The organism is Listeria sp. PSOL-1, from assembly GCF_902806445.1.
GTDB lineage: Bacteria > Bacillota > Bacilli > Lactobacillales > Listeriaceae > Listeria.
In genome coordinates this window covers 1,499,455-1,614,797 of sequence record NZ_LR760298.1, presented here as the reverse complement: position 1 = coordinate 1,614,797, position 115,343 = coordinate 1,499,455, and the positions used below count along the sequence as shown (strand labels likewise).

The 115,343-nt window shown below is 36.9% G+C and carries 98 protein-coding genes, 2 rRNA genes, 1 pseudogene and 1 riboswitch (2 of these 102 only partly in view); of the genes and pseudogenes, 66 read left to right on the top strand and 35 right to left on the bottom strand.

Going from position 1 to position 115,343, the window contains the following annotated elements:
• Together gdhA and G6Q10_RS07830 are read right to left on the bottom strand one after the other, a co-directional pair.
• On the bottom strand, window positions 1-1,303 hold the 5' portion of the coding sequence (gdhA, locus tag G6Q10_RS07835) for an NADP-specific glutamate dehydrogenase (RefSeq protein WP_163654839.1). The gene continues 59 nt to the left of window position 1, outside the view; 1,303 of the gene's 1,362 nt are visible here — the first part of the coding sequence; its start codon is at window positions 1,301-1,303; its stop codon lies beyond the left edge, outside the window.
• A 378-nt stretch (window positions 1,304-1,681) separates the two neighbouring features.
• On the bottom strand, window positions 1,682-2,977 hold the full coding sequence (locus G6Q10_RS07830; protein ID WP_163654837.1) for an NCS2 family permease: 1,296 nt from the start codon (window positions 2,975-2,977) through the stop codon (window positions 1,682-1,684).
• Window positions 2,978-3,132: 155 nt separating this feature from the next.
• Window positions 3,133-3,234: riboswitch (purine riboswitch) on the bottom strand.
• A gap of 116 nt (window positions 3,235-3,350) precedes the next feature.
• Here G6Q10_RS07830 and G6Q10_RS07825 point away from each other — a divergent pair.
• The 3 genes from G6Q10_RS07825 to G6Q10_RS10165 all read left to right on the top strand — a co-directional run bounded on the left by G6Q10_RS07825 (window position 3,351) and on the right by G6Q10_RS10165 (window position 5,689).
• The gene (locus tag G6Q10_RS07825) at window positions 3,351-4,745 is read left to right on the top strand and encodes a glycoside hydrolase family 1 protein (RefSeq protein WP_163654835.1); all 1,395 of its coding nucleotides are present in this window, start codon (window positions 3,351-3,353) and stop codon (window positions 4,743-4,745) included.
• A 29-nt stretch (window positions 4,746-4,774) separates the two neighbouring features.
• Complete coding sequence (locus tag G6Q10_RS07820) at window positions 4,775-5,503, top strand: GntR family transcriptional regulator (protein ID WP_163654833.1); 729 nt, start codon at window positions 4,775-4,777, stop codon at window positions 5,501-5,503.
• An 81-nt stretch (window positions 5,504-5,584) separates the two neighbouring features.
• Window positions 5,585-5,689, top strand: a complete 105-nt coding sequence (locus tag G6Q10_RS10165; RefSeq protein ID WP_370519529.1) for a type I toxin-antitoxin system Fst family toxin — start codon at window positions 5,585-5,587, stop codon at window positions 5,687-5,689.
• A 114-nt stretch (window positions 5,690-5,803) separates the two neighbouring features.
• Here G6Q10_RS10165 and G6Q10_RS07810 read toward each other — a convergent pair whose 3' ends face one another.
• Together G6Q10_RS07810 and G6Q10_RS07805 are read right to left on the bottom strand one after the other, a co-directional pair.
• Complete coding sequence (locus G6Q10_RS07810) at window positions 5,804-6,256, bottom strand: threonine/serine exporter family protein (RefSeq protein ID WP_163654829.1); 453 nt, start codon at window positions 6,254-6,256, stop codon at window positions 5,804-5,806.
• A gap of 14 nt (window positions 6,257-6,270) precedes the next feature.
• Entirely contained in the window at window positions 6,271-6,981 is a 711-nt protein-coding gene (locus G6Q10_RS07805) for a threonine/serine exporter family protein (RefSeq protein ID WP_163655829.1), read from the bottom strand.
• Between the two features lie 184 nt (window positions 6,982-7,165).
• Between G6Q10_RS07805 and G6Q10_RS07800 the strand changes: the two genes are divergently transcribed.
• Window positions 7,166-7,372, top strand: a complete 207-nt coding sequence (locus G6Q10_RS07800; RefSeq protein ID WP_163654827.1) for a YdbC family protein — start codon at window positions 7,166-7,168, stop codon at window positions 7,370-7,372.
• 122 nt (window positions 7,373-7,494) lie between these two features.
• Here the strand turns inward: G6Q10_RS07800 and G6Q10_RS07795 are convergent, their stop codons facing one another.
• Complete coding sequence (locus G6Q10_RS07795; protein WP_163654825.1) at window positions 7,495-8,685, bottom strand: class I SAM-dependent rRNA methyltransferase; 1,191 nt, start codon at window positions 8,683-8,685, stop codon at window positions 7,495-7,497.
• Window positions 8,686-8,787: 102 nt separating this feature from the next.
• On the bottom strand, window positions 8,788-10,476 hold the full coding sequence (locus G6Q10_RS07790) for a LysM peptidoglycan-binding domain-containing protein (RefSeq protein WP_163654823.1): 1,689 nt from the start codon (window positions 10,474-10,476) through the stop codon (window positions 8,788-8,790).
• A gap of 377 nt (window positions 10,477-10,853) precedes the next feature.
• Here G6Q10_RS07790 and secA2 point away from each other — a divergent pair, with 377 nt between their 5' ends.
• From secA2 to G6Q10_RS07770, 4 genes are all read left to right on the top strand, one after another.
• Window positions 10,854-13,178: an accessory Sec system translocase SecA2 gene (gene secA2, locus G6Q10_RS07785; protein ID WP_163654821.1), complete on the top strand. Its 2,325-nt coding sequence runs from the start codon at window positions 10,854-10,856 to the stop codon at window positions 13,176-13,178.
• Between the two features lie 34 nt (window positions 13,179-13,212).
• On the top strand, window positions 13,213-14,424 hold the full coding sequence (locus G6Q10_RS07780) for an AI-2E family transporter (RefSeq protein WP_370519528.1): 1,212 nt from the start codon (window positions 13,213-13,215) through the stop codon (window positions 14,422-14,424).
• 356 nt (window positions 14,425-14,780) lie between these two features.
• Window positions 14,781-15,965: an MDR family MFS transporter gene (locus G6Q10_RS07775; protein ID WP_163655827.1), complete on the top strand. Its 1,185-nt coding sequence runs from the start codon at window positions 14,781-14,783 to the stop codon at window positions 15,963-15,965.
• Window positions 15,962-17,542 carry an amidohydrolase gene (locus G6Q10_RS07770; RefSeq protein WP_163654817.1) on the top strand — a complete coding sequence of 527 codons (1,581 nt, stop codon included), beginning with the start codon at window positions 15,962-15,964 and terminating at the stop codon, window positions 17,540-17,542. The genes G6Q10_RS07775 and G6Q10_RS07770 overlap by 4 nt, the downstream gene beginning before the upstream one ends.
• A 192-nt stretch (window positions 17,543-17,734) precedes the next feature.
• Here the strand turns inward: G6Q10_RS07770 and G6Q10_RS07765 are convergent, their stop codons facing one another.
• Together G6Q10_RS07765 and G6Q10_RS07760 are read right to left on the bottom strand one after the other, a co-directional pair.
• Complete coding sequence (locus G6Q10_RS07765; RefSeq protein WP_163654815.1) at window positions 17,735-19,537, bottom strand: ABC transporter permease; 1,803 nt, start codon at window positions 19,535-19,537, stop codon at window positions 17,735-17,737.
• 14 nt (window positions 19,538-19,551) lie between these two features.
• Window positions 19,552-20,313, bottom strand: coding sequence for an ABC transporter ATP-binding protein (locus G6Q10_RS07760; protein WP_163654813.1), 762 nt, complete (start codon window positions 20,311-20,313; stop codon window positions 19,552-19,554).
• A 335-nt stretch (window positions 20,314-20,648) separates the two neighbouring features.
• Here G6Q10_RS07760 and G6Q10_RS07755 point away from each other — a divergent pair, with 335 nt between their 5' ends.
• The 5 genes from G6Q10_RS07755 to G6Q10_RS07735 all read left to right on the top strand — a co-directional run bounded on the left by G6Q10_RS07755 (window position 20,649) and on the right by G6Q10_RS07735 (window position 25,680).
• Window positions 20,649-22,370 carry an ABC transporter ATP-binding protein gene (locus tag G6Q10_RS07755; protein ID WP_163654811.1) on the top strand — a complete coding sequence of 574 codons (1,722 nt, stop codon included), beginning with the start codon at window positions 20,649-20,651 and terminating at the stop codon, window positions 22,368-22,370.
• Window positions 22,370-24,142, top strand: a complete 1,773-nt coding sequence (locus G6Q10_RS07750; protein WP_163654809.1) for an ABC transporter ATP-binding protein — start codon at window positions 22,370-22,372, stop codon at window positions 24,140-24,142. Before G6Q10_RS07755 ends, G6Q10_RS07750 begins: the two co-directional genes overlap by 1 nt.
• A gap of 181 nt (window positions 24,143-24,323) precedes the next feature.
• Window positions 24,324-24,554 (top strand): hypothetical protein, encoded by a 231-nt coding sequence (locus tag G6Q10_RS07745; protein WP_163654807.1) that lies wholly within the window; start codon window positions 24,324-24,326, stop codon window positions 24,552-24,554.
• 67 nt (window positions 24,555-24,621) lie between these two features.
• Window positions 24,622-24,954, top strand: a complete 333-nt coding sequence (locus G6Q10_RS07740; RefSeq protein ID WP_163654805.1) for a MazG nucleotide pyrophosphohydrolase domain-containing protein — start codon at window positions 24,622-24,624, stop codon at window positions 24,952-24,954.
• Window positions 24,955-25,680, top strand: coding sequence for a pseudouridine synthase (locus G6Q10_RS07735; protein ID WP_163654804.1), 726 nt, complete (start codon window positions 24,955-24,957; stop codon window positions 25,678-25,680).
• 32 nt (window positions 25,681-25,712) lie between these two features.
• Here the strand turns inward: G6Q10_RS07735 and G6Q10_RS07730 are convergent, their stop codons facing one another.
• The 3 genes from G6Q10_RS07730 to G6Q10_RS07720 are packed head-to-tail and all read right to left on the bottom strand — an operon-like array spanning window position 25,713 to window position 28,647.
• On the bottom strand, window positions 25,713-26,606 hold the full coding sequence (locus G6Q10_RS07730) for a glycine betaine ABC transporter substrate-binding protein (protein ID WP_163654802.1): 894 nt from the start codon (window positions 26,604-26,606) through the stop codon (window positions 25,713-25,715).
• A 12-nt stretch (window positions 26,607-26,618) separates the two neighbouring features.
• Window positions 26,619-27,461: an ABC transporter permease gene (locus G6Q10_RS07725; protein WP_163654801.1), complete on the bottom strand. Its 843-nt coding sequence runs from the start codon at window positions 27,459-27,461 to the stop codon at window positions 26,619-26,621.
• Window positions 27,454-28,647 carry a quaternary amine ABC transporter ATP-binding protein gene (locus G6Q10_RS07720; RefSeq protein WP_163654799.1) on the bottom strand — a complete coding sequence of 398 codons (1,194 nt, stop codon included), beginning with the start codon at window positions 28,645-28,647 and terminating at the stop codon, window positions 27,454-27,456. The genes G6Q10_RS07725 and G6Q10_RS07720 overlap by 8 nt, the downstream gene beginning before the upstream one ends.
• A 336-nt stretch (window positions 28,648-28,983) precedes the next feature.
• Between G6Q10_RS07720 and G6Q10_RS07715 the strand changes: the two genes are divergently transcribed.
• The 8 genes and pseudogenes from G6Q10_RS07715 (at window position 28,984) to G6Q10_RS07680 (ending at window position 37,987) form a co-directional block, all read left to right on the top strand.
• Complete coding sequence (locus G6Q10_RS07715; protein WP_163654797.1) at window positions 28,984-30,198, top strand: leucine-rich repeat domain-containing protein; 1,215 nt, start codon at window positions 28,984-28,986, stop codon at window positions 30,196-30,198.
• A 463-nt stretch (window positions 30,199-30,661) separates the two neighbouring features.
• Window positions 30,662-32,065 (top strand): PTS mannitol transporter subunit IIBC, encoded by a 1,404-nt coding sequence (locus G6Q10_RS07710; RefSeq protein ID WP_370519527.1) that lies wholly within the window; start codon window positions 30,662-30,664, stop codon window positions 32,063-32,065.
• A gap of 81 nt (window positions 32,066-32,146) precedes the next feature.
• Window positions 32,147-34,144: a BglG family transcription antiterminator gene (locus G6Q10_RS07705; RefSeq protein WP_232057807.1), complete on the top strand. Its 1,998-nt coding sequence runs from the start codon at window positions 32,147-32,149 to the stop codon at window positions 34,142-34,144.
• Window positions 34,145-34,161: 17 nt separating this feature from the next.
• A complete protein-coding gene (locus tag G6Q10_RS07700) occupies window positions 34,162-34,596 on the top strand; it encodes a PTS mannitol transporter subunit IIA (protein WP_163654792.1) in 435 nt (144 codons plus the stop codon).
• Window positions 34,593-35,735, top strand: coding sequence for a mannitol-1-phosphate 5-dehydrogenase (locus tag G6Q10_RS07695; RefSeq protein WP_163654790.1), 1,143 nt, complete (start codon window positions 34,593-34,595; stop codon window positions 35,733-35,735). Before G6Q10_RS07700 ends, G6Q10_RS07695 begins: the two co-directional genes overlap by 4 nt.
• A gap of 59 nt (window positions 35,736-35,794) precedes the next feature.
• A pseudogene (locus tag G6Q10_RS07690) lies at window positions 35,795-36,319 on the top strand (WxL domain-containing protein); the annotation flags it as partial.
• A 23-nt stretch (window positions 36,320-36,342) separates the two neighbouring features.
• Window positions 36,343-36,957 carry a WxL domain-containing protein gene (locus G6Q10_RS07685; protein ID WP_163654788.1) on the top strand — a complete coding sequence of 205 codons (615 nt, stop codon included), beginning with the start codon at window positions 36,343-36,345 and terminating at the stop codon, window positions 36,955-36,957.
• A gap of 16 nt (window positions 36,958-36,973) precedes the next feature.
• Window positions 36,974-37,987, top strand: a complete 1,014-nt coding sequence (locus tag G6Q10_RS07680) for a WxLIP family cell surface protein (protein WP_163654786.1) — start codon at window positions 36,974-36,976, stop codon at window positions 37,985-37,987.
• A gap of 668 nt (window positions 37,988-38,655) precedes the next feature.
• Here the strand turns inward: G6Q10_RS07680 and G6Q10_RS07675 are convergent.
• Window positions 38,656-39,393, bottom strand: a complete 738-nt coding sequence (locus G6Q10_RS07675) for a LytTR family transcriptional regulator DNA-binding domain-containing protein (protein WP_163654784.1) — start codon at window positions 39,391-39,393, stop codon at window positions 38,656-38,658.
• 755 nt (window positions 39,394-40,148) lie between these two features.
• Here G6Q10_RS07675 and G6Q10_RS07670 point away from each other — a divergent pair.
• The 17 genes from G6Q10_RS07670 to G6Q10_RS07590 all read left to right on the top strand — a co-directional run bounded on the left by G6Q10_RS07670 (window position 40,149) and on the right by G6Q10_RS07590 (window position 63,091).
• The gene (locus tag G6Q10_RS07670) at window positions 40,149-40,388 is read left to right on the top strand and encodes a hypothetical protein (protein ID WP_163654782.1); all 240 of its coding nucleotides are present in this window, start codon (window positions 40,149-40,151) and stop codon (window positions 40,386-40,388) included.
• A 136-nt stretch (window positions 40,389-40,524) separates the two neighbouring features.
• A complete protein-coding gene (locus G6Q10_RS07665) occupies window positions 40,525-41,172 on the top strand; it encodes a Crp/Fnr family transcriptional regulator (RefSeq protein ID WP_163654780.1) in 648 nt (215 codons plus the stop codon).
• 69 nt (window positions 41,173-41,241) lie between these two features.
• Window positions 41,242-44,391: an Ig-like domain-containing protein gene (locus G6Q10_RS07660; protein WP_163654778.1), complete on the top strand. Its 3,150-nt coding sequence runs from the start codon at window positions 41,242-41,244 to the stop codon at window positions 44,389-44,391.
• Between the two features lie 74 nt (window positions 44,392-44,465).
• Window positions 44,466-44,906, top strand: coding sequence for a DUF4352 domain-containing protein (locus G6Q10_RS07655; RefSeq protein WP_163654777.1), 441 nt, complete (start codon window positions 44,466-44,468; stop codon window positions 44,904-44,906).
• The gene (locus G6Q10_RS07650) at window positions 44,879-46,174 is read left to right on the top strand and encodes a glycosyltransferase family 4 protein (RefSeq protein WP_163654774.1); all 1,296 of its coding nucleotides are present in this window, start codon (window positions 44,879-44,881) and stop codon (window positions 46,172-46,174) included. The genes G6Q10_RS07655 and G6Q10_RS07650 overlap by 28 nt, the downstream gene beginning before the upstream one ends.
• Window positions 46,171-47,490, top strand: coding sequence for a UDP-glucose dehydrogenase family protein (locus tag G6Q10_RS07645; RefSeq protein ID WP_163654773.1), 1,320 nt, complete (start codon window positions 46,171-46,173; stop codon window positions 47,488-47,490). The genes G6Q10_RS07650 and G6Q10_RS07645 overlap by 4 nt, the downstream gene beginning before the upstream one ends.
• Window positions 47,491-47,503: 13 nt before the next feature.
• A complete protein-coding gene (locus G6Q10_RS07640) occupies window positions 47,504-48,103 on the top strand; it encodes a sugar transferase (RefSeq protein WP_232057806.1) in 600 nt (199 codons plus the stop codon).
• Window positions 48,069-48,755, top strand: a complete 687-nt coding sequence (locus G6Q10_RS07635) for an acetyltransferase (RefSeq protein ID WP_163654771.1) — start codon at window positions 48,069-48,071, stop codon at window positions 48,753-48,755. Before G6Q10_RS07640 ends, G6Q10_RS07635 begins: the two co-directional genes overlap by 35 nt.
• A gap of 33 nt (window positions 48,756-48,788) precedes the next feature.
• Complete coding sequence (murJ, locus tag G6Q10_RS07630) at window positions 48,789-50,318, top strand: murein biosynthesis integral membrane protein MurJ (protein ID WP_163654769.1); 1,530 nt, start codon at window positions 48,789-48,791, stop codon at window positions 50,316-50,318.
• Window positions 50,315-51,556 (top strand): glycosyltransferase, encoded by a 1,242-nt coding sequence (locus G6Q10_RS07625; protein ID WP_163654767.1) that lies wholly within the window; start codon window positions 50,315-50,317, stop codon window positions 51,554-51,556. Before murJ ends, G6Q10_RS07625 begins: the two co-directional genes overlap by 4 nt.
• Entirely contained in the window at window positions 51,546-52,679 is a 1,134-nt protein-coding gene (locus G6Q10_RS07620; RefSeq protein ID WP_163654765.1) for a glycosyltransferase family 4 protein, read from the top strand. Before G6Q10_RS07625 ends, G6Q10_RS07620 begins: the two co-directional genes overlap by 11 nt.
• Window positions 52,680-52,702: 23 nt before the next feature.
• Window positions 52,703-53,359 (top strand): YveK family protein, encoded by a 657-nt coding sequence (locus G6Q10_RS07615; protein ID WP_232057805.1) that lies wholly within the window; start codon window positions 52,703-52,705, stop codon window positions 53,357-53,359.
• A gap of 12 nt (window positions 53,360-53,371) precedes the next feature.
• Window positions 53,372-54,043: a CpsD/CapB family tyrosine-protein kinase gene (locus G6Q10_RS07610; protein WP_163654761.1), complete on the top strand. Its 672-nt coding sequence runs from the start codon at window positions 53,372-53,374 to the stop codon at window positions 54,041-54,043.
• The gene (locus G6Q10_RS07605) at window positions 54,033-55,400 is read left to right on the top strand and encodes an O-antigen ligase family protein (RefSeq protein WP_163654759.1); all 1,368 of its coding nucleotides are present in this window, start codon (window positions 54,033-54,035) and stop codon (window positions 55,398-55,400) included. The genes G6Q10_RS07610 and G6Q10_RS07605 overlap by 11 nt, the downstream gene beginning before the upstream one ends.
• Window positions 55,381-56,139 (top strand): accessory Sec system protein Asp2, encoded by a 759-nt coding sequence (locus G6Q10_RS07600; RefSeq protein ID WP_163654758.1) that lies wholly within the window; start codon window positions 55,381-55,383, stop codon window positions 56,137-56,139. Before G6Q10_RS07605 ends, G6Q10_RS07600 begins: the two co-directional genes overlap by 20 nt.
• A gap of 6 nt (window positions 56,140-56,145) precedes the next feature.
• Window positions 56,146-56,910 (top strand): DUF6270 domain-containing protein, encoded by a 765-nt coding sequence (locus G6Q10_RS07595; RefSeq protein WP_163654756.1) that lies wholly within the window; start codon window positions 56,146-56,148, stop codon window positions 56,908-56,910.
• Window positions 56,911-57,496: 586 nt separating this feature from the next.
• Window positions 57,497-63,091, top strand: a complete 5,595-nt coding sequence (locus G6Q10_RS07590) for an Ig-like domain-containing protein (RefSeq protein ID WP_163654754.1) — start codon at window positions 57,497-57,499, stop codon at window positions 63,089-63,091.
• A 148-nt stretch (window positions 63,092-63,239) separates the two neighbouring features.
• Here the strand turns inward: G6Q10_RS07590 and G6Q10_RS07585 are convergent, their stop codons facing one another.
• Genes G6Q10_RS07585 through G6Q10_RS07575 form a run of 3 tightly spaced genes read right to left on the bottom strand, consistent with a single transcriptional unit; the run spans window position 63,240 to window position 67,410 of the window.
• On the bottom strand, window positions 63,240-65,339 hold the full coding sequence (locus tag G6Q10_RS07585) for a transglutaminase-like domain-containing protein (RefSeq protein WP_163654752.1): 2,100 nt from the start codon (window positions 65,337-65,339) through the stop codon (window positions 63,240-63,242).
• Window positions 65,336-66,457 carry a DUF58 domain-containing protein gene (locus tag G6Q10_RS07580; protein WP_163654750.1) on the bottom strand — a complete coding sequence of 374 codons (1,122 nt, stop codon included), beginning with the start codon at window positions 66,455-66,457 and terminating at the stop codon, window positions 65,336-65,338. Before G6Q10_RS07580 ends, G6Q10_RS07585 begins: the two co-directional genes overlap by 4 nt.
• Window positions 66,454-67,410, bottom strand: a complete 957-nt coding sequence (locus tag G6Q10_RS07575) for an AAA family ATPase (protein ID WP_163654748.1) — start codon at window positions 67,408-67,410, stop codon at window positions 66,454-66,456. The genes G6Q10_RS07580 and G6Q10_RS07575 overlap by 4 nt, the downstream gene beginning before the upstream one ends.
• Window positions 67,411-67,578: 168 nt before the next feature.
• Between G6Q10_RS07575 and rlmN the strand changes: the two genes are divergently transcribed.
• Complete coding sequence (rlmN, locus tag G6Q10_RS07570) at window positions 67,579-68,679, top strand: dual-specificity RNA methyltransferase RlmN (protein WP_163654746.1); 1,101 nt, start codon at window positions 67,579-67,581, stop codon at window positions 68,677-68,679.
• A gap of 56 nt (window positions 68,680-68,735) precedes the next feature.
• On the opposite strand, the gene G6Q10_RS07565 is transcribed toward rlmN, so the two are convergent.
• Window positions 68,736-69,881, bottom strand: coding sequence for a glycerate kinase (locus G6Q10_RS07565; protein WP_163654744.1), 1,146 nt, complete (start codon window positions 69,879-69,881; stop codon window positions 68,736-68,738).
• Between the two features lie 212 nt (window positions 69,882-70,093).
• On the opposite strand from G6Q10_RS07565, the gene G6Q10_RS07560 reads away from it, so the two are divergent.
• Window positions 70,094-70,837 carry an alpha/beta hydrolase gene (locus tag G6Q10_RS07560; RefSeq protein ID WP_163654742.1) on the top strand — a complete coding sequence of 248 codons (744 nt, stop codon included), beginning with the start codon at window positions 70,094-70,096 and terminating at the stop codon, window positions 70,835-70,837.
• A 65-nt stretch (window positions 70,838-70,902) separates the two neighbouring features.
• On the opposite strand, the gene G6Q10_RS07555 is transcribed toward G6Q10_RS07560, so the two are convergent.
• Together G6Q10_RS07555 and G6Q10_RS07550 are read right to left on the bottom strand one after the other, a co-directional pair.
• The gene (locus G6Q10_RS07555; protein WP_163654740.1) at window positions 70,903-71,868 is read right to left on the bottom strand and encodes a cation diffusion facilitator family transporter; all 966 of its coding nucleotides are present in this window, start codon (window positions 71,866-71,868) and stop codon (window positions 70,903-70,905) included.
• Window positions 71,869-72,030: 162 nt separating this feature from the next.
• Entirely contained in the window at window positions 72,031-72,954 is a 924-nt protein-coding gene (locus G6Q10_RS07550; RefSeq protein ID WP_232057804.1) for an MBL fold metallo-hydrolase, read from the bottom strand.
• A 104-nt stretch (window positions 72,955-73,058) separates the two neighbouring features.
• On the opposite strand from G6Q10_RS07550, the gene G6Q10_RS07545 reads away from it, so the two are divergent.
• The 4 genes from G6Q10_RS07545 (at window position 73,059) to G6Q10_RS07530 (ending at window position 76,207) form a co-directional block, all read left to right on the top strand.
• Window positions 73,059-73,478, top strand: coding sequence for an Rrf2 family transcriptional regulator (locus G6Q10_RS07545; RefSeq protein ID WP_163654738.1), 420 nt, complete (start codon window positions 73,059-73,061; stop codon window positions 73,476-73,478).
• Window positions 73,479-73,622: 144 nt separating this feature from the next.
• Complete coding sequence (locus G6Q10_RS07540; RefSeq protein ID WP_163654736.1) at window positions 73,623-74,558, top strand: ribose-phosphate diphosphokinase; 936 nt, start codon at window positions 73,623-73,625, stop codon at window positions 74,556-74,558.
• A gap of 21 nt (window positions 74,559-74,579) precedes the next feature.
• Window positions 74,580-75,341, top strand: coding sequence for a tyrosine-protein phosphatase (locus G6Q10_RS07535; RefSeq protein WP_163654734.1), 762 nt, complete (start codon window positions 74,580-74,582; stop codon window positions 75,339-75,341).
• Between the two features lie 23 nt (window positions 75,342-75,364).
• Window positions 75,365-76,207 carry a DUF72 domain-containing protein gene (locus G6Q10_RS07530; RefSeq protein WP_163654732.1) on the top strand — a complete coding sequence of 281 codons (843 nt, stop codon included), beginning with the start codon at window positions 75,365-75,367 and terminating at the stop codon, window positions 76,205-76,207.
• Window positions 76,208-76,393: 186 nt separating this feature from the next.
• On the opposite strand, the gene G6Q10_RS07525 is transcribed toward G6Q10_RS07530, so the two are convergent.
• Both G6Q10_RS07525 and G6Q10_RS07520 read right to left on the bottom strand, forming a co-directional pair.
• Window positions 76,394-76,756, bottom strand: a complete 363-nt coding sequence (locus G6Q10_RS07525; protein WP_163654730.1) for a DUF1634 domain-containing protein — start codon at window positions 76,754-76,756, stop codon at window positions 76,394-76,396.
• The gene (locus tag G6Q10_RS07520) at window positions 76,757-77,596 is read right to left on the bottom strand and encodes a sulfite exporter TauE/SafE family protein (RefSeq protein ID WP_163654728.1); all 840 of its coding nucleotides are present in this window, start codon (window positions 77,594-77,596) and stop codon (window positions 76,757-76,759) included. It lies immediately after the preceding gene.
• 138 nt (window positions 77,597-77,734) lie between these two features.
• On the opposite strand from G6Q10_RS07520, the gene G6Q10_RS07515 reads away from it, so the two are divergent.
• The 4 genes from G6Q10_RS07515 to G6Q10_RS07500 all read left to right on the top strand — a co-directional run bounded on the left by G6Q10_RS07515 (window position 77,735) and on the right by G6Q10_RS07500 (window position 81,527).
• Window positions 77,735-79,108, top strand: coding sequence for a bifunctional metallophosphatase/5'-nucleotidase (locus G6Q10_RS07515; protein WP_163654726.1), 1,374 nt, complete (start codon window positions 77,735-77,737; stop codon window positions 79,106-79,108).
• 15 nt (window positions 79,109-79,123) lie between these two features.
• Window positions 79,124-79,405: a YutD family protein gene (locus G6Q10_RS07510; protein ID WP_163654724.1), complete on the top strand. Its 282-nt coding sequence runs from the start codon at window positions 79,124-79,126 to the stop codon at window positions 79,403-79,405.
• A 6-nt stretch (window positions 79,406-79,411) separates the two neighbouring features.
• The gene (locus G6Q10_RS07505) at window positions 79,412-80,179 is read left to right on the top strand and encodes a TIGR01457 family HAD-type hydrolase (protein WP_163654721.1); all 768 of its coding nucleotides are present in this window, start codon (window positions 79,412-79,414) and stop codon (window positions 80,177-80,179) included.
• A 64-nt stretch (window positions 80,180-80,243) separates the two neighbouring features.
• Window positions 80,244-81,527 (top strand): hemolysin family protein, encoded by a 1,284-nt coding sequence (locus tag G6Q10_RS07500; RefSeq protein WP_370519526.1) that lies wholly within the window; start codon window positions 80,244-80,246, stop codon window positions 81,525-81,527.
• A gap of 56 nt (window positions 81,528-81,583) precedes the next feature.
• Here the strand turns inward: G6Q10_RS07500 and G6Q10_RS07495 are convergent, their stop codons facing one another.
• The gene (locus G6Q10_RS07495) at window positions 81,584-81,820 is read right to left on the bottom strand and encodes a NifU family protein (RefSeq protein WP_163654719.1); all 237 of its coding nucleotides are present in this window, start codon (window positions 81,818-81,820) and stop codon (window positions 81,584-81,586) included.
• A gap of 135 nt (window positions 81,821-81,955) precedes the next feature.
• Here G6Q10_RS07495 and G6Q10_RS07490 point away from each other — a divergent pair, with 135 nt between their 5' ends.
• The 3 genes from G6Q10_RS07490 to G6Q10_RS07480 all read left to right on the top strand — a co-directional run bounded on the left by G6Q10_RS07490 (window position 81,956) and on the right by G6Q10_RS07480 (window position 83,021).
• Window positions 81,956-82,285 carry a DUF1462 family protein gene (locus G6Q10_RS07490; protein WP_163654717.1) on the top strand — a complete coding sequence of 110 codons (330 nt, stop codon included), beginning with the start codon at window positions 81,956-81,958 and terminating at the stop codon, window positions 82,283-82,285.
• A 15-nt stretch (window positions 82,286-82,300) separates the two neighbouring features.
• Window positions 82,301-82,519, top strand: a complete 219-nt coding sequence (locus G6Q10_RS07485) for a DUF1450 domain-containing protein (RefSeq protein ID WP_163654715.1) — start codon at window positions 82,301-82,303, stop codon at window positions 82,517-82,519.
• A 64-nt stretch (window positions 82,520-82,583) separates the two neighbouring features.
• The gene (locus tag G6Q10_RS07480) at window positions 82,584-83,021 is read left to right on the top strand and encodes a universal stress protein (RefSeq protein WP_163654713.1); all 438 of its coding nucleotides are present in this window, start codon (window positions 82,584-82,586) and stop codon (window positions 83,019-83,021) included.
• Between the two features lie 92 nt (window positions 83,022-83,113).
• Here the strand turns inward: G6Q10_RS07480 and G6Q10_RS07475 are convergent, their stop codons facing one another.
• Together G6Q10_RS07475 and G6Q10_RS07470 are read right to left on the bottom strand one after the other, a co-directional pair.
• A complete protein-coding gene (locus G6Q10_RS07475) occupies window positions 83,114-83,746 on the bottom strand; it encodes an SDR family oxidoreductase (RefSeq protein ID WP_163654711.1) in 633 nt (210 codons plus the stop codon).
• 70 nt (window positions 83,747-83,816) lie between these two features.
• The gene (locus G6Q10_RS07470) at window positions 83,817-84,812 is read right to left on the bottom strand and encodes an NAD(P)/FAD-dependent oxidoreductase (protein ID WP_163654709.1); all 996 of its coding nucleotides are present in this window, start codon (window positions 84,810-84,812) and stop codon (window positions 83,817-83,819) included.
• A 279-nt stretch (window positions 84,813-85,091) separates the two neighbouring features.
• On the opposite strand from G6Q10_RS07470, the gene G6Q10_RS07465 reads away from it, so the two are divergent.
• From G6Q10_RS07465 to G6Q10_RS07435, 7 genes are all read left to right on the top strand, one after another.
• A complete protein-coding gene (locus G6Q10_RS07465) occupies window positions 85,092-86,303 on the top strand; it encodes an NAD(P)/FAD-dependent oxidoreductase (protein WP_163654707.1) in 1,212 nt (403 codons plus the stop codon).
• 180 nt (window positions 86,304-86,483) lie between these two features.
• Window positions 86,484-87,188: a GntR family transcriptional regulator gene (locus G6Q10_RS07460; protein WP_163654705.1), complete on the top strand. Its 705-nt coding sequence runs from the start codon at window positions 86,484-86,486 to the stop codon at window positions 87,186-87,188.
• Window positions 87,189-87,247: 59 nt separating this feature from the next.
• The gene (locus G6Q10_RS07455; protein ID WP_163654703.1) at window positions 87,248-88,354 is read left to right on the top strand and encodes an amidohydrolase/deacetylase family metallohydrolase; all 1,107 of its coding nucleotides are present in this window, start codon (window positions 87,248-87,250) and stop codon (window positions 88,352-88,354) included.
• Window positions 88,344-89,453 (top strand): DgaE family pyridoxal phosphate-dependent ammonia lyase, encoded by a 1,110-nt coding sequence (locus G6Q10_RS07450; RefSeq protein WP_163654701.1) that lies wholly within the window; start codon window positions 88,344-88,346, stop codon window positions 89,451-89,453. The genes G6Q10_RS07455 and G6Q10_RS07450 overlap by 11 nt, the downstream gene beginning before the upstream one ends.
• On the top strand, window positions 89,450-90,190 hold the full coding sequence (locus G6Q10_RS07445; RefSeq protein ID WP_163654699.1) for a 2-dehydro-3-deoxy-phosphogluconate aldolase: 741 nt from the start codon (window positions 89,450-89,452) through the stop codon (window positions 90,188-90,190). Before G6Q10_RS07450 ends, G6Q10_RS07445 begins: the two co-directional genes overlap by 4 nt.
• 13 nt (window positions 90,191-90,203) lie before the next feature.
• Window positions 90,204-91,211: a sugar kinase gene (locus tag G6Q10_RS07440; RefSeq protein WP_163654697.1), complete on the top strand. Its 1,008-nt coding sequence runs from the start codon at window positions 90,204-90,206 to the stop codon at window positions 91,209-91,211.
• A 16-nt stretch (window positions 91,212-91,227) separates the two neighbouring features.
• Entirely contained in the window at window positions 91,228-92,562 is a 1,335-nt protein-coding gene (locus G6Q10_RS07435; RefSeq protein WP_163654695.1) for a GntT/GntP/DsdX family permease, read from the top strand.
• Between the two features lie 72 nt (window positions 92,563-92,634).
• On the opposite strand, the gene G6Q10_RS07430 is transcribed toward G6Q10_RS07435, so the two are convergent.
• Complete coding sequence (locus G6Q10_RS07430) at window positions 92,635-93,117, bottom strand: divergent PAP2 family protein (protein WP_163654693.1); 483 nt, start codon at window positions 93,115-93,117, stop codon at window positions 92,635-92,637.
• 110 nt (window positions 93,118-93,227) lie between these two features.
• Between G6Q10_RS07430 and menI the strand changes: the two genes are divergently transcribed.
• Window positions 93,228-93,596: a 1,4-dihydroxy-2-naphthoyl-CoA hydrolase MenI gene (gene menI, locus G6Q10_RS07425; RefSeq protein WP_163654691.1), complete on the top strand. Its 369-nt coding sequence runs from the start codon at window positions 93,228-93,230 to the stop codon at window positions 93,594-93,596.
• Between the two features lie 106 nt (window positions 93,597-93,702).
• On the top strand, window positions 93,703-96,216 hold the full coding sequence (locus tag G6Q10_RS07420) for a YfhO family protein (protein WP_163654689.1): 2,514 nt from the start codon (window positions 93,703-93,705) through the stop codon (window positions 96,214-96,216).
• Window positions 96,217-96,330: 114 nt separating this feature from the next.
• Here G6Q10_RS07420 and mnhG read toward each other — a convergent pair whose 3' ends face one another.
• The 8 genes from mnhG to G6Q10_RS07380 form a co-directional block, all read right to left on the bottom strand.
• Window positions 96,331-96,906 carry a monovalent cation/H(+) antiporter subunit G gene (gene mnhG, locus G6Q10_RS07415; protein ID WP_163654687.1) on the bottom strand — a complete coding sequence of 192 codons (576 nt, stop codon included), beginning with the start codon at window positions 96,904-96,906 and terminating at the stop codon, window positions 96,331-96,333.
• Entirely contained in the window at window positions 96,890-97,177 is a 288-nt protein-coding gene (locus G6Q10_RS07410; protein ID WP_163654685.1) for a Na(+)/H(+) antiporter subunit F1, read from the bottom strand. The genes mnhG and G6Q10_RS07410 overlap by 17 nt, the downstream gene beginning before the upstream one ends.
• Window positions 97,174-97,653, bottom strand: a complete 480-nt coding sequence (locus G6Q10_RS07405) for a Na+/H+ antiporter subunit E (protein WP_163654683.1) — start codon at window positions 97,651-97,653, stop codon at window positions 97,174-97,176. Before G6Q10_RS07405 ends, G6Q10_RS07410 begins: the two co-directional genes overlap by 4 nt.
• Before the next feature lie 6 nt (window positions 97,654-97,659).
• Window positions 97,660-99,144 carry a Na+/H+ antiporter subunit D gene (locus G6Q10_RS07400; RefSeq protein ID WP_163655819.1) on the bottom strand — a complete coding sequence of 495 codons (1,485 nt, stop codon included), beginning with the start codon at window positions 99,142-99,144 and terminating at the stop codon, window positions 97,660-97,662.
• Window positions 99,137-99,484, bottom strand: coding sequence for a Na(+)/H(+) antiporter subunit C (locus G6Q10_RS07395; protein WP_163654681.1), 348 nt, complete (start codon window positions 99,482-99,484; stop codon window positions 99,137-99,139). Before G6Q10_RS07395 ends, G6Q10_RS07400 begins: the two co-directional genes overlap by 8 nt.
• Window position 99,485: 1 nt before the next feature.
• On the bottom strand, window positions 99,486-99,908 hold the full coding sequence (locus tag G6Q10_RS07390; RefSeq protein ID WP_163654679.1) for a Na(+)/H(+) antiporter subunit B: 423 nt from the start codon (window positions 99,906-99,908) through the stop codon (window positions 99,486-99,488).
• Window positions 99,895-102,303, bottom strand: a complete 2,409-nt coding sequence (locus G6Q10_RS07385) for a Na+/H+ antiporter subunit A (RefSeq protein ID WP_163654677.1) — start codon at window positions 102,301-102,303, stop codon at window positions 99,895-99,897. The genes G6Q10_RS07390 and G6Q10_RS07385 overlap by 14 nt, the downstream gene beginning before the upstream one ends.
• A gap of 377 nt (window positions 102,304-102,680) precedes the next feature.
• Window positions 102,681-103,889, bottom strand: a complete 1,209-nt coding sequence (locus G6Q10_RS07380; protein ID WP_163654675.1) for a lmo2377 family MFS transporter — start codon at window positions 103,887-103,889, stop codon at window positions 102,681-102,683.
• A gap of 241 nt (window positions 103,890-104,130) precedes the next feature.
• On the opposite strand from G6Q10_RS07380, the gene G6Q10_RS07375 reads away from it, so the two are divergent.
• Window positions 104,131-104,718, top strand: a complete 588-nt coding sequence (locus G6Q10_RS07375) for a peptidylprolyl isomerase (protein ID WP_163654673.1) — start codon at window positions 104,131-104,133, stop codon at window positions 104,716-104,718.
• A gap of 139 nt (window positions 104,719-104,857) precedes the next feature.
• On the opposite strand, the gene G6Q10_RS07370 is transcribed toward G6Q10_RS07375, so the two are convergent.
• From G6Q10_RS07370 to G6Q10_RS07360, 3 genes are read right to left on the bottom strand one after another with little or no spacing between them, the layout of a single operon-like run.
• Window positions 104,858-105,538, bottom strand: a complete 681-nt coding sequence (locus G6Q10_RS07370; RefSeq protein WP_163654671.1) for an ABC transporter ATP-binding protein — start codon at window positions 105,536-105,538, stop codon at window positions 104,858-104,860.
• On the bottom strand, window positions 105,535-106,641 hold the full coding sequence (locus G6Q10_RS07365; protein WP_163654669.1) for an ABC transporter permease: 1,107 nt from the start codon (window positions 106,639-106,641) through the stop codon (window positions 105,535-105,537). Before G6Q10_RS07365 ends, G6Q10_RS07370 begins: the two co-directional genes overlap by 4 nt.
• 29 nt (window positions 106,642-106,670) lie before the next feature.
• Window positions 106,671-107,837, bottom strand: coding sequence for a MalY/PatB family protein (locus G6Q10_RS07360; protein ID WP_163654667.1), 1,167 nt, complete (start codon window positions 107,835-107,837; stop codon window positions 106,671-106,673).
• Between the two features lie 175 nt (window positions 107,838-108,012).
• Between G6Q10_RS07360 and yugI the strand changes: the two genes are divergently transcribed.
• The 5 genes from yugI to G6Q10_RS07335 form a co-directional block, all read left to right on the top strand.
• Complete coding sequence (gene yugI, locus G6Q10_RS07355) at window positions 108,013-108,348, top strand: S1 domain-containing post-transcriptional regulator GSP13 (RefSeq protein WP_163654665.1); 336 nt, start codon at window positions 108,013-108,015, stop codon at window positions 108,346-108,348.
• A 145-nt stretch (window positions 108,349-108,493) separates the two neighbouring features.
• Entirely contained in the window at window positions 108,494-108,916 is a 423-nt protein-coding gene (locus G6Q10_RS07350; protein WP_163654663.1) for an NUDIX hydrolase, read from the top strand.
• Between the two features lie 74 nt (window positions 108,917-108,990).
• Window positions 108,991-110,343, top strand: a complete 1,353-nt coding sequence (locus G6Q10_RS07345; protein WP_163654661.1) for a glucose-6-phosphate isomerase — start codon at window positions 108,991-108,993, stop codon at window positions 110,341-110,343.
• 412 nt (window positions 110,344-110,755) lie between these two features.
• Window positions 110,756-112,308: ribosomal RNA gene (locus G6Q10_RS07340) — 16S ribosomal RNA — on the top strand.
• A gap of 226 nt (window positions 112,309-112,534) precedes the next feature.
• Window positions 112,535-115,343 (top strand): 23S ribosomal RNA (locus G6Q10_RS07335); it runs 125 nt beyond the window's last position.
• The 16S and 23S rRNA genes sit together here, the layout of an rRNA operon.

Here is a 115,343-nt window from a genome sequence, read left to right as displayed (position 1 = left end):
CCCCAACAATGAGGTTACCTTCTTCACCATATTCTTTCGCGATAACGCTTGTGCGTGTATGAATATTGCGCATGATTTTTTGTAGTTCATGGTCGACTTCTTCAAAGTGCCAGGAAAGCCGTGCACTGTTTTGTGCCATTTCAAGTGCTGAAACAGCTACACCACCAGCATTTGCTGCTTTTGACGGGGCAAATGGGATGTGGTTATCTTGAAATGTTTTAATCGCTTCTAGTGTTGAGGGCATATTTGCACCTTCAGCTACTGCTTTTACACCATTTTTTATTAATAATTTAGCGATTTTTTCATCGATTTCATTTTGTGTGGCGCAAGGTAAAGCGATATCACATTTAAGCTCGAATACGCTTTTATTTGCTGTAAACGTGGCGTTTTTATGATGCTTAGGATATTCACTAATTCGTTTTCTTTCCACCTCTTTTATTTGCTTCACAGTATCTACATCGATACCGTCTGGATCATAAATATAACCACTTGAATCGCTGCAACCAATAACCGTTGCACCAAGATGAATGGCTTTTTCCATGGCATAAATGGCTACATTACCTGATCCAGAAACAACCACTTTTTGGTCTTTGATCTTCATATCGTAATCTTTTAGCATTTCAGTTGTAAAATAGACCACGCCATATCCTGTTGCTTCAGTTCTAGCCAGGCTACCTCCATAACCAAGGCCTTTACCGGTTAAAGATCCGGCATGAAAAGCTCCTGTCATTCGCTTATACTGACCAAAAAGAAAGCCAATTTCACGTGGGCCAACACCAACATCACCAGCGGGAATATCCGTGTTTGGGCCAATATGTTTGGCGAGCTCAGTCATGAAGCTTTGGGCAAAGCGCATAACTTCTTCATCTGACTTTCCTTTAGGGTCAAAATTTGAACCCCCTTTACCACCACCAATTGGAAGCCCAGTTAAAGCATTTTTAAAAATTTGTTCAAAACCTAAAAATTTCACAATACTACTATTTACGGTTGGATGAAAACGCAAGCCGCCTTTGTAAGGACCAATAGCACTATTAAATTGGACACGAAAGCCGCGATTTACTTGAACTTTTCCATGATCATCTACCCACGGGATACGAAAAGAAACTAAACGTTCGGGTTCTGTTAAGCGTTCTAAAATAGCGTTCTGCTCAAATTTAGAATCTTTTATTAGTGCAGGTGTAATGGTAGTCAAGAATTCTTCTACTGCTTGATGAAATTCAACTTCAGCAGGATCCCGTTCTTTTATGCTTTCAAAAATGCGCTTTGTGTATTTTTCGGCAGCAGCTTGTTTTGAAATGGTCATATTTACTCGCTCCTTTATCTGCGAAATTCATTGTATTTATTATTAAGTTTACACACTGATTTGTGGAAATGCAAATTATACAGATAATAATTTTGAATTTTCAGAAAAGAAAAGACATAAAAACACAACGTAGGGGGACTACGTTGTGAAAAATGGGTTTTTAGGAGTGTGTACTTCTCGAGACAAAACGAAAGGAACGAAGGGAAACAATGAGGAAGTTGTTTGTTGAAACATTTTGTCTCAGAGAAATTTCACAAAGTTATCTTTTGCTAGGGTAACTTTCTCCGATAAATAAAGTATACGTGAAGGAAAAGAATTTTTCCTGCTAATAAGCTTACAAATTCTTTTTCTAAAGTGACATTTTTGTCATAAATAAAATTAAACAACAAAAATAAAGTATAAAGTGAAAAGTAACATCATAACATACATGATGGGATGGACTTCTTTATAGCGTCCTTTTAAGAACATTGTAATCGGATAAAAAATAAAACCGATTGCGATACCCGTTGCAATTGAAAAGGTAAGAACCATCATCAAAATAACAAAAAAGGCAGGAACAGCAATTTCAAACTTAGTCCAATCAATATGTGCCACGTTTCCAATCATTAAAATTCCTACGATAACAAGCGCTGGTGTTGTAACCGCACTAGTGATGACGCCAAGAAGGGGTGAGAAAAAGAGGGATAAAGAAAAACAAATGGCGACAACAATCGCTGTTAAACCAGTTCGTCCACCCACTGCTACGCCAGCAGTAGATTCAACATAAGACGTCGTTGTAGACGTCCCAAAAATCGAGCCAACAACAGTTGCTGCAGAATCAGAGAATAATGATCGTCCCGCGCGTGGAACTTTGTTATCTTTTACAAAACCAGCTTGATTAGCAACAGCTACAAGTGTTCCGGCTGTGTCAAAAAAGTCAATAAAGAAGAAGGTCAAGATGACAATGAGCATTTGTGGTGTGAAAATTTCTGGAAGGTGAATGAAGGCTTGACCAAACGTTGGTGTAACACTTGGAATCGCTGAAACAATTTTACTTGGCATATCAATTTGACCACAAATCATTCCGATAATGGCTGTTGTTGCCATGCCGAAAAAAATGGCTCCTTTGAGATTTAAAGTCATGTAAATGATTGTGATACCAATGCCAAATACAGCTAAAAGAACTGGACCAGAATGCAGGTTGCCAAGTGCAACAATTGTTGATGGGTTGCTTACAATAATTCCCGCATTTTTCATCCCTAAAAAAGCGATAAAAAAGCCAATTCCGGCTCCAACAGCATATTTTAATTCAGCGGGAATGGCATTGATGACTTTTTCACGAATTCCAGAGATCGTTAGGCAGATAAAGACGATCCCAGAAACAAGGACACCTGATAATGCCGTTTGCCAAGGAATACCCCATTGTGCGCAAACCGTATAAGCAAAAAAAGCATTTAACCCCATGCCAGGTGCAAGTCCAATGGGGTAGTTGGCGATGAGCCCCATCAAAAGAGACCCAACTACAGCTGCAAGGACAGTTGCCACAAAGACCGTTTTAAGTGGCATTCCTGTTGTATGAAGCATTGTTGGATTCACAAAAAGAACATAAGCCATTGACAAAAAAGTAGTAAGACCAGCTAAAACCTCAGTTTTGACAGATGTTTTGTTTTCCATAAGTTTAAAAAATTTATCCATGAAAAAAAGCCTCCCTGATAAGTGTAGTCGCACAGATTGGGTGAGCTTACGCAAAAAGAAGAACTTTAAAACAATCGGCGACAAATGTTCACTCGATGGATCGTAGACTTACGCTATGTTTTTTAATAGCGGCAACGATTGCTTTTAAAGTTTTCTTGTTTATTGGTTTCGCTCGTAGCCAGGCAATTTACGGTTGCCAGATAGAAACGTCTGAACCCTATTTCCAGACTTATACGACAATATAATGATTGTAGTTCAAAAATTAGCTTTATGCAAGCGTTTATTTAAAAGTATATACTTTTAATATATTGATTTATACTTTTTAAAAAATAAGTTATACTATAAAAAACTAATGGATTTGGAGGCTGAACAAATGAAGTATGTTTTTCCACAAAATTTTTTCTGGGGTAGTGCAGCAAGTGGTCCGCAAATGGAGGGAGCAGCAGCTGTCGATGGACGGAAACCAAGCATTTGGGATCATTGGTATAATATTGAACCAGAACGCTTTTTTGACCAAGTCGGTCCAGAAAACACGTCGAATTTTTATTATCAATATAAAGAGGACATCGCTTTAATGAAGCAACTGGGTCATAATTCATTTCGGACATCTATTCAGTGGACTCGCTTAATTCCAGATGGTGTTGGCGAAGTAAATCCTAAAGCGGTAACCTTTTATAATCATGTTATTGATGAACTAATTGCAAACGGAATTGAACCATTTATTACTTTGTACCACTTTGATATGCCGCTTTCTATGCAGGAAAAAGGAGGTTTTGAGTCACGTGAAGTGGTAAATGCATACGTTTTGTTTGCTGAAACTTGTTTCAAATTATTTGGTGATCGCGTGAAGTATTGGTTTACTTTTAACGAGCCAATTGTGCCCGTTGAAGCTGGTTATTTATATGACATGCATTATCCAAATGTTGTTGATTTCAAACGTGCAGTACAAGTAGCCTTTGGGACAACACTTGCGCATGCTAGGGCTGTGGAAAGATATCATGAATTAGCGTTAGATGGTCAAATTGGAATCGTCTTAAATTTAACGCCTTCTTACCCTCGGAGTCAGAATCCAGCTGATGTAAAAGCAGCGCATATTGCTGATTTATTTTTCAATCGGAGTTTTTTAGATCCAGTAACAAAAGGAGAATTTCCAGCTGATCTCGTGGAAATTATACGGGAGCATGATTTTTTACCAGAATATCAGCTAAATGATTTAGAAATCATTCGCCAAAATAAAATTGATTTTTTAGGTGTTAATTATTATCAACCGCGGCGTGTAAAAGCAAAAGAAAACCTACCAAATCCAGAAGCACCATTTATGCCAGAACATCTTTTTGACAATTATGCAATGCCAAATCGCAAAATGAATCGCTACCGTGGTTGGGAAATTTATGAAAAAGCAATGTATGATATTTGTATTAATTTACGTGATAATTATCATAATCTGCCTTTTTATATTTCTGAAAATGGAATGGGTGTGGAAGGTGAAGATCGTTATCGGAATGAAGAAGGATTCATTGATGATTCTTACCGAATTAATTTTATGAAAGAACATTTGAAGTGGTTAAATAAAGCGATCTTAGAGGGGGCTAATTGTCACGGTTATCATTTATGGACATTTATCGATTGTTGGAGCTGGGCGAATGCTTATAAAAATCGTTATGGCTTGGTAGAGGTAGACTTAGCAAATCATTATAAGCGAATCATTAAATCTTCTGGTTACTGGTATAAAGATTTGGCACAGAATAATGGTTTTTGTATCGATTAAAAAAGTGAAAAATGACTGAGGTGAAGGTTATGCCGCAAAATCAGACAAAATATAGCTATATTGCAGAAGAAATTCGAAACCGTATTTTAAATCATCAGTATCCAGAGAATCAAGCTATTCCAAGTGAAGTCTCACTTGCAAAAGAATTTAGTTGCAGTAGGATGACAATGAAAAAAGCACTTGAAGTACTCGTGTTAGAGGGTTTGTTGTATCGAAAGCGTGGGCATGGAACATTCATTATTAAGTCAGCTTTACGTGGTGAGCAGTTGCCAATTTATAACCAAGAAGTAAGTGGCTTCACTAAGCTGTTAAATGGAAAAAATGTTCAAAGTGAAGTGATTCATTTCGAAGTCATTTTTCCCGATGAGACGGTTCAGGCGAAGTTGAATATTACAAGTGAAACACCAATTTATGATATTTTACGAATCCGGATGGTAGGCGATGAGCCATACGTTCTTGAGCATACTTTTATGCCTGTTACCTTGATTCCGGGAATGACGCAAACGGTACTCGAAAACTCTGTTTATCGTTATATTCAAGAAGAATTAGGTTTAAGAATTGCGAGCTCATATAAACAAATTCGTGCGGATAAGCCGAGTGAATTGGATCAAAAATATTTACTTTGTAAAGCAGAAGATCCGATCATTGAAGTGGAGCAAACAGTTTATTTAAATAGTGGCACTGCTTTTGAGTATTCCTTATCACGACATCGATATGATAAGTTTGTGTTCAAAGTCATCAATGTCGTACGCGGCTGATTGAGATGTTACGCAAATCAGCTTATTAAAATGAAACATGCTATAATGACTGAAACAGTCTCCTCTTTGACTTGAAAGGGGGTGCTACAATTGCTTCTTCTTTTTTCCACCATTGTTGCTCCGCTCCTTGTAGGTATGCTGCTTGCTACTTATCGAGACTGGTTAGGGCGGCGTAACAATAAATAAGTAGACGACAAAACTCCCGAGGTCTTTAGGCAGACTCGGGAGTTTTGTGCTACGCTTGCTTCTTCTTTTTCTAATTATATTATAGCAACCTAGATTTGGAATGTAAATTTATAATTAAAATTTTTCCTTGTGCTCGCGAAAACGACGGATACTATGGTTAAAAATTTCTGATAGCATCAAACCAGCAGCGATTGCACCCGCGATCATTCCAACTTGAACTGAGATCGCAATAGCGGTGTTATAGTCACCTAATACAAAGTTGCGGACGCCTTGGTAAGCTAAGCTTCCAGGTACAAGTGGAACAATTCCAGGCACATTAAAAATCGTAATTGGCATTTTTTTATATTTAGCGAAAAAATGGCTAGCAATTGCAACAACGAAAGCTCCAGCAATTGTTGACATCGCATTGCCTATTTCAAGTTTCGTAAGCAGCCAGAAGATTAGCCAACCCGTTGTACCAGTGATTCCACAAGCGTTAAGTGACCTTTTAGGTACGTTAGTGATGATCGCGAAGGTGACCGTAGCGATATAACTAAATACAATTTGTACTAAAATAGTAAGAACCATCAAAAATTACCTCCTTATAACAAAAAGCGGAAAACAACCGCAATGCCAATTCCTATTGCACTCGAAGTAAGCAATGCTTCCGTTCCACGAGCCATGCCACTAAGTAAATGACCAGCCAGAAGATCACGTACAGCATTTGTAATGGGAACACCAGGAACAAGAGGCATTACCCCGCCGATAATAATTTTATCTAAATTGACACCGAGATGAAGTGATGTGATCATAACAGCAAGCATACCGATCGTAAATGCTGCTAGAAATTCAGCTAAAAATTTTACTTTTAGCCATTCGGTACCATAATAATAAATAATAAAACCAAGTGCTCCGATCATGCATGTACTCATAAAATCTTGCCAAACGCCACCAAAGATAATCATCAAAGCTCCACTTACTAAAGCAGCAGCGATAATTTGTAGCCAAAGTGGGAAGAAATTTCCGTTATGTTCTAATTTTTCAAGTTGATTATGTAATTCAACCAAAGTGATCTTTTTTTGCGCGAATTCACGTGATAAATCATTGACCAGGGAGACTTTTTCTAAGTTAATGGTCCGTGTTGGAATTTGTTTTAATTGGATGATTTGTTCCCCTTCAATGGACATAAAAATACCTGTTGGCGTTACAAAGCTGATTCCTGTTTTACTGCCAGCACTATCTGCTATTCGGTTCATCGTATCTTCCACTCGGTACATTTCAGCACCGCTTTCCATCATGATTTTACCAGCCATAAGGCAAGTTTCTAACAAATCATTTTTCGTCTTATTCAAGTGCTTATCCTCCTTTTAGGAACCATACCTGTATTTATCCTACCTTAACTCGCAAATATTTACCAGTATGAAAAGGGATAATTTTGCAATGTCAGTATTTCTGGGTTAAAGTTAGACTATAAAATATCGAGAGGGAGAAGATAACATGGCAAATATTGAATATGAAATTGTTGAAAAAATAGGTGTGCTTTCTGAAAATGCAAAAGGATGGCGCAAAGAAGTTAACCTGATTAGCTGGAATGGACGTGCTGCAAAATACGATATCCGTGACTGGGCACCTGAGCATGAAAAAATGGGGAAGGGCGTAACTTTATCAGAAGAGGAATGGCAGGAGTTAAAAAAGTTATTGTAGTTGGTGCTTTGAGTAATAGTCTAAGTGGGAGGCCATTAAATTATGGGTTTTAACAGAAATGGTTAACAAGTTTGTGAAAATATCCTAAAGTGCTGTCAAAACCCATAATGAAAGCCTAGCTACTATACATCCAACTTAAGAAAAACAACCTTCAAATAATCGCCTTCAGGAAAAGCAGGGTTTATTGTGAAGTCTGCGGGAAGGGTGAAAATTTGTTCGATTTTATAGGTGCGTTTACTTGCTTTAAATGCGGTTTGGATAAGTTGTTTGAATTTTTTTAATTGGAAACCGGCATAGTTTGTTGAAGCAATAATCGTGCCGTTTGTCGCTGTAATTTGGATAACTTGTTCTAGTAGAGCAGGATAGTCTTTTGCTACTTGGAAAGTGGTTTTTTTTGTGCGTGCAAAGCTTGGTGGGTCAACGATAACGATATCAAAATGAAGGTTTTTTCGCACAGCATATTTAAAATAATGGAAAACATCTTCGACAATAATTTGCTGAGAATCGCTATTTAGCCCATTTTCGGCAAATTGTTCTTTCGTTTTAGAAAGCGAGCGTTTCGCAACATCAACACTTGTAGTCTGTAGCGCTCCACCGAAAAGTGCAGCTACTGAAAAAGCACCAGTATAAGAAAATGTATTGAGTACTGTTTTTCCAGCAGTATAGCCTAAGCTCAATTTTTTGCGGACTTCTTTTTGATCAAGGAAAATCCCTGTCATCCAGCCATCATCTAAATAAGTAGCATAATGAATCCCATTTTCTTTAATGATAAGCGGGAAAGTAGCACGAGAACCTCCGATAAAATCATCTTTTGGGGTGTCGGCTTGCTCAAAACGCCTTTTTTCATAGATACCCCGTGTAAAAGGCAAATCAAATAAGATAGGGAGTAAATCGGCTTTAAATGAATAAACCCCTTCACTATACCATTGCAGTAACAAAAAACCGTCATAATAATCGATCGTTATGCCGCCAAAATGGTCACCTTCTCCATTAAATAAACGAAAAGCCGTTGTCGTGATATCATGAAAAAACCTTTCTCGCTTTGAAATGGCTTCCTGCAAAGCGCTATGAAAATGTTGGCTGATTGTTTTTTTGTCATCAGTAAAACTATAAATCCAACCATCGCCTTTATTTTGTTTCCCGTAATAAGCATTTCCAATGAATTGATGATTAGGGCCGTGAAGGCGAAGTAATGTGCCTTCTGTTATTTCATCTGGCCAGTTTGTAAAGTATTCACGCTGAATTAACGGATATCGATTTTGAAAAGCTTTTAAAAATTTTGTATTCAACTTTAGTGTGACGCTGTTTTCCATAAGTATAAAAACCTTCCTCATAAAAAATCAGCGCATCAACAAGTTTGCTTTTACGGGCAACAACTTTTTGAAACGCTGATCTATTATTTTGTTGTTTACGAGTTAAAAATTAGTAACGCGTCCGAAGCCTACAAGGAATTGTCCCCAGCCAGAACCGTGAATATTATCATATTTAACGCCATTATCTTGGGCGTTGATCATTTGACCGCCGCCAACGTAGATCCCAACATGTGAAATGCCTCTACCGTAATTAAAGAACACGAGATCACCAGGTTTAGCTTGTGATTCGCTAATGCTTGTAGAAGAAGCATACTGCCCGCCAGAAGTACGCGGAAGTGAAATACCAATGGCAGCAAAAACATATTTTGTATAACCAGAGCAATCAAACGACGAAGGCCCATTTGCTCCCCAACTATACGATTTACCTAAATGTTTTTGTGCTTCAGCAAGTAAAGCAGCATAGCTAGAAGAACTAGCTGAAGAGCTATTGTTATTTGTAGAGCTAGAGTTGTTATTATTTGTGTTTTGTGCTGGTTTGTCTGGTTTGGCATTATTTGTATTGCTCGTTGTTGAATTGTTATTTGTGTTGTTCATGTTTTGAGCAGGGTTAGTTGCTTGGCCTTTTACTTTAAGCACTTGTCCAACTTGAAGTGCGTTGCTTGATAGATTATTTAAAGCCTTTAAATTTGATACACTGATACCGAAAATGTTGGCAATTTTTGATAAAGAATCGCCACTTTTTACAGTATAAGAAGAGGCATTTGTATCAATCGAAGGAGTTTGTTTTACATCTTCTTTTGGTTGTGTGTTTGTTTGTTCTTTTTGAGCAGGTTGTTCTTGTTTTTGAACCGGAGTAGCTACCTGACCTTTTACTTTAAGCACTTGCCCAACTTGAAGCGAATCAGAAGATAAATGATTTAGTGCTTTAAGTTGGCTTACAGATATACCAAAGATACTAGCGATTTTATTTAAAGAATCGCCGCTTTTCACTGTATAAGAAGAAGCGCTTGTATCAATGGGTTGTTGGGCTGATTTAGTTTGTTTAGGTGCTGTTTGTTTTGATTGTTCTACTTCTTTATCTTGTTTAACAGCTTGTTTTGGAGCTGCTTGAACGGGCGCTTTTTGAACAGAAGCTTTAATGGATAAAACTTGTCCAACATAGATGGAAGAAGAAGATAAATTATTCCAAGATATTAAATCTTGAACCGGAACACCAAACTTCGTTGAAAGCCCCCAAAGTGTATCACCGCTTTTTACAGCGTATGTAGATACGTCTTCTTTGACTTGTGTTTGGCTTGTTTCTCGCTTAACGACTTTCTTTGGAGTAGAAGCTTTAACTTCTTGTTTCGCAACTTGTTTTGGAGTAGAAGCAGTGGTCTCTGCTAAATATTTACTATTTACATAGCCTGTTTTTTTACCAAAGTTAATTTTGCTCCAACCATTATCCTCTGTTGATTCAACAGTAACTTTAGTTCCTCCTTGTAAAGAAGTCATAATTTGATTTTCTACGCCCGGACCTTGACGAACATTTAACCAAGTAGCAGAAACTTCTTTTTCTGCTTTTATTTTAGATTGTTCACCAACGATAAGTTTTTGCCCAGGGAAAATTTTATCGGAAGCTAATTTGTTTAATTGTTTTAAAGTGTCAACCGTGGTATTGTTTTTTTCTGCGATTCCCCAAAGAGTATCGCCGGATTCAACAACAATAGTACTTGCAGAAGCAATCGTTGGTGCAGCAAAAGCTGTTACTGCAATTCCTGCTGTTGCTGTTGCAATGGCCGCTTTTTTCATAATTTGTAAAATCTCCTCTCTTTATAAATCGATATGTATTTAGAAACTTAATGTTTAATACTTATTTTACCCAGTTTGTAAAAAAAAAACAAATATCGGGGACACGTTTAGCAAAATAAAAACGGCCTATACCGAACGATTGTAATCTAATTGTAACATTTGCAAATGCGAACGTACGTCCTTAAGTCTTGCGATGTAGCTCATATGAGTGTTTCGCCCGATAACACCCGTACCAAAAACGTTACAAAGGTTGCACGAAGCAAGTAGCATCCATATGTACCCGTTGAAAAAATTAATCAAATTGTAATATAAAAGCAGGGCTTCATTTTGGAAAGTGATGCGGTTGTTGTATAATGGTATCCTGGAGGAAAAGATAAATGAAACAGAATTTTGATGATCGTAAAATTGTAAAAGAATATCGCCAAATTGCCCGTCAAATTGTGAAAAAAGAAGGGCTTTATACAAATATGGACCAAGAAGAACTTATCGAACAAACGCGCATTTGGCGTGAACGTTTTCGCGAAAAAGAAATCCCTATGCGTGATAAGATCAATATATTTTCATTAGCAAGAGAAGCTGCAAGCCGAGTTTTAGGATTAGATGCAGTCATTGTTCAACTCATTGGGGCCCTCGTACTTGGTGACGGGAAAGTTGCTGAGATGAAAACGGGTGAAGGGAAAACGTTGATGTCGTTATTTGTCATGTACATAGAAGTCATTCGTGGCAATCATGTTCATTTAGTTACTGCCAATGAATATTTAGCCTCCCGTGATCGGGAAGAAATTGGACGAGTGCTTGAATACCTAGGAATTTCAGTAGCTTTAAATGAAACGGGCTTAGATAAAAGGCAAAAAAAGGCGATTTACACTGCTGATGTGATTTACGGAACTGCTTCAGAATTTGGCTTTGATTATTTGCGTGATAATATGGTTCGGCAAACCGCTGATAAAGTCCAATCTACTCGTGACTTTGTTTTAATTGATGAAGCAGATGCGATTTTAATTGACGAAGCAAGGACACCGTTACTTATTTCTGATCGCAAAGAAGAGGATTTATCCCTTTATTTAAATGCTAATAAACTTGTAAAAACCATGCTAAAAGATGATTATGAAATTGAAGAGCATAAACGCTTCTGTTGGTTAAATGACGCGGGTATTGAAAAAGCACAACAATTTTGGGAAGTAGAATCGCTTTATGAAGCAGAAAACCAGCCACTACTAAGGATTACAATGCTACTTATGCGCGCTCATTTTTTGATGCATAAAGATAAGGATTATGTAGTACTTGAAGATGAAGTGTTGATTATCGATCCACATACTGGCCGTGCTCTTCCTGGCCGTCGCTTTAATGACGGGCTGCATCAAGCCATTGAGGCTAAGGAAGGTGTGAACGTTAAAGAAGAATCACGAACGCTTGCAACTATTACGATTCAGAACTACTTTAGAATGTATAAAAAAATTGCTGGCATGACTGGGACTGCTAAAACGGAAGAAGAAGAGTTTCGACACATTTATGGAATGGATGTTGTTGTCATTCCAACCAATCTACGTGTTAACCGTGAAGATGTTCAAGACGAGGTTTTTTATACTAAACGTGAACAAGGCAGGGCCATCGTCTATGAAGTATCATGGCGCTATGAAAAGGGACAACCAACGTTAATAGGGACGTCGTCGATTAAAAATAATGAATGGATTAGTAAATTGTTAAAAGAAGCGGGCATCCCGCATCAAGTGTTAAATGCCAAAAATCATGCACAAGAAGCCGAAATTATTGCACGTGCCGGAGAAAGAGGCATGGTAACTTTGGCGACAAACATGGCAGGACGTGGGACGGATATTAAACTTTCAGCTGATGTAAACGAGCTTGGCGGGCTTGCAGTGATTGGAACAGAACGACATGAAAGTAGGCGTATTGATTTACAGTTAATGGGTCGTTCTGGCCGCAGAGGAGATCCAGGCTTTAGTAAATTTATGATTTCGCTTGAAGATGATTTATTACAACAATTTGAGAGTAAAAAGTGGCGAAGTTTTTATGCTAAGTTAAAACGTAAATATCCACGCAATGGAAAACCAATCATTTATTATAAGATCCATTCCATTATCCTCGATGCACAAAAACGGATTGAAGCAGCAAATTATGATATCCGGAAAGATTTACTTGCTTATGATGAAGTGATTGATTTGCAGCGTAAAATCGTATACAAAGAGCGCGATGAATTGTTAGAGCGCGATAAGCTAGGCGTTTCATCAGAAAGGATTTTACGTGAGGTTGCAGAAAATACGTTTCCTGAAGAAATTCCAGAAGATAAAACAGAATTCTTTTTTGAACTACAAAAAGAGCTTTTTGGCGGCACAAAATTCCCATATAGCTTTGATGAAGTGTTACTTATGACTCCAAGCGAAGTGGCGGAAAAGATCATTACATGGCATCGTTCTGTTCGCGATAAATTCCCAGCGGATACAATTAATGCCATTGAAAAAGAAGTCTATTTAAATCTAATGGATCAAATGTGGGTCATTCATTTGGATGCAATGGTTGAACTACGTGAGGGGATTCATCTGCAAGCTTATGGACAACAAGATCCACTAATTATGTATCAAAAAGAAGGAATGGCTCTTTTTAAAAAGTTTCAACAAGATTATCATTTTTATTTTGCACATGCGTTGCTTGAACTGGATCCAGATGGGTTAGTTATGGGCTAATGGCTCCCCGTCTTTAGGCTGATTTTTTTTGCTCATGGATTGCTGTATACTATTAAAAAAAGTAGGTGAGAAAGTGAAAAAAACATTATCTAAATTTAAACAATACTTTATCGAAAATAAATTTGTTTTAGGGCTTTTAATCTTATTACTTGTCGCTTTAAATATCTTCATGCTGACAAAGATTTCTTTTGTCTTTTATCCGCTTGGAGTGATTATTGAAACTGTTGCTGCGCCGATTATTTTAGCGGGTATTTCGTATTATTTGTTCAATCCAATGATCGACTTTCTTGAGCGGAAAGGTTGGCGGCGTGGACTTGCGATTGGCTTGCTTTATTTAATTATTGTTGGCGCATTAGTCGTTTTATTTAGTTTTATTGTTCCTGCTGTAAGAGATCAACTTATGAGCTTATTTAAAAACTTTCCAAAATATTGGGATCAAATGACGCAACGGCTTACAGAATTCAGTCAATCACCACTATTTGACCAGATTAAGGATAAATTAAATCACAACATGAATGACATCATGAAAACCATTTCACAAAAAAGTTCTTCAGTTGTTACAAGTGCGATTAATAGTATTGGAAACATTGTTGGAACAGTAACTGAAGTTGTGCTTGCTATCGTTACAACGCCACTTATCTTGTTTTATTTACTTAAAGATGGCAAGAAATTACCTGATTTTATCTTAAAATTGCTACCAGTCAATAGCCGTGCTCACACGCGTCAGGTATTGATTGAATCAAATCATCAAATTAGTTCATATATTCGTGGTCAAATTATTGTTAGCTTCTGTATTGGCATCTTGCTTTTTATTGGCTACTTAATTATCGGTCTGCCTTACGCACTTACATTAGCCATTATTGCTGCTTGTACAAGTATCGTGCCTTATTTAGGACCAGCAATCGCGATTACACCAGCGCTGATTATTTCAGTGGTCACTTCACCTTGGCTGCTACTTAAATTGATCATTGTTTGGATCGTTGTTCAGCTTCTTGAAGGGAAATTTATTTCTCCGCAAGTTATGGGAAAATCGCTCAAGGTCCATCCAATTACTATTTTGTTTGTTATTTTAGTTTCAGGTAAACTTTTTGGTGTAGTGGGTGTTATTTTTGCCGTACCTGGCTATGCTGTGTTGAAAGTACTTGTTACGCACGTATTTATTTGGTTTAAAAGGGTTTCTGGTCTTTACGGCGCTCAGCCAAAAAGCAAATACATGACAAGGCCTGAACGTGATCAAGAAGAATAAAAGGATGAGACATACACGAAATAAATCGGCGACAAGCAATCGCGATTGAAGAGTTTTGCCAGAGTCGTACGCTGCTTCGCTTCAGGTTTCTGACAAAGCTCTTCCATACAAACGCTTTCGCTCGATTTGTCGTGTTCGAAATGTAGCACCCATGCCCTATTTTTTAAATCGTAGAAATAGAGCTGAATCGCATGATTTCCTAGACTTTTTGCTTGAATATGCTATTTTTTATATAAATAATATTTCTTATATTGCCAATAAAATTATGTTATTTTAAGAAAATAAACATCAAAAAGGGGAGAGATCGTTTGTTTTTAAAATGGCTACCACGTGATTTGTGGATTGTTATCATTGGGATGATGTTGCTTTATACAGGATTGTCTTTTATTTGGCCTTTTAATATGGTGTATATGACACAAGAGTTAGGGTTAACGAGTACAAAGGCATCGCTTGTATTACTTGTTAATTCTGGAGTAGGAATTATTTCAAGTGTGATTGGTGGTCTGCTTTTTGATCGGTTTTCAGGCTACCTTTCACTTATGATTGGGACAATTATACTCGTATTTTCAGAGGCATCGCTTGTTTTGTTTCATGGTTTTCCGCTGTTTATTTGGAATTTATGGGCTGTTGGTTTTTCGGTGGGGTTAATCTTTTCGGGATTATATGCTGCTGCCGGACTAACGCATCCAGCTGGCGGACGAACAGGTTTTAATGCGATTTACGTTGCGCAAAACATTGGCGTCGCGCTAGGGCCATTTTTAGCTGGCTTTTTTGCTAAAAGCGGCATGGGAAAAGTATACTTCGGTGCTTTTATCTTTGCTGTGCTTTATGCTATCTTTTTCCTTCTTTTTTTTAGAAAAATTGATTGGGATTCTGAAAAAGTAAAAATAGTAACAAAACATCGAAAGAAGGGAATGAAGCGAGGAAGGACCACATTCATAGGATTAATTTCATTGCTTTTATTGTTAGGTACATATTTATTTTGTCAATTACCACACGTTCAGTGGCAGTCGAATTTGTCAACGTATATGATTGCAACAAAAGGCATAACAACAGCAGAGTACGGAGAATTGTGGAGTATTAACGGTGCATTAATTGTTCTTGGACAGCTTCTTTTTATACCACTTATTTATCGCTTTAAACAGGATTTACATTTGCAAATAGTTGTCGGGATTCTGTTGTTTAGTGCTGCATTTGGTGCTGCTTTTTTGGCAGAAAGCTATCGTGGCTTTTTAATGGGGATGTGTTTACTTACTCTTGGAGAAATGTTTGCTTGGCCTGCTATTCCAACGATTGCTTATCAATTAGCGCCGATAGGAAGGGCTGGGCTCTACCAAGGGCTAGTGAATGGAATAGCGACTACTGCTAGAATGTTGGCACCGTTTTTAGGTGCAGTAGCCGTTGAATATTTTGGTGGGATCAAGACGCTGTTTGTTAGTGTATTTGCCCTTCTTATTTTAGCGATGATTTGTATTCGTATCCAACAGCTTTTACAAAAACGAGACGAAAAAGAAAGGCTATTAAGGGAGGATTATCAATGAAACTCTGGACCAATGGAACTTTTTATACAATGACAGCCCCTTTTGAAAAGGTAGATGACGTTTTAACCGAAAATGGGAAAATTATTGCAACAGGAAGTGCAGCTAAGCAAATCCAAGCAGATGAAGTCATTGATTTACAAGGGAAAATTATTTTTCCAGGCTTTGTTGATTCACATATTCATCTATTGTGGTATGGTCAAGCATTAGCTCGTCTTAATCTTTATCAAACGAAAACGAAACAAGCGGCATTGGCTAAAATCAAGGAACGTATGGATAGATTACCTGAAGGAAATTGGCTTTTTGTTGAAGGTTATGATGAGAATAAATGGCAAGATGAAAAGACGCAGCTAACGAAACATGATTTGGATCAAATCAGTCAGACTTCGCCTATTTTAGTGCGCAGAATTGATTATCATTCGGTAAGTATTAATCAAGCATTTATTGATGAGATTCAGTTAACGAGTGACACCCCTTTTTCTGGGGGTGGTGAAATTGATATAGATGAAATGGGCGAAATTACTGGTATCTTGCGTGACAATGCGCTCAACATTGCGGTGGCTGCTTTTCCGGAACCAACGAGTGCTGAGCTTGAGCATTGGCTTACGCTTGCAGTGGAAGATTTATGGGAAAAAGGCTTAACAGGCGCTCATTCAGAAGATTTACATTATTTTAATGGCTTTGAAAAAACACTGGCTACATTTTATGCTATGCTTTCTGGCGAGAAAAAGCCGTTTCGCGTACAATTATTAGTTCATCACGCTGAACTGGCTGCTTTTAAAGCTTCTAATGAGTTGTTCATTTCTGGACATCCTTTTGTTGAACTTGGCGCAATGAAAATTTTTTACGATGGAACAGTTGGCTCTAGGACAGCCTTAATGTCTGCTCCTTACGCTGATGATAAAAAGAACTATGGTTTGCAAATCCACAAAGATCATGAATTTACCGAATTAGTTAAACAAGCTCGAGAAGCTAATTTACCTGTTGCGATCCATATTCTAGGGGATCAAGCTTTTGATAATGTAATTACGACATTGCTGAAATTCCCACCAAAAGATGGACAATTTGATCGGATGATTCATACACCATGGCTGCGTGAAGAATTGTTAGAAAAAGCGATGCCATTACCACTTTTGTTTGATCTACAACCGCAGTTTATGAGTAGTGACCTCCCATGGGCGCTTGATGTGCTAGGTGAAAGGCATCCACCACTTGCTTTTGCTTGGAAATCGATTGCAGCGTATGGTTTTAAAACGGCATTTGGTAGTGACGCTCCAATTGAAATTCCTAATCCGTTTTACGGGATTCACGCAGCAGTTACGCGAACAACAAACCAAGATTTAAATGGCAAACGCTATTTTTCTGATCAAGCTCTGACTGTTTTTGAAGCAATCAAGCAATATACGACGGGTAGCGCCATAGCAAGTTACAAAGAATTCGAGCGAGGAAAAATTTTGCCTGGCTATGTCGCTGATTTTACCATTGTTGAGAAAGATCCTTATACTGTAGCCGAAGCTGATTTAAGAGATTTAAAAGTTACGATGACAGTTGTAGATGGGAAGATTGTTTATAAATGTTGAGCATATACAAAATAAATCGGCGACAAGCGCTTGCATTAAAGCAATTTGCCAGACTTCCGGTTCTCACGTACAGTCGTACGTTCCGCTTCTGGCTTCTAGCAAACTGCTTCAATACAAATGCTTCCGCTCGATTTGTCATGCTCGAAATATAGAGCCTACGCGCTATTTTTTAAATAAAGCTGCCCTAGATTCTTAATTTTTCTGGCGTAAAACAATTTCCCTGTAAAGTTTAACCGTAATGAAATAATAAAGCGTATAAATGATTAAGAAAAGTAGCACCGGAACATAAAAGCGGTAGTAGGTATCAATTAACAAAATGTTAAACATTTTCATTCCAATCGTTACGTGAATGAAACCAATAATAGCCGGGAATAAGAAAATAAAGAAGATTTCTTTATAAATTGATTTAGTAAGAAGTTTACGGCGCACACCAATTTTTGTAAGCATTTGATAACGTTTTTTATCATTTGTAGCACCGGTTAAAATTTTAAACATTAAACAGCTGGCCATCATGGCTAAGAAAGCGAATCCAAGGAAGAAGCCCATAAATACTGTTCCATTTGCAAAACCACTATACGTTTCATACATCGCATACTTATTGTTATCATAATAATCTGGCTGGTTTTTGTGTTTTTCTTTTTCTAGCTGATTAATTTTTTTGAGAACAGGTATCGCTGCATTAAAATCGCGTACTTTAACAAAAACAATTTGACCTTTTTGTCCACTTCTTTTTTGGAAATCTTCTATTGAAACAATATCTAAGTCATGATTTCCAAGGACATCACTTGGAAAGGCACTTCTTAAGAAATTTTGCCATTTTGTTTCATTTATTTCTGGGTTGGACATAAGTCGCTTATTTTTCTTAATCTTATCTTTTGAAAGTTCATCGATGTAAAGCGGTTTATGTTTTGCTAATTCCGTGCGATTGAAATAAATTTTATTGCTATCGCGCTTATATTGATACTGAAAGCTTTCTTCTTTATCAAGATCTGCAATCAGCTTGTTTTGAGCCGTTGTAGGATTAGTTATTGTCACGTCATAGCTTGTGAAATTGTTTGCGAATAAAAGAGAGTTATTTTTAAACGCAAAGCCAACTGCAATGGCACCCATTCCAAGGGCAACCAACATGGCCACGGTCGCCAAGACTCTCGTTAAGCTGTTAATGCGAAAACTGAGCTGGGCATAAGTAAACGAATTGATTTTTTTGCTACGTCGGATTTGTTTTTCACGCATTTTATGAATAACAAGTGGTAGAAGTGTGGAGAAAAATAAATATGTTCCTGCAGTGATTGTAATCAGTGCAATGACCATTCCAATTATTCTAGTATTTTTAATATCAATCATAGCGTAATAACCAATACCTAATAAAATTAAGGAAAGAACGGCTTTTAAAATAACCGCTTTTTTACGGATAATAATATGTTCCGCTTTATGCTCACCATGAACAAGATCAAGGGCGCTTACTTTAGAAAGTTGCAGGATGTTAACCAAAGCAGAAATTAGAAATAAAATGAAGAAAAAAATAATTGTAACCAAAAGGGATATTAAATAAAAAGGTGCATAAGTTGTTGAATGAAAGTCTAATTGCTTCATTAACACCTGGCCAACTACATTTGCCAAAATAACACCAACAATAAGCCCAATAATAAGTGAAATAAGGCCAATGACAATGGTTTCAATAAACATAATTAATGAAATTTTACGTTTTTTGGCACCAAGAGTCATATACATGCCAAATTCTTTTTGTCTAAGTGAAAAAAGAAAACTATTGGCATAAAGAGAATAAGCAACTGTAATAATGGCAAGGAGAACCGAGCCAATTTGAAAGACAGGAGTAATCGAATTGATCAACGAATTTTTTTCAATAAATGCTTTATTTAAAGCAAGTGTTTCAAACATATAAAAAATGGAAATGGACATGACAAGACCAAGAAGGAGCACAATATAATCTTTTAGTTTACTTTTCATGCCAGATAAGGCGAGTTTTATTAACATATTATCAGTACTCCTTACGCTTCTGTACTGCCAAATGTAGCGAGCACATCAAGAATTTGTTTGTAAAATGTTTGGCGGTTTGTTTCCCGGTGGATTTCTTTGTAAAGTTCACCATCTTGAATAAATAAAATTCGTTCGCAGTAACTAGCACTTTGAGGGTCATGCGTTACCATCAAAATGGAAACATTTTGCGTTTTATTTAGTTCTGTTAAAGCTTCAAGTAAGCTGATCGCATTTTTCGAATCTAAGGCACCAGTTGGCTCATCGCCAAGAATAATAGCGGGTTCATGAACTAAAGCTCGCGCTGCTGCAGTTCTTTGTTTTTGTCCACCAGATACTTCTGCTGGGAATTTATGAAGAATATCTTGGATGCCGAGTTGTGTAGCTACTGTATTTACACGTTCTTTGCTTTTTGATGCTTTAACATTTTGAAGTGAAAGCGGTAAAGCGATATTCTCGTATAAGGTTAGGTTTTCTAGTAAATTAAAATCTTGAAAAATAAAACCAAGCTCCTGTGCGCGAAAATCAGCAAGCTTATTGCTATTCATTTGTGTAATATCTGTCCCAGCAATAGTTATTTCACCAGACGTTGAGCGATCAAGCGTCGATAAAACATTAAGCAAGGTTGTTTTTCCAGATCCTGAAGGTCCCATAATACCGATGAACTCGCCTTCTTTCATTTTAAATGAAATATCTCTTAAGGCAACGGATTGATTTTCACCTTTTTTACCGTAGATTTTTTTAATATGTTTTACATCAACAACATTATTTTGCATAGTGTTATTCCTCCTTAAACTCTACTCTATGTATGCTATTCTAACGAATTGTGATAGATGCGTCATGCGAGTTAGGTGACAATTATTTAATAATAACTTACATTCTTGTCATTTATCATGATACTGAAATAAAATTACAATGAATCATCATTTTTACTGTAGTTGTAAAAAAATATTATTTAATAGGAAGTAATTAGTTATTGATATGAAAGCAAGTACACCTTAAGTCTGATTTTGAAATTTGTTTCAAAAAACACTTGCAATGTCCAAGTTAATCGAGTAGAATGAATGTTCGTCTTAATGTATCTGATTTTTATAATTAGGGGAGGGTAACGATGAAGATTTTATTGAAACATTTAAAGAAGTACCGCTTTTTAACGATATTATCGACATTATTTGTTGCAATTATGGTTGTAGCACAGCTTTGGCAACCAAAGCTACTGCAACAAGTACTTGATGCGATAATGAAAGACAATATGGATAAAATCGGTTCAATTGGTATCATGTTACTTAGTATTGCAGTGATCGGATTAATTGCAGGGATTTTAAATACGATTATCTCAGCAAAAGTTGCACAAGGAGTGGGGGCGGACATTCGTGAAACGAGTTTCCGTAAAGTGCAAACATTTTCATTCAGTAATATTGAACGTTTTTCAACAGGCAATTTAGTTGTTAGGCAGACAAATGATGTTACACAAGTACAGAACTTAGTTATGATGTCACTGCAAACGTTAATGCGTATTCCTATCATGTTTATCGGTAGCTTTGTTTTAGCGATGGTGACTCTACCAGCACTTTGGTGGGTTATTGTTGTTTTGGTTGTGCTCGTATTTTTAATCGTTATGATTACTTTTGGCGCAATGGGAAAACATTTTGCCAAGATTCAACATTTTTTGGATCGTGTCAATGCGATTGCTAAAGAAAACCTAGCCGGAATGCGTGTTGTTAAGTCTTTTGTACAAGAAGATAATGAAATCAAACGTTTTTCTAAAACAAGTGATGAATTGACGCAACATACCATTGTTGTTGGTACACTTTTCTCAGTTATGATTCCTGCATTTATGCTCGTGTCTAACTTAGCCATTGTTGTATCTCTTTATTTTGTAGGGAACATGGTAAGTAGTGATCCAAATGTGATTGGTGCGGTAGCTTCTTTTATGACCTACTTAATGCAAATTATGATGGCGATTATCATCGGAGGAATGATGATGATGATGGCTTCACGTGCTATGATTTCTCTTCGTCGTATTAGTGAGGTATTAAATACTGATCCAGATATTACTTATAGCAAAGAGGCTAAAGAAGAAGCGTTGGAAGGTAGCGTTGAATTTCGTCATGTTAGCTTTAAGTATGAAAATGACGATCAAAATGCACTAACGGATATTTCTTTTAAAGTTCGCCCAGGTGAAATGATTGGAATTGTTGGTGCAACCGGTGCTGGAAAATCAACGTTAGCACAGCTTATTCCACGGCTTTACGATCCAACAGAAGGAGAGATCCTAGTTGGGGGGAGAGATTTAAAACAAATTAATAAAAAATCTTTACGCGAAACGGTATCTCTTGTACTACAACGTGCTATTTTATTTTCTGGTACAATTTCTGAAAATTTGCGTCATGGTAAAAGGGATGCTTCAGAAAAAGAGATGGAAAAAGCAACCACAATCGCTCAAGCTAAAGAGTTTATTGAGCAACAAGATAAGATTTATGAAGCGATTGTTTCTGAACGCGGCAGCAACTTTTCTGGTGGTCAAAAACAAAGATTGTCTATTTCAAGAGGAGTTATCGGTAATCCGAAAATCCTCATTCTTGATGATAGTACCAGCGCACTCGATGCTCGCTCAGAAAAATTGGTAAAAGAAGCTTTAAATAATGAGTTAGACCACACAACTACTTTTATTATCGCCCAAAAGATCTCTTCTGTTATTCATGCAGATAAAATCTTAGTACTTGATGCTGGTAAATTAGTAGGTGTTGGGAATCATAAAGAGCTGCTTGATATGAGTAGCATTTACCGCGAAATCTATGAAACACAAAAAGGAAAGGAAGTGGAAGCGTAATGAAAGAATTTAAGCAGATTACGAATTTCTTCTGGTATTACCTTCGTGCTTACAAATTACAACTTTCCGTTGTGCTTGTTGCAGTTATTGCTGCAACTTATTTACAAGTCAAAGCGCCGCAGTATATGGGGAAAGCGATTCAAGAATTAGCTACTTATGCGGTGAACTTATTTACAAAACACATCGATGATAAAAGCGCGCTACATCATGTGTTATTACTTCTGCTACTATTTTATGTCCTCACTTCGATTGCAACTTTTATCCAAAGCATTGTAATGACAGGAATTGCAGGAAAATCAACAAACCGTATGCGTATTGGTTTATTCCGTAAAATGGAAAAATTATCGATTCGTTTCTTTGATCGCCATAGTGATGGCGAAATGCTAAGCCGCTTTACAAGTGATATGGATAATATTTCAAACACTTTAAATCAAGCTATTGTCCAACTGCTTTCGAATGTAGCGTTAATGATTGGTGTTATTATCATGATGTTCGATCAAAATGTTGAACTTGCTCTTGTAACATTAATTGCTTGTCCTTTTGCGATTATTATCGCTGCTATCATCATTCGTAAAGCAAGACGTTATGTCGATTTACAACAAGATAGTTTAGGGAGACTTAATGCTTATATTGATGAAAAAATTTCCGGACAAAAAGTAATTATCACAAATGGCCTCGAAGACGAAACCATTGATGGCTTCATTAAACACAATGATATCGTTAAAAATGCCACTTACAAAGGTCAAGTTTACTCTGGTTTACTATTTCCAGTTATGCAAGGGATCTCTTTGTTAAATACAGCGATCGTTATTTTCTTCGGTGGTTATTTAGCTTTAAATGGTGATCTAGAGCGTGGCGTAGCACTTGGACTTATTGTGATGTTTGTCCAGTATTCACAACAATTCTATATGCCACTCACACAAATTTCTTCACAATATAATATGTTACAATTAGCAATTACTGGCGCAAGACGTGTAAGTGAAGTTTTTGCTGAGAAAAATGAAAAAGAGCGTGAACATGTTGAAGAAATCCATGATGTTAATGAAGGCGTTGTTTTAAAAGATGTCAGTTTTGGCTATGATAAAAACAAGCCAGTCCTTAAAAATGTGAATATCACTTTAAATAAAGGTAAAATGGTAGCTGTTGTCGGTCCAACTGGTTCTGGAAAAACGACGATTATGAACTTGCTAAATCGTTTTTATAACGTGGATAGTGGTGCTATTTTATTCGATGGAAAAGATATTCGTGATATTGAGCTTCATTCACTTAGAAAACAAGTAGGCATTGTTTTACAAGATTCCGTATTGTTTTCTGGAACGATTCGCGATAATATCGCTTTTGGTAAACCAGATGCAAGTGAAGAAGCTATTATTAGCGCTGCCAAGCAAGCGAATATTCATGACTTTATTATGCAGCTTGAAAAAGGCTATGATACGGAGATTAGTGATGAGAATAGCATCTTTAGCGTTGGTCAAAAGCAATTAATGAGTATTGCACGTACCATTTTGACAAATCCAAGCTTGTTAATTCTAGATGAAGCAACAAGTAACGTCGACACGGTAACAGAAAGTAAGATCCAAAAGGCAATGGATAATGTCATATCTGGACGAACAAGTTTTGTTATCGCCCACAGGCTAAAAACAATCCTTGATGCAGATCATATTGTTGTTTTACATCATGGCGAAGTGATAGAAGAAGGAACGCACGAAAGTCTCTTAAAACAAGATGGATTTTACGCAGAACTTTATCATAATCAATTTGTTTTAGAATAGCGAAAAAAACAGCAGCCATAGGTTGCTGTTTTTTTATTTAAACTAGATTAAAAAAGTAATTTATTCCATAAATTGCTTAAATATGGATTCTTTGTGAATTAAAAATAAAATGCGTTTCAAATGACGGAAATCTGCGTAAAATAATATGTGAGGAATTAGTTCTATTGAAGGCGGTGTTTAAATGAATGGTGTTCACCCAAAACAAGCAGATATTTACCAGCTTAAAGAACTTTATGCAAAAATAGGAAGTTTAGTTGAAAATGCTACAGACCACAATGCCTTTCAAATACTTGTCGAAATCGAATGTTGCATGGAAAGTTACAGATTGCAACAAACAATAAACGGACAACTACTAGAGCGAAATTATGCTGCACAAATTGAGCGTGTCAGAAAAGAGCAAAAAAAAAACTAAAAATAGGTTCATTTAATCCCTTTGTTTCTTATTTAAATTATTGCTAAAATAAGGAAGAGGTGATGACATGGAAGCAAAAGAATTTCAAATGTGGGTAAATCAATATTACAAAGGAAGAAACTGGTCTGAATTTGATATTTTTACGAGAATAGGTTTTTTAGCGGAAGAAACTGGTGAGGTAGCACGAGCAATTAGAGCAATGGAAATAGGCCGCGATCACCCTGAAGAAATGGAAAAACAACGAGTGATTTATGAGCAAGAATTAACAGAAGAGCTAGGCGACGTATTGGGAAATGTAATGGCTATTGCTAATCATTACGATATTTCAGTAGAGGCCATATTTTCAGCTCACGTAAGCAAACTTAAAAACCGTTATCAAAAAGAAAAAATAGGTGAATAGATGCGTCTTGATAAATTATTAGCTCATGCAGGCTATGGCACTAGAAAAGAAGTGAAGCAAGTATTAAAAAAACGAGAAGTGTTGCTTGATGGAAAGCGCGTCAAGCAAGGAGATCTCCACGTTGATATTGAAACAGCCAGGCTTTACGTTGATGGCAAAAAAGTAAACTATCAAATGTATCGCTATTTTATGCTCAATAAGCCCGCCGGTGTCATTAGTGCAACAGAAGACCAGGCGAAAAAGACAGTACTAGATTTATTAAAATTAGAAGATAAGCTGTTAAAGCCATTTCCAGTAGGGCGTTTAGATAAAGATACGGAAGGGCTGCTCCTGTTAACCAATGATGGTACTATAGCACATGAGCTCTTATCACCTAAAAAACATATTGATAAGCTTTATTTCGCCAAAGTTGCAGGAGTCGTTACAGAAAATGACGTTAAACAATTTGCTACTGGAATAGACTTAGGTGATTTTGTCAGTTTACCAGCAAAACTTAATATTTTGGCTATACAGGGTGAAACAAGTGAAATTGAAGTGATCATTCAAGAAGGAAAATTTCATCAGATAAAGCGGATGTTTAAAGCAGTGGGGAAAGAAGTGTGTTATTTGAAACGTTTAGAAATGGGAAGACTCCAACTTGATAAAGGATTAGCGCCGGGTGAATATCGTGAATTAACGCCAGATGAGGTAATGTTATTGCAAAATAAAGAAGTACCAATTAAGTAATGAATATATGATTACTTAATTGGTACTTTTCGCTATTTCAAATCTTCAATTGAATTAATATTTTTCATGTATGTTGGAACAGCAAGACCTACTTTTGCCCCTTTTAAATTAACCCCTAGGTCTTCCACATCTTTTTTATAATCTTTGTAGTAAATGCCAGATGTATTGGGTAACCAAGCAGCTACCATGCCATCAGCAGCGTTTGTTGCAACAGATGCCCACATTGGTTGGATTTCCATTGCTTGGATGGTTGGTTTATAGTCTAGGGTTTTAAGTACTTCGCTTACAACATTCGTTGAAGCAATCTCTGAATCCCATGCAACATAAGTTAGTTTAATCTTATCCCCATTTGCTTTTTTGATTCCTTTTGTCCATGTAGCAACTTTATCTGGATTTTTGCTAATCCATTTTTTAGCAGCTTTTTCTGGTGATTCGCCATTATTAACGGCTAGCATAACCGAAGACATATCATTTTTTGTCCAGTTAAAGCGATTTAGAAATTCATAAGCAGATGGTTTATCTTCTTTTAATCCTTTACGCACAATGGTATGAATATTTTCAGCACTGCCATAAACGTTTTTAGGGTCTTTTAAAAATTTTAAATTATATTTGGTGAACATCCAGTGCGGTGTCCAGCCAGTTACAACAATTGGACGTTTATCTTTAATGGCTTTTCCAAGTGTACTGGTCATTGCTGCGGTTGAACTTGTTTGCAGTTGCCAATTTGCTTTATCCAATTTGTAGGCCTTTAGAGCTTTTTGTGTAGAAAGCATGATTCCAGCTCCAGCATCGATACCTGTGATGGTGTAGTTGATTTGTTTACCAAGAGGTTCTTTAGGATCATAAGCAGCAAGTTTCGTTCCACAAGATGATAAAATAAGAAGAAACGCACATAATGTAGCAAACAGGCTTAGTTTCTTTCGCATGTAAAAACCTCCTTAGTTATCGATGTTTGCCTTTTTATTAAAGCTTTGTGTTAAACGATCGAGAATAATAGCTACAATAACAATCGCAATCCCAGCAACAAAGCCGCCACCTGCATCGTTACGACCGACTGCAAAATAAACTTTTGTACCAAGCCCCATTGCGCCAATCATTGATGCGATAACAACCATGGAAAGTGCTAGCATGATGCTTTGGTTAATCCCTGCCATCATTGTGGATTTTGCCATTGGAAGTTGTACTTTGAATAGTTTTTGCCAAGATGTCGAACCAAATGATTCAGCAGCTTCAACGAGTTCAGTAGATACTTGGCGAATACCAAGATTTGTCATCCGAACAGTCGGCGGCATTGCAAAAATAACCGAAGCAACAACCCCTGGAACCATCCCAATACCAAAGAAAGCTACAGCAGGAATCAAGTAAACGAAAGCAGGCATTGTTTGCATGAAATCAAGGATAGGTTTAAAGATCGCTTCAACAATATTGCTTTTTGACATCCAGATACCAAGTGGAACACCAATAATTAAAGCAATTAAGCTACTCGTTAAGACAAGCGTTAATGTTTGCGTCATATCACGCCAAAAATCAAGGTTCCAAATGAGTAATAAACCTAGTAATTCAAAAACAATAAGCGCCCATTTTTTACTTTTGCGATTGATCCAAAAGGTTAATGCGACAATAAGAATAATAAATAACCAAGGTGGGAGCAAATCAAATATCCATTGAAAAGTATTGACGATGCCACCAATAATATTCGTAATCACATTAAAGAAGCCTTCAAATTGCGTTAAGCTATTAACCAAGTTATCAATCCAACTAGCAAGAGGGATACTAGGCATTTTGTTTCACCTCATTTCCAGAAAGTGCGGCAAGTACAGAACCACGAATGATAATGCCGCGGAGCTTGCCATCTTTTATGACGGCAACAGGGATAGATGTTGTTGAAATTTGATCCATTAATTCAGTTAAAGGTGTCTCTTCAGTTGTTGTTGGGATGTCTGTATGAATCACTGAATCCAATGAAGTGATTTTATCTTTGACTAAGCGAGAAACTTCACTTGCATGAATAATCCCTACTAGTTCGCGATTTTTCTTCACAACAAAAATACTGGATGTTCCAGCTTCACGCATTCTTTGTAAAGCAACACGAGGGCCATCTTTTTCAATATTAACGATTTCTGGGCGGATCATGACGTTGCTTGCTGTATATACTTTAGAACGATCTACATCTTCAATAAACTTTTCGACATATTCATTCGCTGGGTTAGTAAGTATTTCTTCTGGGGTACCTGTTTGAACGACAGAGCCATCGCGCATGATCATAATATGGTCACCAATCCGTAGCGCTTCATCCAAATCGTGTGTAATGAAAATAATGGTTTTTTGCATTTTATCTTGTAGTTCAAGCAATTGGTCTTGCATATCTTTACGGTTTAATGGATCCAGTGCCGAGAAGGCTTCATCCATCAACAAAATATCAGGATTATTAGCAAGAGCACGTGCCAAGCCGACTCGCTGCTGCATACCGCCAGAAAGCTGAGCGGGATATTGTTCACCATAACCAGTCAGCCCAACTAAATTAAGCGCTTCATTGGCTTTTTTCTCACGTTCGGGTTTCGCAATTTTCTGCACCTCAAGTCCATATTCTACATTACGCAAAATGGTACGATTCGGAAACAGGCCAAAACTTTGAAAGACCATGCTCATGCTTTTTCTTCTAACTTCAAGAAGCTTCTTTTTATTCATACTGGAAAGCTCTTGTCCATCAAGCCAAATTTCTCCACTAGTAGGTTCGATTAAGCGATTTAATAAGCGGACAAGCGTAGATTTTCCACTTCCTGAAAGTCCCATAATAACAAAGATTTCTCCTTCTACAACTGAAAATGATGCTTGATTAACACCAATTGTTGCGCCAGTATCTTTTAAAATCTCAGTTTTTGATTTTCCCTGAGAAAGTAATGAAGAAGCTTTTGAAGTTTTTTTACCGAAGATTTTTGTTAGGTTCTTAACTTCAATTTTACTCAAAAATGATTCTCCTTTCTAAGTGCTCGATCGCCTTTTATTTTACACAAGTTTACTAGGAAAATCACCTTTAAGGGCTTATTTCATGGAATCCGTCATTATTTGAGTGCTACGTTTCATTTAGAAGCCTTTAAAGGATATCATTTTTACCTTAGGATAAAAAATACTTATAAAAAATTTTTTGATTATACAAATTTTTTGTTTAGTTTATATAATGGAAATATTTGCATTTCATAATCGTATCCTATATAATGTGATTCAAGTCACAAAAGTAGCGCTAAACCCGGGTGTTGTAAAAAGCCAACTTTTGGGATTTAAAAAAATTTAGGAGATGATTGAATGAAAAAAAAGGTTGTTATGTCTATCATGGCTCCAGCTTTGTTAGCTGGGAGTATCGTTTTGCCTCAGTTTCCAACTGTTGCTTACGCGGAAAATAAAGAGAGTATCGCGGCCCCGAAAGATGATATTATCGAGTTTCAAGATCCAGGGATTAAAGCGGCAGTAAAGGGAGCATTATCGCCAATTTTAGGACATAGTGCAACAGATGCTGATTTGACACAAGAAAATTTAAATAAAATTAAATTTCTAGAAACTGCAGGTAGTGTGACAACTTTAACAGATTTGGTTCATTTGCCTAACTTGCTTGAACTATTGATAGCAGCTCCTAATGAGGGTGCTAAAGTTCTTGATACCACCCCTTTAGCAAATCTAACGAAATTAGAAATCTTTCAGTTTATTATTCCTGATGTGCAGTTAAGTTCTCTCTCTCCGCTAAAGGATATACCTTTAAGAATTCTAAGCATTGAAGCTGAGCCAACTGTCGATAACTCTGAAACTATTTTAGGATCTTTAAGTAGCTTGCGAACCCTTGAAATTTTTTACTCTACTTCAAAAGGTATCAAAACAATTGGTAATTTAGATAATCTTCTTCATTTGCAACAAATCAGCCTGGAAAATTTTGGATTAGAAGAGGCGCCAACTCTTTTAGGCGCTAAAAACTTAAGGTATGCTAACTTTAATAATAATAACTTAAGCAATGTTCCCGATCTGTCACATTGCCAAAAGTTAATCGACCTTGATGTAGAATCTAATAACATTAAAGATTACACAAATGTTGATAAGCTGTTAAATCTTCCAAATTTATCTAGCATTTCTTTAATATCTAATCTATTGACAACATACCCTGCCGTTGCTGAAAAACTAAATCCAAATAATCTAAACGCCAACTTTATTGATGGACACGGCTTAAGCTCCCAATTTGCAATCAAACCGATTAATACACAAACCATTCAACAAGGAACACAAGTTGAAATCCCTATCGAATGGATAGATGAAGATTTCGGTGAGAAACCATTTTACGATTTCACCCCTCAGCAAAAAGAATTTGTAAAAGCTGAAAATCTAAATATCACTACGGACAATAACAATGTTTCAGTTACTCCACAAGGATCTAGCATTGTAATTAAAGCAGCTGAAGGCGTGAGTGGTAAAACACATATTAACTTGTCTTATGGTGGAGATTTAACAACTGCTTTTGATGTCGTTGTTAATTAACTCTATTTATTAGCCTATTTCTAAGTGGGGCATAAAATGAGATGCTTTCGTTCGATTCCATGTCATTAAAAAGCATGGAGACTTTGGTTTATGCCCCACTTTTAGAGAGTTTGTTTCAATCGTTCTGTTTAAAGCAATACTAGTTTAATCTTTTTAAAAATAATTTATATTCGATAGCCTGTTACGATAGCGTTTAAAAATCGTAAACAAGGCTATTTTTCTTTTTCATTTTGAATGCTAAAAATAAGCAAAATTAGAGTCTAGAGTATCATGTAGACCAACTCGATTTTTAAGAAAATAAATATAGCGGATCTTCACAAAGAACAAAAGCAATTTTGACCGACCTGTTTGGACAAAAACTTATTTTTATTCTGTTGCGAAAACGCTTGCAAAAAACATACAATAAAGGTAGCGCACAAGCACCTTCAAAAGAAAACTTGTCACTTTAAGAAAATTAGGGGGAATGACTATGAATACAGAACAAGCTGGATGGAAAGTAAAAGTGCAGCAATTTGGTAGTTTTTTAAGTGGGATGATTATGCCTAATATTGCAGCTTTCATTGCATGGGGGCTGATTACGGCACTGTTCATCCCGACAGGCTGGCTACCTAATAAGGAGTTAGCGAAACTAGTAGATCCAACCATTACGTATTTGTTACCGATATTAATTGGTTATACAGGTGGAAAACTAGTTTATGGGCCAAGAGGCGGAGTTATCGGTGCGATGGTTACAATGGGTGTTATTGTCGGAACAGATATCCCGATGTTTCTTGGTGCGATGATTATGGGCCCGTTATCAGCCTATTTAATGAAGAAACTGGATAAATTATATGAAGGAAAAATAAAAGCAGGCTTTGAAATGCTAGTTAATAATTTTTCGGCGGGCATTTTAGCTGCCATCTTAGCGATTTTATCTTTCTTAGCAGTTGGCCCGGCTGTTGAAATGTTGAATAAATGGATGGCAGTGGGCGTTTCGGCATTGATGAGCTTACATTTGTTACCACTTGTTAGCCTATTTGTTGAACCGGGGAAAGTTTTATTTTTAAATAACGCAATTAATCATGGCGTTTTGAGTCCTATTGCGATTGATCAAGCGACACACTTTGGGAAGTCAATTTTGTTTCTTGTGGAAGCAAATCCAGGACCAGGGCTTGGTATTCTCCTTGCTTATACCTTTTTTGGAAAAGGAACAGCTAAACAAACAGCGCCTGGCGCAATTGCCATTCAATTTCTAGGTGGAATTCATGAGATTTATTTTCCGTATATTTTAATGAAGCCACTTTTAATTGTTTCTGCAATTCTTGGTGGCATGGCAGGTATTGCCACTTACTCGCTCCTTGGTGTAGGTTTAGTTGCACTAGCATCGCCGGGTAGTATTTTGGCAATTTTTGCGATGACACCGCGCGGGGAATATCTTGGAATTAGCTTAGGTGTTCTTGTTGCAGCAGCTGTTTCTTTCTTAGTGTCTGCTTTGATTATGAAAACTTCAGAGGCAACAGATAAAAGCTTAGCAGATGCTGAAACAAAAATGATGGCATTAAAAGGTAAAAAAGCAGTGACAAGTACTAATATAGCAGCTGCTTTTCCAAATTATCCGCAAAAAATTATTTTTGCTTGTGATGCAGGCATGGGATCAAGTGCGATGGGAGCTTCTGTCTTACGAAATAAAATTAAAAAAGCAGGTTTAGATATTGAAGTTGTCAATTTTGCTATTGCGCAACTTCCAGATGATGCGGATATTGTCGTCACACATAAAGATTTAACGCGACGTGCTACTGAAAAATTACCAAAAGCTTATCATATTTCAGTAGATAATTTTTTAAACAGCCAAAAATATGATGAACTAGTTGCTCAATTAGCAAATTAGAAAGGGATTTGGAATATGTATATGCCGGCGCGTGCGCGATTAATTTTAGAATACATCTTCATGTCAAAAGAAGAGATAACAATGAACCATTTGGAAGAGTACATGTCTGTTAGTGCACGAACAATTCGACGAGATTTAAAAGACATCACTGAAATATTAAAGCGTTATAATTTATCGCTTGAACGTGGAAACGATCAAGTTTTTTATATACAAGGAAGTGATTCCGATAAACAAAGCTTTAAATGGCAATTATTGGATCTATCTTATAACGAATTCACGCCACTTGAAAGACAACAATTCATTCTAAAAACACTTTTAAAAGAAGAGGTTGTCAAGCTTATTTCACTTGCCAATGATTTATCTGTCACTGTTTCAACCATTAGCAATGACTTAACTAAGCTAGAAGATGAGCTCCCTGAAGGCGTTGGAATTGAAAGAAGGCGAGGGTCTGGTATTTGGCTTCGGGGCGATGAATTTAAGAAGCGTGTTCTTCTTAGTGATATCATCGCTGAACAATTTCCACAAAAAATTTTATTTACTTTATTTCAAGAAAAAGATGAAATTGGCAAACTTGTAGATGAGCGTTTACTTCATTTAATAGATAAAGAATTGATCTTAAATGTGGAACAACGAGTACGAAATTGGCGAGCTAATTTACATTATAAAATGACAGATGAAGCATACCTTGCTTTAGTCATCCATATTACTGTTTCAGTTCAACGGATGCTTACAGGGCATTACTTAGAAAATAAAAACACAAATGAGTTTGAAGCGTACCCAGAATTTCAGATGGCGAAATCTCTTTTAGCCGAATGTTTAGAGGTAGAAGAAGTTGTCCCCGTTTCAGAAATCATCTATGTAACGATGCATTTTCGTAGTGCTAAATCAACTGACTTTAATGAAACGGATTTTTTAGGGAATGAACATCTTTTAGCAGTAAAAATTTCTAAGCAACTCATTAGAAGAGTAGAACAACGGATTAAACGCTCATTTAAAGAAGGCACATTATTAAAAGGTTTAACTGCGCATCTACGCCCGGCACTCCGACGTTTAAATGGGAATATGCGTATTCATAATCCGCTTGTTATATCGATTAAAGAGGATTACCCGATGCTTTTTGACGTGGTTAAAGAGGAATTTACAGCGATTTATGGTGGAATGGTTCCAGAAGAAGAAATTGGTTATTTAGTTTTACATTTTGGTGCAGCTCTTCTTTCACTTGAAGAAAAAACGAGTTTTTCAGGTATCGTTATTTGTGCAAGTGGCATAGGGACATCCAGAATGCTTGTTACAAGACTAAAACAAGCGATACCGAAATTAAAAAAACTAGAAACAGTATCCCTTTTCGAATGGAAACAAAAAGCTGAAAATTATCCATTTGATGTTATCATCTCAACGATTGATCTTGGAAATGTGCCGTTTGATTACTTTTTAGTATCACCTATGCTATCAGAACGAGAAGTTTCTCGAATTGAACTTTATTTACGTGATAAAGGCTCGACATTCTATCACTATAATGATGCAAGTAAAGAGCAGCAACTAACCATGCTTGAAGCCATTCACCATTTGGAAAACAGACAAGTCTATACAGAGACAGTGCTTGATATTTTGAAGAATTTCCAAGTGGTCAAAATTAATCAAGTAAGTCATCATTTAAAAGATATGTTACGAGCCATTTTAACGCGAATGATGGAAAAAGAGCAAAAGATGCAGGTTGAAGTATTGTTAAAATCATTTTTTTCACGAACAAAATGGAATGGATTTGGAATTGACGGAACAAAAATGGCGCTTTTTCATGCGCGAAATCAGTCGATAACAAGACCACTATTTCAGATTTTTTCATTAAGTGAGGGCATAGAGGTCTCTACGATGAACGGTAAAATGATGGTTGCAGAAACATTTATTGTCATGCTTGCGCCGGAGAAATTCTCCAAGCAAGGGCTTGAAGTACTGAGTTATGTTAGCAGTCTTCTAATTGAAAATGAAGAAACAGTAGCGATTTTTGAAAATGGTGATGTTAAGGAAATAACGCAATATATGATTTATAAATTAAACCAATTTCTAGATGAAAATAAATAATTAGGAGGAAATAAAAAATGATTGAGTTAAAAAATGAAGATATTCGCTTAAACCAAGATTTTAAAACAAAAGAGGAAGCTATTCGTGCGGCGGGAAGTTTACTGTTCGAAAGAGGATATGTGGAAGAAGCTTATATTGAGGCAATGATTGAGCGTGATAAACTAACCTCTACTTTCATTGGCAATATGGTTGCTATTCCACATGGGACAAACGAGTCAAAAGAGACGATCAAAAACTCTGGAATTGTTCTTTTACAAGTCCCAAATGGCGTCTCATTTGATGGGAATGAAACAAAAATCATCATTGGCATTGCAGGCGTTGAAAAGAAACATCTTAATTTACTTTCGAATATTGCATTGGTATGTTCTGAAAAAGAGAATGTTCAAGGATTGATCCAGGCTACAAATGAAAATACAATCATCGATTATTTTATCGGGAGTGAAGTCGTATGAATCAACTAGCCGTTCATTTTGGTGCCGGCAATATTGGACGCGGCTTTATTGGCCTGTTATTAAATCAAGCTGGTTACGATGTTGTCTTTGCAGATATTAATCAAAAGATAGTCGATGAGCTAAACATAAAAAAATGTTACCAAGTTGTTCTTGCTGATCAAGAGAAAAAACAAATGACAGTAGAAGGGGTTCGCGCTTTAAACAGTGTCACTGAAACAGATAAATTAGTAGAAGCAATTAGCCAAGCAGAGATTGTTACAACAGCGGTTGGTGCTAGTGTTTTACCAAAAATTGCTAAAGATATAGCAAGCGGAATTGACTTGCGCGGAGAAAAGCCACTTTTTGTCATTGCTTGTGAGAATATGATTGGAGGATCTGACCTTTTGCAGAAAGAAGTTTATCGTTATCTTTCTAAAGAAGGAAGGGCGCGTGCTGATCGGTTTGTATATTTTCCAAATGCGGCAGTAGACCGAATCGTTCCTAATCAAACAAATGAGGATCCATTAATTGTACTCGTTGAACCATTTTTTGAGTGGGTAGTTGAAAAACCAAGCAATGCTTCGTTACCAAAAATCGCAGGGTTAAAGTTTGTTGATGACTTGACTCCTTATATTGAGCGTAAATTGTTTACTGTAAACACAGGGCATGCAGTAACGGCATATTTTGGCTATATGAGAAAAATTGATTCCATTGAAGCAGCTATTCATAACGAGCGAATACTATTCGCTGTGCGTAGTGCTTTGGAAGAAACCGGAGCACTACTTGAGAAGAAATTTAAATTCTCACATAAAGAACATCAAGCATATATTGATAAAATTATTCAACGTTTTAAGAACCCAAACATTTCAGATTATGTCGATCGTGTAGGTCGCTCGCCAATTCGCAAAATAGGAGAAAAAGACCGCTTTGTTCAACCTGCAAGACAATTTGTTGAAGCTTTTAATGAAACACCAAAAGCACTGGCAAGCGCAATTGCAGCCGCTCTTCATTTTAAAAACCCAAATGATGAGGAAGCTTGCTTATTGCAAAAATCAATCAAGGAAAAAGGAGTGGAAAGCACCATTTCTGAGTTTACTGGAATCAGCCCGTATTCTAAACTATTTGAAAAAGTTCATGCTTCTTATTATGAACTGATATAAGTAAAGCACTAGCAAGCGGTATATAATGATAAAATTTTTAAAAGGTCACGGATGGATCACTTAGTATCAATTATGTTTCTAATTTTCATTTTGGTGAACAAATTATTTCAGCTAAAAGTGAAACATATTATGCCCAATTGGATTCACTAAAATTAAAAGATGGTAGCACTGTGCAACGTTCAAATTATATCCAAGTAACAGATAAACGTGGAACGAATGCTGGGTGGAGATTACAAGTGCAACAAGGGGCTCAATTTTCAACAGCGTCTAATAATGTATTAAAGGGAGCAGAGCTTTCTTTAAGTAATCCACATGTCGTAACGACTTCGGATAATAACTCAGTAGCCCCTACACCAAAAGATAAAATTATACTTGTACCAGGAACAACAGAGGCTCCAGGTGCTGCACAAGATGTGATCGCTGCTCAAGAAGGTCAAGGCATGGGTACCTGGGTAGATGAGTTTGGACAAGGAGAGGCTGCTACTAAAAGCGTAGCTTTATCTGTTCCTGTTTCTGCTCAAAAAGTAAAAGGTGCACAATATACAACTGAATTGACTTGGAATTTATTAGATACACCCGCATAAAAATTGAAAAGGAGAAATTAATAATGAAAAATATAAAAGTATTGGTAGCAGGAGTTATTACTGTAAGTGGAGTTTGTTTGTTTAATCATGTGGCATTTGCTGATGACAGTAGTTCATTAACATCTAAAGGAAGTATTGGATTTGTTAAAGATGAACAGGGAACGTTGACGATTGATCATGTTTCAGACTTTAAGTTTGGGGAACAAAAGACATCTGGTAGCAATAAAGTTTATTATGCTGCACTAGATGGAGATAAAGCTAACTTTGTTCAAGTAACAGATAAACGTGGTACTAATGCTGGTTGGCACTTAACAGTTACTGAAGATGAACAGTTTAAAAACGAAAGTAATGATTCTCTGACTGGAGCAGTTCTTAAGCTAGATAATGGAACAATGACTTCAGCTGATGATGGGATAGCACCAACTGCTAATCAAGAAATCTCTTTAACGCCAGGAACAGCTTCCGATGTTATCAATGCGCAGGTTGATCAAGGAACCGGCATTTGGGTAGATAGTTTTGGTAGTGATGCTGAAGCTGGCCAAAAATCAGTGTCAGTAACTGTGCCAGGAAAAACAAAAAAAGTACAAGGTGAATACACAACATCACTAACTTGGAATTTAGCAGATACACCTGCTTAAAGGATGAGGAATTAAATTGAATAAATGGATAAAAGTGACTACAATAGCATTAATATTAGCTATACTGTGTCTTCCAATAAAACCAGTTTTAGCAGCTGAAATGAACTTTTCTGTTCAAGCGATAATCCCTGAAAATCAGGTAGATACTTCCAAAACTTATTTTGATTTGAAGATGAAGTCTGGTCAGGAACAAGATTTACAAGTTCAACTTCAGAATAATACAGCTAAAAACATGATCATTGTAATGAGCGCTAATACGGCAATTACAAATGATAATGGTATCGTAGAGTATAATAATAAGAGTAAAAAGAAAGATGATTCCCTTAAATATGCTTTTAGCGATCTCGCTGTAGCTCCTAAAGAAGTTGAACTTCCTGCTAAAACAACAAAAACTGTTAAAATACATGTAAAGATGCCAGCTAAAGAATATGATGGTGTTATTTTAGGCGGTTTGTATTTTACAGAAAAGGAAGATGCGGGCAAAAAAAAGAAAAGTGAAAAGAGTCAAGTTCTCAATCATTATTCTTATACCATAGGAGTTCAATTAAGTGAGACTGATAAAAAGGTTCAACCTCATTTACGACTAAATAAAGTAGAACCAGGACAAGTAAATTATCGCAATGTGCTTAAAGCAAATATCCAAAATAATAAAGCAACGATTATTAAAGACCTCAAGATTACAGGAAAAGTATACAAGCGAAAAGGAACTAAACCCTTGTATGAGAATACATTAGATAATCTACGAATGGCTCCAAATTCTAACTTTGATTTTGCTGTCCATTTAAACAATAAAAAATTTGAGCCTGGGAAGTATACTTTTAAAGGGCTTGCCACATCTGGAAGTTCTAAATGGAAATTTGAGAAAGACTTTACAATCAAAGGCGACCAAGCAAACGATTTTAATAACCAAGCAGTAGATGTTAAAAAAGATTATACTTGGCTCTATATGTTATTAGGCGGACTGCTTATATTGATTTTGATAGGTATTATTTTCTTTTTGATTTATAAGTTAAAGAAACAAAGAAAATAATACTTCATGAACCTATTTCATTTATTCTTTTTGTAAATTAAGTTGATACAGAAACTGTGCCACGATAGTCCAAAGAAAAAACACGCCTCTAAAAATCAGTTGTTTGATTTTTAGAGGCGTGTTTGCTTGTGTCTTGAGAATTTACTTACCTTTGGGGGATAGTTTATCAATTTGCCGCCATAAGAGAGCACAAAACCTAATTTGTTTTTTCACGTGCTCTCATCCACGAACGGAGAAATTAGTAAACTTCAAATGAGTTTTTCAAGTAAGCAAAAGCTAGTTCGTCTATCTAGAGTGACGACATTTCTTATTCTAAAGCTTGTGCTGATATGAAATATTTCTATGCAGGAGATTTTAGGATGGCATGATTTCACGCCCATTTGGCAGATAGACACTGTGCTTGAATTGTATAATCGAAACACAGCCGTTGTAACGATAACATTTGTAATCCGCATTGATCGAGTCGAGTTTGGTGACGTACAAAGCATATTATTCATCCATTAGAGATAATCTATTGGACAAGCTTTTTACTCGACGGTGTAGTTTGGCAGTAGGGTACGTTCATACTAAGGATGGACGTCCACCAATTTTACAAATTGGAAGACTTCTCTCATTAAATCTTTTCTTCTTTGTTTTAGTTAGTACTTAGGACTAACTAAAAAGAACAATTAAAACATTTCATTGATAAATTGTTCAACTTTCTTAATACTTCGGTAACTGATAAAAAGTTTTTCACCATTATTGAATTCAATATATTCTTCAGTAGCTGTCATTCTTTTAATGTTGTGAATATTAATGGACAGATCGCGTAAACCATTATAGAAATGGAAAGGCTCCGCTAATGCTTTAAAAAATGCTAATTTTTTTTCAACAAGTTGTTGTCCATAGATTAAATGGATTTTTGCAGTCGACCTAAAACCTTTTAAGCTTTGGAAGTAATTTATTTCTCTAATGGAGATTAAATTTAACTCTGAACCTAATTTAAATTTAAGAATGGTGTCATCTTCCAATTTCATTTGTTTGATTTTGATCAGTTCAGTAATTAATTCTGTATAGCCACTATCTAATGAAGATTTAATGATATATTTATAGGGATAGATAGCACGATTTATTGTATCAATGCCTTTGTCTATATCGTTTGTCAAAAAGATGATATAACATAATTTGTTTTTTTCTCTTATAGAACTAGCTAAATCAATACCAGAAAAGGTAAGCTTTAAATCAATATCAACAATAAAAATATCATTATCAAGAATAGTTAAATTGGCTATATTGTTCCAAAAGTCTTCTAAATGTTTAGGATCAGGAGCTATAAGCTTACTCCAGTCGGTTAACTTATTAGCTTCAAAAGCTTTTTTAAAACTTAATTGTTGAAATAAATCGTCTTCTAAGTGATAAATATTCATACTTAGGCTCCTTCGAAACGATATTTTTATAATACAGTTATTATATAAGATTTTATATAGATTTCAAACTATTTAGGTTGATAGAGAAGGTAATCACTTGAATTAAGTATTGTATTCTAATGATAGAAGAAACGATAAATAGACACTAAAAAGAAACATTTTATTTACGTATGAAGGGAATTACAAAGATAAAGAATAGCGTTTTATGCTAGTAAGCATAACTCGACAATAAAAAGTCATAATTCATTCAAAAATGAAGGAAGCTATAAAAACGAAGCATAAAGTTTTAGGTTATTATCTTTCAAGAAGGTAATAAAGAAATACAACTCGACAATAAAAAGTCACAATTCAGTTGAAAACGAAGAGAGTTGTGAAAATGAAGCATAAAGTTTTGCGTTATTATCTTTTAAGAAGGTAATAATAAATGACAACTCGACAATAAAAAGTCACAATTCATTTAAAAACGAAGAGAGTTGTAAAAACAAAGCATAAAGTTTTGCGTTATTATCTTTTAAGTAAATAGAAAAAACATAGCTCGACAATAAAAAGTCACAATTCATTCAAAAACAAAAAGAGCTATAAAAATAAAGCATAAAGTTTTAGGTTATTATGTTATAAGAAAGGAAGTGAGCATCACAACTCGACAATAAAAAGTCACAATTCATTTAAATATGAAGATAACTACAAAAACGAAGCATAAAGTTTTAGGTTATTATGTCACAAGGAGCTAAAAAGAAGGCAGGTCGATCAAAAATATGACAGAATCTCATTTACTTTATAAAGCAAGTGATATAGCATATCTAAAATACCAGCTTTTCAACATGTTAGCAGAGTTAGAGCTGAATAAAATGAAGAAAAGTACTTTTTCTTGCACAACCTTTGCTAAGAACAAAAATATATCAGCTGAATTTTGTATCGCTAAATATGTCGTTCTTTTGAAAAAAGGGTTTTGTGCAGTTAGTAAAGCAGATCTTAATCAATATTTAAAAACTTAATCTGAATATCCATGAAAAAATGATAAACCTTAACATTAATTCGCTAATATGTCATTTATTAACAATATCTTATATTTTATTGTTTGGATCAGCAGATTAAACTAACGTTAGCATCAAAAAAAGAGAGGATATAATAGTGGAATTTACTGAATTTCAAACACTGATTTCAAAAGATGATATGTTCTTTGAGCATATAAAGAGAAATGTGAATAGCAAAAGAATAAGGTTTAGCAGAGGAGAATTTCTGATTCCTCACGATGGGGAAGTGTATTTCTTAAATACAGGGATATTTACACGTACGAGTGATTGTAATGTGAAATTTATTTGTGAGCAAAAGATACTCATTGGTTCTTTATACATTAAGCAAAAAATAACAATAAATTCTTTAACATCTTCGTATATATATGTTTTTAATCAAGAGGAGTTATTTAATTTTTTAGAGAAAGAAGGTTTGCTCGCGAATTTCTTTTTTGAGATTTTAGTTGAAGAAAACAACGAAAGAAAGTTTTTAAACGAATTATTGTCGCCTTCTCCTAAAAAGCGAATTCAACAATTTTTGCTTCACTCATTAAAGGAAGAGAGCACAAATTTATATTCTCTACCATTATTTCTAAATATACAAATGATAGCAGCTTGTTGCTTTTGCTCGCGACAGCTTGTCTCAAATTATATTGTTAAATTAGAAAATCAAGGAATTATTGATACGAGCACTAAGCCATGGAAAATATTAGATTTAAACGGTTTGAAAGAAGAGATTGATCGTACTTCATCTTCCAAATCTTGAAGGGGGTGATCGTCGGGAGTGAAATTTCAGTACGATCTAAGATATTAAAAAGGAGGAAAATTTAGAATTATGAAAAAAGTTAAATTTTTAAAGAAAGGTGCTACAATGTTTGTTGCGTTGAACGTATTAGCTTCATCAGCTGTTACTTCATTACCAGCAGCAGTTAGCGCGGCACCAAGCACTGGTGTTAAAACATCATTATTCTCAAGTTCAGTTACACCTGTGAATATGTTAAAGGATTTTGAATCTACTGCAGTAGGGTTTAAATATTGGGACGCTTATTTTAATGGGGTTTTAGTACCTGAAATGAGCAAGAATGAAAATAGTGAGTTTATTTTAGGACATAAAACTTTCGCTAAGCAAATTGATAACGGCGTTTATCTATATAACAAAAGTGATAATCTAGGTACTATAAGCCAAACTGTACACGTTGAAAAAGGGGAAACTTATGAGTTCTCATTCACAGCAGAGGGAACAGGAAGAATTATGTACGGAGTTAGTGACAAAATCTCAGGCGAAGAAAAACCAAATGGCGATAAAAAGATCACTTATGTAGCGCCAGAAACCAAAGATGTTCGTGTTGTGATTGCCTATGCACACGTAGGGGTTGCAGGGGATAAAATGGATATTACGAATGTATCTTTAAAAAATACAGACGTGACACCTCCAGATGCACCAACAATTAACCCAATTTATACAGATACTAACTTAGCAACAGGTAAAGCAGAACCTAATACAACGGTTATTCTAACAACTGAAGATGGCCAAGTTGTTAAAGGTCAAGTAGACAATGAAGGAAATTATTCTGTTAAATTACCTCGTCAAATCATGGGACATGTCGTTCGTGTTGCTAACCAAGATATTGCTGGAAATACAAGTGATGAAGTAACTTCTTTGCCAGTTAGACAAGGTGAATTAGAAAAACCTACTATTAATGAAGTAACAAATGACAGCACAACAATCACAGGTGAAGCAGATTTAGCTGTTAATGTAAACATCAAAGTAATCAAACCAGGTGGTAGTGAACAAGCTTATGTAACAAATACAGACAATAAAGGACATTTTGTAGTTGAAATTGCTAAACCAGAATATGGTGATAAAGTACAAGCAGTTACTTCTGGAAATGGTAAAGTCAGTGAAGTAAGTGAAATCTTAGTTAAAGATGCTGTTAAACCAGCTGCACCTACTGTTAACGATATTTACACAGATACCATTAAACTAGAAGGTAAAGGAACGTACGGTAATAAAATAGAAGTTACACTTCCAACAGGTGGTACTAAAACTGCAAGTGTTGCTGAAGACGGTACGTTTAGTGTGGATATTCCAGCTCAAGCTGAAGGATCAAAAATCAAAGTTATCCAAATTAAACCATCAGGAGTAAAAGGGGACGCAACAACTAAGACTGTTTTACCTGGAGACTTACCACAACCAATCGTTAACGAAATAACAGATCAATCTACAAAAATTGAAGGAACAGCTACACCAAATGCTGATTTCAAAATTGTTATAGCAGATAAAGATGGTTCAGCTGTTAAGAACCCATATGTTGGTACAGTTGATTCTACTGGTAAATTCTCAATTCTTATCGATAAACTTTTACCAAGCTATACTGTAACAATGACTCTTACAAAGGGTGACCAAGTAAGTAAGCCAAAAGTTATTCAAGTAAAAGACGTTACTGCACCTGATATGCCAATCGTTAACAACATCACTGCTGATGATAAAGCGATCACTGGTAAAGGTGAAGCAGGTTCCACTGCAATTGCTAAAGTAAATGGTCAAGAAATCGGCCAAGCTACTGTAGGTGAAGATGGCCAATTCTCAATTAGCATCAAACCACAAGCAGAAAAAACAGTAGTTAATGTAACACTTGTAGATGCTGCAGGAAACATCTCTAAAGCAGCAGAAAAAACAGTTTCACGTTCAACAAAAACTGATTTAAGTGTTCCTGAATCATTAAAAGTTGGTACAACAACATTTAGTGGATCATATGGAGCAAACATCTTTAAAGTACGTCTATTTGTTAATGGAGAAGTTGTTGCACAAGCTACAACGAAAGATGGAACTTACACATTCAATAATGTGGATAAATTAGTTCTATCTGTAAATGACAAAGTAGAAGTTGTTGGTGTTGATAAAAATTATGCAACTGTAAAAACGTTACCAGTTAAAGTTACTGGCGAAGACATCAAAGTACTTTCAGCGGATAAATATAGCTTTGGCGCTGAGCAATTAACAGGTAAGTACGAAGACGTAGCCTATAAAGTTCGTTTGTTTGTAAACGGCGAAGTTAAAGCACAAGCAACTCTAGATCCAAGCACACACACATTTAAGTTTGTTAATGCAGATCACCTTATCACAGGTCCAACTGATAAAGTAGAAGTTGTTGCAGTAAACAAACGTTATGAAGAAATTTATCGTGGTGACGTAGAGGTTGAAGCTTCTACAGCAAATCAGCTTACAGTTCAACCTTATACAATGGGTAGCGAAACTTTAGAAGGTACACACGGAACAAGCGTATATAAAGTACGTCTAGCTGTAAATGGTTCAATCGTAGCACAAGCAACAAATAGCGCAGGTAAATATGCATTCAAAAACGTTAGTCAATTTATTACTTCAAATCAAGATAAAGTAGAAGTGATTGCAGTAAACTCTAAATATCAAGAAATTAATCGTCAATCCGTTAAACTTGAAGGAGAATTAAATACACTTAGCTACAATCCGTATAACGCAGGTGATAAAACACTTAGCGGTTCATATGGTAAGGGCATCAGTAAAGTTCGTCTTTTCGTTAACGACAAGGTAGTAGCACAGGCAACTACAGATGAAGCAACTAAAACATTCAGCTTTGCTAATGTAGATCGCTTTATCACAGCAGCAACTGATAAAGTAGAGCTTGTTGCAGTAGATTCACAATATAAAGAAGTAAAACGAGTAGCTGTAGAAGTTTCTAACGCAGCAGGACTTGACACATTAACAGTAGATAGCAGCTACAAATTAGGTACAGATAACCTAACAGGCTCATATGGTACGCTAGGATTTAAAGTACGTCTATTTGTAAATGGCGTAGTTAAAACTCAAGCAGTAGCAGAAAATGGCAAATACAAATTTGAAAACTTAAGCAATCTAAAAATCACAGCTGATGATAAAGTTGAAGTTGTATTAGTTAACAACGCATATAAAGAAATTAACAGAATAAGTGTTGACGTCGTTCAATAAGAGTCTACTTCATTCAACCAAAAAGACTTTTAAAGTCTTTTTGGTTGAATAATATTAAGTAAGGAGCGAGTTAATTGAAGAAAATTTGTTATATAGTAAGTTTATTGATGTTGCTTTTTGGATTAACAGCATGTTCTGATAATGCTAAACCAAAAGAACAAAAATTAACGACGAAAAAAACAGCCTCATGGCAGATTACACCAACGAAGGTTGCTATACAAGATAGTGATCAAAAGAATAAAAAAAGATTAGTTGTTTCTTATAAAGTAAAAAACATTTCAAAAAAAGAACAAGGCATTGTGGCTGCTGATTTCTTTTTATCCGATAATGACGAACATTATTTTTATGCAGAAGGTAATCTAAAAAATATTAATGAAGTACTTAAACCAGGCGAAGAAAAAGAAGGAAAAGGCTATTACATCATTTCTGATAAGTTAAAAGAAGCTGAATTGATTTATAGTCCAATTAATTCGACGGAAAAAGCAGTATGGAAAAAAGTCAACATTCCCAATTAAGTAAAAGTAGCAAACCATTAAATATTTTATATCTGCATCAATATTTTGCAACATTGTCTTCTTCTACATCTGTTCGTAGTTTTATCTTTTCACAAAAATTAGTTGAATACGGGCATCATGTCACAGTTATCACAACAGATGCTTTCATGAAAAAAGAAGAGCCTTATAAAGTCGAGAATGGCGTTAAATATTACCAAATTGCCGGAGTGAATATTTTGGCAGTAGAAAGTAATTACAGCAATTTTCTGAATAAAAGAAAGCGGATTTCCGAATTTTTGAGATTTATGCGACAAGCTGAAGAAATTGGCAAAAAGTTAACGAACATTGATTTGATTTTTGCAACTTCGACACCGTTAACGATTGGAATTCCTGCTATGCGACTTAGTAAAAAGCTAAAAGCACCATTTATTTTTGAAGTGCGAGATTTATGGCCTGAAGCACCAATTCAAATGGGTTACATTCGGTCTAAGATCGTACAAAATTTCTTGCGTTATGTTGAAAAACGAATTTATAAAAAAGCAGCACATGTCATTTGCCTTTCGCCAGGAATGGCTAAAGGTGTCCATGAATGCGGGATTCCTACTAAAAAAACGTCTGTAATTCCTAATTTAGCAGACTTAGAACTTTTTACAGAAGCAAATATCAATCAGACATTAAAGCAAGAACTCATTTCCAAATGGGACCTTAAGGGAGAATTTGTGGTATCGCATATTGGAGCAATGGGAGAAGCGAATGGATTGCAATATTTACTTGATGCAGCAGAGATTTTGCAAAAATGCGATATTAATAATATTAAATTTTTAATTGTCGGTAATGGCAAGACAAAACCGCATTTAGAAGCGGTTAGTAAACAAAAAGGGCTTAAAAATGTAATTTTTAGTGACATGATTACGAAACGTGATGTGCCAACTTACGTGGATTTAGCAAATATTACGATAACTAGTTTTTTACCCAAGCCGATACTAGCTACAAATTCACCAAACAAATTTTTCGATGCATTAGCTGCTGGAAAGCCGATTATTGTCAATTCAAATGGCTGGACGAAAGATATTGTTGAAAAACATGAAATTGGTTATTACGTAGATTACAAATATCCTCAGCAACTAGCGGATAGATTAGTAAAATTAATGGGAGAAAAAGAACAATTACAAAGCTTACAAAGTAAAATTAAAGAGATTGCATATACAGAGTTTAGCGCAGAAACAGCAGCGAAAAATTTGCTTGCTATTATTGAACAAACTGCGGCTGAGGGAGGTAAGAAAGGTTGAATATCAGCATTGTTGGGACAGGATATGTTGGTTTGGTAACAGGCGTTGGCTTAGCAGAGATTGGACATCATGTTACATGTATTGATATTGACGAAGCAAAAGTTGAACAATTAAATAAAGGGAAATCACCGATCTATGAGCCAGGAATTGAAGAGCTAATTATAAAAAATAAAACAAATGGCAGGTTACGCTTTACAACTTCCTTTGAGGTGGGAGCAGAATGTGCTGAAGCCATTTATTTGGCTGTCGGAACACCAAGTGATGCGGCAGGAAAAATTGATATGCGTTATTTTAATCAAGCAGCAAGTGAAATTGCAGCAGCCATTAAGCAACCGACAATTATTGTTGTCAAAAGCACTGTGCCAGTTGGAACAAACCAAGACTTACAAAATTTGATGAACGAGAAAGCATCACATCAAGTGTCTGTAGTTTCTAATCCCGAGTTTTTACGTGAAGGTTGTGCGCTACATGATTTATTTAACGGCGATCGAATTGTTATTGGTTCAAGTGATGAAGCAGCAATTGAAGTTTTAAAAAGAATCAATAAACCATTTGATATTCCAATGGTGATTACAAACTTAGAAAGCGCAGAATTAATTAAATATGCTTCAAATGCATTTTTAGCAACTAAAATCAGTTTTATTAATGAAATGGCAAATCTATGTGAAAAAATTGGAGCCGATATTTTAGAAGTAAGTAAAGGTATGGGTATGGATCAAAGAATCGGAAATCGCTTCTTAAATGCAGGTATTGGTTATGGTGGTTCGTGTTTTCCAAAAGATACAAATGGATTGTTACAAATTGCTAACGAAGCAGGTTTAAGTTTTTCACTTTTACAGCAAGTTATCACAGTAAATAAGAACCAAAGAAAGCTATTCTTTGAAAAGCTTTTAGATAAAGTAGGAACATTAGCAGGGAAAAAAGTGGCTGTTTTAGGGATTGCATTTAAGCCAGATACAGATGACATCCGAGAAGCCCCTGCACTTAAAATGATTGCTGAGTTATTAAAGCATAATGCACAGGTTTCAGCTTATGATCCAATTATTTCAAAAAACAAAGCTGTATTTAATAGCGCTGTCAATAGTGCAGAGACAATTGAGGAAGCTTTGGAAGATGCAGATGCAGCTCTTATTTTAACAGAATGGAATGAAATAAAAAATATATCGTCTACTCAGTTTCTATTATCAATGAAACAACCAATCGTACTTGATGGAAGAAATTGTCTAAATCAAAAAGAAATGCTTGATGCAGGTGTTATTTATGAAGCAGTAGGTCGTAGTAATAAAACGAATAGAAAAGAGCTAGCTTTAAAATAGAGGAGTTGACAACGTGAAAAGACAAAACTTATGGTTTAAAACAACAGTAGATTATGTGATTTCACTGTTTATTATGTTGATCCTTTTGGTACCATTTTTAATTTTGAGTGTTTTTCTAGCTTGTTACTATCGTGGGAACCCATTTTATGTAGCAGAGCGTGCAGGGTTAAAGGGGAAAAAGTTTTATCAAATAAAATTTAAATCAATGTATGATACAGATGATAATACCGAAATGGGAGAGCAGAAAAGAGTCAGTCCGGTTGGCAAAGTGTTACGCGAATGGAGTATTGACGAAATTCCACAGCTTTTAAATGTTTTAAGGGGAGATATAAGCCTAGTGGGGCCAAGGCCACTAACTACAGAATATATACCTCTCTACAGTGATTTTGAGAAAAGAAGATTAGAAGTAAAGCCAGGTATCACTGGTCTTGCACAAGTTAATGGGCGAAATTCGATTGACTGGAAAGAAAAATTTAGCCTTGATGTTCAATATGTAGATCATTATTCAATCGCATTAGATATAAAAATCATTATTCAAACCATTAGTGTTGTATTAATGAGGAAGGGAGTTAATCAAGATGAAGTCTTTACAGCAAGGAGATATAAAGGTTAAGAATTTAGTAATTATTGGTTATGGGTCACAGGGAAGAATGTTGAAAAATGTTGTCGAACAATTTGATTTGGGTTATCGCTTTTTAGGCTTCCTTGATGATAAAGTACTCAAGCCTAAAACACTACACGATGGCTTTGAAGCTCCTTTAAGTTATAGTAGATTATTAGCGAATGAAGATGTTTATTTTATTTTGGCTATTGGAAATGTGGAAGCTCGTTTTGTTGTTGAAAAAAGATTAGGGATTCCAAGCAACCGCTACGCTACGATTGTACATCCACGTGCTTATGTTGACAAAACGGCAGAATTAGGTGCAGGTAGCTATGTTTCAGCTCATGCAACAGTGATGCACGGTACAAAAATTGGAAATCATACGACTCTTTTATCAAATAGCGTTGTTGAATATGAATCTACAATAAGCTCATTTGTTAATATTTCGCCAAATGCAACGCTTTGTGGGAATGTGCGTATACAAGATCGTACTTTTATTGGCGCAGGAGCTACGATTATTCAAGGGCTTTCTGTAGGGGGAAATAGTATCGTTGGCGCAGGTGCAACGGTGATAAAAGATGTGCCAAGTTATAGTTTAGCTATCGGTGTACCCGCGACTTGTCATTCTAGGAAAAAAGGACATTCTTTCATTCAGTCTTTATAATAAAAGAATTTAAAATAGGAGATAGTGGTTACTTTGCTAAATAAAAAAATAACAGGTGTTTTTTCAGCGGTTCTTATTTTTACTGTTTTAACGCAGACGATGTCAATATTAAGAACAACTTTACTAGCTAAATACTTTGGAACGTCAAGTATGATGGATGCTTTTAACCTAGCTAATTTAATTATGATTGCTATTGTAAATATTGGTGGAGCTTCGATTCCAGTTGTTATCATCCCTTTTTTAGCAAAAATAAAAGAAAATCGTGATGAAGATAAAAAGGAAGCTTTAAATTCATATGTTATCACGATTATGATGGTAAGCTTGACAGTCCTGTTAATTACTTATTCTCTAGGATTTATTAGTATGAATTATTTTCATTGGAAAGAAAATCATTTGTTTTACTATATGACTTATTTATTAACCTTTATTATGGGGATTGGCCAAATTTTTCGAATGTATTCATGGCTTCAAACTTCTTATTTAGAGTTTCAAGGCAGATTTATATGGGTGAAATTTGCTGGATTAGTAGCCATTGTACTAAATTATTTATTTATTTTATTTCGCGCACCCGAACTTACAATATATCAAGTAGCGATTTCTGTTAGCTGTTCATTTTTAATCGAAAGTTTACTGCTTGTATGGGGAAATCGTAAATGGGATTATAAATTTAAATTTAAATTCAACTTTCGTTCAACAGAATATCGAAATTTATTAAAATTAACACTACCTTCAATTGTTGGTGCTTCAATTTATCAGTTAACCATCTTAGTACCAAGCACTTTAGGTAGCTACTTTGGAGTAGGTTATGTATCAACCATGACTTACGCTAACCAAATTATGAGTATTTTCCAAATGCTGATTATCACGAATTTGTTATCAATGATCTATCCAAACCTTAGTCGAAGCTTTGCATTATCGCTTCAAACAGGGAAGGAAAAGTTCGTTCAATATATAAAATTATTTAATTTAATTGTTATTCCTGTTGTCGTAGGATTGATTGTTTTAGGACATGAAATCATTGCTATCCTTTTTGAAAGAGGTAGTTTTGGAAGTGAGTCAAGTGCACGCGTTTTCGAATTTTTATTTTTTCTTGCACTAGCGCTTCCGTTTACTGTATTTAAAGAAATGGTGTTTCGCATATTTTATAGCATTAAAGATACCGTTACTCCGGTTAAAATTGGTGTCATAAGTGTCGTTTTTCAAATTTCATTTTTGTTTTTAGGCGCGTTCAAATTGGGCGTTATCTCATTGATGGTTTCACCACTTATTACGGCTATGTTTTCTGCTACTTTGGCTGCCTTTTCATTGTACAAGAAAGTTTCTTTCCGGCAAGAACTTTGGCAAATTACAAAGTCTCAAGCCAAAATAATTGGGAATGCTTTAATTATGGGGGGAGTCATTTATTTGTTTAAAACGTTTTTTACACTTCCACTAATTCTTGATATAATAACTTGTACTGTCTTAGGGATGGTAAGTTATGCAGCACTTATATTTTTAACGGATTATCGCACGATTAAACAATTTTTAAAGAAAAATCACGAGGAAAAAGGGAGATTGATGTGAAAGTATTATTTTTTATTTCTAGTTTTCCAAAACTATCTGAAACGTTTATATTAAATCAAATCACAGGTTTGATTGATCAAGGTGTAGACGTTGAAATTTTAGCCTGGGAAAAGGCACGAAATACGGAAAATCATGCTCGAGTGGAAAGCTATCAATTGCTTGAAAAAACGACTTTTCTTCAAATTCCAAAGAACAAATCTTTTAGAATGTTCAAAGCGATATTTATTTTTATAAAACTCTTTTTTCAAAATCGAAAGCTAGCGTTTGAAACGCTAAAATATAAAAAATATGGTCAAATGGCATCGTCACTCCGACTGCTTTATAGCGCTTCTTATTTTTTAAAAAGAAAACAAGTGGATGCGGTTATTGTTCATTATGGACCGAATGGCAATATTGCTAATTTTTATAAGAAGGAAGGTCTTCTTAAAGAACGGACAATGGTGTTCTTTCATGGACAAGATATCACTTCATTTGTAAAAAAGTGGGGAAATCAGATTTATCGTGATCTATTACAAAGCGATATTCTTCTTCTACCAGTAAGTCATTATTTTGAAGAAAAGCTGCTTGAGATAGGAGCTAATCCGAGTCATGTATCTTTACACCGAATGGGTGTTGATACTAAGGAATTTAGTTATATTTCACAAGCGCCTTTCCAGCATGAAGATGGCTTGAGATTTTTAACAATTGGGAGACTTGTTGAGAAAAAAGGCATCGAAACAGCCATTTATACAATGAGTTTATTAAGAGAAAGGACAAATAGACCGATTCACTTAGATATTTTAGGGAATGGAGAGTTATATGATCATTTTCAAAGTTTAATCCAAGTATTGGGTTTAGAAAAAATGGTTACATTGCATGGCTTTAAAACACAGCTAGAAGTTAATCAAGCTATAGAAAAAGCGGATATTTTACTACAACTAAGTCAAACTGCAGAAAATGGAGATATGGAAGGAATTCCAATGGTTCTAATGGAGGCTATGTCACGAGGGAAATTAGTCATTTCAACTTATCATAGTGGAATTCCAGAATTAATTGATTCTTATAAGAACGGCTTTTTAGTTCCTGAAAAGAATCCTGTGCAAGTCGTTGAAATTGTAGATACAGTCATCAAAAATAATTTAGATTTAAAACAAATTTCTCTCTCTGCAAGGGATAAAATACAAACTGATTTTGACTTAGACAAATGGAACAAGTGCCTATTAAAACGATGTAAAGGAATGGATGTACTTGAAAAGTAGAAATAAAAAATCCGTTTTCATGTGTAGCTCTGTACACGTATGGTCTGATGCTCGGATTTACTTTAAAGAAGCGAAATCATTAGCAAGCGAAGGTTATCATGTTGAATTTTATGCTTTAGATCATCATCAAGAGCATGAAGACGTTGAAAATATAACGATGCACTTTTTGCCATCATTAAGCAGGTTAAAAAGGCATCAACATATGAAAACCCTTTTTCGCGCTTTTAAAAATTCACAAGCTGCCTATTTTCACTTCCATGACCCAGAACTACTTTTTTTAGCAAAAAAAATAAAAAAGACGTATGGTCAAAATGTGAAAGTGATCTATGATATGCACGAGCATTTACCGGCTGCTATTTTAACAAAACAATGGATTCCAAAACCATTTCGCGTTTTTATGTCAAAATGGGTGGAACGAATAGAAAAAAAGTATATGTCATATGTAGATGCTGTTATTTTTGCAGAACTTTCTTATAAAGAAAACTATCGTGAACTAACGCATCTAGAGAAAATTGATGTCTTAAATTATCCGATTGCACCTGTTAGACAAACGATTGAAAAAGAGGAGATTTTTACACTCATTTATGTTGGTGTACTAACCGAGCAACGAGGATTAATGAATATGTTGGAGCTAGCATTAGAGCTCAAAAATAGAGGTTTAGAAGCGTTTCAATTAAAGCTTATTGGCCCACTTTTTATGGATAGAGCAAAAATGGATGATTTTATTGCGCGCCATGAGCTGAAAAACGATATTATTTGGATGGATAGAATGAAATATAAAGATATTTGGGCGCATTATTTTAAAGCGCATGTCGGTCTTTGTTTGCTTCATCCAACACCAAATAATACAAATTCACATTCAACTAAATTGTTTGAATATATGGCAGCAGGAATTCCTATTTTAGCCTCAGATTTTCCTGGATTCCAAAAAATATTAAATGAAACAAAATGTGGCCAAACAGTTAATCCATTTGACTACAAAAAGGCGGCAGATATAATCTTAAAGATGTACAATGAACCAAATAAAATGCAGGAAATGGGAGAAAACGGTTATGTGGCCAGTAAAGAGCTTTATAGCTGGGATAACGAAGCAAACAAACTGTTCTCTTTATATAAAAATTAACGTAAAGGATGTAAGGTGTGAGAATGAAATCTTTAACATGTAGTGATATTTTTCAAACATTGAAGAAGAATTTAATATGGGTTCTTTTAATTATCATGATAGCTCAAGTTAGTGTATGGTTTTATCAGTCTTTTATTCATGTTAAGGAGTACAGATCTGAAATGTCTCTTCTTGTGAACGTGGAGCAGAAAAACGATACTGCAAATTTGCAAGAAGGTACCAGAAATAACATTCAATTGATTACTACTTTTTCCTCTGTGTTAAAAAGCAGTAAAATTACTGATTTAGTTAGTGCAAAAACAAAGGACAGTCAAAAAGGAAAACCATTAGCAAAAAATTTAACGATCAGTTCAGACCAAAATTCATTAGTTTTTCGTATCAGTTATACTGACTCAAGTAAAGAACGTGTAGATCGTATTAGTCAAGGTTATTTAGCTGTTGTTGAAAAAGAAATGCCTAAGCTTTTTAAGGGAAGTACAGTTGTTGCCCTTGAAAAACCTGAAACACATCTAATAAAACAAGGTTACATCATGAATTTAATAGCATTCTTTGTTAGTTTGATTTTGGCTGCTGTTTTAATTTTAGTTTTAACAATTATGGATTATACGATTAAAACGAAAGAACAAATTATCAAGTTAGGTGTTACCTGCTTAGGTGATATACCATTAATAAGAGAGTAAGGAGAAATTTAAATGAAACGGAAAAATAAAACTTCTTTGATTGATATGTCACTGAATCGCATTGCTCAAGAAAAATTCTCAACGGTTCAAGCTAATATTGAATTTATGCATAAAAAGGACCATTCTATTCGTACCTTTGCAATTACTTCTGCAAATAAAGGTGAAGGAAAAACATTTTTTAGTAATAATTTTTCTAGAACATATGCGCAGTTTAAACATAAAGTTTTAATGATCGATACTGATTTTTATGCACCTAGTTTAACCGACCAACATAATCTTAGACATCATGCAGGACTTTCAAATATATTGATTGGCTCTGCAACGATAAAAGATACGATTGTGAATCTAGCACCAAATTTAGATATCATTCCGATTGGAGCGATTCCTCCTAATCCGCTTGAATTGCTTCAAGTACATGGGCTTCAAGATACGATCAAAGAGGTTTTCACGCTTGGTTATGATTATCTTATATTCGATTGCCCGCCGATTAATTTGTTTGTAGATGCTCGAATTGTCGCTTCCAATTGCGATCTAGGGATTCTTGTTGTAAATAGCAATAAAACAAAAGAAGAAGAGTTATTAAATTCTAAAACACTAATGGAGAGTTCTGGTGTTCGTTCGTTTGGGGCAGTATTAAATAATGTAAAATATGACCAAAAGAAATACGATTACTATGGCTATTAAGAAATTTAATATCATCGCGCTCTTTATTTGTTTTACAATTTTAACAGCGATTTATCCATTGGCAATTATTCCATGTCTCGCATTGGCGGGGGTTTGGCTGATGTCTGGTGTTGCTCTAACTAAAATCAATCATTTTTTGTTTTATGGTATTATCATTGCAGCATTTTTTGGTTCCTATTTGTCAATACCAGCGTTGCCTAATATTTTCCTTTTTCGAATCTTGCTCTTTTTACATTTTATTTTATTTCTTTTTGAGAAAAAAGATTGGCAACGATTCCGGAATTTAAAAATGCCCTTTATTTGTTTTGCTTGTTGGGTACTGTACTCTCTTGTAACACTTATTTGGAGTCAAGATATAAGTTTGAGTCTTCGTGCCATCTATTTTCAATTTGAAAGTTTTTATTTGATCATCCTTGTTGTTTATTATATTCGTTCTTTTTCCGATTTGGAAAAACTATTTAAAGTTATTTTGCCGATTTTTATTTTGGCGGTGCTTGTTGGTTGTTATGAAACGATAACAGGAAGCCATCTGTTTTATTCTACTGGGGTAACATTGGGAAACTGGGATCATCGGCCAACCGGTTTTTTATTTAATACAAATGATTATAGTTCATTTCTTTCGATGTATTTTCCAATTGCGATTTATTTTCTTTTAAAGAAAATAAACTTTTTAAGAGTTGGCTTAAGTCTTTTATGTGGTGGCGTTGTATTTTATCTTGTCATTGCTACGGAATCAAGGACAGGCCTCGTTGCTTTTGCGGTTGTTACATTGATCATTATTGTAAAATCATTTCATAAGGTGATCGTTGGCTTTGTGTTTTTTATCTTATCTTGCTTTATAGGGATTTACGCTCTTCTTGCTCCTTATACGACAAATATTGATTTAGCTTATTTTACGGAGAAAGAAGCATCAACTGACCAACGCGTTTTAATCTATGAAACTTTGCTTAATCTTATAAAAGAAAACCATTTTCTCGGTGTGGGTATGGGTGTTGTACCTAAGTATATTTTTACACAATTATATGGCACAGTAAACATTCCAGCTAATATGCAACAGACAATGGGTGCCCATAATTTCTTTTTAGCCAACTTGGCAGATGTTGGAATAATTGGGGTTTGTTTTTTTCTCTTGTTCTTTTTATGGCTTAGCTATCAGTCTATCAAGACCTTTTTCAAGAAAAAAGCATTGGTTTATTCCATCCCTTTAAGTGTCATCATTACTTTCTTAACGGTTTCTGTTGGAAGTAGTAGTATATTTGAAATGCGCGTTGTATGGATAGGGCTAGGAATAGCACTTGTTATTATTCAGTTATATTTAAAAGAAAGGAATAGTGAAAATGAAAAAAAAGTTGGTTAACCTGTGCTTTAAGCTAATCAGCAAAAAAGAGCACGGTGAACGAGGTGTCTCGCTTCAATATCTGTTTAAAAAGAAAAAAGCACATGATCGCTTAATTGTCATTTTCAGTGCTTTCCCAAGACCAGGTATGCCAGCGACTTACAATTATCTTAAAACGACGCAGTCATTAAATGCGGACAAACTATTTATTCTTGATAAATTTGGGTACAATCAAGTAGGCGGTTATTACTTGTTTCATTTTGGTGCAAAAAGCCCAGAAGATATGGTGACTAGCTTAATTCAAAAGATCGTAAAACGAAAGAAGTATAAAGAAGTTATTTTTATTGGAACAAGCAAAGGGGGATATGCTGCGATGTATTATGGCTTGAAGTTGAAAGCAGATGCCGTCATTGCCGGGGCTCCTCAGTATTTATTAGGTAACTATTTGACAGATATTCCTGAAAAAAGAAAAACATTACTAGGAATGACAGGTGGGAATCATGAATTTTCTGTCCCTTATTTAAATCGTTTAATAAAAGATAGAATCTTAAACAAAGAATCACAGCAAACAAAATTTTATCTCCACTATTCAACTGTAGAACATACGTATGATGAGCATATTTCTTTCTTATTAGAAGATCTAAAGAAAAATGGTTATCAAGTATTTGAAGATAAAAGAGACTATGAAAAGCATCAAGAAGTAGCAATTTATTTTCCACCATATTTAAAAGAGACTTTACAAAATCTATTGAGGAAGTGAGAAATTTTGGTTCAAAAAATTGGTGTTCTTGGAACTTGTTTTAGCAGAAACTTTTTAAGCTCTGATCCCTATTTTAATCCTGAGTATAAAGAAGATTTTTCCGTTTCATTTACACAGTTTCATTCATCCATTATTGCGCTTATGACAAAGCCATTTTCTCTCGATATTTCTAGTTACGATGATATTCCAGATACAAAGAAAAAATTTGTTCAAACTGATTTTGAGAAAACGTTTTTTAAAGAGCTTAAAAAAGAAAAGATTGATTATTTATTGATTGATTTATATACAGATGCATTAAAGAGTGTAGGTTTTATTGAATCAGATGTAGCTGTCACGATTTCCCCTATCATTGAGCAAAGCCAGATTAGGAATGACCTTCCCTTTAAAAATATGTTAACGCATGATGATCCACTTGTTTTTCAACAACGATTTAAAGAAGCATTGGAGGCTTTTAAAACAAAGGTTTTGCCGTATATTGAAGAGGAAAGGATTATTTTAAATCAAGGGCAGCTCACAACTCGTTACTTTGATGAAACGAGAAAAATCATTGCGTACTCAAACCTTGATAAATTGGCTCAATATAATGATGATTGGCGTATTTTAGATCGTCTCTTTCTACAGGTGTTTCCGAATGCTAAAACGATTGATATGCTAAGTGAACCATACATTGGTGATGCTCTTTACCCCTTTGGTCATTCTGTAGCGCATTATGAGTCAAAATATTATAAACGCTTATACGAAAAATTCAAAGAGTTAACAGTGGAGAAATAGAGGTGAACCTTGAGGGCGAATTTGAAAAGCGAAAAAGAATTAAAATGATTTTATTTTCTGTTTGAGAAAGTAAAATTTTTTTATTTTAGTTGCCAGTCTGTTTCCAATTATGAATAGTGATCGATACTCTTTTCGATGGGCCTGTGACATAAACAAAATAAAGCGGCGACAAGTGCTTGCAGTTCGTTTGCCAGACTTCCGGTTCTTACGTATAAGTCGTATGATCTGTTTCCGGATTCTGGCAAATCTTTTAAATGAAAACGTTTTCTATCAGCTTGTTGTGTTTGAAATATATTACCTGGGCTAATTTTTTAAATCATATGAGTTTCAAATTCATCAAAAGAAGTTTTAAATTGACCACAGTTTTTTAATAGTTAACAATAAATCAGAATTGAATACTAGAACAGTTTTTATATAAAAAATCATTGATAATGGAAACTTTTAACAATTTTCCATTTAATTTTCACAAACTATCTACATACTTGTGTAAAAAAATTTATTATTATTTATAAAGAAACTAAAGAGGGAGGAGAAATTTTATACAAAAAGTTTTGTTGTTATCATATAGGAGCGAGGGGAAATAGAAGTGAAGAAAAGTTTTATAGTAATTTTAACATTAATGATGTTAAGCATGACGCTCATGCAACCTTTATCAGCATTTGCAAAGGTTTCTGCTTCAGGAACATGGGATCAATACACTGTCGATCAACGTGGAGGGCAAAGTCAAGTGTTTACAGTAAGTGGGCTTACTCCTGGGCAAAGCTACACAATAAAAGCTGATATGGTGATCCATTCAGTTACTGCAACACCTTTAACTGCAGTTGGAAATGTAGCTGTAATACCTTCTATCGTCGTTAATGATTATATCAGAAGTGGGCTTGAATCCCTAGTTTACTTACCAGTTAATGGTATGGGAACACAAGTCTATGATCGAGAGATGACAGTGACATCACCAGCTTTTACAGCAACGACAACGACAGCTAAAGTTTATGGATATGGAGCTGTAGAGGGAATCGTATCAAGTAATAATAAAGCCGCAGCAGCAGTATTGAGAATAGGAAACATAAGAGCAGTAAAAGCAGGTGATAGTGATGGAGGCAATTCAGAAATTACAGCGAGACCAGTAGTAAATCCTGTAACTGAAATTGACAAAACTGTAACTGGTACTGCAGAACCTAATGCTCAAATTATGATAGGGACCAGAGATTCCTTGGATAGATTTCTAGCACTTGGGTCAAGTCATGCAAATTCAGCTGGTCAATTTACAGTAAGTATACCGGCACAGAAAAAAGGGATAATTTTATATACAAGCGCGCAGGCACCTAATAAGTTATCAAGCGGAGAAACGGCTGTAGTGGTTGGTAATGCACCTGTTACAGCTACACCAACGATTAATAACATAACTGATACAGACACACAAATTACAGGAACCGCCGCCCCAAATAGTACAGTCATCGCTAAAGTAAACAGTCAAGTCATCGGAACAGGGAGTGCGAATAGTAGCGGAATTTACTCGATTGCAATTGCTAAACAATCCGCTGGAACTGTAGTTAGTGTCACAGCGAAAGAAGGATCTAAACAAGAAAGTGCAGCAGTAACAACAACCGTTATCGCAAACAAAACAGCGACACCGAAAGTAGATCCAGTCAAAGATACCGATAGCGAAATAACAGGAACCGCTGTCCCAAATAGTACAATAACGGCTAAAGTAGGTAGCCAAGTTATAGGAACCGGCAGTGCAAATGGTAGTGGAAATTATTCAATTACGATTATGAAACAACCAGCTGGAACTGTAGTTAGTATCACAGCAAAAGAGGGATCTAAGCAAGAAAGTACAGCAGTAACGACAACGGTTATCGCAAATAAAACGGCTATACCAAAAGTGGACCCAATCAAAGATACTGATAGCGAGGTAACAGGAACCGCTACCCCAAATAGTACAGTAACGGCTAAAGTAGGTAGTCAAGTTATAGGAATTGGCACTGCAAACGGAAGTGGCAACTATACCATCACCATCACAAAACAATCTGCTGGAACTGTGGTTAGTGTCACAGCAAAAGAAGGGTCTAAGCAAGAAAGTGCAGCAGTAACAACAACGGTTATCGCAAACAAAACAGCGACACCGAAAGTGAACACAGTCAAAGATACCGATAGCGAATTAAGCGGAACGGCTGCACCCTATAGCACAATCACTGCTAAAGTAGGTAGCCAAGTCATTGGAACTGGCAGTGCAAATGGTAGTGGTATTTACACCATTACGATCACGAAACAATCTGCTGGAACTGTAGTTAGTGTTACAGCGAAAGAAGGGTCTAAGCAAGAAAGTGCAGCAGTAACGACAACGGTTATCGCAAACAAAACGGCGACACCAAAAGTGGACCCAGTCAAAGATACTGATAGCGAATTAAGCGGAACCGCCGCCCCTTATAGTATCATCACAGCGAAAGTAGGCGGCCAAGTTATAGGAACCGGCAGTGCAAATGGCAGTGGAAATTATTCAATTACGATTACGAAACAATCTGCCGGCGCCGTGGTTAGCGTCACAGCGAAAGAAGGAGCCAAACAAGAAAGTATCGCTGTTACCACAACAGTTCTTTCAAACAAAACAGCGGCACCAACTGTAAACCCCGTTAATACTGTAGATACAACCATTAGCGGTACTGCAGAACCTTATAGCCAAATTCTTGTAAAAGCAGGAGGTACCGTTATTGCTTCCGGTCAAGCTAACAGTAGCGGGAATTATCTACTGACTCTAACTGCTATGCAAACGGCTGGAACTGAATTAAGTGTTACTGCTAAAAATGGAAGCAAACAAGAAAGTACCGCAACAATAACCATTGTACAAGCAGCAGGAAAAACAAATACACCGACTGTAAATACAGTGACCGATGCCGATGTATTGATCACAGGGACAGCTACGCCTAATAGTATAGTAAGCATCAAAATAAGTGGCCAAGTGATTAAAACAGGCGTTGCCGATAGTAATGGAAGTTATGCTATTGGCATTCCAAGTCAACCAGCAAGTACAGTCATTAGTGTAACCGCAAAAGCGAGCGGGAAAGAGGAAAGTGCTTCTGTGACCACAACGGTTATCGCAAGCAAAACATCAGCACCAACAATAAACACAGTCAAAGATACCGATAGCGAATTAAGCGGAACCGCTGCCCCGTACAGCACGATCACAGCGAAAGTAGCAGGTGAAATCATCGGAACCGGTAGCACAAACGGAAGCGGGATCTACACAATCACTATCACCAAACAAAGCGCCGGCACCGTAATTAGTGTCACAGCCAAAGAAGAAAACAAACAAGAAAGTGCGGCCGCCACCACAACGGTTGTTTCGAACAAAACGGCGACACCAAAAGTAAATCCCGTCAAAGACACCGACAGTGAGTTAAGCGGAACCGCCGCCCCGTACAGCACGATCACAGCGAAAGTAGCAGGTGAAATCATCGGCACCGGTAGCGCAAACGGAAGCGGGATCTACACGATCACCATCACCAAACAAAGCGCCGGCACCGTAATTAGTGTCACAGCCAAAGAAGAAAACAAACAAAAAAGTGCGGCCGCCACCACAACGGTTGTTTCGAACAAAACGGCGACACCAAAAGTAAATCCCGTCAAAGACACCGACAGTGAGTTAAACGGAACCGCCACCCCATACAGCACGATCACAGCAAAAGTAGCAGGCCAAGTCATTGGAACCGGCAGCGCAAACGGAAGCGGGATCTATACGATCACCATCACCAAACAAACCGCTGGCACCGTAATCCATGTCACAGCCAAAGAAGGCTCTAAACAAGAGAGTGCGGCCGCCACCACCACCGTAAAAGCTGTCCTAGATTATAGCTTAACCGTACCAAAAAGTTACGCAATGGGCACAAAAACCATTACTGGAACTTATGGCAAAGGCCTAGCGTATATTCGTTTATTCATAAATGGCAAAGTCGTAACCCAAGCCACAACAGACAGTCAAGGCAACTACACCATCAACAATGCAGACAAATATATCACTAAAAACACAGATCAAGTTGACATCGTAGGTGTTGACCAACGCTACGTAGAACAAACAAGAAAAGCCGTCCCTGTCACAGGCGAAATCGATTATAGCTTAACCGTACCAACAAATTATCAAATCGGAACCAAAACCATTACTGGAACTTACGGTAAAGGCCTAGCGTATATTCGCTTATTCGTAAATGGCAAAGTCGTAACCCAAGCTACAACAGACAGTCAAGGCAACTACACCGTCAACAATGCAGACAAATATATCACTAAAAATGCAGACCAAGTCGACATCGTCGGCGTTGACCAACGCTACGTAGAACAGGCAAGAAAAGCCATCCCTGTCACAGGTGAAATCGATTATAGCTTAACCGTACCAACAAGCTATCAAACCGGAACCAAAACCATTACCGGAACTCACGGGAAAGACTTAGCGTATATCCGCTTATTTGTGAACGGCAAAGTCGAAGCCCAAGCGATCACAGACGGTCAAGGCCGTTACACCTTTAACAATGTAGACAAATATGTAACGCGTGGAACAGATAAAATCGAAATCGTTGGTGTCGATAAACGCTACGTAGAGCACGCAAGAAAAATCGTCCCAACCACCGGCGGTGATTTACAAGATGATCATTTAACCGTTGATTCTTATCGTTTAGGAAGTGCACAACTGACCGGAACGTATGGCAGTCACTTGGCGTATATCCGCTTATTTGTGAATGGCAAAGTTGAAGCCCAAGCGATCACAGACGGCCAAGGGAATTACACCTTTAACAAAGCATCTGCTTTCATCCGCTCTCATTTGGATCAAGTCGAGGTCGTTGGTGTGGATAGCATGTACAAAGAATACGCACGAATCAATGTGCCATTATCAGGAAGCTTAGACAACACCTTAACAGCCAAACCCTTCATGATTACAGAGAATACACTAAGTGGAACGCACGGCACAAATATCGCTTACGTTCGCTTGATCATAAACGGTAAAACAGAAGCCCAAGCGATCTTAGATGACCAAGGCAACTATACATTCACCAATATGAAAAAATATGATCTTCAAAGCACAGACAAAGTCGACGTCGTGGGTGTCGATGCACGTTATGTCGAACAAAACCGCATCGCCATTTCCCTACTCGGCAACTATGATTACAGCTTAAAAGCAGATTCCTATAACTTCAAGGATCCAATCCTGACAGGCACCTATGGACAAGATATCGCTTATGTTCGTCTAGTCGTTAATGGAACGATCCAACAACAAGCGACACTGGATCCAACCACACATACGTATAAATTTACTAGCGTTGAGGTCACACCTACTGACAAAGTCGAAATCATTGGCGTTGACAAAAAATACAGAGAGCAAAATCGTATCTATGTCCCAGTGACAGGAAATTATGATTATAGTTTAGCAACCAATGGCTATGTTATAAAAACAGCAACTCTAACAGGGACAGCTGGAGCAGATGTTAAATATGTCACATTGAAGATTAATGGCATTGGCGTCGCAGAAACGAGTGTCACAGCGAATGGAACATTTGCCTTCGCGAACATGAACAGCTATGAAATCCAACCCAATGATGTCGTTCAATTAGTCTCTCAAGATCGCACAAAACAAAATCAAGTGACCATCCATGTCCCTATCACAGGAAACTATAATTATAGCCTAACTGCTTCTCCATATCTGTTAGGTGACGCTACCATAGTCGGGACTTTTGGCGCGGATGTAGCCAAAGTTATCTTAAAAGTCAACGGCACCATCGTAGCCGAAGGCGTGAAAGGAACCGCTTCAGCGTATACCATTTCGAATGCCAATCAGTGGATAACCAGTCTAACCGACCAAGCAGAAGTTGTCGCACTGAACAGTAAAGGAAAAGAAGTAGCACATGCCGCAGTAGCGATCGATAAGGTAAGAGATTACAAACTTGATATCACAAGCGGCCCTTATACAGTAGGCAGCTGGTCTTATGTACATGGAAACATGGGCGCAGACATCCAATACGTTCGTTTGTATCAAAACGGTATCCCCGTACGTACAGGGAAAATCAACCCAGATGGCACCTATGATATCTATGTCACAGAAACAATTACCGCAGCAAATTGGCAAGACACATTTGAAATCGTTGGCTTAGATAGTCAACTTAAAGTTGTCAATAGAGTCAATGTCATTGTGCAAAAATAATCAAAATTTGTAGAACATAACAGAAAATATGTATCGTATCAATGCACGTGTTCTAACTAAAAAAGTATAAGATGAGATGTCCAAATTTGATTGGTTCTCGCATTAAAAGCCGAAAAAGAAACCTTCTTTTTCGGCTTTTAATTTGATTTTAATTTCTCCTTTTACGCTTCAAGATTAATAACATAGCATGAAAATCATGACGATAGGTTTCAAACGGAACAGATACTTTACCGTAGACCAGATCTTCATATCGAGCTGTAAGTTTTGTCATTCGATTTGTCTGGTAATATTGATCGACATGTTTAGCGTAATTTGTCAATGTTTCCACTTTTTTTCTTTTTAAGTAACCTTTTTCAAGTAGACTTAACAAGCTTAAATAGGCTGTATCAAAAGTAGTTTTCGGATTATTTAATTGCTTTTTAAAAAGAAAAAGTTTAATGCGTTGTCCAAAAAGAATCACAAGCAACAAAAAGAGCGCAAATAGAATCACAGGGACCCATAGCCAAGTCGAGAAACGAAGCGTTAATTGACCAGCTTTTTTTTCAGCTGATTTGTTTTCTTTAGGTTGTTGTTTAGCTTTATTTGAAGAGCTATTTTTTTTAGCAGAAGCCGAATTTTTATTTGTCGAATCATTTGTACGCTTAGCTGGCACAGTATTCATAAAGCGTTCCGGATTGGCAAACGTGGTTGTTGGTTCAAAGGGAACCCAGCCTGTTCCTGGAAAGTAGACTTCTGGCCATGAATGAGCATTGTTATTTGCCACTCGGTAAATTGTTTTACCATCATTTGTTGTTAATTTGCTTCCAGTAGTAAACCCTTTTGCCCAACGAGCGGGTATATCAACAGAGCGAAGCAAGATAACCATTGATGTAGAAAAATCATTACAATAACCTACTTTTGTTTCAAATAAAAATTGGTCAACATAATCTGCATTTGGTAAAGTTTTTTTAGCATTTTTTATGCTGTAAGTGAATTTTCCGCTCAAACTTAAATAATTTTCAATGGCTTTTGTGGCATCATAAGTTGTTTTGGCATTTTTTGTGATTTCAGCAGCTAAATTTCGAACACGCTTTGGCAATTCGCGCGGTAGTTGCGTATACTGTGTTAAAAATGAGGTGCTTAAATTGTTATAGTTAGCTTGCTTCATTTTATCAATATCATAGATGGGTTCATTTAGAAGTAACGTATAGTGTTTAATGGGCTTTTTCAATGTGAATTTTTCGGTGTCAGAATAAAAATGAAACGCTTGTTGTGCTGTATTAAATTGTTGCGTTCCATATGGATAAACAAGATAGTTATTGGAGTTAGCGAAAGTAATGTCAACTTGTTCTGTTTTAGACTGTGCATTTTCGTTTAGTTTAAGTGGAAGCTTATCATTTGTTTTGAAAACTTGAGCTTTCTGGTTTTGTGAAGTTCGCCAACCCTTACCCGTATAAAAAGCTTTTTCTTCAACACGGTAATAATGAGCATGGTCACTTTTAACTCGGAAAACCTCACGATCATCATTTTTTAAAGAACCGCCGAGTTGTGAATCATCTTCGCTATAGCCAACTGTTTGCCCAGTATAGAGCCCCTTAATAAAAGGCAAGGAATTAGCAAAAAATGGCGTTTGTTTTGGTAGAATGAGCGCAATGAGTAAAATGAACATTAACGTCATGACAACAAAAAGATGATACCATGCTGAGCTTTTTGAATACAACGTTTTAAGGCGCATTGCTAAGGAAAAATGCAAAATGAGAAAGCCAACAATGATGGTACAAATAAGTGAGGAAGTTCCATTATATGCTGTAAATGTATGAACGATGATCACATAAATAATAGTCAGTACAAGGAGACTCGTCATAGGTCTCTTTTTTAAAATACTGTAAGCGATAATGTAATTTAACAACCAAAGCGCAACGAAAAAGATAAGTGTGACAAAAATCATGCCCATTTTGCTTGCGTCAAAAGAAATAAAATGAACGAAACCACTCTTTATCGCCTGAATAAAAAAGTTAATAAACCCCGGGGAAAGTGGTTTTCCGTGGTAAAAATAAATACCGCTTAAAAGATAGAGCATGAACACATTAAGAGGAAGCGTGACATAAAAGCGCAAACCAATAAAATAAGCAGCAAGAGAAATCATAACGTAGATAATAACAAATCGTGCTTCTTTTAGATCTGTTAAGTAAACAAACGGATAAATCCATTCTGCAACCAAAAGAACGCTTAGAAGATATAAAATAAATGAGTAAACTTTTTGTTTCATTTATTTTCACCTCCATTTAGCAAGTCAAAAGCAGCTTTTTCTAAAACGATGACATTTGGAAGTAATTGCTTTTGCTTATCAAAACAAACGATACTTAAATTTAAATGGTTTATAATTTTGCTAGAAAAAGGACGGATTTCTGGTGTGAAAATCATGATTTGCGTATTTATTTTCGAAATTTTCGCTGTCATTTGCTCTATTTTATTTTGGCTAAAAGGTTCAATTTCAGAAAAGATTTTCGCTGTTTTATGAAAAGGCTGTTGCATCAAAGAAAAACTAATTTCTTGATTCGCGCGAGTAAAAAGAATGACATCGATCGCTTTCTTTTGCTCACTCATTTTACGTATAAATGAATAGGCTGCCCGTAGAGTATGCTCAAATAACGGATGCTCTACACCATAGAAAATCATCGTCATTTTAACCTCTGGGCTCTTTTCATATTCACGTGACATCATTTGGCCAGTTTTGGCAGTTGTTTTCCAATCCACTGAAGATAAGTGATCACTCGGAATAAATTCGCGTAACCCATGGAAATTACCCACTTCTTGTGTATGTAAAATTTGTTTGTGGTGTTTAGCAGCGCGATCTAATTTTTCAAGAATGCCTGGGTAATAACGCGGATAAATTGTAAGCGACTCTTTGTGATCTAAGGCGAACCTACGTTCAAGTAAAGCAAATGGATCACTTGTTTTTATTTGTAGTGGAGGGAACTTGTGAACGCCCCTTTTAAGACGAAAATTCCCTAATTCTACAATCATTTCTTTCTTTAAAAACGGATAGCTAACTTGTATCAACGGCGCTTTTTTCCCTAAAGAAGAGGGAAGCACTTGTTCAAATGCTAAGTAACCAACTGGATAGTAAAACCTCCGCGAAATATGTAACTCCACTGAAAGCAAGTCGCCATCTTGCAAACTTTTTTTTGAAAAATGACGCTCAATTTTCCAAAATTTAAGTCGAAAGAAACAACCTAAAATAACGAATAACAAAACAAAACTAAAAAAATAAGCTAAAAACCAACTAGCAGAATCACCTTGAAAAAGCGCATAAGCAAGGAGCAGCCATTCAATTAAAACGAGCAGGCTAAAACGCAATATAAAAGAAAGGCGTTTTTTAATCATTCTTGCTCCCTCTGTTCAATCGGTACCGGAACCAATTGTATTATTTCTGCGACCAAGCTTTCTGCTGTTTTTTGCTGATATAGTGCTTCTGCTGATAGGATTAAACGATGGCAAAACACAAAAGGTAATAAGTACTGAATGTCATCTGGCAGGACATAATTTCGGCCTGAGATAAGCGCAAAACTTTGGGCAGCATGCAGTATACTAAGTGTTCCTCGTGGGCTAATTCCTAATACAATATCTGGATGATTTCGTGTGGCTTCGACTAATGCAACAATATAATTTTTCACTTCATCACTTACTAACACTTTTCGACTTTGTGTTTTTAGATGAACGAGCTCGCTTAATGAAACGGCTGGTTGGAGATTTTCGAGTCGATTAATCGGCTCTGTCCCCTTTAATAAGGCGAGTTCTTCTTGTCGTGTTGGATAGCCCATTTTTATCTTTAATAAAAAACGATCAAGTTGGGCTTCTGGGAGAGGATAAGTGCCTTCATATTCAATTGGATTTTGCGTAGCCATAACGAAAAATGGATCGGCAAGTTGTCTCGTTATCCCATCTGTTGTGATGCTTTGTTCAGCCATGCCTTCTAAGAGCGCGGCTTGGGTTCGAGGTGTTGTACGGTTAAGCTCATCGGCTAAAATAATATTTCCGATAATTGGGCCAGGACGGAATTCAAACATGCGCGTACCAGGGTTAAAGATCGAAACACCAATGACATCAGCAGGTAACATATCTGGTGTAAATTGGATTCGTTTAAAGGTGGCATCAATGCTTTTAGCAAGGGTTCGTACAAGCATCGTTTTTCCAACACCTGGCACATCTTCAATAAGAACATGTCCTGATGCAAGCAACGCTGTTAAGCTAAGTTTAGCTATATGACGTTTGCCAACGATTACTGTCTCTATTGTATCTAAAATCTTTTCTATTTGTAAAAATGGTTGTTCAGACAAGAAAGTGCCTCCATTTCATAATAAATTTCACTACTTTATGCTACTATACTATATGTTTGATGTAAAAGGATTGCTTTTAAAGATTTAATTGAGAAACTTAAGTTGCGGTAAACGAGGAAAACGTTTAAAATAGATATGATTTAAATAAATGATGAAAGAGGCAAGAAAATGGAGAAAATATCCATTTATGGATTAACGCTCGAAAAATTAATTGCTTGGTTTGAAGCGAATAATGAAAAGAAATTTCGCGCTATGCAGGTGTGGGATTGGCTTTATAGAAAACGTGTAACTGAATTTTCACAGATGACGAATTTATCAAAAGATACAATCGAACTTTTAAATGAGCACTTTATTCTGAGTAGCTTGGAAGAGCAACTTACACAAGAAGCAGCTGATGGTACGACAAAATATTTATTCAAATTAGAAGATGGAAATTTAATCGAAACCGTTTTGATGAAACACGAGTATGGGCTATCTGTTTGTGTAACAACACAAGTAGGCTGTAATATTGGTTGTACATTTTGTGCAAGTGGCCTTTTAAAAAAACAACGCGATCTCACAGCTGGAGAAATTGTCGCACAAATTATGAGCGTTCAGCGCTATTTAGACAAAAGACAGCAAGAAGAGCGTGTTAGCCATGTTGTTGTCATGGGAATAGGGGAGCCTTTTGATAATTATGATCAAGTGCTTGGTTTCTTGCGGATCATAAATCACGATAAAGGTCTTGCAATCGGTGCACGTCATATTACTGTATCCACTAGTGGTATCGCTCCACGGATTATTGACTTTGCTAACGAAGATTTTCAAGTGAACCTAGCTATTTCGCTCCACGCGCCGAATGATGAACTTAGAACGAATATCATGCGTATTAACCGGACGTATCCACTTGAAAAATTAATGGCAGCCATTCGTTACTATGTAGAAAAAACAAATCGCCGTGTTACTTTTGAATATATTATGTTACGTGATGTAAACGATCATAAAAAAGAAGCACTAGAATTAGTCAATCTATTGAAAGGACAGCGGCATTTAGCTTATGTCAATTTAATTCCTTATAATCCTGTTGATGAGCATATTGAGTATCAACGTAGCAAGCAAGAAGACGTTCTCGCTTTTTACGATGTGCTAAAGAAAAACGGAATAAACTGTGTTATTCGCCGTGAACACGGGACAGATATTGATGCTGCATGTGGTCAATTGCGTAGTAAGCAAGTAAAGAAGATAGGCATTCGCGAACGTATGCGCAAAAAAACGCAAGAAAAAAAATAGTTAATTTAAAAGACCTTTAAAAAATTAGGGATGATAACTAATTTTTTAAAGGCCTTTTATTTTGTCGTGATTTTTAGCAGCCGAGCAATATTTTCACTTGTGCATTCAATATTTTTTTCAGCGGTTTGGAGCGCCTCTTCTAAAGAAAGTGCACGAGGAGTGATACTAAAAATAGCTTGAATCCCTTCTTTATAAAGCATTTCATAACCAGGGCTTATTGCACCAGCTAAAGCAATGACAGGGACATTTGCTTTTTTCGCTGTTTTAGCAACACCATAAGCGGTTTTGCCATATCGTGTTTGTTCGTCGATATGTCCTTCACCTGTAAAACAGTAATCCGCATTTTGGAGATGTTGCTTAAGATGATTAAAATGGATAACAAGATCGATGCCATTTTCGATTTTAGCATTCGTAAAAGCGAGCAATCCTGCGCCCAAACCGCCAGCTGCACCAGAGCCAGGAATATGACTTACGTCGATATTCAACTGTGCTTGAATTTTCGCTGCATAGTGCTTTAAGCCACGATCTAATTGAAGGATCATTTGTTTTGTAGCCCCTTTTTGTGGACCAAATATATAAGAAGCACCATTTTCGCCATAAAGTGGATTTGTGACATCTGAGGCGACAAGCACGTCAACTTGTTGCAATCTGGACGGAAGGGCACTTGGGTCTATAGAATCAATTTCTTGTAGCAGCTTACCATTCATTTTTTTTAGTAACTGATGATTTTTGTCAAAAAACTTAACACCAAGCGCTTCGGCCATTCCACTGCCCCCATCATTTGTTGCACTTCCTCCAATGGCAATAATAATTTTGTCTATGGGTTGCTTTAATGCAGCTAAAATTAGCTCACCAGTACCAAAAGTAGTTGTAAGTAGAGGATTTCTTTTTTCTTTAGCAAGGAGTGTCAGCCCACTTGCTTCGGCCATTTCAATGATAGCGGTTGAGCCATCACCAAGGATACCATAACAAGCACTTACTTTTTCACCAAGTGGCCCTGTAACCTCTTGTTTAACCCATTTTCCATTCGTAGCATGAACAAGTGCCTTTGTGGTTCCTTCACCACCATCTGCCATTGGTAATTCGACAATCTCAGCATTTGGAAAAACGCGTTCAATACCAGTTTTCATTGCGTGACAAACTTTATCAGAAGCTAAACTTTCTTTAAACGAATCAGGCGCAAGAACAAATTTTGGCTTCATGGCAAAGCCTCCTTTTGTTAATTAATTCTTTTATTATAATGTAGAATTTCACATAAAACTAGTGCCAAGCTTTATTTTTAAAAATACTATTTGACAGAAATAGCTTAACGCGTTATCATATGTCTGTTGCATTTAAATAACTCCCAAAAATTACGCTTTTGAAAGTAAAATTGGAGAGACTATTTTTTATTGATACGGAGGATTGCTCAAAAATGAGTGCGGATCGTAGCTTTATGTTAAAAGCGGGAAATCGTGCGGTTTTATTATTACATGGTTTTGCAGGAACGACAGATGATGTGTTAGATCTTGGTAACCATTTGGCAAAAAATGGCTATACGGTATATGCGCCGAATTTTCGTGGACACGGAGATGAGCCATCTATTTTTTTAAAAACAACACCAGAAATATGGTATGAAGATGCTATTGCGGGGTATCACCATTTAGAAAAAGTGGGGTACAGTGAAATAGCGATTGTTGGTGTTGCAATGGGTGGTGTGTTTGCACTTAAAATGGCAGAGAGTTTTAATCCAAAAGCCATTGTGTCTCTTTGTGCTAACGTTAATCGGAAAATGCGCTATATCCCTGTTAAAGAATACTTGAAAAAGCAATTAGCAAAGGCGGGTATCATCTCAGAAGAAGCTGAAGCGATGTTAAAAGCTTATCATCCAGAAATTGAAAAGATGACTACAGCTCGCGAAAATTTCTACAAAAACGTCGCAGCAGAAATTGAAAAAATTGAAGTTCCAACAATGATTGGACAAGGCTGTCAAGATGAAGAAATTGACGCTGATAACGCAAATTATATCTTTAAAAATATTCATACAGTTGATAAACAGCTTTGTTTTTACCAAGGTAGCGGTCATGATATCGTGAATGACTGCGAAAAAGACATTTTAGAAGAAGATGTTGTTTTCTTCTTAGATGATTTATTATGGCTTGATGAACAAGTTGTTTAGGAAAAATTTAAAAGCCCTCAGCCAAGTCATTTGGCGAGTGCTTTTTTTGTTTGCATCGTGTTAATTTATCTTCCGTCACCATGCTCCCAATCTAAAATAGCATCATCTTCATCAAAAGTAATCAATACATCTGTAACACTCTTGATTTGGAAAACGGCCTCTTCAATTCGACTGCGAATATCGTCAATTTCAGCAAGTGTCAATGAAGAATCGAGCTCAATTTCGGCGTTTACATGAAAGGTATCGCCTTCTTTGATCACAGTAAGAGCTTTAATATCACGCACTTCTGGATCTGACATGATTCTCTGTCCGACTTCAAGATGCATACCTTCATCCGATTTACCAATGACACCTGCCGCATTATCAAGGAAAACTTCACCAACAACAATGAACATCATTATCCCAATCAAAATAGAAGCAATGCCTTCAGCTTGATGAAATGATGTAAAATGTGATATAACAACCGAAAGAGCAGCAAGCAGACCGCCACCAGTTGCTACAGAATCTTCCATAAAAACAAGCTTTGTTGCTGCTTTCGCTGATTTCAAATGTTTTAATGCAGCTGGAAAAAGCATCATACCGCGTACTTTAATATTTGCTTCATCAACAATCTCGCGCATTGCCCTAACTAAAACGAGCGACTCTAGAAATGTACAACTAAGTAAGACAATTAAATTAAGCCAAAAGCCCGTTGCTCTAGAAGGTTGGAAAATATGTGAGACCCCTTCTTTAATTGTTTCATAGGCCATAATACCAACAACAATAACAGCACCAAGTAAAACAAGATTCACAACACGGCCAAAGCCTTTAGGAAAGCGTTTTGTGGGGCGCTTTTTACTAAGAGCAGAGCCGGTGAAAACAAAAAGCTGATTTGCGGCATCCCCTAGACTATGAAGCGTCTCAGCAAACATAGCGACATTCCCAGTAAATAGGTAAGTGATTCCTTTTACGAATGAAACAAGCGCATTTGTCACAGCAGCTAAGAGAGCTGAACGATTCCCTTGTTTTAGCAAGTGGAGTAATTCTTTCAAAATTCATTCATCCTTTTTTAATTATTAAGTACGGAATCAATTCTACGTTGATCTTGATGTTTGTATAAAAAGCGATCCGGTCATTATATCATAACTTAATCATTCCTTTTTTGGTACAAGAAAGAATCATTTTTTGTACAATTGATTCCGTACAATCTCTCGTTACTCCCAAGGCTGTTCGCCTGACACCACTTTGGCACTCATTTCTAAGCTTCCTTTCGCTAAATGAGGGTAGGCCTTTTGCATTTTTTTGATTATTTCTGCGCTATTCTTACTTGTTTTCTCTACTTCAATAAATTTTTCAAGATATGCTTTTGTCCATGCGATATTTTCCGCTGAAAAATTATCACCTTTTCCAAAATGACCTGGAATAACAACCTTTGCTTTTAAGGCGGATAACTCATTTAAGTCTTTTATCCACTGTTTTTGACTTTCTACTGTTTTGGTGTCAGCGATAAATAAATGGTGGCCCGTCGAAACGAGAATACCACCTAAAAGTAATTGATCTTTTTTATTGTAAAGCGTTTGTTTTTTAGCATCTTTTCCGAAAACAGTAAAAGTTTCTCCGTTTAATTGGATGGATGATTGGACGGGAGCTGGAATAATAATCTTTTTTGGCGCTTTATCTTTTAATTTATTTGCCCAAACATTAAGTTTCTTTTTATAACTTTTTTGAATTCTTTCAATGGTGTTTTTTGTAGCTAAGACTTTTGCTTTGGGAAAAGCTGTTTTAACTTGTTCTGCTCCAAAGTAATAATCGGGATCACCATAAGAGATATAGATGGTTTCAATCTCAATCTTTTTATCTTTGGCTACACGAATAATTTTGTCAGTATCATCTTTTGAAAACTGTGTATCAACTAAAAGTCCTTTTCCATCTTTAGCAATGAGCGTTGCAGTAGAGCCAAACACGGGATCAGGATTCATCGTATAATACGTAACATGGTGTCCTTTTGTTTCTTTGTAAACCTCCTTTGTTTTAATTGAAGTTTGGGTCTTAGATGACGTGTTTTCTTTGGGATTAGCAGCTGAACATGCAGTTAGTATTACTGCGCTTGCGAAGACGAGCAACATTATTTTTTTCACAAAAAGCACTCCTTTCTTCAAATTTACCTGTAAGTTTGTAAGTTACAGGTAAATAGTATATAATTTATTGATCAAAGTCAAGAAAAAAGAAAGGATACGATTTAATGAAATATTCCGTTCGATTTAGTGATGCGATCCATATATTGTCTTATATTGAAATTTTCCAAGGCACAGATTTATCTAGTGAAACAATAGCTAGAAGCGTGCGGACTAATCCTGTCACGGTTAGAAAAATTATGGGAGATTTAAAAAAATCGCAGTTAATTCATACCTCTAATGGAAAAGCGAATCCAATGTTATCAAAAAGTGCAACAGAAATTTCTTTATATGATATTTATAAAAGTGTCGAAAAAGATACGTCCATTTTTCATACGGATAAAAATACCGCACCCAATTGCCTTGTCGGTAGAAATATCCAAAAAGTTTTGGAAGAAAAGTATGATGATTTGCAACAAATTCTCGAGGAAAAAATGAAAGCTATTTTTTTAGCAGAAATTATCGAAGGTGTTACAGCAGAAAATTAAAAACAAATCCATCCACTTACAGTAGAATTTTTCTATAAAAACGAAAAATAGGAAGGTGCTGCTTTGTGTGCTAATCGTTGCGAATAGGCTTTTGCTTCTATATAATAAGAAGTGTAAAACTTTGTTTCCTGAAAGGAGATAATCATGTCAAGAGAGATGAAGCTTTTTTCTATAAGTAACGAGCGGCCGCTTGCGCTGAAAATTGCAGAAAATTTAGGCGTATCATTATGCAAAATGAGTTTGCAAAGGTTTAGCGATGGTGAGGTAAAAGTCAGTATCGAAGAAAGCGTTCGTGGGAAAAATTGTTATCTTCTACAGTCAATGAATCGTAATGTCAATGAACGGATGATGGAACTTTTAATTATGATTGATGCTTTAAAACGAGCATCTGCACATCAGATAACCGTGGTTATGCCATATTACGGTTATTCACGACAAAATCAAAAGGCAAGATGTAGAGAGCCAATTACGGCTAAATTAGTAGCAGATTTAATTAGCCGTGCAGGAGCAACACGCTTAATCTCCGTAGATCTTTACGCTGCACAAATTCAAGGTTTTTTTGATATTCCGATTGATCATATTTCTGCTGTCCCCCTTATTACAGAAGAATTGTTAAAAAAATACGGGGATAAAGACACAGTTATTGTTGCGCCTGACCATAAAGGCGTAGGGCGAGCGAGACGCGTTGCTGAAAAAATGCAAAAGCCAATCGCAATTTTAAACCGTAAGTCTTATCCATATGAAAAGGAAATTATAAATATTATCGGTGAAGTAAGAGGAAAAACTGCGATTGTTGTCGATGATATCATTGATACAGGCTTAAGAGCGATGACATCAGCAGAAAAATTACTCGAAGCAGGGGCTTTAGAAGTGATCGCTTGTGCTACGCATGCGGTTTTAGTAGGGGATGCAGCGAAGCGTCTAGCTGATTCTAAGCTTAAAGAAATTATCGTCACAGATGCTATTGATATTCCCCTTGAAAAGCAGTTTGATCGTCTTGAAATCATTTCGATAGGAGCTGCTCTTGCTAGTGCTATCTCAGGTGTTCAAGAAAATCGCTCATTACACCCACTATTTTAAACCGATAAGGAAGTGAATCATATGATTGATATCCATTGCCATATTTTACCAGGTATAGATGATGGTGCGGAAAATATTGATATTAGCTTACAAATGGCAAAACAAGCAGTAGAACAGGGTTTTAGTGATATTATTGCCACCCCTCATCACTTAAAAGGAGACTATAGTAACCCAGGAGAAATCGTCCGTAAAAAAGTAGCTGAATTAAATCAAGCGATTACCGAAGCCGGAATTCCCCTTACGATTCATCCTGGTCAGGAAGTTCGTATTCACGGTGAAATGCTCTCGGGCCTTGAAGAAGGTTCAGTCCTTTCGTTAGCAGATAGTAAATATGTTTTAATTGAATTTCCAACATCAAATATTCCGCTTTTTACAGGAGAATTATTTTTCAACTTGCAAACAAACGGATATGTGCCCATTATTGCCCATCCAGAACGAAATATGGAAGTGTTGGGTTCACTTGGGTCGCTTTATGACTTAGTAGACGGAGGGGCGTTAGCTCAATTGACATTTGGCAGTTATCAAGGTCGTTTTGGCAAAAAAATTAAAAGATTGAGCGAAACTTTACTTAAAGCGAATCTCGTTCATTTTTTAGCAACAGATGCCCATTATACAGAGAGTCGCTCACTTGTTGTTAAAGATCCTTTACATGAACTTTATCGAAAAGAAGGCAGAAAGCAAACCGCAAAGTTACTTGGAAATTCAAAGTTGGTTCTGCAAGATGAAATGATCATTCCCCCTGAGACAGAATTCGTCAGAGAAAAGCGCTTTTTCCTTTTTTAAAGTAAAGAAAGGTTGGGTTAAAAATGATTACAATTGGTTTAACTGGTTTTAGCGATCACGATACATTACAATTATCTGCAAAGTATAAACTAGCTGATTATGCCGCACATTTTCCACTTGTTGAAATCGACACAAGTTTTTACGCCATACCCTCGCCACGAACCACCGCAAAGTGGGTGAGCGAGACCCCTGAAAATTTTCGTTTTGTTTTAAAAGCTTTTCAGGCAATGACGCAACATAAAGAGTGGTCAAAATATTATGATTCTGAAAATGAGATGTACCAAAGATATATGGAGTCTGTAGCTCCAATTAGTGAAAGTGGCAAACTAAAAGCGGTACTCTTTCAATTCCCACCTTATTTTGGCTGTTCCGCAGAAAACGTGACTTACTTGCGTCACATTCGCAAAATGATAGGAGATTTACCGATTGCGGTGGAGTTCCGAAATGCAAGTTGGTATAGTGATTCCTATCAAGAAAAAACGCTCGCCTTGTTACGAGAGTTAGCAATGATTCATACGATTGTTGATGAACCACAAGTTGGTAATCGTAGCGTGCCAATCATTTTACATGCAACAAATGAAGAGCTTACACTTGTCCGGCTACATGGACGGAATCAGTATGGTTGGATGAAAGCAAATAGCCCAGAATGGCGGGAAATTCGTACGCTCTATCGCTATAATGATGAAGAAATTAAAGAATGGACTAAATATATCAAACATTTGCAAAAACAATCTGCTGAAATTGCAGTTATTTTTAATAACAATAGCGGTGGGGACGCTGCAGATAATGCAAAAGCTTTGCAGCAAGCACTTGCGGTTAGTTATGAGGGGCTTGCACCAATGCAAATGGATTTATTTTCTGACTGAGGTGATACACAAAATAAAACTGGGATAAGCGCTTGCAGTTCGTATTGAGGGGATTTGTCAGGCTTCCTTGTTCTGGCAAATCCTTTCGCTCGATTTGTCATGTTCGAAATGTAGCATCTGTGCTAAGTTTTTTAATCGTATTTTTTAGCTGGAGTCGTATGGTGTTCTGGGGGTTACAAACTATTTTTATTTCGTACCCATAAAAAAACTAATGACTAAAATGAGCAGTACAATCGCTGTAATAATGACATAAAGGTAATCTTTTTCAATAAAAAAAGTAACAAATGAAACGACAACTCGTAAAACAGGTGTTAGAATCAAACAAAATAATCCAAACATGATGATGGCAAAAGGCTTGAGTGCTAAGAGTCCGCTGCAAATATCATGAATTGTTGTTGGATAAAAATTTTCAGGATAACCACTTTTACCAGTGAAAATAAACAGGATAAGGCCAACAACAATAATAAAGGCACTAATCAAAACGCCGATACGAAGCAAACCACCAACGACCGCTTCCACACGATACATCTCTTCATCACGATTTGACATCTAAATCCACCCCAATCCTTCAAGAATCATTTGTAGGGCAACATAAATTAAAATCGGGATAAAAATTAACCGAATCACTTTACTTTTTAACCGTTGCATAATGCGCGTACCAAATGTTGCACCAATCAAAACCCCTAGAGCCACTGGTGCAGCAATCGTTGGATCAATATCGCCTTTAAATAAATAGACAGTAGCACTGGCAGCTGCTGTTACCCCCATCATTAAATTGCTGGTTGCACTTGAAACCTTAAGAGGCATCTTCATAAAAACATCTAAGGCCATTACTTTAAAAGCACCGCTACCAATACCAAGCAAACCACTAGCAACACCCGCCCCGTACATTACACCAAAACCTGCAGGAATATGGGCTACTTTATAATTGATTTCTTGTCTAAGTGCTTTATCATAATAGTGATCATGAAGATTTAGTTTCGTTGCAAGCGGATCAGGTTTTACATTTGTAGGGATTTCTGTTCCCGATTTTTTGATCATATTGAAAGCGGAATAAAGTAGGAGCAGACCAAAAATCATATAAAGAGCAGTTTCAGATAACAAGCCACCAATAAAGGCCCCTGTAATAGCACCAGTTGTTGTGGCAATTTCAAGAAACATTCCAACACGTAGATTTGTAATGCGATCCTTAATATAGGCAATCGCTGAACCGCTACTCGTTGCAATAACTGAGATAATGCTTGCACCGATAGCATATTGAATCGGAATGCCAAAAATGAGTGTTAACGCAGGTGTCATAATAATTCCACCACCAAGTCCAAGCATTGAACCGATAATTCCGGCGATTATCGCGATCATTAATATTTCTAAAGTTTGTGTAATATCCAAGTTATTCCACCTCTTCCCCATTCATCATACGACAAATGATTAAGAAATGCGAGAGTGGAAAGTGGTTTTAGTTTATAAATTTAGTTAAAATAAGTAAAGAATGAAAAAGCAGCCATCGTAGCGAAGGGGATTTTACGCATGAAACATTTAACGATATGGCATACGAACGATATTCATAGTCATCTCGAACATTGGCCACGAATTTTTGCTTTTTTAAAAGGCAAGAAATTAGCGGCTCAAAAAAAGCAAGAGCAGGCGCTGTTTTTTGATATTGGTGATTTTATTGATCGAGTCCATCCACTTACAGAAGGGACTTATGGAAAAGCAAATATTGATTTATTAAATCAGGTGCCCTATGATGCTGTTACGATTGGGAATAACGAAGGTCTGACACTTTCTCACCAACATTTAGATCAGTTATATGAAAATGCTCTTTTTCCAGTAGTTTGTTGTAATCTATATCTTGATAAGAAAAAAACAAAACGCCCTAGTTGGCTTAAACCCTTTGTTTTACAAGAAGTAGAGGATAAAAAAATCGCATTAATTGGTGCAACAGCCCCGTTTAGTGAATATTATACAGCACTTGATTGGGAAATTTCAGAGCCAATAGCCGCTATTCATGAGCAAATTCGTCACTTACCAGAATCAGTAGACGCTATTGTTTTATTGTCGCACTTAGGGCTCCCTACAGATAAAGAAATTGCTATGACAATTCCTGAAATTGATGTCATTCTCGGTAGCCATACGCATCATCTACTTGAAAATGGAGAAATAATTGGAAATACCTTACTTGCAGCAGCTGGAAGATGGGGAGAATATCTAGGAAAAGTCGAGCTCGTGTTTGCTGAAACAGGTAAGATTATTGCGAAAACAGCCACGACATTTAAAACAGCTGATTTACCTGAACCAACTGATGAAAATAACCAAATAGCTGGCTTTTTTACGAAAGGTAAAAGCCAGCTATCGGAAAAAGTGGTTGCGCTCCCTAAAAAGTTAGAGCATAATTGGTTTGGCGATTCACAAATAGCGGACTTATTTCACGTAGCTGCTTGTGAATGGGCAAAGGCAGATAGCTTTTTAACAAATGCTGGTATTTATATGACCGATTTGGGCCCTGGAACGGTTACTGCCTTTGATATCCACCAATTATTACCACATCCACTAAACTTGATTGTTTTAACGATGAATGGGCTAGAATTAGAAGTTTTGATTCAAGAAATTCATCGTAAACAAGCTGAATTACTCCATTTTCCACTTAAAGGATTTGGTTTCCGCGGGCAGGTTTTTGGTAAAATACAGTTAAAGCGGGCAAGCTTTGATCAAGAAAAAGCGCTAGCTCTTTGGGATAATGAAAGAATTGCTATAGATAAAACCTATCGTATTGTAACACATGATACTTTTGTTTATGCACCCTTTTTCCCGATTATTAAAGAAATAAAGCAAAAAGAAGTTTACGCACCGGAGCTTTTAAGAGATATTTTAACATGGAAATTAAAGGCAATTTATGGGTAGCAAGGAGGATATATTTTGATTAAAATTGGTGGACATGAATATGAACTTATTGAGAATTACCGTGACTGCTACAATGAAGAAAAATTAACAGAAAGATACAGCGATATTCTTGGGAGATATGATTACATTGTTGGCGACTGGGGATATGATGAGCTTAGACTTAAAGGCTTTTTTGATGATGCAAACCGAAAAGCAAGCTATGACAACAAGATTAGTACACTTAAAGAATATCTCTATGAATATTGCAATTTTGGTTGTGCTTATTTTGTCTTGAAGAAAGTAAAACAAAAGGGGTAGAAAATAATGAAATCTTATCAAGCCTATTTGATCGATTTAGATGGCACAATGTATCGCGGGGAAAATGTTATTCCTGAAGCTATTCAATTTATTAAAAGATTAAATGAAAAAGGAATTCCATACCTTTTTGTAACCAATAATTCAGCAAGTACGCCTGAAGAGATTGCCACTAAACTTAAGAAAATGAATATTGAAGCAGAAGCGAAACATATTTTCACTTCTTCTCTTGCAACTGCTGAATTTATGGCGAAACAAGGACTTAGAAAAACGGTTTATCCAATTGGAGAAAATGGTTTAATTACAGCATTAGAGGAAAAGGGATTTCAAATAACAAAAGATCATCCCGCATTTGTTGTTGTTGGACTAGATCGTTCTTTGACTTATGAAAAACTTGCACTTGCAGCACTTGCTGTTCGAAATGGTGCGACTTTTATTTCTACGAATGCTGATGCTGCTATACCAACTGAACGAGGCCTTTTACCTGGAAATGGTTCCATCACAGCACTTGTAGCTACTACAACAGAAACCAAGCCGATTTTTATTGGCAAACCAGAGGGTATTATTATGGAACAAGCATTGCTTGCACTAGGTGTAGCGAAGGAAGAAGCGGTTATGATTGGTGATAATTATGAGACGGATATTTTAGCAGGGATTCGACTTGGCATGGATACAGCGATCGTTCATACAGGTTTTACTTCCAAAGAAGCCCTTAAAACAAAACAACTTCAACCAACGTATTCAATCGGTACATTAGCAGAATGGCAGTTTGATTAATCGCTAACGAAAGCTTCTTGTGGTGTCAGAAACGTTTTAGTTAAAGTAGGAGGAAGGCGTCTACATGGAATGGTTTAATAATTTTTTTGTTCTTTTGCTAATCGCCGCAACCGCTTTTTTTGTTGCTTCTGAATTTGCTATTGTTGCCATTAGAAAACCGACGATAACAAGTATGGTTGCAGAGGGTAAACGTGGTGCTAAGCAAGTTCTTAAAGTTACGCAAAATATGAATGATTATTTAGCAGCATGCCAGTTAGGAAATACACTCGCAGCGCTTGCAATGGGGTGGATTGGCGAAGATACCATGCGCGATTGGTTAGAACCATTTTTTTATTTGTTACCCATCCCAGAAGCGCTTGAACGGCCAATTGCTGTGTTCACCTCCTTTATTACCATCACTTTCCTTAATGTGGTATTAGGCGAGTTAGCTCCAAAAACTTTAACAATCCAAAGTACCGAAAGAGTGGCATTATTTGTAGCAAGACCTTTAATTTACTGGTATTATGTCACATTTCCACTTAATTGGTTATTAAACCATTCTGCTAATTTAATTGCTCGTTTATTTGGTGCAAAAAATAAAACAGAAATAGACCAACTTACACCGACTGAATTAAAAATTATTTTTGAAGATAGCTATAAGCAAGGTTTGTTAAACTCCCAAGAATTTCGCTACATGAATAATATTTTTCAGCTCAATGATGTTCCCGCTCAAGAAGTAATGACACCCCGTACAGAAGTGGTTGCTATCGATCAAACGGCAACGGTTCAAGACTTATTGCAACTGACAACAAAGCATACCTATCACATTTTCCCCGTCACTGCAAACAATGATAAGGATAAGATTGTTGGGATTCTTCCAATTAGTCAGGTAACAGCTGGTTTGGGGGGAAATACGGAGGCTCTTTATCAGCCAGTTTCCTCATTTATGTCACCGGTTGTGGAAGTTTTTGCAGGAATAATCTTAGAAGAGTTAATTATCAAAATGCAGCAAAAAGGCGTAACTTTTGTTGTGCTTACAGATGAATACGGCGGGACATCAGGGATTATTACATTAGAAGATATTATGGAAGTCATTGTTGGCGACATGGAAGAAGCGAATCAGCCAAAAGGTGTGCGCCAAATTGCAAAAAATCATTATATGATTGCAGGAAGCGAACCCCTTGTAAGCGTTGAGGAAGTCCTTGGAATTCGACTGGATAGTTCTGATGTCCATACCATTTCTGGCTATTTATTATTGCAAAAATTTGATCTGGATACAGGTTATCAGCTGATCATTGATGACTGGGAATTTACCGTCAGCTCAATGAATAAAAATTCAATTCGCCAGGTCGAAGTTAAACGACGCTAAAATGGAACCCATTAAAAAACCAAATGAACGCTTGTAGGCGGACATTTGGTTTTGGATTAATAAACTTGTTCAACTTTTTTAAAACCAGGGACTCTTTCAGAAAGTGTTAGCTCAATGCCCATTTTTAAAGTCATATCTGAGCTTGGGCAAACTTCGCACGCCCCGAGCAAACGGATTTTGACGATACCATCGTTCGTTACATCAATGAGTTCATAGTCGCCACCATCACGAAGTAAAAAAGGACGAAATTTTTTTAATGCTTTTTCAACTTCAGCATAGCTAATTTGATCCATGCAAACACGAACTCCTTTATTTTAATATATTCTCTATTATAACAGGTTATCATAAAATGAAAAGAAGATTGCATAAACAGGAAAATCGCAAATTTACCTTGCATCTTGTAAAATAAAAACAGGGTGGTGGGAAATGTGAAAAAAACTGTACAATTATATGTCTATGGATCATCCGTGGCATGTGCTAGTTGTGTGGGCGCTCCATCTTCCAAAGCAATAAAAGAGTGGTTAAGCGCTGCGATTGAAAGAAAATTTGAACAACAGCCTTTTCTCATTAAGTATCTTGATGTTTTTGAAACAAAGGGGATGACTGAAGAAGAAAGGCAAATGGCACAAAGAATCATGGCCGAAGATTATCTATATCCAGTCATTGTTTTAGATAATAAAATCGTGATAGAAGGTGAGCCACGCCTTCAAGATATTTATAAATTAATGATCGAGTATGGTTACGAACCAACAATGTAAGGAGGATTATTTTGTTTGAAACCTCTTGTCGAATTTTGTGTAAATAATTTAGCCTCTGGTGCTTTTGAGGTATATGATACCCTTTTAAAAGATGAAAATGTTGATGTGATCCAATATGATTGTTTAGCCCATTGTGAGTTATGCGGAAGGAGTTTATTTGCACTTGTAGAAGGTGTAGTCGTTTCAGGTCGTTCCAAAGAAGAATTACTTAAGAAAATCTATCAGCAACTTTAAAGGTTTATAACTATTCTTAAACAGGTATAAGAAAAAGAAGCTATTCTTTAATGGGGGGAAGAAAATGACTAAAAAATATCAACGTATTCTAATTGCGCTAGACGGCTCAGAAGAATCAGAGCTTGCTTTTCGTCGTGGCGTAGAGCTTGCACTTGAACTAAATGCTCACGTAGGGCTAGCAACGGTAATTGATACACGCTCGTTTCCTGCATATTCACCTGATGGAGGTATGTGGGAAAATCAACTTTCAAGTGATATGGAAAAGAGTATCGCTAAACACGTCGAACGTGCAAAAGAATCAGGTATAACCACGATTGACCATTTTATTGAAAAAGGGAATCCTAAAAAGCTTTTATCTGATGATTTACCTAACCTTTATAAAGCAGATTTGATCATTTGTGGAGCTACTGGTTTAAATCGAATTGAAGAAGCTGTACTTGGTAGCGTATCTGGCTACATCATTCAACATGCTTTGTGTGATGTTTTAATTGTACGTGATTAAAAGGCCATTTTATCGCAGTATCTGTGCGCTTATTCGTATAAAAGAAAGAGGAAAAAATTCAATGAAGATGAATTTTTTCCTCTTTTTATACGTTAATTAAAATCAAAAGTATCCACATCTCTTGAACCGCTTGCAATTTCATAAATTTTATTTTGCGCTTCCTGATGGGTTAATGCCTCTACGGTAAAAGCTGCAACATCTGAGCGTGGGATCGTGGTTAAAGAAGTGTCTGAAACCAAGTCAACCCGGCCAGTTGCTGCCTCATTTGTTAAACTAACAGGTCGGATAATCGTGTAAGGCAGTTTGCTTGCCATTAAGTGATCGTCTGCTTTCCCTTTAGCTATCAAATAAGTTGCCAGTGATTCAGGGCCTTTATCTGGTTCTCCTGCATGAATGGAGCTAATCATGATAAAGCGTTTAATTCCTCTTTGTTCGGCAATATTTGTTGCTTTAATCGCGGCGTCTTGATCGACAGCGATCGTTTTTTCAGGGCCTGTATTTCCTCCAGAACCAGCAGTGAAAATAACAGCGTCAACTGCATCATATGCGTAGCTGAAGTCTTGCTCTAGATCAGCAATAATTGGCTTTGCACCTAATTTTTCTAATGCTTCTGCCTGATGAGGATCACGAATCATTGCTCGAACAAAAAAACCTTTATCTAGCGCGAGCATTTTAACAATTTGCCGGCCTATTTGCCCATTAGAACCAATGACAAGTACATTCATGGCAATGACCTCCTTAAATCATAGATATAATAAATAATTTCCCGTTCGCTTAACAAGTCAAACTTTGGGTTTATTCAAAAAGAGAAGTAGAATGGGTTGGCTGTAAGCGCGCTTTTGGATCCATGTAATTGATTGCATTATTGACGGCAGTTGGTGCTTCACCAAAGCCCGTAGCGATTAATTTTACTTTGCCGTCATATGTACAAACATCGCCAGCACTGTAAATGCCAGCAATGGATGTTTCCATTTTAGAATTGACGACAATCGAATTACGCTGAAGGTCTAAATTCCATGTTTTAATCGGTCCAAGTGAAGAAACAAAACCATAATTGACAATAAAATCATCAATCTCTAGCTCAATTTGTTGCTCACCTTTCACTTCTTGTAACTCGATCGAAGTAATTTTTCCAGAAGTACCGGTTATTTTTGTTGGAAGAAATGGTGTCATAATGCTAACAGATGAGTTTGCTAACTTTTCTACACTATGTTCATGAGCGCGGAAATCTTTACGACGATGAACAATCGTTACTGAATGAGCTACTTGTTCAAGCATAAGTGCCCAGTCAACCGCTGAATCACCGCCCCCACAAACAACTACGCGATGATCCTTGAAAAGACTTAAGTCATCAATGAAATAGTGTAAATTGCTATTTTCATATTGAACGGCATGAGAGAGTTCCAGCTTACGAGGTTCAAAAGCTCCGTTTCCGGCAGTAATAATGATTGTTTTACTATAATGAACATCTTGTGTGGTTGTAATTTCAAATGTACTGTCTGCTTGCTTAATAACAGATAAAACCGTCTCTCCCAAGCAAACTTCTGGGTGAAAAGGCTGCATTTGCTCAGTAAGGTTGTTGATTAAGGCTTGGGCGCGAATCGCTGGAAAGCCTGGGATATCATATATATATTTTTCAGGATAAAGTGTTGAAAGCTGTCCGCCTAATTGAGGTAAACTTTCGATAATTTTAACATTTACTTTTCGCATCCCTGCATAAAAGGCCGCAAAAAGACCAACCGGACCGCCTCCTATGATTGTTATATCATAAATTTTGGCTTGTTCATCCAAAATGATTACCTCCTAGTATTCGATTAGTAAACCATATTTTATCATAAAAAAATAAAAAAACATGTTTTGGTGATTTTGAAAACATGTTAGTTTTTGAACAAAAAGGGTAAAAGAAAACAAACATTTTGAGATTACATCCTTGAAAATAGTTCATAAACATACTATCATATTAGTTATAAGTTATTTTGTAGGTTAAAGCGCAATCTACATAATTTGTAATAAGTTTATTGCAATTTAAGTACGCGAGAAAAATACAAAGGGAAAGTAGATGTGATAACATTGAGTAAAACTAAAATTGTCATCCTTGGCGCAGGATATGGCGGTCTTAAAACATTAAAAAAATTACAACATGAAAACTTGGACGCAGAATTAGTTCTTGTAAATAAAAATGACTATCACCATGAAACAACATGGTTACACGAAGCAGCAGCTGGGACACTTGATCCTGAAAAATTAATATATCCAATTGAAAAAGTTGTAGATAGCAAAAAATCCACTTTCATTCAAGATACTGTAGTCAAAATTAATCGTGATGAAAAAACAGTAACCTTGCAAAATGAAGGTGAAATTTCTTATGATTATTTACTTATTGCACTTGGATCAGAAGCTGAGACATTTGGCATTCCTGGTTTGAAGGAATATGCTCTAACCATTACAAGCATTGATTCTGTTAAAAAGATCCGGGCGCGCATTGAAGAGCAATTTGCCAAATGGAAAACCGAACAAAAAGATGAGCTATTAACAATTATTGTGGGGGGCGCTGGTTTTACTGGAATCGAATTTCTTGGAGAACTAACGAACCGCATGCCAGAACTTGTAAAAACGTATGACATTCCTCGTGAAAAAGTTCGCATCATTTGTATGGAAGCTGCACCAAAAGTGTTACCACAATTTGATGCCAAATTGGTGGATTATGGTGTTAGTGTTTTAGAAGATCGTGGCGTTGAATTTTTCGTTGGCAAGCCTGTTAAAGAAGCGACAGCAGATGGTGTCAAATTTGCTGACAACGAAACAGAAACGAAAGAAATTAAAGCTGGAACGATTATTTGGGCCGCTGGTGTTCGCGGTAATAGTGTTATTGAAGAGTCAGGTTTTGAAGCAGGACGTGGACGTGTGAAAGTAAATAATAATTTAACAGTTCCTGGCAATGAAGAAATTTTAATAATAGGTGACTGCTCACTGATCATTAATCCTGAAAATGAACGACCTTATCCACCAACTGCTCAAATCGCTATGCAGCAAGCGGATGTTGCTACTGTTAATTTAGCAAAACTTGCTAAAGGTGAAACAGACCTAATCAATTTCGAATATCATGAAAAAGGAACAGTATGTTCACTTGGCGATAATGATGCGATCGGTGTTGTCTTTGGTAAAAATTTAAAAGGTTACCCAGCCTCAGTCATGAAAAAAGTAATTGATGACCGCGCATTACTACAAATTGGCGGACTTAACATCATGGCCAAAAAAGGTAAATTTAAGTTCTACAAATAAATGTAAAACCTATCGCTTTAGACTGTAAACAAAGGAAATATAAAATCTTTGTTTGCAGTTTTTTTATGATAGGTGGAAAATCTAGTTTTAAATATTGCGGAATAAGTCATTTATTGTCATTTCAGCATGAATATTTTATGATGAGCTTACTAGAAAATGAAAAGAACGGGAGTCAGGTAGATGAAAAAAAATGTGATCCTATATCAAGAAATCGCTAAAGAAATAAAAAAGAAAATTCTTTCTGGTGTTTATGTGATAGGAGAATATATTCCAAGTGAAACAGAACTTGAGAAAATGTTTGAAGTTAGTAAGGTAACTATCAGACAAGCCGTTGCTCTTTTGGTTTCTGAAGGTTATCTTCGGAAACAACGTGGTAAAGGGACGATGGTTGTTAGCAATCAACTTTTTAATAAACTTTCTAAAGCCAAATCTTTTTCAACAATTATGAAGGAATCCGGTTATACGATAACAAAGGAAATCTTAGAGATCAAGCTGGTTCAGCCAGCAGAAAATGCCCTTATAAGCCAATTTTTTGACGAACCAATTATGATGATCAAAAGAATGTATCTCTTAAATCGCAAACCCTATATCCTTTATGAACATTATCTTCGCGGTGTTCATCAAGTCGTTGATAAGAACCTTAACTTAGATAATATTTCACTTTATCAGTTATTAAAAGAAAATCAGCAAGTCGTCGTTTCTTTCGATGATACCTTTGAAGTAGCAGAACTTAAGGAAAGTGAAAAAAATTTGCTACAAGCAGAAACAAATCATTGTTTGAAACGAATTCGCAAATCGTACAATAGTCAATCAGAGCTCATTGAGTTTTCAATTGGATTATATAATACACAGGATTTCCCATATAAAATCGAATATGAAATTTAAAAAAGTAGTTGTACTCATAAACATTATAATGTTATAATGTTTATGAAGGAGGAGATAGATTGTTAGATTTACTTATTAAAAATGGTTTGACAGTGGACAATCAATGCTTATCCATTGGAGTAAAAAATGGCAAGATCGAAATGGTTTCTCCTACGATTAATAAAGAAGCAAAGCAAGTTGTAGAGTTAGCTAGGAATCATTATATTTCAGCTGGCTGGATAGATGACCATGTGCACTGTGATGACGATATGCCCATTTATTACGATCAGCCAGATGAAATCGGTATCAAAAAAGGTGTAACAACGATCATTGATGCAGGATCTACTGGCGCAGACACGATTTCTACTTTTTATGAACAAATAAGAAAGGCCAAGACCAATGTTTATGCTATGATTAATATTTCTAAAATCGGGATTATTCGCCAAGATGAGTTATCCGATTTGCATAACGTCCAAAAAGACTTATTAAAGAAACAAGTGGCTGCCTTGCCGCAATTTGTTATTGGCTTAAAAGTACGCTTAAGTAAAACGGTTGTAGGGGAAAACGATTATCACCCGCTTTTATTAGCTAAAGAACTGCAAACTGAACTAAACGACATGCCACTCATGATTCATATCGGTTCAAATCCGCCAGAATTAAGCGATGTTTTGTCACGACTTGATGAGCGGGATATCTTGACACACTGTTTTAATGGGAAAGAAAATGGTATTGTAGATAAGCAGACAAATAAAATTAAAGCGGTTGCAATGGATGCTTATAAGCGAGGTGTTCGCTTTGATATCGGCCATGGAACAGATAGTTTTAACTTTCATACAGCTTTTTGTGCAAAGGAAGCAAAAATAACCCCTTATTCCCTAAGCACAGATATTTACCATCGTAATCGAGAAAAAGGGCCAGTGTACGATTTAGCCACAACAATGGAAAAATTACGGCTAGTCGGCTATCCACTTACCGAAATTATCAAGATGGTAACCGAGCATCCAGCAGATAATTTTAAACTAGCAAAAAAAGGCCAATTAAGAGTTGGATATGATGCTGATATCACTATTTTTGATGTGAAAAATGGCAATAAAGAGTTGGTTGATTCAAATGGCAATAAAGAGAACACATCTGAGCTAATTGTACCAATTAAAACGATTGTTGGAGGTGTTTTATATGACATCTAATATTTATGAAAAGTATAAGTTAAAAGAAGTGATTAACGCATCAGGAAAAATGACGATTCTAGGCGTCTCAAAAACACCTGATGAAATTACCAATTTGCAAAAATTTGCTGGGCAAAATTTTTTTGAGATTGCCGATTTGGTAGAAAAAACAGGCATTTATATCGCAAACTTATTAAATGTAGAAGATGCTTGTGTTGTTTCAAGCGCTTCAGCAGGCATCGCACAGTCTATCTCAGCTTTAATTGGAAAAGGTGATCCATATCATCTGTATCATCCTTATGCAAAAGAGATACAAAAGCGTGAAATTGTTATTCCTAAAGGTCACAATGTCGATTATGGCACAGCAGTGGAAGTAATGGTCCAAGTCGGTGGCGGTGAAATAAGAGAAGCTGGTTACGCTAATATGTGCCAAAAAGAGCACGTCGAAATGATGATGACCGAAAATACAGCCGCACTTCTTTACATCAAAAGTCATCATACTGTTCAAAAAAGCATGTTAACAGTAGAAGAAATGGTTGAAGTCAGCAAACAATATCAAGTCCCACTTATTGTGGACGCAGCAGCAGAAGAAGACTTAACTAAGTATACAAAAGCAGGGGCAGATCTTGTTATTTATAGCGGTGCTAAAGCCATAGATGGTCCGACTTCTGGACTTGTCATTGGTAAAAAAGAGCCGATTAGTTGGGTGCAAATGCAATCTAAAGGAATCGGGAGAGCAATGAAAATCGGCAAAGAAAATATTGTTGCCTTTACCGGAGCTGTCGAACGTTATTTGAAGGAGCCAGGCGAAACAGGAATAGAAATGAAACAACGCCTAAAACCTTTTATAGAAGCGTTAAATAGTATTACTGGATTATCCGTTAAAGAAGTTCAAGATGCTGCTGGGAGAGAGATTTACCGCGCTTCTGTAAAAGTAATCGATCGTTCAGCAAAAGAAGTCATCAGTGAGCTAAAAAGTCATAACCCAGCGATCTATACACGCGAATACCAAGCTAATAACGGCATTATTGAGTTTGACATTCGCGCTGTAAATGAAGAAGAAATGCAAGCAATTATAGCAAGGCTAAAAGAAATTATGGAAAGTGGGAAAAAAGAATGAATAAAACACCAAAATATTTAAATGACCGCATTTGTTTAAATGTGCTAGCCAATTCTGTAGAAAATGCGAAAGAATGTTTTGAAGCAGCAGAAGGACATGTGATTTTAGGTGTGCTTTCAATCAACTATAAAAATGACGAAGCGGCTATTTCTGATATGAAAAAGTACATCGCTGCAACGGACAATGCTTTATCAGTAGGTCTTGGCGCAGGAAACCCAAATCAAAGCGCCATGGTAGCACGAATTTCTAGTGAATTAGGGCCGCAACATGTCAATCAAGTATTTACAGGTGTCGGTGCGAGTAGAGCACTTTTAGGACAAAATGAAACCGTAATCAATGGTCTTGTTTCTCCAACCGGAAAAGTGGGCTATGTCAATATTGCAACCGGTCCTTTAAGCAGTAAAATGGACGCAGCAGAAGTGCCAATTGAAACCGCTATTGCTTTATTAAAAGATATGGGTGGTAGTTCTATTAAATATTTCCCAATGAAAGGCCTTGCTCATGAAGCAGAATATCGCGCTGTAGCCAAAGCTTGTGCAGAAAATGATTTTTACTTAGAACCAACAGGAGGTATTGATTTAGAGAATTTTGAAGAAATTGTCCAAATCGCTTTAGATGCCGGCGTAAAAAAAATCATTCCACATGTTTATAGCTCAATCATTGATAAAGAAAGTGGCGATACAAAGCCAGAAGATGTCAAATCGCTTTACCAAATTATGAAGAAATTAACAGATTAAGGAGTTTACTGAAATGAAAATGTTGTCTTATGGTGAAGTAAATTTACGCTTTACCCCACCTGAATATCAGTTATTAGAACAAACTAACCAGCTTACATATCAAATTACTGGTACAGGTGTTAACCTACTCGCAAATCTTAAAAATTTTGGACTGGAAACAACGCTTCTTACCACTTTACCCAATAATTCTATTGGTAAAGTGGCTAGAGCAACCTTGCGTAAATATGGAATTAATGATCAATTTATTCGATTGAATGGCAATCATATGGGCAGTTATTTTGTTGAGATGGGTTATGGTTTAAGACCCACTGTTGTTACGTATCAAAATCGTCTCGCCAGTGCCTTTTGCCAAGCGAATCCAGCAAGTTACCCAATTGAAGAAGCTGTAGCAACCAGTGATTTTGTTCATATTTGCGGCATTTCATTACTTTTAACTGAGCAAACTCGTGAAACCGCTTTAAAAATTGCAGCAACAGCCAAAAAATATAACAAAAAATTGTATTTTGACTTCAATTATCGACCAAGTCTAAATACGCAGCACACGAAAGAATTTATCAAAGAACAATATGAAAAGATCCTTTATAGCGCAGATACTGTTTTTGGTGGCATACGCGATTTGACAGAATTACTTGATATTAAAGCACCAGAACTAGCGAGCGAACTGGAACAATTAAAAGCTGTTACAGAAATTTTTAAAGAAGAGTATCATATCGATACTTTTGTAGGGACAATGCGCTCATTTGAAGAAGGAAAACATTATCTAGCTGGATTTATGGCAAGAGGTGAGTTTCAGGTAAGTAGCAGACAGTCTGTTGCAATATTAGATAGAATTGGTGCTGGCGATGCTTATGCTGCAGGAATTATTTTTGGGCAAACAGAAAATTGGGGCGAAGAAAAAACATTAGAATTCGCTGTCCATAATGCGGTTCTTGCACATGCTATTCCAGGGGATGTACCACATACCACTGTATCAGAAGTAGAGGCCCTTATGAGTAATAAACAACAAAGTTTAATTCGTTAAAAAGGAGAGGGAAAACATGCAAGATATTTACCTATTTTCAATTACGATCATTTCTATTCTAATCGTCATCTTAGGGGTTTCTTGGTGGAAATGGCATGCGTACCTTAGTTTATCTGTAGCAACCATTTTTTTAGCAGTTTTTGCCGGTATGCCTTGGCAAAAAATACCTGCAGCATTTGAAACCGGTGTTGGTGGAGTGTTAGGCCATTTAGTAGGTATTCTAGCACTCGGAACTATTTTAGGAAAAATGATGTCGACTTCTGGCGCCGGCATGCAAATTGCTAATTTCTTTGTTAAAAGGTTAGGTGCAAAGAGACTGCCATGGGCGATGTTTTTTTCAGGGCTAATTATTGGAATTCCAGTTTTTTTTGAAGTTGGATTAGTGATCTTACTTCCAATTGTTCTGTCCATTCAAAAAACAGTGAAGAAAAATATTTTGTTGCTGGGCTTGCCTGTTTTAGCGGGCTTATCCATTGCGCATGGAATTATTCCACCACATCCAGGAGCAATGACAGCGATTGGAATTTATCATGCCAATGTCAGCGAGGTCCTTCTTTATTCACTGTGTTTTGCATTACCCGCAGGAATAATCGCTGGACCACTTTTTGCACGATTTATTAGCAAACGTGTGACACCAGAGCATGCACCAAAGTTAATGCGTCCAGATACGATGAAAGACAATGAAAAATTACCGTCTGTTGGCGTATCTTTCTTCATTGTATTCTTGCCAATTATTTTAATGTTGCTAACGATGATTGCAGCTTTATTTAAACTTCCAGCAGGGCTTACTAACGTTATTGATTTTATTGGCAGTCCACTCGTTGCGCTTCTTATTTCTGTATTTGTTGCTTATTATTTATTAGGATTTAGACTTGGACAAAATGCAGAGATCATTCGTGGTTTAACAGATGAAAGTATGAAACCGCTTGCGGCAATTATTTTAATTATTGGTGCAGGGGGTGCTTTTAAACAAATCTTAATTGATACAGGTGTTGCGACAGCTATTGCTAATCTTGCTGGTCAAATGAATTTATCCCCAATTGTCATGAGCTTCTTGGTAGCTGGCCTTATTCGAGTAGCAACAGGTTCAGCAACAGTTGCCTTAACGACAGCGGCAGGAATCGTGTCTCCAATTGTCGAGCAGATGACAGGAGTTAATACAGCGTTGCTAGTCATTGCAACGGGTGCAGGATCACTAATGCTTTCTCACGTTAATGATGCAGGTTTTTGGTTAGTAAAAGAATATTTAGGATTAACAGTAAAAGAAACATTTAAAACATGGACTGTTCTTGAAACGTTACTATCATTTAGCGTCTTTATTATGGTGCTTATCATTGATATCTTTGTCTAATACGATGTAAAAAAGATAAGCGTTTGAGCCTACACCGATTTATTTCGGACTTAGCCCAAGCGCTTATCTTTTTTAAAAAGTTCCTAGTAAATAATCCAGCAAAAAGCCAATCGCAATACCAGTTAATGCGCCAAAAAATACTTCCATTGGTTTATGCCCTAACAATTCTTTTAAATGCTTCGTTTTTTCTTCTTGTTTAGGACTGGTCAATCCTTTTGCATGTTTTGCTAATTCTTGAAACTCCAGTACAAGTCGATTTAAAACAATGGCATGTTCTCCAGCTTGTCGCCTTACCCCAGTAGCATCAAACATCACAATCACCCCAAAAACAGTAGCAATAGCGAAATAAGGAGAAGCTAATCCATATTGAATTGCCGTTGTTGTCATTAAGGCTGTGACAGCAGCTGAGTGTGAACTAGGCATTCCACCAGTGGAAAAAATTAACCCTAAGTCTATTTTACGTGAAACAATAAGGTATATTGGAACTTTAACTACTTGTGCAAAAACAATGGCAACAAGTGAAGCAATCAATGGTACGTTATTAAAAATAGTCATGATAAAATCTCCCTGGTATAGTGTTTTATTTATTATTTTACCACAAACGAATAAGTGCAAACAAAAAGTACTTATGATAAGCTTTAAAAGAAGAGGAGGTAGAGATTATTATGGGAATTCAAGAAACGCTTGGTATTGAAATTATTGAAGTGAAAAAAGGCTATGCAGCTCTAAAACTTGAAATAACTGAAAAAGTGTTACAACCTTTTGGCTATTTGCATGGCGGAGTTTCTGTCCTTTTAGCTGAGCATGCAGCAAGCCTAGGTGCATCTCATTCGATTGCTACTGATGAAATTGCTTTTGGGCTAGAAATTAATGCGAATCACTTGGCAAGTAAGCAATCAGGAGAAATTGTTGCAGTTGCAAATTGTGTGCATGACGGAAAAACAACTCAAGTTTGGCAAATTGATTTGATCGATGAAGGTGGCCGAAAGATTTGTGTAAGCCGGGCAACACTCGCAGTAAAGAAAAAACATTAAACTAGTGGTAGTAAGAGATAAAATAAGTTAATATGATAAAAGAAGATAAAAAAGTTTGGCACATGATTTACATAACCACTTTTATAAAGTTTGGTGGAGGGAAACTATGAATAAAATTATCTTGTATGGAGGAAGTTTCTTTGTTCCTCTCTTTTTACTTTGTATCACGTTTGCTTCTTTGGGAGTTACGCCATTTGGTGACAATAATTTGCTAATTAGCGATATTGGGACACAGTATTTACAATTTATGTATTCTTTTCGCTCCTTTTTTAGCGATGGGATGAGCTTATATTCGTTTTCAAATGGGATTGGTGATTCAATTGCAACAATGTGGAGTTATTACTTAATGAGTCCCTTCAATTTTATTAGTTTTTTATTTCCAAAAGAAAATTTACCAACCGCTCTGATCTGGATCATAATGGTTAAAATTTCTTTGATGGGCCTTTCCATGTGTTATTATTTAAAAAAACATAATCAAAAGATTCGCTTTTCGATGCTTCTATTTTCAACAGCCTATAGCTTTTGTGGTTTTGTTGTGGCGTATAGTTTCAATTATATGTGGCTTGATGCGCTTATTTTATTTCCACTTGTTGTTTTAGGACTTGAGCGGTTGGCAGAAGAAAAGAGTGGGATTTTATATGGAGTGACGCTATTCTTGACGATTGTAACAAACTTTTATTTAGGCTATATGGTTTGTTTATTTTCGCTAGTATATCGTGCATATTTAGACTGGTTGAAATATCCTAAATTAAAAGATTGGAAAGTGAAAGCTCTATTCCATAGATGGAAAAAATTTCTCTTTTATTTGATTTTCACAGGGATTCTAACAGCTTTTGTTTTATTACCTGCTCTTTTTGGAATGCTGAAAACTGCGAAAACAAGCTTTTCATTATCAACGCTAAGTTTTTATCCTAAGTTTCTCTTTTCAATCTTTTCACAGTGGGATGTTGGGACGATTAGGTTTTCAAATCGGCTTGCACATTTACCAGTCATTTATTCTGGTGTTCTTGTCGTTCTTTTTTTAATCCTTTTCTTTTTTGTGAAAAACATCCCGACACGAGAGAAAAAAGGGGCGTTATTCCTTCTGTTCGTTTGCCTTTTGAGCCTAATGATTGAGTTATTTAATACATTTTGGCACATGCTCCAAGCGCCAGCAGGATTCCCGTATCGAAATAGCTTCATCTTAAGTTTTCTCGTTATTAGTTTTGGTTATCGCGGTTTTTCCGCATGGCAAAATGAACAAAACCTTACTTGGCGTAACAAGCAGCTTTTCAAGGCCACTGGTCTTTTACTTGGACTCCTTTTACTTGGTTCGCTTAGTGCTAGGGTTGAAAGTTATATTTTTAAAAATAGCGATATTTTTGATGGCTCTAAACTAAAATACTTGGGGATCACGCTTATTTATTTGTGCATTTATAGTATTTTTCTTTTCATTTGGGCGAACAAAAAGAGTCGGCTTAGTCTGTTTTTTATTGCCTTTCTCTTTTTTACCGAACTTGGCTTGAATTTTCGAGTAGGCATGGATAATATTTCGTATAGTAATGAGCAAACTTTTGAAAATTCTTATAAAAAAATGAATCATTTAGTGGCTGAGCTAAAAGACAATAGCAAACTTGTGCGAATAAATGAACGGATTCCGGGAGATGATTTAGGCTATAAAGTCCCTTATTATAATTACAATGATGGTTATATGTTTGATTTCCCCGGTGCTTCGGCTTATACATCGACTTTGAATAAAGACATTTTAAATACATTGTCAAATCTTGGGGCCTATTCTAAAAATGAAAGACGCTTCTCAGTTGTTGAATCGAATCCAGCTTTAAATCTACTTCTTAATATTAAATATGACATTTATTCTGAAAAAACAAGTGAAAAAAATCCAGAAGCAATTGGTGCAGGGTTGTTTGTAAGAGATCAACGAGTGAAGCTTCAAGACGACGCTATCATAATGAATTTGGAAAATGTATTGCAAGATATTTCGGCAAGTCGCAAACCATATTTTAAACCCGCGCAATCCGTTATGAAACAAGGCGCTTCTAAAATCACAGTACAAACTACTACGACAGGCAATCTGCTAATGTATTGGCCACATATGAATTGGAGCGGTATAACGGATATATTAGTCAACGGCAAGCTACACAAACCCAATCGCGAAATTGAAACCAATCAATTGTTTAACTTAGGCTATTTTCATAAAGGTGAAACAGTTACCTTGGAAATAAAAGGCTTAAAAGAAAAGAAAGTGACCAATGAAATATTCTACAGCTTAGATCAAGCACAATTTGGTTCTCTAATCAAAGAAGCCAAAAAAACCTCCATTCAACTTGAAAAAACAAAAGATAGCCACTTAATTGGAAAAATCAAGCCCGTTTCTAACAAGCGCACCATATTTTTATCGATTCCTTACGATAATGCTTGGAATGTCAAAGTTGATGGAAAAGAGACAGCCATTAAAAAAATTTATGGTGATTTTATCGCCGTAGAAATTCCAGCAAATGCGCGAAATATTTCGCTCACTTATCATTCTTTTGCTGTGATTTATGGAATTTTAATTTCTATTGGAACAATAATGGTTGGATTAGTTATTCGTTTATTGGTCAGGAGAAAAGTAAATGGCTAAGTAAGATGAAAGTATAAATCGAGTGAGAAGCGTTTGTATGGAAGAAATTTATCAGACTTCTTCCATACAAACGCTCTCGCTCGATTTATTTTGTTTATGATGTTCCTAGACTCTTTATTTTTTCTCGTCATCCTTTTCTTCTTTTTCAATGATTTCATGCTCTGAATCATCAGCTTGCTCCTCAATGGTTTGCTCTTGGGTATCGCGGTCTACATCTTCCTTATTTTCGTGTTCGTCAATGTTTTCTGCACGAAGTTCCCAATCGAGCCGGTCTTCCAATTCTTCTTTTTCTTGACGGGCTTTTTCAATTTGTTCTTGGCGAATAATTAAATTTTTCCGCTTCTTAATATCCTCTTTTTTCACAGAGCGTAGTTGGTCACGAATTCGAATAGCAAGTGGGACCCCTGTATCGTAAGCAGCACGATTAATAAGATGAGATGCGACGGGAGTTGTTAAATAGATAAAGAAAATCGCTAATAGTACGCGCGCATTAAAACCTTCACCAGAATGAAAAAAGTAACCAACCGTAGCAAGTAAAAGCAGACTAACTCCAAATGTATTGCTAATCCCAGCAGCATGTGTACGCGTGTAGACGTCTGGCAAGCGAATCACACCGATTGCTCCAAGAATACTTAATAAGCCACCAATGACAATCATGACAGAAATAATAATTTCAATTATCACGTTCACGATCAATCACCTTACCTTTCTCAACAAATTTTGCAAAAGAAACGGTCCCAATAAAAGCAAGTAAGGCAATGAGTAAAATAACATCTAGATAAGCATCCGTGTCATAAAGGATCGACAGAAGCGCCACAATGGCAACCAAATTCATCCCAGTCGAATCTAATGCAATAACTTTATCAGAAGTTGTTGGTCCTTTTAAAATACGATAAAGATAAAGGAAAGTTGAAATCGCATAAAGAAGTAAACCAATGGATAAAGCAACTTTTAATATCATCCGTGAAACACCTCCATGATTGCACCTTCATAAGATTTTCGGATGGTTGTAATTTCTTCTTCAATGTTTGGTACATGAAGGGAATGGACATAAATCGATTTATAATCATCCGAAATGGTGATCGAAAGCGTCCCTGGCGTCAAGGTGATCATTAACGCAAGCATTGTTACTTCCCAGTCCGTTTCAAGCATCGTATCATATCTAAAAATTCCAGGGCGAATATTCATATCTTTTTTTAAAATAATTCGACTGACACGAACGGTTGAAATAATAAGATCATGTAAGAAATTGTAAAGCAACTTAACAAGAGCAAGCAATCTGAAAATGTAAAAGGTTGTCCCTAAAAAGCGGCGCATGAAAAACAACAACACAACGCCAATTAGGAAACCAGAAACAAATGTTCCAAATGTAAATGATGATTCAAGAAACATCCATAAACAAGCTAGAATTACATTGATAATTAATTGAAAAGCCATGAATCATCACTCCTTTAATACAGCATGAATATAAACACTAGGATCAATTAATGGATCTACAGCTTGCGCAATGTAAGGATAAAGCATTTGCGTAAACAGCCCATAACAAACAGATAATGTAAGTAAAATGGTAACAGGGAACATCATTTTATGGTAAGGGACATTAGTATTGAAATTCCCCTTTTTTTCTCCCCAAAATCCAGCTGTGAACACTTTGATGAGTGACATTAGGACAAAGAGACTGGAAAGTAAGACGATGATTCCACCTATAAATACACCAGCTGAGAATGCTCCCTCAACAATAAGCAATTTACCAAAAAAACCACTGAGCGGCGGAATTCCAGAAAGGGCAAGAATTGCAATAAAGAAAGTCCAACCAAGTGAAGGATAAACAGTCATTAAACCACTGAATTTCTTTGTGCTAGATGAACCAGTAATTGCCATAATCACACCAATTAAGAGAAATAAAATTCCTTTCACAAGCATATCATGAATGAGGTAATAAATAGCGCCCATCAGTGATTCACGAGATAAAACAGAAACACTAAATAAAATGACACCAATGGCAATTAAGATATTATAAATCACGATCGTTTTTAAATCATGGTAACTAATGGCACCAATCACACCAAAAATAATGGTAATAATTGCTAAAACCCCAAGTAGGAGCATGGCAAAAGTAGTTTCTTTAGCAAAAAACAAGGTATACGTACGAATAATGGCATAAACGCCAACTTTTGTAAGTAAGCCGCCAAATAAAGCTAAAACAGATATTGGTGGAGCAAAGTAAGAACCAGGAAGCCAAAAATAGAGTGGAAATAAACCAGCTTTAAGCCCAAAGACGAATAAAAACAAAACAGCAACGACACTAATCATTCCAGTATTTACACCATGTAAGGCATTAATTTTAGCAGAAATATCTGCCATATTTAACGTACCAATCATTGAATAAAGTAAAGCAATCGCAACGATGAAAAAAGCTGAACCGATAATATTAATTAATAAATATTTAACAGTTGCTTTAAGTTGAATTTTTGTTCCACCGAGAACTAAAAGGAGATAGGAAGCCACTAACATAACTTCAAAGAAAACAAATAAATTAAAGATATCTCCTGTTAAAAATGAACCATTCACACCAACAATCATAAATAAGACTGCTGGATAATAAAGGAATTTTTCACGTGGTTTTCCAATCGAATAGAAAGAATAGACCAATACACAGCTAACAAGAATGCTTGTTGTTGTAACAAGAAGTGCAGCTAACATGTCGCCAACAATAGTGATACCAAAAGGGGCTTTCCAATTCCCAATTGTAACCGCCATAATCCCATGTGTTTTCACCAGATAAACTAAAGCGAGTGAAACAAATACAAGAAGCAGGCTGAAAATCAGTGCTACTGTACGTTGAATAAAAATTCGTCTTGGCAGTAAAAGTAACACAATCGCACCTAAAAAGGGGACTAAAATGGGCATTAAGGTTAAATTATTCATCATCTGCTTCATGTCCTCTCGTCTTAGATATACTTTCACTGTCTAATTCTTGATAAGCACGATAAGCAAGAACCAGGAAAAAAGCTGTTACGCCAAAACTGATAACAATCGCTGTTAAAATAAGCGCTTGCGGAAGGGGGTCATTATAGCCAGTTACACCTTTTAATCCCAAGATTGGCACGTTTCCACGTTTTAAACCACCTACTGTTAGAACTAATAAATTCACGCCATGACTTAAAATCGCCGTTCCAATAATAATTCTAAGCAAGCTTTTGGAAAGAATTAAATAAACAGAAGCAGCAAACATAAGACCGATGAGAACAGACATTAATAATTCCATTTTAGTCACTCTCCCCAATCGTTTGAATAATCGTTAAGGTGACGCCGACGACAACAAGATAAATACCTAAATCAAACAATGTCGCAGTATGCAAGGCTGTTTTACCTAGAATTGGCAGTACAACATCACCGAATTTATGCGTTAAAAATGGTTTTCCAGAAAAAATACCAATCATTCCAGTACAAAAGGCAATCAGAAGCCCAAAAGCCGTTAACATGATGGTATTCATATGAAGCATGCCTTGTACGGTTTTGATATCATAAGCAAGAAGTGTAAGTGTGATTGCGCCAGCACTTGTAAGACCCGCAACAAAGCCTCCTCCAGGATTATAATGCCCAGCAAAGAAAAGATGTAGTGAGAATAAGAAAATGATAAAAGCAACAACTTTTGTTACATTGCGTAGTAGGACGTTATTTGTTTTCATCTTTATCCTCCCTCTTAGTAAGTCGTAGTTTCACCATGGCAAAGATACCAATAGAAGCAATCGCTAGCACAGCCGTTTCAAAAAGTGTATCAAAACCACGGAAATCGACTAAAATAACATTAACAATGTTTTTCCCAGCAGCCTCTTTGTAAGCATTAGCAATATAGTATTCAGAAATAGATTCATAAAAACTAGTATCATAAGCAACCAATGTTAAAAGTGTCATCGTTATCCCTACACCAATACTAATAAGTGTTTTAGCAGAAAGAAGTTTTGGCTTCTCTTCAATGTTACTAAACTGAGGTAGGTGGTAAAAGGCAAGCAGATAAAGTACAACGGAAATCGTTTCAATCACAAGCTGTGTTAGAGCAAGGTCTGGTGCACGTGCAATAACAAAGAATATACTAATTGTATAGCCAAGCGTACCAAGCAAGATGATGGAAGTAACACGAGATTTCGAAAAAACAATGCCAATTAGTGTAACTAAAATAACGGCAGCAAGAACAAAATCTACAGCAGAAACAGATGTAAGTGTTACAAGATCAAAGTTAAAAGCAGAAGCAGCAATCATTGTACCCATCGTTAAAATAATAAAGGCCCCTAGTATATAATTTAAATAGGTACGTAACCAGCCCGTCATAATCCACATCGTTGTACGATAGGAGCCTTGTTCAAGGTAAAATATACTATAATCATATGCTTTTTCCAGTTGAAGTTTTTGTGTAATATGCGTAACAATCCATGATTTCCAGTATTTATGCGTTTTATAGAGTAGTAACCCGACGATAATCACACCGATTGTCATAAGTAACGCTGGTGTAATTCCATGCCACATGCTAACGTGAATCGAAAAATCATTCGCCAATTTAGGTAAAATGGATTTAACAGCAGGCACTAAAAGCGACTTATTAATCATGTTTGGCATAATCCCAATTAAGACGACAAACGCTGCTAAAATAATCGGTGGTAGCAGCAGGCCAATAGGTGCTTCATGCGGTTTTTTTGGTAATAAATAGGGTTTTAATTTGCCAGAAAACGTTTTAAAGAAAATCATCATGCTATAAACAAACGTAAATACACCTGAAATCCAAGCAACCACGGGTAAAAGAACACCCCAAGTTTCAGCGTGAAAAAGATTAAGGTGTGAAACATCTATCATGCTTTCAAAAAACATTTCTTTACTTAAAAAACCATTAAAAGGAGGTAACCCAGCCATAGCAAAAGTACCAATAAAAGCAATCGTAGCTGTTATTGGCATGATTCGCATTAAACCACCAAGCCGACGAATGTCACGTGTTCCAGTTTCATGATCAATAATCCCAACCACCATGAACAAACTTCCTTTAAAAGTAGCATGATTAAATAGATGGAAGACAGCGGCAAAAATCGCTGCCACGTAAATCGTATCATTTAAGTTATCAAAATGCAGACTAGCTGCCCCAACCCCAAGAAGTGTCATAATTAACCCAAGCTGACTAATTGTTGAATAGGCTAAAATCGCTTTTAAATCTGTTTTTTTAGTAGCATTCACCGAGCCCCAAAGAAGTGTTGCTGCCCCAACTAGCGAAACCGTCCAAAACCAGACACCAGAGACAGCAAAAAGAGGTGTAAAGCGTGCGACAATGTAAATCCCCGCTTTAACCATGGTTGCTGAATGGAGATAGGCACTAACAGGAGTTGGTGCCTCCATCGCATCAGGAAGCCAAATATGAAAAGGAACTTGGGCAGATTTTGTGAAAGCACCTAGTAAAATAAGAATCATTGCGGGTACAAATAACTGGTTTTCAACAATTGCAGCGCCGTTTGCTATAATTGCGCGAATCGAAAAGCTGTCTGTCATAATATGGAGAATAATAAAGCCTCCAAGCATCATTAAACCACCAAAGACCGTGACCATCATTGACTTTCTAGCGCCATAACGTGAGCGCTCACGATGATACCAATAACCAATCAATAAAAATGAACTAATTGAAGTAAGCTCCCAAAAAAGATAAAGAACGATTAAATTATCACTTAAGACAACGCCAAGCATTGCTGTCATAAAAATCATTAGAAAAGCATAAAAATTATTCAATCGCTCTTTATTTTTCTCTAAATAGAAAATGGAATAGAAAGTAACAAGCGCCCCGATGCCAGTAATTAATAAAGCAAATAATAAGCTAAGACCATCAACAACAACCGTAAAATTGATCTGGAAACTAGGAATCCAAGCCCACGTTTCTTTTGATACACCAGCCATCGTTTTCGGAATATAAGTAAGAAAATAAATGAAGAGAACGATAGGCACAGGTAAAACGAGCCATCCTGTATGTATTTTTTTCGTCCATCGTGACGTTAATGGGATGAGTAATGCCACTAAAAAGGGCAAAAGTATGACAATATGCAAAAGTGACAAAATAGCGTCCCCCTCTTTTAGGATATATAGAAAGAATAAGTACTTTCATTCAATCGCTGACAAAAAATAAAGCAAGTACTTACATTTGTTAGTATAACAAAAAGATATATTTATATTATAACATACTTTTTTTAACGACAAAAAGCAGATGATTTGAGCAAATGAAGCGTAAAACAAAAGAGCTTGGATCATCATGCGATTCAGCTCTCTTTTTTAAGAATAAAAAATTAGCGTAGATGCTATATATCCAGCAGGGTAAAAGCGTTTACATTGAAGAGGTTTAAAAGAAGTGACATGTAAGACTGTACGCGAAAACCAGAAGTCTGGCAAATCGATTAAACGCGAGTGTTTGGCATCGGTTTATTTTGTTTATGCCGCTAATCTACATTTAAATGACGCTTGCGATCGGCGTGAAGCGCATAAAGTAAAATAAAGAAAGCAACTAAAAACAAGCCGCCCATAAAAACAAAAACATTGCTAATTCCGATGTATCCGGCAAGTGTCCCTCCTAGTATAGGGCCAATAACATTTCCTAAAAAACGGGCACTCTGATTATAACCAAGCATTTCGCCCTGCATCGGTCCAGGTGCAGCCAGCCGGATATAAGCTGTTGAACAAGGAACCATACCTCCAAGTGCAATCCCAAATAAGAAACGAAATAAAATAAAAGTCCATAAATTTGTAGCAAAAGCTTGTGGAACTACAAATAATACCGCTAAAATAAGCAGGATATTTAAAATCTTTTCATAGCCATACTTGTCACCAAGTTTTCCCCATTGTCTTGTCATAACTAAATTCCCAAAACCAGTTGCTGAGAAAGCAAGTCCGGATAAAAATGCAATATCTTTAGCATGCGTCATTTCACCAACGTATAAAGCAAGTAAAGGTTGAGCACTGAAATTTGCAATTTGAATTAAAGCCGTAATAATCATAACCGTAAATAAAACGCGCAAAGTGAAAATTCGTTTTAAAACAGCGCGCCTAGAATACACTAATCGCCCGCCTTGTTGGGATTCTTTTTTCAATTCTTTAATCCCAACTGTTACGACAATTGCAGCAATAGTAATGGCAATCGCTGTAATTGTAAATGTATCTTTAAAACCAACTAAATCGGCCATTGCTCCACCGAAAAGCGGACCAAAAAGCATCCCAGTTACTCCACCAAGTTGAAGTGTACCAAGGACTTTTCCTGCTTCTTGTTTTGTTGTTTGTCTAGCGATAAAAGCATTACTGATCCCGATGAATCCTGTAACAATCCCCATAAATATTCTTACAACAAGCAAATAAGTAACCGAATTCGCAAAGCCCATCAAGAAAATGCAAATTGCCATCCCAAAAGCAGTAAATACCAAAATCCACTTGTAACCATAGCGATCGCCTATTCGCCCCCAAATTGGCGAAAAAAGAAAAGCGACAAGAAAAGTCACACCAAAAATATAGCCAGCCCAGCGTTGAATATAATCAGAATTATGATTTCCAAAAGTCTTAATATAAAGTGATAAAAAAGGCATGATCATTGTCGTGCTTGCGGCAATTAATAAATTAGCGAGCATTAAAATGTATAAATTGCGTTTTTTAATCGTCATAAAACAATCTCCATCTCTATTCATTTTATTTTTAAAAGTTCCTCATTCATTATAAAATAAAAGTATCAATAAAGAAAATAGACTGATCTTTAGGAGACGAGAAAATTTATGACTAAAAAAATTGTTATTTGGATTGTGGCTGGTATACTAGTAATATATTTGATTGCTGTTGTGATTAACTTGTTCATGATTTGGTTCAATTAAGCAATTGAAAATAAAAATAAAAGGAGTTACTGATTACATGACTTACCCACAACTATCAAAAGAAGTTGCCCAAAATGAAATTACGGCAGAAATGAAAACAAACCGCGGCACGATTCAATTAAAACTATTCCCAGACATTGCTCCAAAAGCAGTAGAAAACTTTGTCACACATGCAAAAAATGGTTATTATAATGGTTTGATTTTCCACCGTGTAATCCCTGAATTCATGATTCAAGGAGGGGACCCAGCTGGACTAGGAACAGGCGGAGAAAGTATTTGGGGGACACCATTTGAAGATGAATTTTCTCGTGAAGCTTTTAATTTACGCGGGGCACTTTCAATGGCTAATGCTGGTCCAAACACCAATGGAAGCCAATTTTTCATCGTCCAAAAACCAGATATGCCTGAAGAAATGCTCGATCAAATGAAAGAAGTTGGCTTTCCAGAAGAAGTTATTGAAGCCTATAAGAATGGCGGGACACCTTGGCTTGATGGCCGTCATACGGTTTTTGGACATGTGATTAATGGCATGGACGTTGTGGATGACATTGCAAAAGTACAAACAGGCGCACAAGATAAGCCCGTGTATGATGTAATCATTGAAAGCATTGATATTAAAGAATAACTGAAAAAAAGTTGCGATTCAGCTAAAACATAGAGCGCAGACTCTATATTTTGAATACGACAAATCGGCGACAAGTGTATATTTAATACTTCTTAAATATATACGCTTGTCGCCGATTTATTTTGTATATGCCAAAGACTCAACGCTCTTTCGTTAATGCGCCATCTTCCATCCGGTAAACATGGTTACAAAGATCAAGCATGCGTTCGTCATGTGTCACCATAATCGCTGTTCTTTCGGTATTAACCACTTCACTTTGAATTAGCTCCACAACTTCGCGGCTACGTTTTGTATCAAGACTTGCCGTAGGTTCGTCAGCTAAAATCACTGCTGGCGAATTAATGAGAGCACGTGCAATGGCCACACGCTGTTTTTCACCACCAGATAAATCTTTAGGATAAAAATTAGCACGTTCTTTTAACCCAAGTTGTTCTAAAAGTTTTAGGCTTTTTTGAACGACGCTATTTTTATCTTTCGTCGCCATTTTGCCAATAAAACTGATTTGATCCTTCACTTTTAAGTAGGGGACAAGATGTGCAGCTTGAAAAATAAAACCAATTTCTTTTAAGCGAAGTTCGGTTTGTTGCTTTTTATTTAAATGGCTTATATCTGTTCCATTGATTAGAATAGAGCCATCTGTAGGTGTTAAAAGGGCACCAGCAAGTGATAAGAAAGTGCTCTTACCAGAACCACTTGGCCCGACAATAGCAATCAGTTCTCCAGCATTTGCAGTGAAATCCGTTTTTCTTAAAGCATGAATCGTCGTTGGTCCAGATGGATAATTTTTGGTCACATTTTTAAAAAGTAAACGTTCTTTCATGACTCATCACCTCCACGAATTGCATCAAGTGCATCAACCTTCGCTACTTTTCTAAGTGATAGAAGAGACCCAATTAAAGCAACAACAAAGAAAAGAATACTGTAAAGCACAATCGTTTCAGTTGAAAGCTTAAATGGCATCGCACTAGGGAAAATAGATGGCAAGAGAAGCGTAATACAGACACTAATGATGATGCTAATAAATGAAATAATAACAACTTGTGAAATCACACTGGCTACAATACGACTTGTTTTTGTCCCAAGCGCTTTTAAAATACCAAATTGCGTTGTTTTTTGTAATGTCATTACGTAAAAGAAGGCGGTTAGAATAAAGCCACCAATAATAATTAAGAAATAAATCATCATATTAAGCGTCATCTGTTCAGCGGAATAACCAGGAATTTGATTTAAAAATTCACGTTGGCTTAAAATTTTTAACTGCTTATTAGATAATTTTGGTGCTTGGTCGGTCGTTTTAGTTTTGATTGCCACTGCATTTAATTGAGGCGTTTTTTGGTGGTATAATACCGGATTAATCGATTGCCAAGTGGCGATGTTAATGTAAACAACAGGTGAATGACTATACTTTTTATGTGCCGTAAAACCAACAATTTTTAGTTCTTTATTCAGCATGTCATCTGTTAAAATATCCCCTAGCTTTATACCGTCTTTTTTAAGGGAAGCATCAACAACAATTTCGTCTGGCTTTGTCACTTCTAAATTTTTACCTTCAATAACGTTCGGATTTAGGAATTGATCCGGTTTAATTGCAAAGAAAGCAATGCTATATTTTTTGTTATCACTGGCGCGTTTCAAAGTTTGCATCGATTGTCCAAATTCCGCCGCATCTTTTACATTTTGATCATTTTTCACAGCTGAAAAATCTGTTTCTGGAAATTCAGAACGTGCTAATTTCCCTTGTGCATCTTTGCTAATGGCATAATAGGGGACATTGTTATTTGCGATGGATGAAGCGTTATCATAAGCGAGCCCATTTGCTAAACCAGATAAAATAAAGGCGAGCAACATGATTAGAATCATAATTACAGCAACTAATAAATAGCGGATTTTGGAATAAAGCAATTCGCTGATACCTAAAAACATCGTGAAATCATCTCCTTTTGAATGGATAATTAGTGATTAATGCCGTCTATAAGCGCAGCAATCCCTGCTTTCAATGTTTCGCGAGGACAAGCAATATTTACGCGGATAAAGCCAGTACCTTCTTTACCAAAGTTAGAACCCATTTGAACTCCACACCCAGCATGAATAATATCCTGATAAAGCGTTCTTTCATCTTTATCGATTTTACGCACATCAAGCCATAGAAGATAAGTTGCCTCAAATTTAGTAACGCTAACAGCAGGTGCATACGTTTTTAGCTCGGCTTTTACATACTGATAATTTTCATAAAGATAGTCACGCAATTCATCAAGCCAATGAACCCCTTCATTATAAGCAGCCTCCATTCCAACCAAGCCAAAAATATTGATTTCAGCAGCATGAATATAGGTTTGCTTTGCTTCAAAAAGCTTGCGATACTCAGGATTTGTAATAATTAAATAAGAAACTTTAAGCGCAGCTAAATTAAATGTTTTAGATGGTGCCATTAATGTGATCATTTGATCTTGATATTCAGGCGCTAAAGCAGCAAGTGGTCTATGCTTTTTTCCTTTCATCACTAAATCAGCGTGAACCTCATCAGAAACAATAGGTAATTGATATTTCTTACAAAGGTCAACGATTTGTTGTAATTCCTCTTTATCCCATACTCGGCTTCCTGGATTTTGCGGGTTACAAAGCAGAAAGAGTTTAACGTTTTCAGTTTTTATTTTCCGTTCCATATCTTCTATATCAATAAATAAGCGTTGATCTTGATAACGCAAAGGAGATTTCACAATATTCCGCTTTGTTTCTTGTGCCACTTTAAAAAATGGAGGATAAATGGGGGAATGCATTAAAATACTATCGCTTTCATTTGTTAGTGCACGAATAGCAAGCGAAATAGAAGGAACAACAGCTGTATTTAATAAAATCGCTTCTTCTGGAATGGTAAATTGATGTCGCATTTGATTCCAATGGATAATTGCTTCTTTTGCTTTTTTACTATCATTAGTGTAGCCAAAGATGCCGTGATCGCTTTGTTTTTTTAACGCATCAAGAACCGGTTTTGGGGCCTTGAAATCCATATCAGCGACCCACATTGGAATGATTCCCTCGCTTCCAAAAACATTTTTCACGCCATCCCATTTTGCAGAATTTGTACCAAGACGCGGAATAACTTCATCAAATTGACTCATACAATGAAAAACCCTCCTTAAATGATGATTAATATTAAAACTAATTTCTATTGTATCATATGAATTTAAAATAGTAGGCTGAAATAAATCCTCAACCACCTTAATTGTAGAATAATTGCCAAAGTGATATAATACAAAAACATAGTAGTTATGTATGAAAGCAGGTGCAGTGGTTATGAGTTCGTTTGCAGTGGGTGATATCATTAAAGGGAAAGTGACTGGAATCCAAGGATACGGAGCATTTGTTGCATTGGATGATAAGACACAAGGATTAGTACATATTTCTGAGGTTAGACATGGTTTTGTGAAGGATATCCACGATTTTTTAGAATTAGGCCAGGAAGTCGAGGTGAAAGTATTAGATATTGATCAAGAAAGCGGCAAAATAAGTTTGTCAATCCGTGCTACTGAAGATCTACCTAAAGAAAAAACGCAAAAAAAAGAATCAGACAATGGCTTTAATACACTGCGAGACAAGTTGCAAGATTGGATAAGAAAGGCAGACCAATAAAATTTAGAAACGATAATCTTAATTTTTGTTCAAATCTGTTCATTTTTAGTATACAAATTAGCTTTTTTGTGTAAATTTTTTGATTATTCGCTGGAATGAACGTATTTGTTAACTAAATAAAAGTTTTGCAAAAGGGAGGGTGCCAGTGAAAAGAAAAATCAGTGTTGAAGCATTTATCTACAATGAGAAAAAAGATGAAGTATTGATTATAAGGAAAAAAGATTTCACCTGGAAGCTACCAGGTGGCGATGTACCAATGGATAAAACGATGGAAGATACATTGAAGCTGAAAATAAAACAACAAACTAATATGGATATCGTCATCAATACATTGCTATTTTGTAAAGAAAATAGAACCGCTTGGGAGCATGTCTGTAGGTTTGTCTTTCAAGCCACTGCAGTAGGTGATTTTTATGATTTGTCAAATGATAATAGCGTCTATCAAGTAAAGTGGCTTCCGATACTAACAGCTAATAATTTAATTGATCTGGAGGATATTACTTTAAACAAGCTAATTTTTATAAAAGGAGTACTCTATAAATGTAATAATGAGCTGCATGTGCGATAGGGGTTTCCTTGCTAAACTTCTTTGTTTGAGATAAAGTTAATAGAGAATCTTTTATATATCTGGAGGGAATAAAGATGACACATATTAAATTTGATTATTCAAAGGCGCTACGTTTTTTTGAAAAACATGAAATTGATTATTTAGAGCCTGCCGTAAGAGCTGCACATGATGCTTTACATAATGGTTCAGGTGCTGGATCAGATTACCTCGGCTGGGTTAACTTGCCAAGTGATTATGATAAAGACGAATTTGCCCGTATTTTAAAAGCTTCCGATAAAATTAAGAATGATTCGGATATTTTAATTGTCATTGGTATTGGAGGATCTTACCTTGGAGCTCGTGCTGCTATTGAAGCATTGAGTCATTCCTTCTATAATGTATTAGACAAAGAAAAACGCCAGACACCCCAAGTTTTCTTTGCAGGAAACAGTATAAGTTCAAGCTATTTACACGATTTAATGGAACTCGTACAAGACCGTGATTTTTCGGTTAATGTTATTTCTAAGTCTGGTACAACAACGGAACCTGCTATTGCCTTCCGAGCGTTCAAAGAGTTGCTAGAAAAAAAATATGGCAAAGAAGAAGCGAAAAGTCGTATTTATGCTACAACCGATAAAGCAAAAGGAGCACTAAAAACTCTAGCTGACAATGAAGGCTATGAAACGTTTGTTGTTCCTGATGATGTAGGTGGACGGTTCTCGGTACTTACAGCGGTTGGTTTACTTCCTATTGCTGTTAGTGGTGTAGATATTAAAGCAATGATGGAAGGCGCAGAAGTTGCAAGTAAAGATTTTGCTAACCCTTCATTAAAAGAAAATATTGCTTATCAATATGCAGCTGCCCGTAATGTACTTTATCGTAAAGGAAAAGTAACTGAATTACTAATTAGTTATGAACCTTGCTTGCAATATTTCAATGAGTGGTGGAAGCAATTATTTGGTGAAAGTGAAGGTAAAGACCAGAAAGGAATTTATCCATCTAGCGCTAGCTTTTCTACTGATTTGCATTCATTGGGTCAGTATATTCAAGACGGACGTCGCAATTTGTTTGAAACGGTTGTTAAGGTGGGAAAACCACGTCATGACTTAACAATCAATAAAGAAGATGTTGATTTAGATGGATTGAATTATTTAGCAGGTGAAACGGTTGATTTTGTTAATACAAAAGCATTTGAAGGAACACTACTTGCACATACAGACGGAGAAGTGCCAAACTTTATTGTCGAAGTGCCTAAATTAGATCCATATACATTCGGCTATCTTGTTTACTTCTTTGAAAAAGCGGTTGGGATTAGTGGTTATTTAAATGGTGTGAATCCATTTGACCAACCAGGAGTAGAAGCTTATAAAACAAATATGTTTGCACTTCTTGGAAAACCTGGCTTTGAAGATAAAAAAGCTGATTTAGAAAAACGCTTAAATAATTAAAAAGCTTATAGTTAGTAGGAAGAGGTCGAGTGTTATTTGACCTCTTTTTATATGAAAAGAGGCGAAAAACATGTAGTAACTTTTATGTTTATAAATTAGTTATATTTGCGATAACTCAACTTTTTTTCACTTTATGCAAAAAAGTTGATCAAATCTATTGACGAATCCATGAAAAATTGATATATTTATAAACGTTGCTGATACATACAAACGTAACGGTTCAACAAAAACAAGTGCCCTTTGAAAACTGAACAAAAAAGAAGAAAAAGCGATGAAACGAAATGTTTCACCCAAAATTCCTAGGATAGGAAACGAAAAGTCGTTTCCATCAAAAACGTTAGTAAAAATTTGCTAGCACCGTTTAACGAGTAAGAAAGCTTATTCATACTTATGAATAAGTATTCAACATCATTTTAATGAGAGTTTGATCCTGGCTCAGGACGAACGCTGGCGGCGTGCCTAATACATGCAAGTCGAACGAACAACACGCATGAGCTTGCTCATATGTGTTCGTGAGTGGCGGACGGGTGAGTAACACGTGGGCAACCTGCCTATCAGCGGGGGATAACACTTGGAAACAGGTGCTAATACCGCATAGATCTTCGGTTCGCATGAACCGATGAAGAAAGACGCTTCGGTGTCACTGATAGATGGGCCCGCGGTACATTAGCTAGTTGGTGGGGTCAAGGCCTACCAAGGCGACGATGTATAGCCGACCTGAGAGGGTGATCGGCCACACTGGGACTGAGACACGGCCCAGACTCCTACGGGAGGCAGCAGTAGGGAATCTTCCGCAATGGACGAAAGTCTGACGGAGCAACGCCGCGTGTGTGAAGAAGGTTTTCGGATCGTAAAGCACTGTTGTTAGAGAAGAAACAGGATAAGAGTTACTGCTTATCCCTTGACGGTATCTAACCAGAAAGCCACGGCTAACTACGTGCCAGCAGCCGCGGTAATACGTAGGTGGCAAGCGTTGTCCGGAATTATTGGGCGTAAAGCGCGCGCAGGCGGTTTCTTAAGTTGGGTGTGAAAGCCCTCGGCTCAACCGAGGAGGGTCACTCAAAACTGGGAGACTGGAGTGCAGAAGAGGAGAGTGGAATTCCATGTGTAGCGGTGAAATGCGTAGATATATGGAGGAACACCAGTGGCGAAGGCGGCTCTCTGGTCTGTAACTGACGCTGAGGCGCGAAAGCGTGGGGAGCAAACAGGATTAGATACCCTGGTAGTCCACGCCGTAAACGATGAGTGCTAAGTGTTAGGGGGTTTCCGCCCCTTAGTGCTGCAGCAAACGCATTAAGCACTCCGCCTGGGGAGTACGACCGCAAGGTTGAAACTCAAAGGAATTGACGGGGGCCCGCACAAGCGGTGGAGCATGTGGTTTAATTCGAAGCAACGCGAAGAACCTTACCAGGTCTTGACATCCTTTGACCACTCTGGAGACAGAGCTTACCCTTCGGGGACAAAGTGACAGGTGGTGCATGGTTGTCGTCAGCTCGTGTCGTGAGATGTTGGGTTAAGTCCCGCAACGAGCGCAACCCTTGATTTTAGTTGCCAGCATTTAGTTGGGCACTCTAAAGTGACTGCCGGTGCAAGCCGGAGGAAGGTGGGGATGACGTCAAATCATCATGCCCCTTATGACCTGGGCTACACACGTGCTACAATGGATGGTACAAAGGGCAGCGAAGCCGCGAGGTGAAGCCAATCCCATAAAACCATTCTCAGTTCGGATTGCAGGCTGCAACTCGCCTGCATGAAGCCGGAATCGCTAGTAATCGCGGATCAGCATGCCGCGGTGAATACGTTCCCGGGCCTTGTACACACCGCCCGTCACACCACGAGAGTTTGTAACACCCGAAGTCGGTAGGGTAACCTTTTTGGAGCCCGCCGCCGAAGGTGGGACAGATAATTGGGGTGAAGTCGTAACAAGGTAGCCGTATCGGAAGGTGCGGCTGGATCACCTCCTTTCTAAGGAATAGGAAGCCTAGGATGCTTTCTTCTTCTTTTGTTCAGTTTTGAGAGGGCAACTTCTCAAAAAGATTGTTCTTTGAAAACTAGATAAAAAGTAAAGTGAAAACCACACAAACCAATGGTTTGTGTAAACCAAGACACCGAGTCAAAATAAAGCATGAACCTTCTTTGATCATCGCAGATCAAAGAACATGCCTTTCCTTATTTATAAGGAAAGAAATAAGGTTAAGTTAGAAAGGGCGCACGGTGGATGCCTTGGCACTAGGAGCCGAAGAAGGACGGAACTAACGCCGATATGCTTTGGGGAGCTGTACGTAAGCATTGATCCAGAGATTTCCGAATGGGGGAACCCCCTATCTTTTGTCAGATAGGATTCTTTTGTGAATACATAGCAAAAGAAAGGCAGACCCAGGGAACTGAAACATCTAAGTACCTGGAGGAAGAGAAAGAAAAATCGATTTCCTGAGTAGCGGCGAGCGAAACGGAAAGAGCCCAAACCAAGAAGCTTGCTTCTTGGGGTTGTAGGACACTCAAATACGGAGTAAGAAAAGAAGGAGATAGACGAAGCGGTCTGGAAAGGCCCGCCAGAGACGGTAACAGCCCGGTAGTTGAAATGTGCTTCTCTCTAGAGTGGATCCTGAGTACGGCGGAACACGTGAAATTCCGTCGGAATCTGGGAGGACCATCTCCCAAGGCTAAATACTCCCTAGTGACCGATAGTGAACCAGTACCGTGAGGGAAAGGTGAAAAGCACCCCGGAAGGGGAGTGAAAGAGTACCTGAAACCGTGTGCCTACAAGTAGTTAGAGCCCGTTAATGGGTGATAGCGTGCCTTTTGTAGAATGAACCGGCGAGTTACGATTTGTTGCAAGGTTAAGTGGAAAAAGCGGAGCCGTAGCGAAAGCGAGTCTGAATAGGGCGAAAGAGTAACAGGTCGTAGACCCGAAACCAGGTGATCTACCCATGTCCAGGATGAAGGTAAGGTAATACTTACTGGAGGTCCGAACCCACGCACGTTGAAAAGTGCGGGGATGAGGTGTGGGTAGCGGAGAAATTCCAATCGAACTTGGAGATAGCTGGTTCTCTCCGAAATAGCTTTAGGGCTAGCCTCGAAGTAGAGAGTCATGGAGGTAGAGCACTGTTTGGACTAGGGGCCCCTCTCGGGTTACCGAATTCAGATAAACTCCGAATGCCATTGACTTATCTTCGGGAGTCAGACTGCGAGTGATAAGATCCGTAGTCGAAAGGGAAACAGCCCAGACCACCAGTTAAGGTCCCCAAATATACGTTAAGTGGAAAAGGATGTGGGGTTGCTTAGACAACCAGGATGTTGGCTTAGAAGCAGCCACCATTGAAAGAGTGCGTAATAGCTCACTGGTCGAGTGACCCCGCGCCGAAAATGTACCGGGGCTAAACGTATTACCGAAACTGTGGATGAACATCGTAAGATGTTCGTGGTAGGAGAGCGTTCTAAGGGCAGAGAAGCCAGACCGAAAGGACTGGTGGAGCGCTTAGAAGTGAGAATGCCGGTATGAGTAGCGAAAGAAGGGTGAGAATCCCTTCCACCGAATATCTAAGGTTTCCTGAGGAAGGCTCGTCCACTCAGGGTTAGTCGGGACCTAAGCCGAGGCCGATAGGCGTAGGCGATGGACAACAGGTGGAGATTCCTGTACCCGCGCTATTTGTTTGACCGAAGGGGTGACACAGAAGGATAAGGAAGCGCACAGATGGAAAGGTGCGTCCAAGCAGTGAGTGTAAGAAGTAGGCAAATCCGCTTCTTACGAAGCATGAGCTGTGATGGGGAAGGAAATTAAAGTACGGAAGTTCCTGATTTCACGCTGTCAAGAAAAGCCTCTAGGAAGAGTAGAGCGGCCCGTACCGCAAACCGACACAGGTAGATGAGGAGAGAATCCTAAGGTGAGCGAGAGAACTCTCGTTAAGGAACTCGGCAAAATGACCCCGTAACTTCGGGAGAAGGGGTGCTCTGATAGGGTGAAAGCCCGAGAGAGCCGCAGTGAATAGGCCCAGGCGACTGTTTAGCAAAAACACAGGTCTCTGCAAAACCGTAAGGTGACGTATAGGGGCTGACGCCTGCCCGGTGCTGGAAGGTTAAGAGGAGCGCTTAGCGTAAGCGAAGGTGCGAATTGAAGCCCCAGTAAACGGCGGCCGTAACTATAACGGTCCTAAGGTAGCGAAATTCCTTGTCGGGTAAGTTCCGACCCGCACGAAAGGCGCAACGATCTGGGCACTGTCTCAACGAGAGACTCGGTGAAATTATAGTACCTGTGAAGATGCAGGTTACCCGCGACAGGACGGAAAGACCCCGTGGAGCTTTACTGCAACCTGATATGGAATGTTTGTACAGCTTGTACAGGATAGGTAGGAGCCGAAGAGCCGCGCGCGCCAGCGTGCGAGGAGGCAATGGTGGGATACTACCCCTGCTGTATGACCATTCTAACCCGCCACACTTAGCGTGTGGGGAGACAGTGTCAGGTGGGCAGTTTGACTGGGGCGGTCGCCTCCTAAAGAGTAACGGAGGCGCCCAAAGGTTCCCTCAGAATGGATGGAAATCATTCGCAGAGTGTAAAGGCACAAGGGAGCTTGACTGCGAGACTGACAAGTCGAGCAGGGACGAAAGTCGGGCTTAGTGATCCGGTGGTACCGCATGGAAGGGCCATCGCTCAACGGATAAAAGCTACCCCGGGGATAACAGGCTTATCTCCCCCAAGAGTCCACATCGACGGGGAGGTTTGGCACCTCGATGTCGGCTCGTCGCATCCTGGGGCTGTAGTCGGTCCCAAGGGTTGGGCTGTTCGCCCATTAAAGCGGCACGCGAGCTGGGTTCAGAACGTCGTGAGACAGTTCGGTCCCTATCCGTCGCGGGCGCAGGAAATTTGAGAGGAGCTGTCCTTAGTACGAGAGGACCGGGATGGACGCACCGCTGGTGTACCAGTTGTTCCGCCAGGAGCATCGCTGGGTAGCTATGTGCGGACGGGATAAACGCTGAAAGCATCTAAGCGTGAAGCCCCCCTC

What these genes read in the sequence shown, in the direction of transcription:
- G6Q10_RS07830 (WP_163654837.1), bottom strand. Translation starts at nt 2,977, where the DNA reads ATGGATAAATTTTTTAAACTTATGGAAAACAAAACATCTGTCAAAACT.
- G6Q10_RS07825 (WP_163654835.1), top strand. Translation starts at nt 3,351, where the DNA reads ATGAAGTATGTTTTTCCACAAAATTTTTTCTGGGGTAGTGCAGCAAGT.
- G6Q10_RS07820 (WP_163654833.1), top strand. Translation starts at nt 4,775, where the DNA reads ATGCCGCAAAATCAGACAAAATATAGCTATATTGCAGAAGAAATTCGA.
- G6Q10_RS07810 (WP_163654829.1), bottom strand. Translation starts at nt 6,256, where the DNA reads ATGGTTCTTACTATTTTAGTACAAATTGTATTTAGTTATATCGCTACG.
- G6Q10_RS07805 (WP_163655829.1), bottom strand. Translation starts at nt 6,981, where the DNA reads ATGGCTGGTAAAATCATGATGGAAAGCGGTGCTGAAATGTACCGAGTG.
- G6Q10_RS07800 (WP_163654827.1), top strand. Translation starts at nt 7,166, where the DNA reads ATGGCAAATATTGAATATGAAATTGTTGAAAAAATAGGTGTGCTTTCT.
- G6Q10_RS07795 (WP_163654825.1), bottom strand. Translation starts at nt 8,685, where the DNA reads ATGGAAAACAGCGTCACACTAAAGTTGAATACAAAATTTTTAAAAGCT.
- G6Q10_RS07790 (WP_163654823.1), bottom strand. Translation starts at nt 10,476, where the DNA reads ATGAAAAAAGCGGCCATTGCAACAGCAACAGCAGGAATTGCAGTAACA.
- secA2 (WP_163654821.1), top strand. Translation starts at nt 10,854, where the DNA reads ATGAAACAGAATTTTGATGATCGTAAAATTGTAAAAGAATATCGCCAA.
- G6Q10_RS07780 (WP_370519528.1), top strand. Translation starts at nt 13,213, where the DNA reads ATGGATTGCTGTATACTATTAAAAAAAGTAGGTGAGAAAGTGAAAAAA.
- G6Q10_RS07775 (WP_163655827.1), top strand. Translation starts at nt 14,781, where the DNA reads ATGATGTTGCTTTATACAGGATTGTCTTTTATTTGGCCTTTTAATATG.
- G6Q10_RS07770 (WP_163654817.1), top strand. Translation starts at nt 15,962, where the DNA reads ATGAAACTCTGGACCAATGGAACTTTTTATACAATGACAGCCCCTTTT.
- G6Q10_RS07765 (WP_163654815.1), bottom strand. Translation starts at nt 19,537, where the DNA reads ATGTTAATAAAACTCGCCTTATCTGGCATGAAAAGTAAACTAAAAGAT.
- G6Q10_RS07760 (WP_163654813.1), bottom strand. Translation starts at nt 20,313, where the DNA reads ATGCAAAATAATGTTGTTGATGTAAAACATATTAAAAAAATCTACGGT.
- G6Q10_RS07755 (WP_163654811.1), top strand. Translation starts at nt 20,649, where the DNA reads ATGAAGATTTTATTGAAACATTTAAAGAAGTACCGCTTTTTAACGATA.
- G6Q10_RS07750 (WP_163654809.1), top strand. Translation starts at nt 22,370, where the DNA reads ATGAAAGAATTTAAGCAGATTACGAATTTCTTCTGGTATTACCTTCGT.
- G6Q10_RS07745 (WP_163654807.1), top strand. Translation starts at nt 24,324, where the DNA reads ATGAATGGTGTTCACCCAAAACAAGCAGATATTTACCAGCTTAAAGAA.
- G6Q10_RS07740 (WP_163654805.1), top strand. Translation starts at nt 24,622, where the DNA reads ATGGAAGCAAAAGAATTTCAAATGTGGGTAAATCAATATTACAAAGGA.
- G6Q10_RS07735 (WP_163654804.1), top strand. Translation starts at nt 24,955, where the DNA reads ATGCGTCTTGATAAATTATTAGCTCATGCAGGCTATGGCACTAGAAAA.
- G6Q10_RS07730 (WP_163654802.1), bottom strand. Translation starts at nt 26,606, where the DNA reads ATGCGAAAGAAACTAAGCCTGTTTGCTACATTATGTGCGTTTCTTCTT.
- G6Q10_RS07725 (WP_163654801.1), bottom strand. Translation starts at nt 27,461, where the DNA reads ATGCCTAGTATCCCTCTTGCTAGTTGGATTGATAACTTGGTTAATAGC.
- G6Q10_RS07715 (WP_163654797.1), top strand. Translation starts at nt 28,984, where the DNA reads ATGAAAAAAAAGGTTGTTATGTCTATCATGGCTCCAGCTTTGTTAGCT.
- G6Q10_RS07710 (WP_370519527.1), top strand. Translation starts at nt 30,662, where the DNA reads ATGACTATGAATACAGAACAAGCTGGATGGAAAGTAAAAGTGCAGCAA.
- G6Q10_RS07705 (WP_232057807.1), top strand. Translation starts at nt 32,147, where the DNA reads ATGAACCATTTGGAAGAGTACATGTCTGTTAGTGCACGAACAATTCGA.
- G6Q10_RS07700 (WP_163654792.1), top strand. Translation starts at nt 34,162, where the DNA reads ATGATTGAGTTAAAAAATGAAGATATTCGCTTAAACCAAGATTTTAAA.
- G6Q10_RS07695 (WP_163654790.1), top strand. Translation starts at nt 34,593, where the DNA reads ATGAATCAACTAGCCGTTCATTTTGGTGCCGGCAATATTGGACGCGGC.
- G6Q10_RS07685 (WP_163654788.1), top strand. Translation starts at nt 36,343, where the DNA reads ATGAAAAATATAAAAGTATTGGTAGCAGGAGTTATTACTGTAAGTGGA.
- G6Q10_RS07675 (WP_163654784.1), bottom strand. Translation starts at nt 39,393, where the DNA reads ATGAATATTTATCACTTAGAAGACGATTTATTTCAACAATTAAGTTTT.
- G6Q10_RS07670 (WP_163654782.1), top strand. Translation starts at nt 40,149, where the DNA reads ATGACAGAATCTCATTTACTTTATAAAGCAAGTGATATAGCATATCTA.
- G6Q10_RS07660 (WP_163654778.1), top strand. Translation starts at nt 41,242, where the DNA reads ATGAAAAAAGTTAAATTTTTAAAGAAAGGTGCTACAATGTTTGTTGCG.
- G6Q10_RS07650 (WP_163654774.1), top strand. Translation starts at nt 44,879, where the DNA reads ATGGAAAAAAGTCAACATTCCCAATTAAGTAAAAGTAGCAAACCATTA.
- G6Q10_RS07635 (WP_163654771.1), top strand. Translation starts at nt 48,069, where the DNA reads ATGAAGTCTTTACAGCAAGGAGATATAAAGGTTAAGAATTTAGTAATT.
- G6Q10_RS07615 (WP_232057805.1), top strand. Translation starts at nt 52,703, where the DNA reads ATGAAATCTTTAACATGTAGTGATATTTTTCAAACATTGAAGAAGAAT.
- G6Q10_RS07610 (WP_163654761.1), top strand. Translation starts at nt 53,372, where the DNA reads ATGAAACGGAAAAATAAAACTTCTTTGATTGATATGTCACTGAATCGC.
- G6Q10_RS07605 (WP_163654759.1), top strand. Translation starts at nt 54,033, where the DNA reads ATGGCTATTAAGAAATTTAATATCATCGCGCTCTTTATTTGTTTTACA.
- G6Q10_RS07600 (WP_163654758.1), top strand. Translation starts at nt 55,381, where the DNA reads ATGAAAAAAAAGTTGGTTAACCTGTGCTTTAAGCTAATCAGCAAAAAA.
- G6Q10_RS07585 (WP_163654752.1), bottom strand. Translation starts at nt 65,339, where the DNA reads ATGAAACAAAAAGTTTACTCATTTATTTTATATCTTCTAAGCGTTCTT.
- G6Q10_RS07580 (WP_163654750.1), bottom strand. Translation starts at nt 66,457, where the DNA reads ATGATTAAAAAACGCCTTTCTTTTATATTGCGTTTTAGCCTGCTCGTT.
- rlmN (WP_163654746.1), top strand. Translation starts at nt 67,579, where the DNA reads ATGGAGAAAATATCCATTTATGGATTAACGCTCGAAAAATTAATTGCT.
- G6Q10_RS07565 (WP_163654744.1), bottom strand. Translation starts at nt 69,881, where the DNA reads ATGAAGCCAAAATTTGTTCTTGCGCCTGATTCGTTTAAAGAAAGTTTA.
- G6Q10_RS07560 (WP_163654742.1), top strand. Translation starts at nt 70,094, where the DNA reads ATGAGTGCGGATCGTAGCTTTATGTTAAAAGCGGGAAATCGTGCGGTT.
- G6Q10_RS07545 (WP_163654738.1), top strand. Translation starts at nt 73,059, where the DNA reads ATGAAATATTCCGTTCGATTTAGTGATGCGATCCATATATTGTCTTAT.
- G6Q10_RS07540 (WP_163654736.1), top strand. Translation starts at nt 73,623, where the DNA reads ATGTCAAGAGAGATGAAGCTTTTTTCTATAAGTAACGAGCGGCCGCTT.
- G6Q10_RS07535 (WP_163654734.1), top strand. Translation starts at nt 74,580, where the DNA reads ATGATTGATATCCATTGCCATATTTTACCAGGTATAGATGATGGTGCG.
- G6Q10_RS07530 (WP_163654732.1), top strand. Translation starts at nt 75,365, where the DNA reads ATGATTACAATTGGTTTAACTGGTTTTAGCGATCACGATACATTACAA.
- G6Q10_RS07525 (WP_163654730.1), bottom strand. Translation starts at nt 76,756, where the DNA reads ATGTCAAATCGTGATGAAGAGATGTATCGTGTGGAAGCGGTCGTTGGT.
- G6Q10_RS07515 (WP_163654726.1), top strand. Translation starts at nt 77,735, where the DNA reads ATGAAACATTTAACGATATGGCATACGAACGATATTCATAGTCATCTC.
- G6Q10_RS07505 (WP_163654721.1), top strand. Translation starts at nt 79,412, where the DNA reads ATGAAATCTTATCAAGCCTATTTGATCGATTTAGATGGCACAATGTAT.
- G6Q10_RS07500 (WP_370519526.1), top strand. Translation starts at nt 80,244, where the DNA reads ATGGAATGGTTTAATAATTTTTTTGTTCTTTTGCTAATCGCCGCAACC.
- G6Q10_RS07495 (WP_163654719.1), bottom strand. Translation starts at nt 81,820, where the DNA reads ATGGATCAAATTAGCTATGCTGAAGTTGAAAAAGCATTAAAAAAATTT.
- G6Q10_RS07480 (WP_163654713.1), top strand. Translation starts at nt 82,584, where the DNA reads ATGACTAAAAAATATCAACGTATTCTAATTGCGCTAGACGGCTCAGAA.
- G6Q10_RS07475 (WP_163654711.1), bottom strand. Translation starts at nt 83,746, where the DNA reads ATGAATGTACTTGTCATTGGTTCTAATGGGCAAATAGGCCGGCAAATT.
- G6Q10_RS07460 (WP_163654705.1), top strand. Translation starts at nt 86,484, where the DNA reads ATGAAAAAAAATGTGATCCTATATCAAGAAATCGCTAAAGAAATAAAA.
- G6Q10_RS07450 (WP_163654701.1), top strand. Translation starts at nt 88,344, where the DNA reads ATGACATCTAATATTTATGAAAAGTATAAGTTAAAAGAAGTGATTAAC.
- G6Q10_RS07445 (WP_163654699.1), top strand. Translation starts at nt 89,450, where the DNA reads ATGAATAAAACACCAAAATATTTAAATGACCGCATTTGTTTAAATGTG.
- G6Q10_RS07440 (WP_163654697.1), top strand. Translation starts at nt 90,204, where the DNA reads ATGAAAATGTTGTCTTATGGTGAAGTAAATTTACGCTTTACCCCACCT.
- G6Q10_RS07435 (WP_163654695.1), top strand. Translation starts at nt 91,228, where the DNA reads ATGCAAGATATTTACCTATTTTCAATTACGATCATTTCTATTCTAATC.
- G6Q10_RS07430 (WP_163654693.1), bottom strand. Translation starts at nt 93,117, where the DNA reads ATGACTATTTTTAATAACGTACCATTGATTGCTTCACTTGTTGCCATT.
- menI (WP_163654691.1), top strand. Translation starts at nt 93,228, where the DNA reads ATGGGAATTCAAGAAACGCTTGGTATTGAAATTATTGAAGTGAAAAAA.
- G6Q10_RS07420 (WP_163654689.1), top strand. Translation starts at nt 93,703, where the DNA reads ATGAATAAAATTATCTTGTATGGAGGAAGTTTCTTTGTTCCTCTCTTT.
- G6Q10_RS07410 (WP_163654685.1), bottom strand. Translation starts at nt 97,177, where the DNA reads ATGATATTAAAAGTTGCTTTATCCATTGGTTTACTTCTTTATGCGATT.
- G6Q10_RS07405 (WP_163654683.1), bottom strand. Translation starts at nt 97,653, where the DNA reads ATGGCTTTTCAATTAATTATCAATGTAATTCTAGCTTGTTTATGGATG.
- G6Q10_RS07400 (WP_163655819.1), bottom strand. Translation starts at nt 99,144, where the DNA reads ATGAATAATTTAACCTTAATGCCCATTTTAGTCCCCTTTTTAGGTGCG.
- G6Q10_RS07395 (WP_163654681.1), bottom strand. Translation starts at nt 99,484, where the DNA reads ATGGAATTATTAATGTCTGTTCTCATCGGTCTTATGTTTGCTGCTTCT.
- G6Q10_RS07390 (WP_163654679.1), bottom strand. Translation starts at nt 99,908, where the DNA reads ATGAAAACAAATAACGTCCTACTACGCAATGTAACAAAAGTTGTTGCT.
- G6Q10_RS07380 (WP_163654675.1), bottom strand. Translation starts at nt 103,889, where the DNA reads ATGACGATTAAAAAACGCAATTTATACATTTTAATGCTCGCTAATTTA.
- G6Q10_RS07375 (WP_163654673.1), top strand. Translation starts at nt 104,131, where the DNA reads ATGACTTACCCACAACTATCAAAAGAAGTTGCCCAAAATGAAATTACG.
- G6Q10_RS07370 (WP_163654671.1), bottom strand. Translation starts at nt 105,538, where the DNA reads ATGAAAGAACGTTTACTTTTTAAAAATGTGACCAAAAATTATCCATCT.
- G6Q10_RS07365 (WP_163654669.1), bottom strand. Translation starts at nt 106,641, where the DNA reads ATGTTTTTAGGTATCAGCGAATTGCTTTATTCCAAAATCCGCTATTTA.
- G6Q10_RS07360 (WP_163654667.1), bottom strand. Translation starts at nt 107,837, where the DNA reads ATGAGTCAATTTGATGAAGTTATTCCGCGTCTTGGTACAAATTCTGCA.
- yugI (WP_163654665.1), top strand. Translation starts at nt 108,013, where the DNA reads ATGAGTTCGTTTGCAGTGGGTGATATCATTAAAGGGAAAGTGACTGGA.
- G6Q10_RS07345 (WP_163654661.1), top strand. Translation starts at nt 108,991, where the DNA reads ATGACACATATTAAATTTGATTATTCAAAGGCGCTACGTTTTTTTGAA.